The sequence below is a fragment of the Desulforegula conservatrix Mb1Pa genome (assembly GCF_000426225.1).
Taxonomy (GTDB): Bacteria; Desulfobacterota; Desulfobacteria; order Desulfobacterales; family Desulforegulaceae; genus Desulforegula; species Desulforegula conservatrix.
Map to the genome: position 1 here is coordinate 1 of NZ_AUEY01000007.1, position 96,624 is coordinate 96,624.

Consider the following 96,624-nt stretch of genomic DNA (forward strand, 5'->3'; position numbering starts at 1 on the left):
CAGCCTTACCCTCTGCACGAGCCGTATCAGGTTCGCTTTCGCTATGTACCATTCTCTTCCTGTCGCTTCCTTCAAACCCTACCGTTACCAGTAGCGCCCTTGCGATTCGGATTGATTTCCCCTCGGACGGGGCATCTCTGCTTTCTTTCAAACAGACGGGGGCACGGCTTTGCCGGGCAAACAAATAAGGGCAGGTTTTTCAACCTGCCCTTCAAGCAAGGGGAGTATGTGCACTGCGTTTTATATGCTAAGCCTTTTTCTAATAAGGCATTAAGCCGTTTTGCAGATCTGACGGCCAGTGGCCAAACTAACCGTCAGATCAAAGGGGAGAGAAGAATGAAAAAATTTTTACAGACAATTTGTTTTTGTTGAAACTATATTAGCAATAGGCGTGCCATGTGTATTTATACTCCCCCTTTTTTTTATAAATATCAGATTTTACAGTATTTATTAATATATCGGAGAGATTGATCCGTTGGCATCAAAGAGACCAATGCCAGAGCTTGTGTATTTATTATCTATGATGAAGTGTCTGCTGCTGATAGCTGTGTAATAAATATACATATGGATTCTAAATGCTTAGAAAGTATCGATATTTTTCATAAATCACTGTACGCAATGTTTCTCTTACAATTTTCAATAAATGATGTATATTATTCTGCTCTTGTTTTCAGTATTGATTTGGCAGTTTAAGCATTTTGCAGGATTATAAGATGAATGAAATTTTAAGCGAGAAAGCTTTCAAGAAGGAAGTCGAAAAACGCCGTACATTTGGAATCATAAGCCACCCCGACGCTGGTAAGACAACTCTTACAGAAAAGCTTCTCCTTTTTGGCGGTGCCATTCAACAGGCTGGAGCGGTTAAGTCGAGAAAAACCGATCGTCATGCAACCAGTGACTGGATGGCCATTGAACAGGAGCGCGGTATTTCTGTAACAACTTCGGTTATGAAGTTCAATTACAGAGAATTTGAGGTCAATCTTCTTGATACTCCTGGCCACAAGGACTTTTCCGAAGATACTTACAGGGTTTTAACTGCTGTAGACAGCGCTCTGATGGTGATTGACAGCGCAAAAGGCGTTGAAACCCAGACAAAGAAACTAATGGAAGTATGCAGAATGCGCAATACTCCCATTATCACATTCATAAATAAGCTAGACAGGGACGGCCTTGCGCCTCTTGATCTTCTTTCTGATATTGAAGAAAACCTTCAGATAGAATGCGTTCCCATGACTTGGCCAATCGGAATGGGAAAGAGATTTAAAGGGGTTTACAATCTATATTCGAAATCTTTGCAATTGTTCAAACCGGGCGAAGAAATAATAACAAATGACAGCATTGTCATCACAGATATATATGACAAGACCCTTGATAATCTCGTGGGAGAGTCCCTTGCACGGGAACTTAGGGGTGACATAGAACTGCTTGAAGGAGCAGCTAGCCCTTTTGACTATGATCATTTTCTAAAAGGCAATCAGTCTCCTGTTTTTTTTGGCAGTGCCATCAACAACTTCGGTGTAAGAGAACTTCTCGACGCTTTTGTGGAAATGGCACCGCATCCTGATTCAAGGGAAACTGAAACAAGGGAAGTCTCTCCTTACGAGAATGAGTTCTCTGGATTTGTATTTAAAATCCAGGCAAATATGGATCCATCCCACAGGGACAGAATTGCTTTTCTAAGGATTTGTTCAGGCAGATTTACGAGGGGGATGAAGGTTAAACATCACAGAATGGATAAAGATATCAATCTCTCAAACGCCATAATCTTCATGGCCCAGGACAGAGCAAACATAGACGATGCTTTCCCGGGTGATATTATTGGTCTCCATAACCACGGCACAATCAAAATAGGCGATACTTTTTCAACAAAGGAAGTTTTGAAATTTACAGGAATTCCAAATTTTGCTCCTGAACATTTCAGAAGGGTTATTCTTAAAAACCCGCTTAAACTCAAGCAGCTCCAGAAAGGCCTTACACAGCTTGCAGAAGAGGGCGCAGTTCAGTATTTCAGACCAATAAAAGGTAGCGACTATATATTGGGTGCCGTGGGCGTACTTCAGTTCGACGTTACAATGGCAAGACTTAAAGCTGAATACAGCGTCGATGCCATTTACGAACCTGTAGAACTTAGTGTCGCCAGATGGATAAGGGCTGATGATAAAAAAACAATCGATGAATTTGAAAAAAAATACAGCCACAACCTGGCAAAGGATTCTGAGGGCCATCTCGCATTTATGACCACTAGCGAGTGGCAGCTTAAATTTGTCATGGATGACTGGCCACAAATAACCTTTATGAAAACCAGGGAGCAGGGCTGATTTTTGCCTCTGTTCAGTTTTAATACTGAACTCCTGCAGGGCGCCTTTTTTAACGAACGCCCTAAAAACCATGCACCGAATATTGATAATTGATATTATATTGAAGTCGAATAAAAATATCAATATATTGTATATGATTTTATACTTGATACATTTTGTATTATCTGTTTTGTAATGCTCAGCTCTGTATGAAGTTACTTCTGAATAATATAAGGCTGGCACAGGGGAAAAAAGAATGCATACCGAAGAATATCGTGAGATTCCTTATAATTACACTTCAGCTGATGATGCCCAGATAGTTAAGCTGTTCATGGGCTACGATGTATGGGAACGTCTTGAGAGTCTCCGTTCGCAGAGAATATCAGGACGATCAGCCAGACTGCTCATGCGTTTTATGGGGGATCTTTTTGTTTTAAGAAGAAATCCTTTTATATATCAAGAACTTGCAGACTCTGTCTTCAGACGGCACTATTTTTTCAAAACAGTCAAGGCTGATCTGGAATATCTTACAAATAAAGGCAGAGATAATGAAGATGTCAGGTTTATTGTAAAAAAATGCGGAGAGGAAACAAAAAAGCTTAAAAGAGAACTCAATTCAGTTTCATTTAAGAGAATGAAAATCAAAAGGACTCTTTCCCCAATTATTGGTAAAGAGAATATCCTTTTTGATCCGTTCGCACTCATAAGCCATGCAACAGATGCAACCGACTGGCGTCTGTACCTTCCCATCGCCATCCTGAGGCCTTATGATGAAAAACAAATAGCGCCTCTTCTTAAAGCTGTGGAAAAATTAGGACTCCATGTTATTCCAAGGGGAGCTGGAACCGGGCTTACAGGCGGCAGTGTTCCTGTAAGCGAAAACTGTGTGATGATAAATACTGAAAAACTCAACCGCATCAGAGGGATTCACACAAAAAGCTTTACGGATGAATCAGGCAGAATAGTCGAAATGCCCGTACTTGAAGTTGAAGCCGGAGTTGTTACTGAAAGCGCAATGAATTATGCTTCATCCAAAGGTTTTGTATTTGCAACAGATCCGACAAGTGCATGGGCTTCGACAATTGGTGGTAATATTGCTGAAAACGCTGGCGGAAAGACTGCCGTTCTTTGGGGAACAGCCATAGATAATATTGTTTCTTACAAAATGGCCATGCCGGGTGGAAAATTCTGGGAAGTAACACGAACAGATCACAAGGTAAGAAAAATCCTCCATGATGATACAGTCAATTTCGACATAAGGGATGAAAGTGGCGGTCTTGTTACCAACATACAATTGCGCGGAGATGAAATAAGGAAGCCGGGACTCTGGAAAGACATAACCAACAAGGCTCTCGGCGGACTACCAGGTGTTCAGAAAGAAGGGACTGACGGAATAATAACATCAGCCTATTTCATTCTTTATACAGCGTATGAGCATAAAGCCACTGCATGTCTTGAGTTCTACGGCAATGACATGGATGAGGCAAGCAAGGTTATAGTTGCCATTTCCCAGTCATTTATAAACAAGGGTGAAGAGGCTCTTCAGGCACTTGAACATTTTGACGAGGAATACATCAAAGCCATAAACTATAAAATCAAATCCCCGGATATGATTAAAAGCCCAAAGGCTGTCCTGCTTGTTGATATTGTGGCGCATAATGAAGAACAGCTTGAGAGGGGCAGACTTAAACTTGCCGAGCTTCTTGCTCCATATTCAAATACATTCGTAGCTTTTTCAAAAGACAAACAGGAATCAGAGAGATTCTGGGCCGACCGAAAAAAACTTGGTGCAATTTCAGCAAGAACCAATGCCTTTAAACTCAATGAGGATATTGTTCTTCCTCTCCACGCCCTGGCGGATTTTGCAAATTTCGTTGATCATTACAATTTTGAGGAAGAAAAGCATAATCAGAGAACAGCAATCAGAAGAATCTGCAATTTCATTGAAAGCCATATTCCTATAGAGGACGCTGAACTTTATGCGTCAAAAGTACCACATGCAAAAATCTGCTGTGATGACTCGTATGCTTCATACGAAAAAATATCAAATGAAGACATAAAGCATGCAATGCCCATATCAACTCTTATTGAAAATTTGAATGACACATTCATGGGCTATTCAGGGGTGTTTGAAAAAATACTTGAGATAAGCGACGCAGAAAGAAAAAGGCTGATTGTTCTTGCTACTCATATGCATGCAGGTGACGGCAACGTCCACGTAAACATACCTGTTTTTTCAAATGACAGAGAAATGATGGCAAGGGCAAGCATGGCAGCGGACAAGGTCATGGAAAAAGCCGTTGATCTTGGCGGTGTTGTAAGCGGTGAGCACGGTATTGGCATTACTAAGATGAAATACCTTGATCGTTCAAGAGTCGTTGATCTTGATGAATACAGAAAAAGAGTTGACCCAAAGGGAACTATGAATCCAGGGAAATTGTCAGACCCCGATGTTCCTGATCAGGTTTTTACTCCTTCATTCAATCTTCTTGGACTTGAAGCAGGGATTCTTAAATATAACTCCCTTGAGAATCTGTCCGGAATGATTGCAAAATGCATAAGGTGTTCAAAATGCAAGCCATCATGCTGCACCTATTATCCGGCGGCAAACATGTTTTATCATCCAAGAAATAAAAACCTTGCAATAGCTTCAATCATTGAAGCCCTGATGTACGAAGCTCAAAGATGGCATTCTGGTAAATTCCCAATGCTCAGATATCTTGAGGAGATTGCGGATCACTGTACTCTATGCCATAAATGCAAGGCACCTTGTCCTGTTGATATAGACACTGCGGAAGTGTCCCTTCTTGAAAGAGAGATTCTTGTCAGTCTCAAATACAAGAGAACTGCGCCCCAGACATGGCTAACCTTAAGATATCTTAAAAGCCGATCAAGATATTTTAATGCAATTTTCAGAAAGATTGTCTTACAGGGAGGGGGATTCATTCAGAGAAAAACTTCAGAAATATTATCCAAGGTGCGTTATGATTGGATAAAAAATCTGAAGCCTATGCTTCTTTTTAAATCTCCGGTTCCTAAATCATCCAATGATACTTTAAGGAGCATTCTTCCAAAAATAACCCATCATCAGGCACTTGTAATAGAACCTGAGTCTGATACAGATAGGACAGTATTCTATTTTCCTGGATGCGGATCTGAAAGATTGTTTTCCCAGGTATCCAAAGCTGCAATTTACATTCTTCTTAAATCAGGAGTGCGTGTTGTCCTTCCTCCATCATATCTATGCTGCGGCTTTCCGGTAAAGGCCAATGCAAGGGAAATGCAGCACAGCCAGGTAACATTAAGAGACACAATAATTCTTTCCCATATAAGGGAAATGATGCAGGATGTGAAATTTGATGCCGTAGTTGTAAGCTGCGGCACATGTAAGGAAGAACTTGAGAACATCAAAGTGCCGGAACTTTTTGACTGTAACCTCATGGATGTAAGTGAATACGCGATCTCTTCAGGTCTTGAAATCAGCTGTTCAGAAATGAGATTTTATCATGCCCCATGCCATGATTCCATGGGCGGAAAGGCAACAAAACTTCTGGAACAGAAATGTGGTTTCAATATGAAATCCACATCACACTGCTGCAGCGAGGCTGGTACCATGGCACTGAGCAGACCTGATATCACCTCCAGAATGCTTGATAAAAAGCGCGTATCAATAAACGAGGCGCTTGAAAAAAATGAAATTCATCAAGGAGTTATTCTTACAAACTGCCCTTCATGTTTACAGGGGCTTGGCAGAAACCAGTCATCTGGTATGGCCCCAAGGCATATAGCAGAAGAACTTGCCTTAAAATCGGGAGGATATGACTGGGAAAAAGAACTTGTGAGGATGCTCGACAAACACGAAAAAGTAAATTTTTGATAAGAAAATAAAATGAAAGATAAAAAAAACAAAACCGGTAAAAAAAATGATGAGAGAATGGAGGCATTCAAAAGTTTGCCACCAGCTATTAAAAATGCCATTACTCCTGAAGAGCAGGAAATTTTTTTAAAATCAGATGTGTGGCCTGAATCTCTTTGTGAAAAATTAAGCGAATTTCTTTTCAAAATGAAATAGTTCATAATCCATTTCGAGTTATTTAAATTTTGACAAGATCTCAAAAAGTCCAATTACCGATATTCCGGAAAAATTTTCATGACATGAATTAGGCAATAACAAAAAGGACATGATACAGCATTTAAGATAGGAAGAGTAGGGCGGTTCATTGTGAATCGCCCCTATTGCCAATGCCTGACAATCAAACTGAGAATCAAATTATTCTTCGATTTGTGAGATCTTCTTGTTATCTGGAAGAAGTCCATCAAGCATATTTTTTCTCATTTGCTTGAAATAATCTATAACTCCTGAGTCTTTAAGAAAGTTTTTGTCAGCGTCTTCAATCTTTTTATCGAAAAAATTTTCAAATGAAGGACGTAAAACCGAATTTGGAATTTTGCTTTTATTGGATGCGTCCCTAAGATCATCAACAAGTTTTTGCATTTCAGTTTTTACATAATCTTGGATACCAGTTTGAACTGGTCGGTCAATCTGATTTTCAGGATTAGTTTCGGGCAGGGCAGCAACTGGCTGATTATCCGTGCCTGCTTCCGCTACAGGCGATGTGGATTCCTCAGGCAATTCGGACACTAAAGTTGATTGGTACTGTTTTTCTATTTCCACGCTTTTTGAAAATGATATGGAGGACTCAAAGGAAGATATGGTTTTCCCGTCTGCAGCATCAAGCAAAGTATCAACTGCACCGTCCATATTGCCATTGATCATTTTATTCATGGCTTTTTCTAAATTTTTCACGGCCTTCATAATATCTTTTAACTCGTCTTTATTTAAATCTCCTTCAATTTTAATTGAAGTGTTTAATTCAGCCTCTGCATATGCAGACTCAACAGAAGTAGCCCACGAAACATCATCAAGTCTGCCATTCTGATTATATGTAGAATATCCAGAACTAGCATCTGACGAAAACGACAGGGTAATCTTATCGCCTTCTTTTGTAACCAGCTCCATCTCAGCAGTCTTTGTCTGTCTGACCTGCACGCTTGTTGAACTTGTCTGAACCTGAAGATTCTGATCGGATTGGTTTTTAATGCTATCCATATAAGAATTTATATTTGATCCTATAGTATTCATTTCATATCTCCTTGAAATTTATGATGCAGAATAGCAATAAATAGTTTTTTTATGTGTATCGGCACAAATAAGGTTTTACTTAAGTACAAAATACATGAGTTTTGTTTATCAAATAAACGGCGATTAAGTATTGACAAAAGATAAATTCGTAATTAAAAAAATTATTATTTATCCCTTGAAAGAAAGACGATGATCGAAAATAAAAAGATCTGTACAAGATGTGGCTACTTAAGAAAGCCCCTCGATGATATACTTATACCTGCTGCTGAATGTCCTAAATGCGGAATCATATACCAGAAATTCGAGGATGGCATGCTCGCTTTTGATATGGCCTTCAATCAAAAGCGAATGAATAGAAGCAAAAAAAGAAGAAGCTCAAATTTTGCGTATATACTGATATTTTTTTTAGTATTTGCGGTTATTTTTCTGGTGGGATTCATTTCAGGAATAACTTATACCAAATTTGAAATGCAAAGCCCCAAAAAAAATACTCAGATTCAGACAATGAATCAAAATTGATAAGCATCAGGTACTTCCTGATTCCGGCCTACGCCGGAATGACGGTAATGGGAGTGGATTCATATGATTCAAGGCAGCAGCTCTTTTAGTTTACATAATATATCTTATCAGACATAATAAATATTTTATTATGATAAACACGAATGCCCTAAATTTGTATTTGTACTAACAGTTTCTTTTAAGTCTTCTGATTGATTTAGGTAGATTATGTAAGGATCTGCTTTCTATATAGTTTGAAATTTCGGCTCCAAGAAGTATGATCTGAACAGAATAATAAACCCATACAATTGCTGCAACGAGAGTTCCTCCGGCCCCGAATGATGACGCCATCATTGTTCTTGTAAGGTAAAGCTTCAGCAAATACTTCCCGCATTCAAATAAAAATGCGCTTATTATTATTCCTGGAAGCATCTTCGACATTGATGGTTTTTTTCGGGGTAAAAATTTGAAGAATAATAAAAAAATCAGGGTCACAACAAAAAAAGACACGCATTGGTTTAAAATTACTATCCAATTAAGTGAAGTGATCTCTGTGAATTGAGGAAAGAAATCAATAAATTTTTCAAATACTGTCAAAAAAGCAGACACAAAAAAATTGGCCACCACCAAAAAACCTGCTGAAAACGCAAATAATCCGGATATCAGCCTTCCCTTTATATAAATAAAAAACTGTTCTCTTTGATTATCCTGGCGTTTCAGACCAAAAATTCTGTTCAAGGCGCTACTTAATTCATCAAAAACCATTGAAGCTGAGTAAATCATGAGAAAGACAAGTATGGTAGAAGCGAATCTACCGGTTTCAGGAACCTGGAAATTCATAAGAACAGTTTTTACAATGGCCGCAGCTTCCGGGCTGGCGATTCTGTGTATTTGTGAAACTATCTCATTTTTTGCATCAGCCGTACTTATAAAAAGGCCTGCGGCGCCAACTCCTATTGCAAGAAGCGGAGTTATGGAGAAAATTGTATAAAAGGCGATTGCTGCTGAGGCACTGGTGTTTTTATGGGCAATCCACGATGAAATAATTGATTTTGCAATTCTACTCATTAATATCAGGTTACGGATGTATGGATGGTCATCTGGAATTTTTCAATTTTAGCCAGAAGTGTCGGCCTTGAGAAACCAAGCATTTTTGCTGCCTGACTGCGGTTCCCACGGGTCTGCTCCAAAGCTTCGCTGATTATTATATATGCAATTTTGTCCATTAATTCATCATAACATTTTCCGTAGCTTTCTGTAAGCATTTCTCTGATCCATAATCTGAGATGCTTTTCAAAACTTTCGGGAGCAAGATCTTTTTCTTTTTCATCCGTCTTTTTGCTGACAACCTGGGCACCGATGGCTTCCTGAATATCATCAGAAGTAAGAGCATAGCCTCTGTTAAATATAAGTAGCTTATGCATGCTGTTGGCAAGTTCTCTTACATTCCCAGGCCAGTTGTAAGCTTTAAGAGTTTCAATGGATTCTGTTGTTAATTCAGGTATTTCGCTGTCTATTTCCCTGGCATACTGGGCAAGAAAATAATTTGCAAGAAGGGGGATATCCTGCTTTCTTTTTCGAATTGGGGGAAGCTCAAGATTTACAACCTTTAACCTGTAATACAAATCCTCACGGAATCTGCCGTCTTCGACAGCTTTTTCAAGATCAACATTGGTGGCTGCAATTATTCTGACATCAACAGGGATCGGACTTCTACCGCCAAGCCTTTCAATGCTTCTTTCCTGAAGAAGTCTGAGAATCTTTGACTGAATATTGAGGGGCATGTCACCTATTTCATCAAGAAAAACCGTCCCGTGATTGGCTTGCTCAATCTTACCTATTCTTCTGTTAACAGCACCTGTGAAAGCGCCTTTTTCATATCCGAAAAGTTCACTTTCCAGAAGAGTTTCCGGTATTGCAACGCAGTTTATTATCTGAAACGCATGGTCTGATCTTAAGCTGTGCTGATATATCGCCCTTGCAACAAGCTCTTTGCCTGTTCCGCTCTCCCCTCTTATCAATACAGTTGCGTCTGTAGGTGCAGCCCTTCCAATGGCTTTATAAACTTCTTGCATAACCGGGCTGTTTCCGATTATGGCATCTGTTTCGATATTATCATATGCATCATTATCATCCTTGTCGCCCAATTTAACCTGTGCTTTCATGAAATGACCTGCTTTTATGGCTTTGTCTATAAGACTGAGGACATCAGGTATATCAAATGGTTTAAGAATATAATCAAAAGCACCAAGTTTTGTAGCCTCGATTGCTGAATCGGTGGTACCATAAGCAGTCATTATTATAACAGGGATTTTTGCGTCTATTTCCTTTATGATTTTGAATGCTTCGAGGCCTGTCATTCCTGACATACGAACATCCATGATGATGAGATCGGGTTTAAAAGACGTTACTTTTTTAATACCCTCTTCGGCTGATGGCGCAGTAAGTGTTTCATAGCCTTCTCTAAGAAGAAGTCTTTCAAAACTCTGCCTCAACTGGGGGTCATCATCTACTACCAGAATTTTAGTCACTCTCTTCCTCCTTGAATGGAAGTGATATCTCAAAAACAGCACCGCGACCTGGTTCATCCGGCAATAGTGTCAGTTTACCGCCATGACGCTGTATTATATGAGCAGCGATACTCAAGCCAAGGCCAGTTCCTTCTTCTTTTTGAGTAAAAAAAGGATCAAATATTTTATCCCTGAATTTTTCAGGTATTCCTGGACCATTGTCAGATATTTTTATTACAGCAAGCTTTTCACCATTATCAGATCTTTTGGTATATTCCATGATACTGATTTTACCTTCTCTAATAATTGCATCACATGCGTTTATCAGTATATTTACAAGTGCTTCCTTCAGATGTTCCTGGTCAATCTTTATAAGAGGGAGACGTCCGTTTTCCCTGCTTATATCGACTTCAGTTTCATAGGATTCAAGCCTGTGCTTTAACAACACAAGTGTCATATCGACAACGTCCGAGGGACTTACAAACTGGAGTTTAAGCTTCGGAGACCTTGAAAACTCAAGAAAATTTTTAAGAATTGTATCAATATGCCTGATTTCTTCTGAAATTACTTCAAAATCCTCTTTTTGAATTTCATTGAGTCTCAAATCTCTTTGAAGAGAAAAAAGTCTCATTTTTACTGATGTCAAAGGATTTCTTACGCTGTGTGCGACACCTGCGGCCAGTTTGCCTATCAGGGCAAGTTTTTCAGTCTGCATCAGATGTTCCCTGCTTTCTTCGAGCAGAGATTTCGTCTCGTCAAAATTATCTTCCAGCCCCTTGACTCTAACTTTAAGGGCGACCAGTTCATCCCCTTTAATAATGCTTGTCTTATCTTTTCCCTCACCTGTGGCGAGTCTTCTTATCGGAACAAAAACTTTTTTGTATAAAACAAAACTACAGAGTAAGCCTACTCCAAGTCCTGATGGCAGCGACAACCACAGTATCCAAATCATTATATTGAAAGAGGAATCATATTCTTTTTTCGTAAGATTTATGTGCTCTTCAAATACTTTTTTATAATTCTCACATAGATTATAAATTGCAAAAAACTGTTCCCTCACCTTCCAGTGAAGATTTGCCCCTTCTTCCTTTTTTCCTTCGGAATAAAGACTTATGACCCTTTCTCTTCCTTCAACGTATTTGACATATCGACTTTCAATCTCATTAAGGATAATCTTGGTTTGCTCAATTGATGAATTGTTTTGAGACCTGTTCAAAGCCTCATTGAACTGTTCATGGTAACCTTTAAGACTTTCAAGCCATTCCTTGGAACCTGTCAGGAAATAATAAGTTGCAAATCCTTTCTGCATGACAAGAGCTTTTTCAAGACGCATGGCATTCAGAAGCGACTCCATGTCTCTTTCTATTACCGAGGTGAATTTATTTTTTGTTTGCACGGTAAAATATATGGTCAGGCAAGGGCCAGCGATATTTTGGAATATCATTAAACCAAGTAAGACAAAAAGCCTTGCTCGAAGAGAGAATCTATTTTGTTTCATGAGTCCTCATTAATATATTATTTAGCCCAATCTTAGTAAGCAATTCATATACCATTATTGAAACAGCTTACTTTATCCGGGTTTCTTATGATTATGCGGAATCTGATTTTTGGAAACACGTCATAAATATTGAAATCGATAACACAGTTTATTTACAAGGTGTAAAAAAGATTTACACATTTTTTTTATATTTTTTACTTTAATATGCTGGAACTCCGGCCAATCTATTAAATTCTAAAGCATTAACACATTTTGTGAATTTCAAGATATCTGGCACATTATTTGCTGCTTAAATCCAAAAAAAATATAAGCCGGGAAAAAATAATGCCACTTAGTCTATTGATAATACTGATTGCCGACAAAAATCCAAACATAAGGTCTCTGATCATGCGGGAGTTGAAATCAGACGGATATAATGTCAGGCAAGCCGGAACAGTATCTGAAATGCTTTACCATATTTCAGGATCAGCAGGTAATCCTATGCTCCTGATTTTGGATCCTGATCTTCCGGATGCAGAACATACATCCCTTGAAAAAATACTTAATGAACGAATTCCGCAGATTCCAATTATTATTCATGCACTTAAGCCGGATTTCCTCAATCATAATAGGTTTGTACATGCAAAGGAAATAATTGAAAAAGATGACAAAAGCATAGAAACGCTAAAAAAAGCCGTTTCAAAAACTCTGATACTATTTTCTACGTCCCAGGTTTGTGAAGAAATATACCAACCACTTTTCCCTTTAGAAAGCTTGGCGCCATATAAAGGGAAAGTATAGATTTGCAATGGAGTCAGGTTTAATGAATGAAAACAGTGCAATACACGAAGAAAAATTAAGTATCCTGCAATACAAGGGCTTTTACATTGCGACACCTGATTCTAATTCGGCCAAGGAGGAAAAGGAAAAAGCCGGTTTTTTGCAAAACATAAAAATATGGTGGCCTTCCACAGATAAAAAGTCGGCGATGCTTTTAAAAAAGAATCTTGAGAAGAATTGCTGTGCGAATGCGGATGTCCATTATGCAGGTCTGCCACAGGATGGAGATGATCGATTTCCTGATATTGGTGTGGTTGACCTGACCATATACAATACAGATATGATCAGAATGAATAAATCCGTTTATGCCGATTTGCCAATCATTGCGATCGGAACGTCGGAAGACAAAGCCCTTGCCTCGGAAGCTTTATCTTCCGGAGCAGATGATTATTTAATTAAGCCTTTAAGCACTGAATGCCTTGCAAATGTAATTGAGGAGGTTCTCTATCTCAAGCAGATTACAAGGGCAATGCCAGATGAAAAAAGAGTCATGGGAGTCATGATTCCGATCATGGAATACACTGTCATGAAAGGAGATATGACTGTTTATGAGGCAATTGAGGCAATAAAAGCTTCTTTCAGTATAAGGGAAACTTCAGGACGCTTTCTCGATACAATACACAGATCTGTTCTCGTTCTTGATAATAACGGAGGCGTTGAAGGCATGGTTACAATTAGGAACTTCATATCCTCGATTCTTCCTGATTATCTAAAGAACATGTCGTATAGCGACAGCAAGTCTTTGAGTCTTTCAACAGTCCTTTGGAAAGGCAGATTTTCTGCAAGGCTCAAGAGATTTTCTGAAATGAAACTAAAAGACATAATGACGCCACCTCCTCCTGTAATTGACGCATGCGCAACTCTTCTTGAGGCATCACTAAAAATGGTTGCATTACAGACAAGAAGACTTGTGGTTGTTCAAAGCAATGAAGTTATTGGTATTATTAGAGAGCAGGATCTGTTTTTTGAGATGGAAAAAATAATGAGAAGAAAACCAAGTATTCCAATTAAGATTAATAGAAGCCGCGATATCTGACAGAATACCCACCGGCGGAACAGCCTATATTCCGCCGACCTCCCCTCCCCCTAATAGGCTCAACAAGTCATGAGATTCGTCCATCGCCAGCATGGGTGGTCCCCCAGCCATAGAATCTCAGGCTTGTTGAGCATTTTTTTCAAAAACAGGCTTGCACAGAGCTGATTTATGTAAAAATCCATTTTATATTTAAAAAATGATACGCATAGTTTTAAATCAGTGTTATCTTAAAAAGATATGGCTGAGTTCAAGTTTCATCAGTGCTTGAGAAGTCATGGTCCAAAAACATTAAAACCTATATTTGATGGTCTCGAAAAAAGTCAAAAAAGGGCATTGGCTTCATGCCTGACTTGATCCGGCATACAGTATTATCAGATGCTTCTGGATTCCGGCCTTCGCCGGAATGACGGTAATAGGACTTTTTGCTACCTTGTAAAAGTTATTAGCATAAGATTACGAGCAAAGATGGCTCAAAAGTAAGGCATAACCAATATAATTATTAAGCGGGATATATGAGTCTTACATACTTGTCTTTTTATTTATTGCCGCATAAAAAACAGATCAATAACAAACAGATTTCATACTGTTCAATAATTATCTATCCTGTACTCAATCCAGAAAACAAAATCATTTGAAAGGATGACTCATGAAAAAAGAAGACTGCATACTATTCAGCGGTGGAATTAAGGGTGCGGAAGCTGAGTTTGGAGCTAATGCGGAAAAGTTTGGGATTGAAGAGGTTAATTATACCTTTGAAGGGCATGATATTACCAGAAAGCGTGGCTTGCGCTATCTTAATCATAATGAGCTGAAAAAAGGCGACGTGAGCCTTGAATATATTTCTAAGCTCATGAACCGTAGTTACACCAAAGCTCCATTGTTCCGCAAAATTCTTCAGAGCATCTGGTTTCAGATTAACAGCGGACAGGAAATATATGTTATTGGTGAAATAATGGAGGACAAGACTGTTCGCGGCGGAACCGGCTGGGGAGCAGAATTTGCCAAAATATGCAACAAACCTCTTTTTGTTTTTGATCAGAAACAAAACGCTTGGTTTGAATGGACCCAGGAGGAATGGAAAAAACTTAAACCGGGAAATGAGCCTGTAATATCACATATCCATTTCACCGGAACAGGAACACGTTTTCTTGAAGACAACGCAAAAAAAGCTATTGCCGAACTTTTCCAGAGATCCTTCACTGAATAGTGATAAGGTAGCAAAAAGTCCGATTCTCGTCATTCGCGCAGGCCGGAATCCAGAAGTATCTGATAATACAGGATTCCGGATCAAGTCCGGCATGACACTACAGTCATTTTTTGATTTTTTGCAATTCCATCAATAGTAATTCAAATCTAAAATGGGATTAGGCAAATCAAAGCGACTATGTCAGGGCAATATTTATATTGCCCTGACATTTTAATCAGAGTGATAATAAACCTGATATATTGTCGATTTTCTCTTTGATAATATCAATGGTAAAAGGTTTTGTTACAAATGTGCTGATTCCAGCGCTTGCTGCAAGATCCCGTTGGGACTGTTCAGATTCTGTAGTAACCATAATTACCGGAGTTTCTTCATAGCCTATAAAGTTACGAAGTTGCTTTGTGAACTCAATACCATCCATAATAGGCATGTTCATGTCTGTTATAATCAAATCAAAATACTCACCAGACTCGATTAAATCAAGCGCCTCTTTTCCATTCATGGCCGTTATTATCCTGAAACCAATTTCAGCAGCAATGGATCTGTAAAAACTTAGCATGGCCTTTGAGTCATCCACTGCAAGGAGCCCTTTTTCAGATGTGGACAGTTCAGTCTGTGATAATATTTCAAGATCTTTTTTGGCCCTGTCTCCTTCAATTGAGGCAAGAACAGATTTAAAAGCTTCAAGAGTTTCAGGATCTTTTGTCTCAGCTATTACTGGAAGTATCGTCGCAGTATTTTTTTCATTTTCATAGATGCTCTTGAATATTGTTGTTGCCTTGGCAGACACCAATGCTCGAATGAGTCTTTTTGACTGATCATTATCAGATGCGATTATCTCATTTACTGCGCTGATTACTCCTGGGTTTACCTGTTCATTAAGGGCCGTAACAACTGACAGAAGAATAAGACCATCTTTCTCAATGCGTAGAGCATCAACAAGACACATAAGCCCTTTTAAAAAAGGAATTCTTCCGAAAGCCTCGTAAATGGCATATTTTATATTTGGATCAACTGCCTTTCCTGAATCAAGAGCCTGAACAAGGACTTCCCCGCCTTTTCTGCTTCCTATAAAACCCAGTATATTTGACGCAAGAATTTTTTTATCGTTATCATTTTCTGAAAATATCGGAGCAAGGAATGGAATGATGTCTGGCCCGATTTTTATCAATTCGTCCTGGATTTTTCTTCTTAATGTGGCATTCCTATGATGGATCTTTGAAACAAGAAAAGAAAGGGCCTTTTCTGTTTTGATAGAGGCGAGGGACTGAACAGCCATGCCTGCCTGAAGCGTGCAGACTTCATATTGATCATCAAGCTCTGCATTATTTATAATTGAAGTCAGAATCTCGATGGATTCGATATCTCTGAATACACCGAGCATTTCAATGCATGATGTTGATACAAGCTCATCAGGATAGCTTATGAATTTTCTGAAAATATTCAAGGATTCAGGAGACTTTAATCTTGCCAGAGAAATTAAAATATCGCTGTAAAGTGATTCATTTGTGGGATCCTCTATAATTTCATGCAAAAGGGGTACTGCGGCCGTGAATCCGTTAATGGCGGCGCTGTTCATGCATAACAGCTTTTCCTTTAAATCTCCGCTTCTTAATTTGCCAAGGACAATGTTCTCATTGTATGACAAAAGTGATTGCAGACTTGTCGCGACAAGGTGGTCAACCATTGTGTCATTAAGAGGCTTTTTCATCAGCTCGAAAAGATGCGATATTGCCTCATTGTCCCTGCTTTCCTGTATCTGATTGAGAATGGTTATTTGTTCAGCAAAGCTTCTGTTGCGAAAATCTTCTAATATGCTCATGCGACACACCCTTTTATTATTTATAAATAGTCTGCCAGTATGATTATCAAACTCCTGACAATTTATTTGAAACCATCTAAAATAATGATTTCTTAAAATGATGGCGTTTTTTCAAGTAAAATTGAATTTGGTAAGAGCTGATGAATCTGGCTTAGAATAATGAAGCTGGTCAGTGAGAATACAATGCTGTTAATATGTAAAATATGACGGTAAAAATAGCAATTCCAAAATATCAGAACGAATTCCAGGCATCTTTCTTAAATGGTTATGTTCCATTTAAATGTTGAAATCTAAAAAACACTTTGAGTTTAATTTTCTAACTAATTTTTTCTACTCTGATCATAAACCCAGCCTCCTCCGAGGGATTTGTAAATGGATACGATATCTGTTGCAAGCTTTCCGTTGCTTGAAGCCAGCGCCTCTTCTGATCCGTACTGGCTGATACGCGCGTCAAGCACACGACTGTAATTGATTTTTCCGGCAGAATAAAGGCTCATTGACATTTCTGCAGCCTCATAATTGTCATTTGCTGATGAAGCAAGATGGGCATGTTTTTTAATATCGGCTGAATAATTGTAAAGAGCTGTTTCAACATCTTTTAAAGCTGTAAGAACTGTTTTTTCATAATTTATTAGTGCCTGTTCTTCAATCGCACTTTTAGTCTCAATATTTGCGGCAATTCTGCCTGCATTAAATACAGGGATACTCACAGCAGGGCCAAAAGACCATGATCGACTGCTCCAGTTAAGAAAAGTGTCTGCATCGTTTCCTGAATACCCGAAATCACCTGTGAGGGTAATCTTTGGAAAATAATCAGCCTTTGCAGATCCGGTACGGGCGGTTGCAGCGTTAAGCTGGGCTTCCGCTTTTTTAATATCCGGTCTTCTTTTAAGAAGATCTGCAGGAAGCCCTACTGGGATTGAAGGAGGCGAAGGAGGCAAATTCATTTTTTCTGAAAGAGATCCAAAAATTTTGGGGCCGTCTCCTGTGAGCAACCCTATACTGTAAATAAGAGACCTTTCATAGGCCTCAAGCTCAGGAATTCTTGCCTCGGATTCAGCAACTCTGGCTCTTGAAGAATTCAAATCAAGCTTGCTAACGAGACCTGCCTTATACTTTTTCTCCGTGATTTCAGATATTCGTTTATTCGCATCGATATTTCGTTTGGCTATTTCGATCTGATCCTGGGCAGATCTGAGATTTAGATAATCAGTTGCGATTTCTGCTGCAACGGTAAGCGCTACGGCATTTTTATCTTCTTCCGAAGCCTTGATGTCGGCTTCTGCAGCCTCGGCTTCTCTTCTTTTTCCTCCAAAAAAATCAAGCTCCCAGGTGGCGTCAAAGCCAGCCCTGAAACTCTCATATTCACTCGAATTTCTTATGGATAGCGGAGTTTCATCTTCGGAACCAAGAGATTTTTCAGACTCTCCTGAACCATTTTTCTTATATGAGGCATTTGCGTCAAGCTTCGGCCATAGCCCGGACAGTGCCGAAGTCTTATAGGCCCTTGCCTGTCTTACTCTTGAAGAGGCCATTCTGAGATCATGATTGGCTTCAAGAGCTTTTTTTATGAGCGATGACATAACAGGATCCTTGAAAATTGCCCACCATTCCAAGGTTTCAGATACGGAATCCATTGCAGCATCAGCTCTTATTACAGTATTATTGTCCATGCCAGTCCAGGTTTCAGGCATTTTTGTGTCCGGCTGTTTATAATCATTTCCGACAGCACAACCGCATAATATTAGAAACTGTATAAAACAGACTGATAATACAAGCTGTCTGCAATTATTAATCATTGTTAAGCTCCGGCTATGTTCGAAAAAAATCAAAGAAAATAATTAATTACTCGTATCTTAACGCAATTATCGGGTCGAGTTTTGACGCTTTCCATGCAGGATAATACCCAAATAAAATACCGACGCCTGCTGAAACACCAAAAGCCATTATTACCGCATCTATTGAAAGCTCCGTCGGCCATCCGAGTGCAAGCCTGACTATCATTGATATACTTCTGCCAAGAAGAATTCCCGCTGCCCCTCCGAGAAAACAAAGAAGCACGGATTCAGTCAGAAACTGCTGCATGATGTTTTTCGCCTGGGCACCGACTGCCATTCTAAGCCCTATTTCCCTTGTTCTTTCCATTACGGAAACCAGCATGATATTCATGATCCCTACTCCGCCGACAAGCAGGGAAATCATGGCAACAGCGAGAAGCAGTCTTGTCATGACCTTGGCAGTACCGGTCAGGGTTTTTGTCATTTCAGTCATATTACGGATATTAAAATCATCAGGATCATCAGATTTCAGTCTGTGTCTGTCCCTGAGAAGTCCTGTAATTTCAGCAACCGAACTCTCAACCAATCTTGATGACCCGGCAGCCACAATAATCTGATCCACATTCATGAATCTGACAGGAGTCGGCGTATTAAGAGCCTGGGTTTCAGACTGTTCAGGATAAAGACTGGCAGATGCCCCTGGATACAGTTTGCCCATTGCGCTGGAATTTGTTGAAGAAGATGATGTGGATGAAGAACTGGTGGTGCTTGAAGTTCCTGTTACTCTGAACTTAACGGTCGTCCAAGGTGCTATGAAGATATCGTCCTGATCCATACCCACCATATTGGCGCCCTTTGCACCAAGAACCCCAATAACCTTGAAAGGAACGTTTTTAACTCGCAGCTCCTTTCCAACAGCATCAGAATCCTGGAAAAGCTCCTTTGCGACGCTCTGCCCCAGCACACATACCTTGTTGGCATTTCTGACATCCATTTCAGAAAACATTTCTCCTTCTGAAACAGGCCATTCACGCACATCAATGAATGTTGTTGTTGTACCATAAATATAAGCAGGTACCCAGTTTCTGTTCCCATAAACGAGCTGTGCCCTTGTCCTTATAACCGGAGCTACTGCTTTGACCGAGGGACATTCCGCGCCTATTGCTTCAGCGTCCAGGTGAGAAAGAGTCATGGCGCTTCCTGCTCCATGCATGGCTCCGCCGCTTGAAGCAGACCCCGGCAGGACAAGAATACTGTTTGCCCCCATGCTTGCTATGGATTTCTGGATGGCTGTCGAAGATCCTCTGCCAATTTCCATCATAGCAATCACTGCGCCAACGCCTATTACAATTCCGAGGGTCGTCAGTGCGGCTCTGAGTTTATTTCTTTTAAGACTATGGACAGCTGTACTCAATATATAATTAAGATGAACAGCGGTATTGAGCAATCTTCCGGATTCGAGCCTTGTTTCAGCATTGGAGGACGGCTTGACGCTGCTCCCTTGAACAACTCCGTCAATTGTCAATGATGATGATCCATCCCTGGATTCTGCTCCTGAGTCAATCAGGCCATCTGCTATGCGAACAATTCTCTTTGCGGCTTTTGCGGTATATTCGTCATGGGTCACAATAATGATCGTGACACCTTCTTCTTCATTCAGATACCTGAATACTTCAAGTATTTCCCTGCTTGTCCTTGAGTCCAGATTCCCTGTTGGTTCATCTGCAAGAATAATAGACGGCTTATTCACAAGCGATCTTGCTATTGCTACCCTTTGCTGTTGACCGCCCGAAAGCTGGGATGGTTCATGATTAAGCCGGTCAGAGAGTCCAACATTACCAAGAAGTTCGGATGCCCTTTTTCTAACCTCTTTTTCAGACATTTTGGCTGGAGAGTAAGAAAGCGGCATCGAGACATTGTCTCGTGCCGATGTTCGCGGAAGAAGATTAAAATTCTGAAAAATGAATCCTATTGTCTGATTTCTTAAGACGGCCCTTTCATCAGGAGTCATTGATACGACATCCTGCCCATCTAAATAGAATTCACCCGATGTTGGCCTGTCAAGACAACCCAGCAGATTCATCAGAGTACTTTTTCCTGAACCAGACGCTCCCATGAGAGCGACATATTCGCCTTTTTCGATACTTAAGCTTATTCCGTTCAGAACCGGAACTTCCATTTCTTCAAGATGGTATGTCTTGTATATGTTTTTTAATTCAATAAGATTCATAATTTTGCCGGTAAAAGATTATCCGCTATCTTGGCTTTCTGCCGAATTTAGGCGTAAATGGGCTTCCGCCCTGGGATTTGCTGTTTTTATCCTCAGCAACTTCTTCACCGATTATGACCTCTGTGCCTTCTTTCAGATCGCCACCAGAGATTTCCGTATTTGATCCATCGGTAAGGCCGGTTGTCACAGCTATGCTTTTTACATATCTGCCGTCCTTTACCCATACAGAAGCGTTCCCAACGGAATTTCCGTCAGCTGACTTTTTAGGCTCAGAACCAGTTGCAGCATTATCCCCTCTTTTTTTCTTTTTTAAGTCAGGATCAATATTATCCTCATTCGGAGACCATCTGATTGAAGCGTTTGGAACAAGAAGAATGTCTTTTCTGCTGTCAATTAGAAATTTTACGTTTGCAGAGAGGTAAGGAAGAAGCTTTCCATCCGAATTATCAATATTTACTTCAACTGTGTAGGTAACAACATTCTGGGTCATTGTTGCATTAAGGCGTATTTTGCCTGTCTCTCCTTTGAATACCTCACCTGGCCAGGCATCAACAGTAAATGAGACAGATTGCTTAGGTTTTATACGGCCAATATCAGCTTCGTTTACAGCCACCCAAATCTGAAGTTTTTTTAAGTCTTTAGCTATAAGAAAAAGACTCGGGGCACTCATACTTGATACCACTGTCTGGCCGATATTAACCCTTCTGTCTATTATTACGCCATTCACAGGAGAAATGATCGTACAGTAATCAAGGTTTTGCTGAGCTTTTTTCAGCAAGGATTCTGCCTTCACGGCCGCCTTTTTTGTTTGGATCAGTCTTGCCTTTGATAGCGAAAGCCCATCTTTAGCAGACTCGTAGGCAGAAAGAGCAGCATCAAGGTCTGTTTCTGAAATGACGTCTTTACCACCGGCTTTTTTTGTTCTGGTCCATTCTCTTTCTGTCTGGGTCAATTTGGTGTCTGCCTGCCCAAGTTCTGCCTCAGCGATCAATATATCAGCTTTTGCCTGTTCAAAAGCAGCGTGAGCCTGATCCCTGTCGTACCTGTAAAGAGAGTCGTCTATCAGGGCGAGCCTCATCCCCTCTTCCACTACTGAACCATAATCTATCAATTTACCGGATCCGTCCTTGCCAAAGCTTAGGATCTTGCCCGCAACCTGGGCCCCCACGTCCACAAGCTCTTCTGGTTCAATGGTTCCTGTTGCGCTGATGGTTGCATCAAGATCACCTTTTTTTGCAATCGCTGTTCTGTATTTGACAGAATCTCCGTTCTTACCAAATAAGGCCCACCCGGTCAGAGCGATAACGATAATGACCGCAGATATTAAAAGAACGGCTTTCTTGCCTGATAAGTTCATGTTTTTTACCTTCCATCAATCAATTCAAAAATTCCTTTGATGAAGTTATTTCAAGCGACCCTTTTAATCAAGCATACGTTGGCTTCTTCACGAAAAAAACATAAACTTGGGCTGCAATGGCACATACTTTTTTATTACACAGGAGATTGTTAAGTGATATAAAACCACTGAAAAAATTCAGCAGCAATAAAAATGCTCAAATAAACAACATACGGGGTACTGCGGATGAAAAAATGTCTTATTGTTTATTTCTCTCAGGGCGGCACAACTAAAAAAACAGGGGAAGCAATCGCAGCAGGGTTTCAGGCTGAAGGATGGGCGACAGATCTTGTGAATCTTAACGCCAACCTGAATCCTCCGTCAAGCTTCGATGAATACGATATCATTGGATTTGGAGCTCCAACATATTTCTACAAACCGCCTTTCAACGTTACAGAATATATTGAAAAACTTCCTGACCTGAATGGAAAGCCATTTTTTGTTTATATTCTTTTTGGAACTTATAAGGGCGATGCCGGCAACTTCATAAGAAAAACGCTTACGGAAAAAAACGGCAGAGAAACCGGATATCTAACAACCAGGGGCGCAGACATGTTTCTTGGATATTTAAGGGAAGGTTCTCTTTTTTCTCCAGATCGTCCGAACGAGGAAGACTTGTCAATTGCTGAAAAATTCGGCAAAGGCCTTGCAAATGGCAATTATAATTCGTCTATACCCAAAGACCAAGCCCCGGCATTTCTCAACAAGCTCGAAAGACTATTCCTCACACCTTATCTTTTCAACCATATTTATACTAAATTTTTCAAGGTCAATTCAGATCTTTGTATTTCATGCGGAATCTGCAAAAAAGTCTGTCCCACATGTAATATAGAAATGGATGAGGATAAAAAACCTGTTTGGGGAAAAGATTGCATAGGCTGCATCAACTGCGAGATGAAATGTCCAACAGAAGCAATAACATCTCCATTCGCCTGGCCTCTTTCAAAAATATTCCTCAAGATGAATGTTTATAAGGCATCGCATGACCCTGAAATAGTCACAGTTCCGGTTAAACAGAAGAATGGAAAGCTGATAAGACTTTAATGGCTGTCAAAAAGTGTCCAGCTTATACTATTATCAAAAAACAAGTCAGACATGACACCTTTATCTGCCTTTTTGATAGTCCGTCAATACTGGCAAGGTCGCAAAAAGTCAAAAAAAGGTGTCGGCGTCGTGCAGAAACTGAATAAAAAGAATAAACAAACCTCTAAAGGGGGAACAATGGATCAACTCATCCGCCGCTTAAAAAACGAGTCAGAATATCTTGGCGGAGGCATAATTAAGGCTGACAGCATAATCAATCATCAACTTGATCCTGATCTCACCGAAGAGATGGGCGCTGAATTCGCAAGACTTTTTAAAGAGTCAGGAGTATCAGGCATAACAAGAATTCTGACAGCGGAAGTAAGCGGAATAGCCCCGGCGCTTACTACGGCCAGATCTTTTGGCGTCCCCATGGTTTTTGCCAGAAAAAAGAAACCAAAGACAATGAAGGAAGAACTATTTACATCAAGCGCGCCAAGCAGAACAAAAGATGAAAACGTAACCCTGCATGTTTCATCCAAATATCTGAAATCTGATGACAGAATTATCATTATAGACGATTTTCTTGCAACCGGTCATACCATAGAAGCCTTGGCATCGATTGTATCAAAAAGCGGAGCAATGCTTTGCGGAGTAGGATGCGTGATTGAAAAGGTTTTTGAGAAAGGAAGAAACAGGCTTGATTCTCTTGGAGTGCCTGTTATTACGCTTGCCAGGGTCGATGTTTCAAGTGAGGATAAAATCAGTATATATTAGAACTTGGTTTCGGCTTTTAAGGTTACAGAGATGGACCCATTTTATGAACCATATCAAAAAACAGACATAAGAATGACAAGTTCGCAAAAAATCATATTACGTCATTCCGGCGCAGGCCTAAAACCAGAAGTGGCTGAAATTACAGAGATGACGGATCAAGTTCGGCATGACGATTAAGCCATTTTTAGACTTTTTGCGACTCCATCAAGAATGATGGACTATCAAAAAGTCATAAACATTTATTATTAGTATAGGCCTGTGTCAGAAATACGCTCAATAATATAGGAAATTAAAACCAAACGTGAACAGCTCCAGACACCTGATAATCTCCCTTACAGCCCTTTGCCTGATTGTCTTGATCGGCACTGTCGGGTATATGTCCATAGAAGGATGGGAACCCTTTGATGGCCTTTACATGACCATCATAACCCTGACAACTGTGGGCTATGGTGAAGTACACAGAATAACCAAGACAGGCAGAGTCTTCACCATTTTTTTGATAGTGGTTGGTGGAGGGCTAAATCTGTATGTTACTGCTGCCCTTGTTCAGTTCTTTGTTGAAGGTAGAATAAGGCTGATAATGGGAAGAAGACGGATCGACAGGAAAATCAAAATCATGAAAAATCATTATATTATTTGCGGATATGGTCGTATAGGCAGGGTTTTATGCCAGAATCTTTCCAAAAAACCCAAAAATGTAGTCGTGATTGAAAAAAGCCAGGATCTTATCCCAACCATGGAAAAAGACAGGATTCCATATATCAGCGATGATGCCTCCAAGGAACATGTTTTGATTCAGGCTGGAATAAAGGACGCAAAGGCTCTTGTTGCAGCCCTTGCCACAGACATTGACAATGTTTTCCTTGTGCTCACGGCGAGGCAGCTTAACCCTGACATATTCATCATGGCCAGATCAAGCCATCATGATACAAGGCAAAAGCTTTTTGCAGCAGGCGCCAACCGTGTTGAATCACCTTACGAGATTGGAGCCGTAAGGATGGCAATGAGACTGACAAGACCAAATGTCACCTCCTTCCTTGATTATGCATTAGGCGAAACAGACAAAAGAATTCAAATGGATGAAATAGTCGTAACATCCCATTCTCCTCTTATTGGCCAGACATTGAAAGATTCGGGAATAAGACAGCAGTTCGACATTATGATAATAGCAATCCAAAAAGAAGACGGCAGAATGCTTTTCAACCCCTCATTTGAGTCTGTATTTGAATCAGGAGACACTGTTATTGCCGTTGGAGTCGATGATAATCTGAGCAGATTTGAAAAAGTACTTGCCGCCCCTGTTAATAAATGATGGTTTCGCAAAAGTCATAAATAGGTCTCAGCGTCATGCCGGACTTGATATGGCATCCATTTACGAGAGTCTTTGAAGAGTCGCTTTTTTGAAAAAAGCTCCGCAAAAAAATAATTATGTGGCTTAACGAATAAATGATCCGACCATATCTTTGGGACACCCATTTCCCCGTTTTTAAAAGAAACACCGAAGATAAAACATGACCACGAATAGATTTATGGCTTAGCTTTCTGACCTCATGATTTTATGTACTGGGATACCGCTGCGTATTAATTCCAGCATGCTTTTCATTGATGGATCTACGTGACTGTAAAATTTCTTAAGTCCGTTGCAAAGGTAATTTAATCCTGGATCACCGTCCGGAGATGCAGAGAATCGATGTTTGGGGCATCCTCCGTTACAGGCAAAAAGAAAATCGCAACTTCTACAATATCCTGGAAGATCCGTCTTTTTTGATGCTCCAAATTCCATCTGTTTCCTTGATTCGACCATTGATTTCAAACTGTCGTCAAGTATGTTCCCAAGGCGATAATCGGGATACATGAAATGGTCGCAGGAAAAAACATCGCCATTGTGTTCGAGTATCATATTTTGGCCGCAACAAGGAGCAAGATAGCAGACTCCGGGCATAACCCTTGCCCAAGATCCCAGAGCCCATTCAAAATTCATTACAAAAATTCTGCCGACATCATTTCTGATCCACTCGTCAAAAATCCGTATCAGGAATTCACCGTATTGCTCAGGATCGACACTGAATCGCATCACTATTGCAGAATTTATCTTTTGGGTGAGAGATAGATGAGCTGCAAAAGACAGGAAACTGTTTCCGTGGTCAAAGCCAGCCTCTCTTTCTACTATGGGTATAAACTGGATGAATCTGACACCTGACTCCCTGAAAAAGTGGTATACCTCAAGCGGATTATGAGAGCTTTCCCTGTTCACAGTGGCAAGAACATTCACTTCAACCCCGTGCTTCATCATCATTTTAAAAGAATCAAAAACTTTTGCAAAAGTTGGCTTCCCGTCTCTGTAAACGCGGTGTGCGTCATGAACGAATTCCGGGCCGTCCATGCTTAATCCCACCAGGAATCTGTTTTTTGAAAGAAAAGAACACCATTTTTCATCTATGAGTGTTCCGTTTGTCTGAAGTGTATTTGAAATCTGTTTCCCGTCAGCGTATTTTTTTTGAAAATCAAGCGCCGTCTGAAAAAAATCAAGACCCATCAACGTAGGTTCACCGCCCTGCCAGTCAAAAAGGACAAAAGGCCCTGGCTGGGCTCTTATATATTCTCTTGTGTAAGCTTCGAGGACTTTTTCAGACATGCATAAAACGACATCATCAGGAAAAAAGTTTTTTTTCTCTTTATAAAAGCAGTATTCACAACTAATATTGCAGATTGGCCCTGCCGGTTTTGCCATTAGGTGAAAGGCGTGTTCTGCCGGGCCATCAGATTTATATGGTTTCATGGCTCGTTTTTTTGCCTGCTATTTGTCGACAAAATCCCATATTCATAAATTTGGATGACTATGCACTCTTTTTAAGTTTGATTGCTTGCTCTGATAATAATAACTTACAAAAATAACGAAAATATTGTTTCCCAAGCACCCGACAAAATCATAAAGTTTTTACGGAGCTTTTTTCAAAAAGCGACTCGCCGAAGGCTCTCATAACTGAAAATAAAACAGAGTCAAATAAATTTATCTTTAAATATAAAAGGTTTATCAGCCAATAATGACCGATTCCTGTCTGGAAAGCTCTTTTCTTAGCTGCAAGTTTTTTTGTTTTAGCTCTGTTAAGGTCATTCCCGGAACTGAAACATCATCCCTGACCTCTCCTGTTCTGAAATCAACGAGATTAGCCTGCTCCACAGGATCAGATTTCAGGCAATAAAGTTCCCATTCATCAGATTCAACAGAATTTGGATCAACATAGTGAACCATTTTCCAGTTTCCGGTGCACAGCGCACGTACATTGTTGGGCTGTCTTACTGGCCCCCTTGCCAGATCAAGCCCTGCATCTATTTGTGTGTTTACACTGGATATGAATGCCTGGTATTGAGCCCACTTTGTGGGATCGTAGCTTGAGCCCATTTCAGTTATCATGTCATTGGTCATGAAAAAAACGCCGTTCCGATCCCGGCCATCTGCGCCTGTAATGGTTCCGCTGTTTTTTCCTCTGACATGGCCAGAAAGATCGGCTCCGGCAAAAGTCTTCGGATTTGATGCCAAACTCATTGACCCCATAAGAGTCTTTAAACGTTTTCCGCTATAACCTGCAAGGCCAAGAAGGGTCGGCGCCAGGTCTATAGAGCTGGTCGGTTGAATAATTTCACGTATTTCGTTCTTGTTTGCATTCAGGAGAGGCGATGAAAAAACCATGGGCACTCTTATTGATTCTTCATATGCGTTGTGCCATTTCTGTATCATGCCGCCGTGAGCGCCTGTCATATCACCGTGATCAGACAGAAAAACTACTATCGTATTATTTGTATGCCCGTTTTCATCAAGCGAGCTAAGAATTTTTCGAATCTGCAACTCAGCGAGGTACTGGCAGTAAAAATAAAACTGATTATATTTCAGTGACCATTCAGCTGCATCCTCACTAAGCTGAAACGGAAGAGGCGACGTTATACCAGTACCAGTGAGACCGTAATTTGTGCTTGCTCCGTAAGCAAGTCCCCATTTCAGTGAATAGTCCTTCTGGCAGCTTGGTTTGTCATCAAGCGCTTCATTATAAGTGCGTGGCAGAGAACTGTTATTCTGGGGGAAACCGTCTGGATTCAAATCAACTCTGTACTGGTTATTCTCATGTATTCCTCCTGTCAGGCTCATCTGGCCCTGATCCGGTATTGACACAGGAGGAGGATAATTTGCCCATGAAACAACTCCGTTCCCGTCAGATGTCAAAGGCGTTGGAGGCGTTTGCCAGTTGATTGGATACGCGCTGCAGTCATGGGGATTTACAAGAGATGCCACCGCGAACCAGGGATTCCCGGTTCCGTTTGACCTCTGGTTTTCAAGAAAATTCTTTACGTTATCAGCAAACTCGACATCACGATAAGTTCCTGTATTGTCGGCTGTTCCTCCATGTGGTTCAGGGTAGGATTTCTCCCATTCGGAAAACCCCCATGGCTCGAGATATTTCGGAGGCTCGGCCTCGGAAACGTGCCATTTACCAAAATAATGCGTCGAATATCCGGCGGCTCTGAACCAGTGTCCAATTGTGGGCGTTCCCTCTGGGTCAAGGAACGGAACGTCAGAGGCTGTCTTGTATAGCCCGTCTGTCTGATCGACACCAGTCAAGCTTGGATACTGGCCTGTCATGATTGCTGTCCTGCTCGGCACACAGGCTGCCGACGCAGTGTAGTTTTTTCTCATTACAACTGAATTTTGTCTTAACCTCATAAGACCAGGAAAATATTTGACATATTCATTACCTAAAGACAGGTTTCTGAATCCAAGAACTTCCTTCAGTCCCTGGGCAGCGCCTTCGTCAGCGCCATATCCCTCAGGTGGAGTCTGCATTTGATCGACCATGATCAAAAGAATATTGGGCGCTGAGCCAGTAAGATGACCATCATTATCATCTGTGGAACAACCAGATAGTGTCCCAAATCCAAATACGCCGCTAAACAAAGCCGCTGATGTCATTTGGGCAGAACGCTTGATAAAATTCCTGCGAGAAATTTTCATGTGACAGATTCCTCCAAATATTTTATGGGCAAGCTCACATATTTGGAGCTTTAAACAACCATTTTATTCCAGCAGAGAGTTTAGATATCTCATTTTTTCCCAATCATAATTAATAAGAGACGTCAGTATCTCTGATTCTTCTCTGCAATGTTTTTTTGTATGCCCCAGAAATACAAATATTTTTCTTATTAAGGAATCCTCTCCTTCTTTTTTATCTTCATTTTTTATGATCCGTAAAAAAGACAGGATTTCATCCAGTTTGGTCATAAGAATAGTATGATCATTTTTAAATTTATTGATGATGTCATGAGTTGCTTCATCTATGTGGTATCCATAAAGAGCAGCTTTAAACACCGCGTTTTCCTCGAAGAAAAAATGACTCACCAAATCTTTTTTAAGAAATGTCATGAGATTTTCTATTTTCATAATTAAATTACTGTTATCAATATTTTCAACTAATTTTCTATAAGAATCAATGTATTCCAGAATAATTTCGTGTTCTTTTACTATGGTCAGGTTAAAGCTGTCTATTCTTGAGTCTTTTTTCCTCAAAAGACGAGGCTTTTTTGGGGTTTCATATAGAGAACTATTAATAAAACACTCAATAATTTCAATAGTCTTTATGTCTGTTTCCATGAACTGAATGCCGTATTCCGTAAACCCTGCCGTAGTAATAAGGGTGAACGCCACCCTGCCGTCCACATTAATAACATTCTCATCTATTGCTATGGTCATGCTTATATTCTTTATATCTTCATCAAGCAAACCTTCTATTTCAAGAAGAATACCTCCCTGGCTCATATTAAGGGTTCGCCCAATCCCCTGTGAGATCGAAACGCCGTCTTCGCTGTAAATTATGTAAGAGACAAGATTGAGGCTGTCATATCTAATATATTCTCTTATTTCATTCACTTGGGGTTATCCCTTATTTTATCTGAAAAGTTCAAAAAATTTGATTAACTGATATATTTAATATATCAGTTAATTTAGACGAATAATTAAGGCGCTATATTCCTCTTGAATAAGTGTAGCTGAACCTTCAGCATGCGATGGCCTAACCCCTAACAAGCCTCACGGCTGATGGAAGGAATATCACAACAATGATCAAAATGGCTAAATGCTGTTAACAGGCTCATCATCGCTGGTTTATTTGAAACTCAAAAAGCAATATGAATCATAGTTCATATTCAAAATTTATATGAATAACTTAAAATGAAGTCAATAAAAACATGAATCACAACTCGAATTACAGTGTTAAGTGTTCATATTCATAATAAGCTACTGTTTTATAGCATTAATAGCAGTGAAGAATGACTGAACTGTAAACAGGATAATATATGACCACTGTAAAACCTAAAACAAGAATTCCAAAACAGAAAAGAAGCATAGACAAAAAAAACAGAGTCATGGAAGCTGCCATTAGCCTGTTCGCAAAAAAAGGAATCCACAAGACAAACTCCAAGGAAATAGCTGCCGAAGCTGGTGTGGCCATAGGCAGCTTCTATTCATATTTCCCGGACAAGAAAAAACTTTTGACAGAAGTACTTGAAATCTACCTAGAGAACCACTTTGACAGGATATGGTATCAAAATACAAACTGGGAAGCGCTCTCTCCATTGCAGATTATTCGACATTTCATGAAAAATCTACTGTTGGCATATGACGTGGCCCCTGATTTCCACAGAGAAACCCATGTTCTCCGTTATTCAGACCCAGAGGTCAAATTACTCTATGATAAGGAAACTGAAAAAGAGCTGAGACAGATTGGAGCCGCCCTTGATTTTTTCAAAGATCAGATACAGGTCAAAGACATGGAAGCAGCCGCTGTTGTTATTCACAGCGCAGCAGAAAATTTTGCCCATAAAATAAAATTCATGGGTAGCCTGGATGACAAGCGCCTCATGGATGAATTTACAGACATGATTTACAGATATCTGTTTAAAGAATAAATATCAGGTATTAGAAGAATCGTTATGTGAATAATTACAAGGCCACAAAAAGGATGATTCCCGTCATTCCGGCGGGGCCTGTCCCGGTAACACGGGAGCCGGAATCCAAAATAATTGAAAGCACAAAGATGCCGGATCTATACCAGTATGACGCCGAGGCCTTTTTTGACTTTTTGCGAGACCATCAATAATTTAATACAGACTGTTTTTGACCTGGTCAACTTACCAGCATAATTAAAAACTTACAGTGGCCTTGGCAGCAAAAAGCCACCAATAAGGCTCTATGTTTTCAGGGTTGTTATAAAAAGGTTGTATTGTACCAAATCCGTCATTGTAGCTTGCTTCTAATTTAAGCATCCAATTTTGATTTACGTCGAACTTTGTGGAAACAGTATAAGTCTTCTGCCATCCTTGAAAATCGTTTCTGCCAGCTGCAACCTGGGTATTACCGTCCTTGTCATTGGCATTAGGATAAAATTCGGAATATGAGAGTCCAATCGTGAATAATTCATTGAGTCTGTATGCCCCTGAAATATACCAACCCATATATGGGGTATTACGCTTTACTTTAACAGGGCCAAGTTGATAGTATGCGACCAGATCCATATTCATATACTCGGCGGCAAGAACAAAATCTCCAATTGTATATTCCGCTGAAGCGACATCAAACCTGACAAGATTATAATCAAGATCAAAGGAGGAAACCGGAATCCCCTCGCCAGGGCTTATGGTACCATCATGATTGATATCAGCAGGCAGAGTCGCCGAAACATCGCCTTCAGCATACAGACCGTTAACTTCAAAACCTGAGTAACGAAACTTCAGACCGTCAACAGGCGGTTCCCATGTTATTCCATAGGACCAGGCATATTCACTGTCAACCTCAGTCAGTTTAAGTTTCCACGCATAGTTAGTACTCTCTATAAGCTGGGATACTCCATCATCCACCGAGAACGGGAGTACACCGACCTGAAACTCGTACAAAAAACTTCCAAACAATTTGGTTGGTATGTGTCCGTAGATATCAGCGCCTGTTATGGCTGCCATACTGTCCCTGTAAACCTCCACATAAACTGACTGGGGCAGAAGGGTCTGGGGTCTTAGCATATCAATTTCCCGGACTTCATTATAAAGACCATAAATCATCTTCATCTTACCAATTTTAAATCCTGCCCAATCTTTCCAGTTATAGTTCAGAAATGCCCAGTCAAATCTTATTTCGTCATTTCCCACTGTCCCCATATCCCTGCCGAAAAACTGAACGCCTGCCTCTAAAGAATCTGTAAGACGTGTTGAAAAATTAATCCCGAATTCATTGAACTGAAATGTTCCGTCTTCAGTTTTGGCTAAAAAATTATTGTGATCAGATTCAAGATAGCCTTGGGAAAGGAAACCATGAATTTCAATTTTTTCAGCCGCGCTTTTTTTTATATCCTCAAGACCAACAACAGTTGCAAAGGAAAGTGCTGGAATACATATCATCATAAAAACAACCAAAATATGGATAAGAATATATTTTTTCATAAAATATAAATCCTATTTTATCTTTAATATTTTAAGATTACCAATATTTGCATCTTCAGGGACATATCCTACTGAGCCGTCTCTATTTGCTATAAAATCTACAAGATCTTTTATATTTTCAAAAGTGATCGGAGTCTGACCATTTCCAGTAAAGACATTCTGTTTCCAGTAGTGGTCAAACTGTTCAGGAGTTTTACCGAGAAAATTTGTCATAAATTCTTCTTGATAAAGCTTGCTTCTAAGAACAACAAAAGTGATTCTGCTGTCATCATCCCATTTTTTCTTTCTTCCAAGATAAATGAATTTTATCTCATCCTTCGAGATCTCGTTCTGTTTAATATTTCTGTTTGCAACAATGATTAACTCTGCGGCTAAAACAGCTGAAACCTGTGCATTCAGAAATAGCAAAAAAATACTCAAAATAATTATAAATATTTTCTTTTTCATGCCAATTCCCTGAAGTCAGTTGAATTATTTTTTCATATAATTTAGGCTATTCTTAAAAAAAACTTCATGATTTTATTGTGATTGGACTCAAATGCACTGAATCTGTATATACTCTGCAAAAATTTTGCGAATATTTTTAAAAAGCTGTTCCCTGGAGGTCACTCTTTCATCTAAAACATTAAACAGAGCTTTTTTTAGCTTATAAATGAGTTTCCTCTTCGGTAAGTCCAGCAACTTCAAATTTTTCAAGGCCTTCAAATATGTCGGTGATCGCTTTCAGAATTTGAACGATCGCAAAAAATATAATCCCCATATAGCTTTTAATCTCGATATCAAAAAACTTTTCTAAGGCCGTTTCAGTTGATTCGAATACTCCCGAAGCAAATAGGATTACACCCGTAAAAATAGATGTATACGGACTTCTTAATAACTTTTTTAATGGTTCAGGCACTTTGTATTTCATTGGATCCTCAACATTCTAATAAATTTGATTAAAAAATGAGCAATGAATAGGGCTTTAATATAAATGGATTAGGAAAGGTGATGCGATTTTAAGTATTTCTGGAAGGCCGTGTCGTTCCTGTTGAGACAGGAAACTGACACGGCCATTATTTTGCTTAAAGACAATTTTTAAAAGAATAGCAGATCAGATACTAAGAAGAAAATGGTTTATCAAATCAGATGTTTTTTCTGGCTCGTCCTCAAAAAGATAGTGGCCTGCTGATTTAAAGAAATGTGCTTCCTTGTTAGGGAATCTTCTTGTCCATTCATTGAAATAGTCTGTATCAAAAACAAAATCATGCTCTCCCCACAGAATCTGCATGGGCTTGTCAGAAAGCTTATGAAGATTGTCATCTGCCCATTTCACAAGGCTAAAGCTTGGATGTGACTCATCAAGAGGAATATCCTGAACAAATTTATATGTAGCGACTCGATTTTCAATACATGAATAAGGAGCAATCAATCCTGACTTAATTTTTGAGGATAGCGGCTTTTGGGGAGCCATATATAAGGCAGAACCGGCAAAAATATTAAAGCCGAGAACAGCTGGTTTTGAGAAAGCTTTAATGTTTCTAAGAATTTTTAGTCTAAGTGGAAGCTGCTTTGTGCCTGGAGGAAGAAAGCCTGATGTGTTTGTAACAGTAATGCTCGCAATCCTGTTCATATTTCTTAAGGCAAAAAGGCTGCCGATCATTCCACCCCAGTCGTGAACAATGAGGTGTATTTTTTCTTTCAGGCCGAGCTTTTCAATTAATGTCTCAATATCATTGACTCTGTTTTCAAGACTGTAAGGATAAGCCTTTGCCGGAGGTTTTTCTGAAAGACCACATCCAATATGATCGGGAACTATTGCTCTGAAGCCCTTTGGAAGATTTTGGATTATATTCCTGAAATAAAAAGACCAGGTGGGATTTCCGTGCAGCATTAGAACAGGTTCACCAAAGCCCTCGTCAATATAATGCATTTCAAATCCGTTGATCTTTTGGTAATTCGGGCTGAATGGATATATATCCCTGAATGATTCAGTATTAACCCTGCGTCCGTATTTTTTCATTAAGGATTTGCCTCCGACGGGTCGCTTTTTTAAAAAAAGCTCCGCAAAAAACTTATTATTTTTAAATCAAATTATTATATATGGCTACCAGCGAACCCCAAGCATCATACAATTAAGACCGCTTCCAATTCCAAGAAAACATACAAGATCACCAGGATTCAGGAAATCCCTTTCTTCTGCTATGGCTGCCGTGATTGGAAGAGAAACAGTTCCAATATTACCTAAAAAAGGATAGGTCGGGAAATCCTTATCAGTTGAAATGCCTATGGATTCGAGAATTGTTTTCTGGTGAGCTGCTCCTACCTGATGGCAGATAACCTTGTCAGGCTGACTGTCCTTTAATCCGATATTTTTTTTAAGAGCCTGATAAGTATCAATTCCAAGCTTTACACCGTTATGAAGAACAGAGATGGAATCTGTTCGCATCTGCATTCTGTATCCGTCCAGGGAGAGATTTTTGTACCCCCAGACGCAAAGATCATGATGCCTCACGCTGTTTTTGACAGCTCCTCCGAGAAGCACCCTTCTCTTTTCAGCGCTAAGATCCTTATGGCAGACAATCACGGCAATCGCTCCTGAGCCGCCTGTAAGTGTCGCTATCGTCTGCCTGAAATTCTCCATGTCAGGATTCCTGTTCAGGCTTTCAATGGTAATGTCCATGATTCTTTTTGAAGTCTCGCAGGATAAAACCATCCCTGCCTTTATCTGCCCGGCTTCTATGGCAGTTGCAATCTGGACTATGCCATTAAGGACTCCGAGACAGGCATTGGTTATGTCAAAAACCATGGCATCCTGCCCTATCCCAAGACCGTCAGCCACTGCACAGGCCGTAGCAGGTTCAAGATTTTCACGACACACAGCCGCATAAATTAGCATCTCAATATCTGAGGGTTTCAAATCTGTTTTTCCAAAGGCATTTTTCCCGGCCATGACAGCGCCTCTGCTCACAGGGAAATCCATACCCCAGTATCTGCGCTCATGAATGCCTGTCAGGGCTTCAAGCTGGCCTTTTTTGAATTTAAGCTTTTGATAAACAGGTTCAATCAGTTCTTCGATATCATCGGATGTCCAGACATTTGTTGGAAGCTCATATCCGAATGCTTCTATGCAGACATTATTGAATTTCATGGATGACCTTTTTTATATTGTTTTAGGATATAAACTGCTGAAACGTTGATGGTTATACTGCTTATTTCTCAATTGATTCAGACACACTATTCCTGCCGTTTCTCATCTTTTCAAACCTGCTGAAAATATAAGTGATTATAATTGCTATTAAACACCCTACTATAACACATCCCATTCTTTCAAAACCCGATGCCCAGCTGCTCCGTTCTTTTTCCTGAATGAGCACAATTACAAGCGCAGCAAGGGCTGATCTGGTCGCGCTTTCAAGGCCAAGCATGTAACAGATCAGGATATTCACAATCACAGCTATGCAAAGCACGACAAGCACAGGAACATGCTCAAGAAACAAAAAAGCTAATAGCCCGACGACCGAACCTATAACATTGGCCTTCATTCTGTCCATTGCCAACCTGTTGGAATCGCTGTGGTCAGGTGCAAGTACAAGAAGAACTGAAATTATGCTCCAGTAAAATTCGTGCTGGGGGACAAGCACATATGGAATATAGCAGACTGAAACACCTATCAGACATTTCAGAATGTACTGAAATTCCAGATTCGTGAAAGCGAGTCTGTTTTTTATATTAACAATGATATTTTTTGATTCAATCATTTATATAGGCTCTGTTCCCTTTATAAATGGGAACTTTCACTGTCCAAATAACTGCTTCATATTTTAAGTAAAAAGCCTCCGGCGGGTCGCTTTTTGAAAAAAGCTTCGCAAAAACTTTTTGGTAATAATGCAGAGTAGAGGCAATCATTTATAGATAGCTGCACTTCAAATATATAAACCACAAAGTTTTTGAGGGGTCTGGGGAACTTTTTTCAAAAAGTTCCCCAGGTTATTTTCTTCAATCCTTAACCAGCCTGACACCGAAATTTTCCATCTTGTATATACACAGACCATCCACAAAAAGATATCCGTTTGCTTTTATTAAAGGAACAGGATCATTTTCTATTTTGGTTATATAGCCATGAATCTTCACAAGTTTGCAATGTCCGAGTATCTGGCCTCTGTATGTCCAGGTGTGCTCATCATCAAGAAGATCTGAAAATCTGGCTTTTCCTTCAAGTTCAGGCCAGATTTTAAAAGCAGCAAATTTAATGAGCTGAATAAATGATTCCAGGCCAAGCGAACCAGGACAGACAGGATCTCCATGAAAATGAGCCTTAAAGAACCATTCCTCAGGATCAACGTCCTTTTCGCCAAGGATTATGCCAAGACCTTCTGGCCCGCAGCCCGGAACATAAAGCCCCCTGTCAAACATTCTCATTGTCTTGGCAGGAAGAGCCATTCCTGAAAAAGAAATAAAATTTGAATCTTCAGGAAATAAAGGCGCAAACTCAGGCAAATTTTCCAGAATATTTCCTTCTATGTCTTTTTCTTCAGGCATCCATACGGTTTCACCGGTTATTCCTGCCTGGGCGGCAAGGGCAGCTTTTGTGAAAAAACCGAATGAAGTCGAGCCTGAATATACCATTTCTCCATTTTCAAGAACTTCCATGTCAAAATTCTCGATTATCATTCCGCCAGCTTTGGACGCTCTTGTAAGCCTGCTTCTCATGGTCAGTCTTGAATCATTTGAAAAAACTTCCCTGTGCTGGGTCGCTGTTCCTCCAAGATTTCTGAAACGAAGATCCTCTTTCCCATGCAGTGCCGAGCCCATATAAGCCGCGAGCCATCCGCATGGCTGAAGAGCTGCCTCGAGAAGAAATGAAAACGGCATAGTTTTTGATCTGTTTGCCCTGAAATACCAGGAATCTGGCTTGATGTCGAACTCAGCAGTTATCCATCCGGCAGGTTTAAGTTCCCACTGGGTAACATCTGCCTCGACAACCCTGTCCATGCACAGATAAGGAGGCTTTGGAAGCCTTGCAATGAATCTTTGGGGATTCATGTCAGAATCCCAAGGCCTGTATTTTTCACCAAAAGCCCTTGAAGGCTCTCCCATGCAGCATTCCATGATCTGATCATTTGTAAATACTTGGGGCTTGGCATTTGGTTGAATATTTTTCACGTCCCAGATGTTTTCTATCTCATTCTTTGTAACGCCGTAGATTTTCATGGTCATACTTCTGAAAGAAACTATGCGTCTGCCGTCGGCGTACATTAGAGCATCTGCGATCACAAAAGGCTCGGGATCATAACCAATCTCTTTTATATCAACCTCATAAAGAACCTTTTTTGTTTCAGTGGTAACAGGCCCCCGACATTTAAGAACACTACCGACATCTGTAACAGGGCCATAAAAAACATCTTCTTTTTCAGTTATCCAGCCCATTCTGAGCGTAAGGATACGCAAGGTGTGACAGCAGCATTCATACATGAGCGTGCCGGGCATAACCATGTCATCCACAAAATGACATGTGAGAAACCAGGCATCAGGAACAATGTCTGCTTCGGCAAGAATTCGGCCAAGACCGTATCTTCCGCCTTTAGGATCTATTTCAAGAACCCTGTCAACCAGCTTCATTTTGCCTGATGGAAGGGTAAGAGATTTTGAAAGAAATTTATTTTTGAAATCAATCCCGAATGCTGCTTCAAGATTTCCATTTCTTAGTGCCTCGATCTGATTTTCATCAAGGCTCTCTTTTTTCATTGGAACAAGAGGCCTGTAATCAGGAGAGATATTTCCAGGCAAAGGCTTAAGATCTTCGGCAGTTAATACGATTCCGCCGGAATTGTTAACCTCTTCAGGAGTGAAAAAACCTGCGCATCCGTTTTTCATGGTTATCATCAGCTCATTGCCGATGTATCCGTCAAAATTGAAAAAGAACATCCATGTATCGCCCTGATGTATGAATTTTTCGATTCTGATGTCGTAGCGGATTGTATCTCCTGGCTGGGGAAAAGGTCTGTGAAATTGGGCTTTGGCGTCAAGTAGACGATATGAGCGCTCACCTTTTACCCTTAAGTCAACTCCAAGATATGAACAAAGGAAAAGATCTGCCTGACCTGCTTCAATGGAAATGCAAGCTGGCGCCCTTCCCCCGTCAAGATACCATGCTCCTGGAAGAACATCATGCTCAGTGACGCATCTTCCGCTCTTCATGGAATTTTTCTCGCCGTCCACAAGCACAATTCTGTCCACAAGCATGAGAGGTTCGTCTGGAAGTCTTACCCTTGCCTTGTAAGTATCGAGAGGCGCAAATTCTGGTCCCAGAACTTTTTCAGCAGAACCAATGGCAAATTCCATACACATGTCACGGTCGTATGCTGGCGGAGTTTTGTCTATACCAGCCTCACTAAAATTAGCTTTAGTCGATTTTTTATCATTTTCAAGGAGCGGATTATGCACCTTCACACCCGAAGCGGTGGGGAGAACGTTTAAGGAACTGGCTATTTTGAATGAATCATCAAATAAATCATCAGCCGAAGATGCAATGAGATCAGCCCTAAGATTCACAGCATCGGCCATGCTTTTCTGGAGCTTCATTGAAAAATCAAGAAACTCTGAATGAGCCTCTGCCGCAGCCCTGCTGTTTTCGGCTATCATTGAGGCTATTTCAGCGACAGGAGATATTTCTTCTTCAAGACTTTCTCCATACCCCATGCCGTCATCAGCAATGAAAACTGCGCCAGAATAATTATCTGAAAAATTATTGGCGTTTACCGTAAGCTCTGGAGCTGGTTTATCTTTCGTAATATTAGCAGTTCTGGGTTGAGGTATTATTTCAGCTGCTGAGCCTAAATCTAAATCAGAATCTGTTTTTGAATAATCTGATGATTTCTCCTTTTTTTTGTAGAATTTCTTCAGATCTTCACTTGATGGCAGAATATGTCCAGACGTGGATATTTTTATTGGCTTTGCACCGCATTTTTTATCTTCTATATACCGCTCTTTTTTTAATGAAAAAAGCTTGTCAATATCCGTAAAAATCCCAAGTGCGGCAAGTCTTGCCAGAAGTTTCAGAAAAGTCAGAGTCCCATCTTCTCCTTTCACACAAGCCGCTGCCGCAATATGATTTTTTTCAGAAAGAATCTGGCCTATCATTCTTGTACATGAAGCACCGGGTCCAGCTTCGATAAAAAATCTAACGCCATCTTCATAAGCCTGATTTATGACCTTTGTATAATCAAAGCCATGAAGAGCCTGACCAAGAATGGAGTCTGCTGCGCTGTCTTTTGTTATCTCATGGCTTTTCCCGAGAAAGCAGCTGTAATAAGTGACTGTCGGATCTGGATTAACATCAAAAACATGAAGATTCCTGTATGCTTCGGCTGAAAGGCTGGCGGCGTCGCAGTGAACTGTCACGACTCCTTCCATAAAGCCTGCGTCTGTCTTTAGATTTGCAATCACAGACTCAATCTGCGGCTTATGTCCACCAATTACGCACTGAGTAGAAGTGTTTACAAGAAGGAGCCTTGTGAGCGGATATTTTCCAATTTCCTTAAGAGTTTCCTCAGAAGGTTTATTCACAAGAGCGACAACCCACTCAAAATCAGCTTCTTCAGGAATATTCCATGCTTTTCTTGTTGAAAGACATTTTCCTGCAAGTTCTGTTTTAAAAAGCGGGGACGCCTGCATCCTTGAGAACATTTCACCAGGATCTGGCCAAGCTCCTGTTGAAAAATTAGCCGCTGACTCGCCAAGACTATAGCCAATTACAGCTTCAGGTTTTATCCCGAATCCTGCAAGAAGCTTTGTCATTACATAGCCATGAATGACCTGACCGGCTATCATTTTTTCCATATCAGAAGACGCATTCTTTGCTGCGTCTTCCTCCCATCCCGGCCCCCAGTCTGATCTGTAAGGGATAAAGACTTCGGGCGAAAACCAGCTTTTTATGCATGAATTATCAAGGTCAAGTTTTTCAAGAACAAAAGGCCATGCTGCCCCGGTTTCCCTGCCCATTCCAGGATAATGGGTTCCTGAGCCTGGATAAACAAAACAGATTTTACCTTTAGGTTTTTCAGGGTAATAAAAAACGCTCTCAGGCCCTGAAATGCTTAACTGGGTTTTCTCTTTTACGGCCTTAAAAGCTTGGGCTATAAGGGTCAAAAGCTTTTCTTTGACTGAAGAAACAAAAACCAGGATTGACGAGTTTTTTGTTATTCTGCCAGTATTTGAGCTCCATATTTCAGCTGCTTCAGACATTAATGAATTATTACCTGAAATAAATCTTTCAAAATCACCAAGTTTTTCAAGAAGCAGACTCTCGCTTGGTGCTGAAATCGCAAAAAATCCGTGGTTCGGCCTGAATGACTGGAATATGTCCTTCTTTTTCTGATATTCGGAAAGAATTGCCACACTGCTTTGATTGTCATGGGTGTCACAAAATACTGCTGCATGGCGCTTTTTATCATTGGCATTTTTGAACCAGAAAGAAGGCGCAGCAGGCAGATGATATCTTTCACCCAAATTTTGACCAGGCTTTAATAATAAGGGAGCTGGTGGAAGAACGTCATTTTTAAGGCTCATTGCAGTTTTTACAATTGAAACAATACCGGACGCAGCGCCTGAAAAACCTGAAACTCCGGCTACAGATCCAAGGGCTGTATGGATATTATGAAGTTTATTATCAGAAGCTTCGCCTGAAATATCATTACCAATTGCCCCAGCCAAAACTTCGCTACCCGAGCTCCGCTCAATCAAACTCAGATCAGCATGATTTATCCCGGCTTCTTTCAGGCATTTCTGCATTGAATATAATTCAGAAGCTGATGAACGGATGCCATCTATTACTGCATATACTGTATCTCCATCTTTTACGGCATCATCGAGGCGCTTCATTATTATTGCAGCCGCGCAGTCAGAAGTGGGTATATCGCCTTTTAACAGCCCGTTTCTGATGAATACGGATCTTATATCAGACGTAAAATCAACTGCACCTGCCAGAAAAGAGTCTGTTTCTCCATTTTGAAGTGACCTTACTCCTATTTCAACGGCCTTCATGCCAGACGCGGAATCGCAGGAAACACTGAAACATGGTCCGCCGAGTCTGAATTCCTTGGCAACCCTGCTTGCGATGATGCTTCCGAGTGAGCCTATTGTCCTGTTTGCGTTTAACGGAGGTGAAACAAGATTTTTAAAATCTTCAAGATCTTTTTCTGTTTGAAGCTCAAAGCCCCATTCTTTAAGGCGGTTTTCCAGATCCCATCTCAGATGATAGTTTGTGGCTTCATAATCAAACTCTATACCTATGGCTCCGCCCATTTCAGGTCTTTCTTTCCTTTCTGAAAGACCACCTGAAATCATGGCCTCTTTTGCAGCCTGGAGCATGAGAATATGCTGGGGTAGAATTTCTGGAATCTCATTTGGCGGTATATGGAATTCGCCCGGATAGGTTGAAACCTCATATAAAGGATTGCCAGTAAGAGTTTTAGAGGAAACGGCTGATATATTTTTAAATCTTTCAGGCTGAATTTTTTCTAAAGAAGAAATTCCTTTAAAAACACAGTCCCTGAACTCGTCAGTACCTTTGATTTTCCCGGCCTTGATCCCAAGACCTGTTATGGCAATTTTGCATTTGTTTTCTTGAGGTTTATTTGCATGATTAATGGCCTTATCAGCTGAATACTCTTCAACAAGAATATGGCCGTTAATCCCTCCGAATCCGAATGCGCTGATCGCTGCCTTTCTTGTTTGTCCGGATTTTTCCCAATTTTCAGTTTTTGTCTGAACCTTGACAAGACCTTTTTCAAGTGGACTGTCAGATGAATGTCTTGCGTGATTAAAAGTAGGAACAAAGGATTTGTTATGAATTGAAAGAAGGGTTTTAATGAAACCTGCTGCACCAGCTGCTGTAAGCATATGGCCTGTGGTTGATTTTACTGCTCCGAGCCTGCATGGATTTTTTTTATACCTTCCCGCCATAATTTCTGTAAGACTTGAAAGCTCGATCTTGTCGCCAACAGGTGTTCCTGCTCCGTGGCATTCAATAAAATCAACGTCATGGGGATTCCATCCCGCGGCAGTATAAGCTGATTTCATTGCCCGCAACTGACCATTTGAATCAGGCGCGAGGAGATTTCCGCCCATATCATTTGAAAGCCCTATGCCCCTGATAACGCCAAAAATCTTGTTTCCATCCTTGATTGCATCTTCAAGCCGCTTGAGCATTACAAGACCTGCGCCCTCACCTACCACTAGTCCGTTGGCGTCTGCATCAAAAGGTCTGCAAGTGCCTGTCGGGGAAATTGCCTGGAGCTGGGTAAAACCGATCTGAGTATAAAGACAGTCAGGACGCGATACGCCTCCTGCAATCATGACTTTAGCCCTGCCTGACGAGAGTTCGTCACATGCAAGTTTAATGGCATAGAGAGAAGATGCGCAGGCAGCGTCAAGAGTGAGTGTATAACCGCCAATACCAAGACTTTTTGCAGTAATTGATGCGGGGAATCCTGTCACTCTGGCTTCAAGGCAGTCAATGGTGTCTGGCAAAGTAGCATCAACCGGAGTATTCATTAATCTTGAACGAATCTCAGGCCAGATAAGCTTTCCTGTAAGTTTTGAAGAACCTTCCGTGGGAAGAGCAATTGCAGCAAGTATTATTCCTGTTTCCGGTTTTTCTTCATCTTTAAGCCTGAAGTCAGTAACAAGCTGACGTGCAGCATCAAGAACTATTTTATGGGATGGATCAAGCTTTGACAGTATTTCAGGATCAACTGAAAAACCTTCAGGAATAAATTCAAAACCTTCAATAAGCCCTGCCCGTCTTGAGCATGTCTTATCAAGCTCGTATTTATCGGACATTACGCTTTCAGGCTTTGCCAGCCATCTTGAGGCTGGAATATCTTTAATCGCGCTTCTGCCGTTTTCAAGATTTGACCAGAACTGATTCAAATTCAGAGCGTCAGGAAAGACGCATGACATACCTACAACCGCAACAGGTGAGAATTTATTCATAAAAATCCGATATATGTTTGGACTTCAGTCGAACTGGAACCAGCATGGAACCGATTCTTCTGATATTGGCGATAAAATTATATGAAAATGCTTCAAAAATTTATAACTGACGTCGTGTCTACAGGCAAGAAACGCGTGATTAAAGGAAATTATTTTACATTGAGGACATTGTTATGTCGAATTACCTAAATGGATTTTGCTAATACTTGCAAAATAAAAGCAGCTGGCAAGCTTTTGAAGGTTTCTAAAATCCCGATTCCCTTCATTCCTAAGGGGCGTGTCCCGATGAAAACCGGAATCCAAAAACAGCTGAAAGTATCGCATGCCGGATCAAGTCCGGCATGACAGTAACATGACTTAATATGTTTGTCTGTTTTAAATCATCACAACTGGGCGGCAATCCTTGATCCCAAGAATTTATAAACAGAAGAAGCCTTGTACTCCGGCGTGCTCTTAAGCCAAGGCGTCTGGGCTATAATTTTTTTCATATCATCATAACCATGTTCGGCTCTTTTGCTTATGGATGATCTCGAAAACTCGCAATCCTTGGTTGAGATTTCAAATTCGGGTGGGTCATAAACAACGTGTATAACGTCAAATCTGGAATCTGCCGTATACTCTTTGATCTCTTTAAGTACAGGATCATTTTTCAGATCTTGCGGAAGAAGCTCATACACATGCCCCAGGGCTTTGGCGAGGTTATGACGTTTGGATATATGGACAAGGTTATGAGCGGATCTGCTTGTATACATAATATCTTTGGATCTTATTGTTACTTCATCGAGATTAGCCGGTTCTTTGCCTATGGGATTGAAAAGATCTATCATGAATACGAGGGTGTCCATAGCTGGCTTTGCGTTGAATATACCATCAACAGGAGTATTTGAAACACATCCTCCATCCCAGTAAAGATCTCCGTCAATAACAGTGCCGGGAAAACCAGGAGGCATAGACCCACTTGCCACAACATGCTCAGGCTCTATTTTCATATGAGCAGAATCAAAATATACAAGCTCTCCATCTTTAACTCTTACTGATCCAAGAATGAGCCTTGTTTTTCCGGAATTTATTCTTTTGAAATCTAAAAACTTACCAAGATTTTCAAGTATTGGAGTCGTGTCATAATAGCTTGTGGCCTCCACAGTTCCATCCTGATGAAATTGAGGCGCTGGGACTCTGGGAGTAAAAAAATTGGGCTGGCCAAAAATAAAACCTTGTAAAGACGACATCTTGTTGTGCATCACTTCCATTTTAAGGTCAGCATCCGCTAAAATTGGAACATCAGGCCATGAAATGGCTTCCCAGAATTCGTTAAGCTTTGCCAGCCTGTTTTCAGGGTCGTTTCCTGCTATTATTGCTGCCGTAAAAGCGCCTATAGATATTCCAGAAACAAGATCAGGTTTAAATCCGGCTTCATGCATGGCCTTGTAAGCCCCAATATGATAGGCGCCGAGTGATCCTCCTCCCTGGCATGCGAGGGCTATTCTTTTATAGTCGTGGGATTTATCATTTTTCATTGGGCCTCCTTAGAATGGGAAATATGTGGGTTGGGTTTATAGAAATGGGATTTACGATAAGAAACTGCAGTTATTATGATTGTCACAAATAAGAATTCCAGCAATAGCCGTTGATTGGAAAATCCATTTATAGACGTAGAAGTAATGCTGATTGTTTTTGGCTGTGTTCCCCTTAGATGTTGAAAAGCGAAAGAACAAACCTTTTTGTAATTCTGGATCTTGGGGAACTTGTTGCAATAAGACGCGAATGTCCTAAAGTTGTGTTTACGCTGTTTACTTACCTGAAAATTTTTGCTGAGCTTTTTTAAAAAGCGACCAACTGTAGTAGCAGGCCTTTGAACACCTTAAAAATCGGCTTTTTTTGACGGCAGATTAGCCATGCAAACCAACGAACTCTTCATTCAAATTTGAAATTAAGTATGCCTGCTCATTCTTTTCGACTTTATCAAAATTATAGCAGCTTAAAAGTTATTAACAAAGTATTAATGTGTTTTTTTTAATCAATTGGATCCACTGCATTCAGAATCCCTTTTGTAATGGCATCGGCGGCAAGCATTCCTTTTTCACTGAGAATCAGTCTGCCTGAATCAATAAAGGCAAAACCATCAGATTCATAAAAATCAATCAATGGTTTAATTGCTTTTTCAATATCGGAATCAAACTTATCTTTGAATAGTTTTAAATCAAGGCCTGATATTGTTCTGAGAGCCAAAAAAATGGTTTCGGTCATCAGCTCTTCCTTACTAAGGATTTCCTCACCTGAAATAGCAAGCCTTCCACTTGCCAAGTCGGATATCCAGCTTTTTAATCCCCTTTGATTCCACCACCTTCTTTTCCCGTCGAAACTGTGGGCTGCAGGCCCAAAACCTAAATATGGATCATGGCTCCAGTATTTCATATTATGACGGGAATAATAATGATTATTTTTTTCTTTGACCCTGCCGAAATTTGATATCTCGTATCTCTTGTAGCCTAATTGCGCCAATGTTTCCCCTGCATCGATGAACATCTGGGCGACGTCATCGTCACTTAAAGGAGATATTATACCTTTGGACATTGAAGCAAAAAAAGGAGTCCCTTCCTCATATGTAAGGCTGTAGCATGAAATATGCTCAGGCCTGAATTCTGAGGCCTGGTAAAGATCATTTTTCAGGTCATTTGGCGTCTGTCCAGGAATTCCAAAAATAATATCAAGCCCTATATTACCAAAACCGGCTATTCGGGAGATTTCAAGAGCCTCCTTGGCCTGTTTTGAGGAATGTATCCTTCCAAGAATCCTCAGATTGGAGTCATTGAAAGACTGAACGCCAAAATTGATCCTGTTTATTCCTGAATCGAGAAAAATCTTAAGGTCTGCCTTTTTGAGTGCGCCCGGATTTGCCTCAATGGTAATTTCACTTTCCGGTGATATCCTGAAATAACGTTGAAGTGTTTCCATGACAGAAGAGATCCTTGCCCCACCAAGCAAGGATGGAGTGCCCCCTCCAAAATATATGGAATCGACACAAGTGCCATTAATTGAATAAATATTTGAATGCATACTTATTTCAATTTCAAGAGCTGATATGTAATCATCAAAAAGGGAAAGGTCGGTTTCAGAATAAAAATCGCAATAAAGACATTTATTCAGACAAAAGGGTACATGAACATAAATCCCCAGTTTTTTTTCATTTACCAAAATAATAAGTCTCGTAAAAAGTGTTCAAAGTCATGAAAAGGGTAGCTATCTGTTTTAAGTAGCTGATATTTTAATAATTTTTATGGAGTCGCAAAAAGACCAATAAGGCATCATCGTCATGCCGGACTTAATCCGGCATCCAGTATTTTAAATTTTTTCTGGATTCCTACATGCGCCGGAATGACTGAAATCGGATTTCTTGCGACCTTGTCAAATAGTTAGTTCTAAAAAAAAGCACGACAAGCAATAAACTCTGCCGGGTTCCTCTTAAAACCTGTCAACAGGCTTTAAATAAATCTTTTCATCAGCTCTGTGATGGCGTCATCAACAGTATCTGGCGTAACCTCGAATCTTGTACAAAGTTCCTCTGCCTGCTGTCTCATACCCGGGTTTTTCATATCTGCTATTCCATGGAAAAGGCCTATTCTTCTGCCTATCTGATAAACCATTTTATCTTGCGGAGGCATATCAAGGAAGGCATCAATAATTCCGAGCATCTTTGCCTTATCTTCCGGGAAATGGCCCTGAACGTCTTCAAACAAATTCAAAATATGATCGCTGGCAAGATAACTGTCAATACCTTCAATTTTTTCAAGAAACAGCCTTAATTCCCTGGCCACGGTCAAATCGCTGCATTTTACAAAAACGCCATTTGACCAGTCATCAAAAAGCTCCACATGATTGGGTATCGCAAGGGTTCTGAGTCTTATAAAATCCGGATTTATCTGATTCAGGGCATCTGCGGATTCCAGTGCATGCTCTTTAGAAAGATCTTCCCCCCCAAGTCCAGGCATTATGTATTCTGAAAGCTCAATGCCCGCTTTTTTAACCTTTTGACCTGCACTGACATGATCGGCCTTTGTTACTCCTTTTTTTACCTTTGCAAGAACCTTGTCAGAACCCGACTCCATGCCGATATGTATACGATTAAGCCCTGTTTCTGCCATAAGTTTAAGGTCATCATCACTTATCCTTGCAACTGTGTGGCTTCTTGCATAGGAAGTTATTCTTGAAACCCAGGGAAAAACAATTTTCAGATGTTTTAAGACATCAATCAGATCTGCTGGCTTAAGTATCAGGCTATTGGCATCCTGAAGAAAAATGGATTCCATACCGTATCTGTGCCATTGAAGAGCAGCCTGGAATGCCTGGACTTCGTTGTAGGGAACTTCATTTGCAATTCGGTTGAGCCTGGATCTTGAGCCATGCACACTCCCGGAAGATTCAACGATTTCGTTAACGTATTTTGAAACCATGTCTATGTCTTTAATTACATGCTCAACAGGTCGCAAAGAAAATTTTTCGCCTTTGTAAACAGGGCAGAAACTGCATCTGTTCCAGGGGCAGTTCCTCGTTACACGTATAAGAAGACTGGTCGCCTCACTTGGAGGGCGGATAGGTCCCTGTTCAAATCCCTGATATCTTTCATTTTCAATATTAGCCATATATATCCGTTTTTACCCGTAAAAATATTATTGTGGTTATTAATATAAGGGCATTGCCGATGTCCTTCAAGATCCGCAGCAACCTGAAATAAAAACATGTTTTTGTATAATAATGACAAATTAGCAAAAAAGTCCGATTATCTTCATTCTGGCGGGGCCTGCCCTTGTAAAAACTGGGAGCCTGAATCCAGAAGTACCTGAAAATACAAAGATGCCGTACCAAGTCCAGCATGACGCGAAAGCCATTTTTCGGCTTTTTGCAATTCTATCAATAATGATTTCCATAAAAATAAATACAATATCTGCTGGAAATCATCTTTCAATACTGGTAACAGATTACTTAAAAGCATGAAAGATTTAGATTTATGAAATTTATAAAAAAAGATTTGATTAAAAAAGCACTCGTCCTGTCAGCAGTATCAGCTGTTATTATATTAATAATTGCTGCCGCCTTGTTTTTTGGCGTTAAATACTATTCAAAAATTCCTTATTCAGAATCAGAAGAAACAGTAATTGTCGATATTCAGCCTGGCACAGGACTGGTCAAGACATCTGCCCTGCTTAAGCAAAAAGATCTGATCAAATCTCCCCTTATCTTTAAGGCCTACACGGTGATGATCGGTTTTGATAAAAAGATAAGGGCCGGCGAATATGAGCTCAGAAAAAACATGTCAGCGTCAGAAATACTAACTATTCTAGCCGAAGGCAGAGTCAAGCTTTATAAAATTGTTATTCCTGAAGGGTACGCCCTATCGCAGATTGCTCTTATAGTTGAAGCATCCGGGCTTTCTGACAAAAAAAGCTTTATGGAATCTGCCACTGACAGGGAATTTATTAGAAGTCTTGGAATTAAAGCAGATTCAATTGAAGGCTATCTTTTCCCCGAGACCTATCTGTTTCCCAAAAAAACAAGTCCTCAAAAAATTATAAAAACGATGGTGGCCGGTCTTTTTAAAATTTACACTCCTGATTTTTTCAAAAAAAGTGAGCAGATGGGGCTATCCCTTCACGAAACCCTCACCCTTGCGTCAATTATTGAAAAAGAGACTGGCAGTGCGGATGAAAGACCAATCATATCATCGGTTTTTCACAACAGACTCAAAATTGGCATGAGGCTCGAGACTGATCCCACCGTTATATACGGAATAAATAATTTTGATGGTAATCTGACAAGGAAAGATCTTGAGACGCCTACTCCATATAATACATATATTATAAACGGGCTTCCGCCTGGTCCGATAGCAAGCCCCGGTGAATCAGCAATTAAAGCCGCACTCTACCCTGCTGACACAAAATATCTTTATTTTGTGTCAAAAAATGATTCGACCCATCATTTTTCAGAAAATTACAAGGAACATCAGAACGCCGTAAGGCAGTATCAGTTGAGAAGAAAACAGGACTAAAAATGCCGATTAACGATTACCTGAACAGCTTTCTTATAAATAACCCGAAACCTGACCTGACTGCTGGCCAACTCCTTATGTTTGGCTTTGACGGAACTAAATTCAACTCGGACATCAGATTCCTGATACAAAAACTAAAAATTGGCGGCGTGATTCTGTTCAAGAGAAACATCGAAAGCCCGGGACAGGTAAAGGATTTATGCATGGCAATGCAGGAAGCGGCATTGTCTGCGGAACTTCCTCCGCTCTTCATTGCCGTTGACCAGGAAGGCGGCGCAGTCGCAAGACTTAGAAAGCCGTCTTTTGATGAATATCCCGGAGCTTCAGGCATAAAATCCCTGAAAGAAGCCGAAGAAATATCAAATGAAATGTCAAAGGTGCTTAATAATCTTGGATTTAATATGAATATGGCACCTGTTCTTGATATTGCTTTTGATCCTTCAACAAGCATAATGAAAGACAGAGCGTATTCTGACTCGCCTGAAGGCGCAGCCGAATTTGGCAGAACCGTCGTAAAAACATTTCAAAAAAATGGAATAATGGCAGTTGGTAAGCACTTCCCAGGAATTGGCAGAACAGTACTTGACTCCCACCTGACCCTCCCTCTTCTTGATACAGAAAAAGAGATACTGATAAAAAACGATCTTGTACCGTTCAAGGCAGCAATAGATGAAAATGTGTCGGGCATCATGCTTTCACATATTTTATACAAAAATATTGATTCTGAATGGCCGGCAAGTCTTTCAGTTAAAATTGCGGGTGATCTTCTCAGGTGTGAAATGGGCTACAAGGGCCTTGCTCTAACAGACGACCTTGATATGAAGGCAATCAATCATGATATAAAAACCTGTATTTCCAGAATTATCATGGCAAATATCGACATGACACTTATTTGCAGCAGAAACTCAAATCAGGAAAACGCGCTGGACGAGATATTGAGACTTTGCAGGGATAATTCCAATGCATCCGGGAATGCTTTCAAATCAGCAGAGAGGATACTCATTGCCAAGGAAAAATTTATTTAAAACCGCCATCTTTGCAAAGATAGCAGAAGGTATGATTTCCGTCAGGCAGGGTCTGTTCCTTTGAAAACAGGGAACCTAAATATAGAAGCATCTGAAAATACAAGGCTATATTTTAGTTAAATGTTGAAATATGTAGAACAAACTGTTTTTAGATCAATGTCGGATTACGAGCAAAGGACGCTCTAATCCTACCTACGAATTGTTTTTTTTATGGCTAATTAACCATTATGGACTTGCAGTCGAAAAATGGCTTTAGCGTCATGCCGGGCTTGATCCTGCATCTTTGTATTTTCAGGGACTTCTGGATTCCGGCCTGCGGCGGAATGACGAGAATCGGACTTTTTGCGACTTTGTCAACCATTCAAGTTAGCTTTTTAGAAAAAATGCAGGATCAAACCCGGAGTGACCCTGAATAACTTAGATAAATATCTATATTTTTGATAAAAAGTGTAATCAGGCACTTTATTTTTTCTTTTCCATATATTCACAAATTTCTTTCAGAGTATTTGAAAGAACTCCGGAAACGATGGGTTTTTTAAGGAAAATTCTTGGCCCTTTGAGATTTGCCTCTTCAGCGTATTTTTTACTGCTGAACCCTGAGCATATAACAACCGGGGTATAAGGACTGATACTAAAAATCTCTTCTGACAGCTTCTCGCCACCAATTTCTGGCATGGAGAGATCTGTCATTACAATATCAACAGATTCAGGCGATGATTTAAAAAATTCTATTGCATGCAAAGGATTCTGCTGTGCGATTACCGAAAAACCCATATTTTTTATCATTTCAGTAAGCATTTCCAAAATAATTGCTTCATCCTCGACAACAAGTACGGTGTATTTTTTTTTAAGTTTATTTTCTTCAGTGACACCGCCGACTTCGCTTAAATGGCCGGTTTCTGAATGCTCCGAAGCTTTTATGATGTCATGATCTGAAGTATCATACTCAGTAAAAAGATTTATTATATTGGAATTTTTCATTAAAACTGGATGGACAGATTCCTTGACTTCCAGCAAAGGCAAAAAAACCTCAAACAATGCTCCTTCGCCAGGTTCACTTTCAACTCTTATTGCTCCGTCAAGGCTCTTGATAATTCCGTGAACCACCGAAAGCCCCATTCCTGTTTTACCCAGTTTCTGCCTCGTTGTGAAAAAAGGATCAAAGATTCTGTCAATGGTATCAGGAGTCATTCCATGGCCTGTATCAGAAATTGAGATGCGTACATAATCTCCATATTTTGCCATTACGTCATTATTATTATCAAGATATACGTCATCAACAGCAACCTCCAGAATGCCTTTGTTTTCCCCGCTCATGGCATCCATGGCATTTGTGCATATATTTATCACAATCTGGTGAATATGATTCGGATCAGCACTCACAGACGAATGGGAACTTATTTCAGTCCTGATCTCAATTATGGAAGGAATGGATGATTTAACTAAATTAAGAGCCTCTTTTACAGCAGCCCCCACTTCCACGGTATGTTTTTCTATTTCTTTTCTTGTACTGAAGGTAAGAATCTGCTTCACAAGACTCTTTGCCCTCTTTGTGGCCTGGATAATTTTTTCCAGACGATCCGAAAAAGCTGAATCAGGGTCAGTGGTAATCTGGCAGAGTTCTGCATGCCCCATTATTGCCGAAAGAATATTATTGAAGTCATGGGCAATTCCGCCTGCAAGTGTACCTATGGCCTCCATTTTGTAAGCCTGCCTGAGAGCTTTTTCAAGCATGATTCTCTCTGTTTCATCAAACAGATATCCCCTCATCTGGACAAACACACCATCATCATCAAAAACACCTATAATATTGCCTATGAGGTATACCGGATCTCCATTTTTCTTCCTCATGGTCCATTTGATGCCTTTAAGCTTCTTTTCTTTTTTTAATATTTCGAGAAGCTGGGTTCTGGACTCACTCAGTATATATAACTCATTTGCATCAATATTCATAATTTCTGAAACAGAGTCATAACCGAATATGTTTGCAAACGCGATGTTGCATTCTATGATTCTGCCTTTTGGATCTGAAATAAAATCTCCGGTCAGATCCTGTTCAAAAAACTCCCTGTATACGGCCTCATTTTTTCTGATCATTTCTTCTGTTGCCTTTAAAATGCTTATATCAACAAAAGATATTATTAGCACCTCGCCGTCCCTGCGCTTTAAAGGCGTAATGCTCTTCAGGACATGAAGACTTACGCCAGTATTTTTAAATATCAGACCCTCACATGTATAAACGCCTCTGCTTTTGGCGGCTGCTGAAGCAGAATGACCTCCGGAAACGTCGGATATTATTTCACTATACTTCCTTCCGATTATTTCCTCCTTTGAATATCCAGTCATCTCCATCCCTGCCTGGTTTATATTAAGGACTCTATGATCTGCCATATCTGCTGAAATCACTCCGCAGTCAATGGCGTCCAATAACCTGGCAAGATAGGCCTCGCTTTCCATCAAGGCATCTCTGTCTTTCATATGATCGAGATAGTATTTTTCAAGTGATTCGAGCATTTCGTTAAGCGAAGTTGAAAGCAAACCAAATTCTTTGCCTTTGGCAATTTCAAGCCTCGAACTGAAATCTCCTTTTGAAGCAATATTTCTTGCACTTCTGCTCAGATTGAAAAGAGGAGAAAGGACTGACTTGTCTATGAAAAAAAGCAAAAAAGCCAAAAGAATAAATGATGAAAAAAGAACTATAACAAAATATATTACAGCCTCTCCAAGTACTTTTGTGGCAAATTCCCTTGGTATTGAAATGGATAAAGCAAAAGAATCAAGGCCGTTTGAGTCTTTTTGAAAAATATATGCCTGGCTGTTCCCTGTGTTTTTTATGGAAATGAATGCGGTCTGAAATTCATCGTCTGTTTTATGCTCGACAAATTTCAGATTATCTTTGAGTTCAGGCTTTCCCGGAAGGACTGATATGTTAAGCCCAAGATTTTTTTCAAATTCTTCTAACACTTCATTTGAGAAAATCCTGCCAAAAATAAGAGTTCCTTTTATCGGTCCAGTATAATTGCTCGTTCTTATAGGCCTTGAAATCAAAAGCACAGGCATTTCCGAATACAGAAAAAAAGATTCTGACTTACTATCAAGCTTGTTATGTTTTAGAAGTTTTTTTTCTTTTAAAATTCTTTCTAAAAGATCATCTGGGAATGGAGCCGAGGCTTGTGTTAAAGGGTTTAAAAAATTCACATGAACGACTTCTGACTTATTGTTTAAAAAGACAATAACATTTGTTTTAATATTACTGATGGTTTTATCGTTAAGGTTTTCATCAATAAACTCCTGGTTCTTATCCTCTATAAAAACGTAAGTATCATCCCAGGCAGACCAGTCATTGCACAAAGAACTGAGGTTTGTTTTTAAAATATTTATTTCATGATTTACTCTTTTTATGTTCATGTCGGCATTTTCAAGCTCAAAGCTTTTTATGCTTCTGAAGGTCATGCTGTAAAAAGAGAGGACCAATATGGCCATTATCACAACAGATAAAATGCAGAGAGACAAGAGTACTTTTGTTCTTATGCTTAGTTGTTCGGTCATGAGGCCACGCTTGATTGAAAAATGATTAAGATAAAAGGTGATCAATAAAAACATGTATTATTATAACTTAAAATAATACATGTTTAATTTAGCATATTACATACGGACAGGCCACTTATTACTATTAATATTCCGGGGAACAAGAGCTTGATTATGGAATCAGTCTGGCAGTTATTTTTTTCTTCCAGCAACGAATTTTCTAACCATTGTCGTAAATTCAGAAATATTTTCTTTATTTGACGTGACATTTGCGTATTTTAGAAAAATATATTTATTAATTATTGGCTCAGCGGTATTTTTCAAATCAGGCCTCTCAATACGAATCCTTTCTAAAAACTCGAATGGGCCTTCATTATTGTATTTATTTAATCCGATCCTTCCCATTTTGTGGCAAAATTCAATCCATGCCCAGGCTATGGGGTCTTTTTTTTTCAATGGATCGCGAAACCTGATTTTCCATGATACAAGAAAAATGGCAATTCCTGAAAACAGCATAATAAAAATTATATAGAGTGCGCCGCTGACTCTGGTTGAATTTATACCAATGGATTCGAAGAAACTCTTCTGCTTATTGTATGTATATCCTATGACAAAACTGTTCCATCCATGATTGATATAGTCCAATATATTTGCGGTTTTTTTCCATAAGGTACCTATAAATCTGTTTTCAGGCAGAGTCATCAACACCGGCATTTCATCAACAGGAACCGCAGAAGATAATCCTCTTGTAAATATGTCAGGAGCAACCACGGATGTAGGATCAATTATTGTCCAGCCTTTGTTTTCGAGAAAAACCTCTACCCAGGCATGAGCCTTATCCTGCGTGACTGTTATATGACCGCCAACAGGATTAAGATTACCTCCAAGATAACCGCCAACAACCCTGGCCGGAATTCCTGATGCTCGCATAAGAAAAGTAAACGCAGACGCGTAATGCTCACAATATCCCTTTTTTGTTGAAAACAGGAACTCATCAACTGAATCGGCAGTAAGGAGTTTTGGAGGCCTAAGTGAATATGAAAAACCGCCATTCCTTAAAAAATCAAGCGCGGCACCTATAATTCGAGTCTGGGAAGAAAATTCGCTTTTCCATCTACTCCCCAGTTTTAAAGACAGATAATTGCCCGATTTCGGTAGGGCCCAAAATTCCTCGCCAGGACTTATCAAGGCCAGCTCATTGCAAGATTCTTCTGAAAGAACTGTGTATTTTAGCCTTTCAGTTATAATACTTTTTGACTTAAGAGTTCCGTCAGTCTGGATTTCTGATCCTTGGGGCGCTTTTACAGGGCATCCTGAGACAAACATATAACGGCTGTTACTCGGTTCAAGAGTAATTACATATTCATATTGAGCCTCGCTTTTTGAAGAATATTCAGGAAAAGCATACGCCATTGATTTTTTCCAGGCCCGTCCGTCAAAATTTCCAAAAACCAGCCCTTTCCAGTAGAGCTTGTTAACAGGAGGTTTTTTGTCTTTAAAATCGACCCTGAATGCTAATTCTCCTGTTAAAGCCAGATCGCTCAAGGCTCCGGGCACAAGCGTATCTGAAAAACCAGCCTTACCTGAGTTGATTCTGAATCCTTTCCACAATGTTCCCTGTATTCTAGGGAAAAAAACAAACATGATGATCATCAATGGGAGAGCACGTATCAAAAGAGCCCCTGATATCCTGATGCATCTGCCAGGCTCAAGGGACTTCTGTGTATAAAAAACAAGGACGGAGGTTGTTATAAATACGGAAATAAACATGTAAAAGGTCATCATTACTGAGCTGGAAAACAGCAGATTTGATATTATAATAAAATATATAATAAATACGGTTATGATCAGATCCCGCCGGTTTTTTATTTCAAGGAGCTTAAGACTTGTCATTACACATATGAGACCAACTCCTGCATCCTGACCAAGAACAGTTCTGTATTCAGAGAGTATTCCTGCGATGCCTGCCAGCGTAAGAAGAACCAAAATCCATTTTTTCGCCTGGTATGACACCCGGATGGAATGCCCGGTAAAGGAATATCCCCAGAAAAAGATGCACCAGACCATTATCCACCAAGGCAGCCTTTGGAAATGAGGAATGGTGGCAATGATAATGGAAATTGTAAGGGGTTTTAAATCCAGGGCATCATTATTCATGAGGATTCCAGTATGGAACGGGTTAACTCAAAAACTTCAGCCGCTTTTTGAGCGTTGCTTATGCTTAAGCATGTGTTCGGAGGTAAAACTGATAACCAAAATTCAGCAAATATTGGTGACTTATGTGAATTATACTATTATTCTAAAAGGATATTTAAAGGTTTTGCAAATTTTTTTTCAAAAAGAAGTATAACAAGTTCACAAAAAGTTCTGTTTCCGACATTCCGGCTGGGCCTGTCCCGGTGAAAACCAGGGGCCTGAATCCAGAAACATCTGAAAATACAAAGATGCAGGATCAAGTACGGCATGACGAGGAAGCCCTTTTTCTGACTTTTGGGTAGACCATCAAGAAGAACATGCTAAAAATCATTCTATTGTTTGTTGACATGGCTTGTCCTTTTTGAGAATGTCCAATCATCCTGATTGATAATTATAACCCCAAATGTGAGTGATGCCATGGCTGAACACATTGAAAATGTGCGCTGGCAGTCTTTTGTGGTGCGCATAATTCTGCCCACCATATTGACTATTGTCCTGTTTATATTAGCAATTTACCTTTTCATAGTTCCGACTATAGAACGTAATAGTATGGACCGCAAAAGGGAAATGATCCAGGAATTAACAACATCAGCCTGGAACATTCTTGCAAATTTTGAACATGAAGAAAAAAAGGGCCTTTTCACGAGGGAAGAAGCCCAGCAGCAAGCAATGGAACAGATAAAAAATCTTCATTATGGCCATCAGATGAAAGACTACTTCTGGATTAACGACATGACTCCGCGCATGGTCATTCATCCTTACAGAAATGAGTTGAACGGAAAAGATCTCACAGATTACACAGACCCTGAAGGGAAGCATGTATTCATAATAATGCGTGACCTTGTCCGCCAGAACGGCTCAGGTTTTGTACAGTATATGTGGCAGTGGAAAGATGATGAAACACGTGTCGCGCCCAAATTATCATATGTAAAAGGATTTGAGCCCTGGGGATGGATCATCGGGACAGGCATATACATTGACGATATAAAACATGAAATATCTGTGATTACAAAAAATGTAATCCATATATCGCTTATAATCATGGCCATAATGTCACTTCTTCTGACTTCCATAATCATTCAGCATTTTAAAACAGAAAAAAGAAGAAGCGTAGCAGAAAAAGCTTTAAGGGCGTCTGAAGAAAAATACCGTACGCTTGTTGAATCAGCGTCCGAAGGTATGCTCATGGCAATGGATGGGAAATATATCTATTCAAACCAGACCATTGCAAAACTGCTCGGATATAATCAGGCTGAATTCGGCAATCTGCGAATAGATGAAATTTTTGCAAATAATCCAAGGCATCCCGGATATCAGATTGTCAGGGATTTCATTGATGGAAAGAAAACATCGGAGCGCACCGAAGCCCAGCTCGTTACAAAATCAGGAGAAATCAAGGATGTAATTATCTCCACTTCAGACATTTTCATTGATGGCAAAGATGGCTTCATAGCAGTTGTGACAGACATCACAACAAGAAAAATGGCTGAAAAGGCACTCGGCGCAAGCGAGGAAAAATTCAGAACCATTACCAACAATCTCAATGTCGGTGTTTTCAGACTTTCAACCGGAGACAAGGCTCGTTTTGTTGAAGCCAACCCGGCCATGATAAGAATATTCGGTTTCCCGGACAAGGACACGCTTCTTAATCAGACCGTTTCGGAGCTTTACGTATCCGATGACGACATGAAGAGGATTGCCGTCAAATCCGCAGGAGGAACTCTTGACAGGGAAATTGTGAATTTCAAAAGATATGACGGCACTGTTTTCTCAGCTGCAATATGGGCAACTGCCGGCAAGAAAAAAGATGGAAGAATCATATATTTTGACGGTATCATTGATGATGTTACGGAGGTCATGGACAGAGAAAGACAAAGAGACAGGCAGTTCAGTGAAATGCAGACTGCCCTGCTCTTCCTCAATCAACCCATTGAAACACTGCCACTTGAAAAAACGATTGAGTGTTCAATTGATACTTCAGTCATAGATGCGGCAAAAATAATGAACCGCGACAATACTGACGTACTTCTAGTTAAAGATTCAACAAACAAGTCAGTCGGCGTTATTACGGATGGAGACATGAGGCGCAATATTGTGGGGAACTCCGATATGCTGAATGTCCCTGTAAGCAGAATAATGTCTTCTCCTGTTGTCACAGTTCCTTCATACAGCTGCATATTCGAAGCCGGTATGATGATGGGACAGAATGGAATCTCCCATGTTTTTGTGACTGACAGAGACGGCAGGATAGAAGGGGTTTTAAGCAGTGACAGCATTGTACCTCTTCAGAAATATTCTCCGGCAGTTCTCCTCAAAGCAATCCAGAACGCCACAACATGGCAGGAAATGGTGGCCCAGAAAAGCGCCCTTCCATACATAATCACAAACCTCATAAATATCGGCGCAAAACCCCAGCACATAAACCACATAAACACCGTGGTCGCAGACACGTTGATGAACAAGCTTATTGAATTCGCGATAGAAGAACTCGGCCCTCCTCCTGTAAAATTCGCTTTTCTTGTATTCGGAAGTGTCGCCCGTAAAGAGCAGACCATTAAAACAGATCAGGATAATGCCATTGTGTATGAAGACGTCCCGCATGAGGATGCACACAGTGTACAGAGCTATTTCATGACATTTGGCGAAAAGGTTTGCGGATGGCTTGACGCAGCCGGTTATTATTTCTGTGACGGAGATGTAATGGCCAAAAATGCGAAATGGTGCCAGCCTATTTCTGTGTGGAAAAAGTATTTTACATCCTGGGTCACAACAGGAACTGCAGAAGATCTTCTTCAGACAAAAATCATGTTTGATTTCAGATGCACCTATGGCGAGTATGAATATGCGAGCCAGCTAAGAAATCATCTCCATGAAATATTGGCTAAAACCCCAAGGTTTTTCCAGCTTCTTGCTCGTAACGTCCTTCTAATAAGTCCGCCCCTCGGCTTTTTCGGAAATTTTGTAACAGTTCCGGTGGGTGACTCAGGAAAAGGGTTTGACATAAAAAGCTCAATGATTCCGATTGTTGACTACGCCCGTATTTACGCTCTCCAGCATAAAATGGAAGAGACAAATACCCTGGATAGACTCAATGAGCTTTACAGGCGGAATCTGATGTCTAAACAGAATTACCATGAAATGATCCAGGCTTATACATATCTGATGCAGATACGCCTCAGAACCCAGTCAGAAGCAATTTCAGAAGGAAATACCCCGGGAAATTACATAAGGCCGCATGACCTTTCTTTTATTGAACAGAGACTTTTAAAGGAAATTTTCTCCCAGACCAAAAACTTTCAGGTCCGCCTGAGTTATGACTTCACGGGACAGATGGAAGGCATTTAATGATTCTTTTTATATCAGATACGCATTGTGCCTATCATCTTATTAATGAACAAATTGAATATGCACAGGAAGAACTGGCAATACCTGTTTCCTGTGTTATCCATCTAGGTGATTTCGGAATTTTCAGACCCCAGCTTTACGATTTTTTCATAAGAAAGAATGGAAGTTTTTTAAAACCTGTCTACTTTATAGAAGGAAATCACGAAGACTTTGACGCCTTTGATTCATTAATGAAAAAATACAACAATGTTTACTTCACATATCTTTCCAGATCCGTTGTGACTGAAATTGAGGGTTACAAATTCCTGAGCCTGGGCGGGTCAGCATATATGGATGCCATGACAACCCCCACAGCATCAGTGATTAAAGACCATCATATTGATGACTGCCTTGAAATTCATTCTGAGGGAGTTGATATAATAATAACCCATGACTGTCCACAGGGCATAGGAGTGCCAAACAGCCCTGGCCTTGAAGTTTACGGACAGACAGGCTTTGCCAGGGGCGATGAACTTGCCAGGCATTTCTCTCCTAAATTATGGATATTCGGCCATCATCATAAATGGTTCGAACTTGAGAAGGGAAACACCAGATATCTCGGTTTGAGCGGAAGCAGAAGAGGATTCGCCCTGCTTGGGGAAAACTACGAGTGCATGATCATAAACCATCATATCCCCTTTAAAAAGCCATCTTTTTTGAGTAAAGCCCTCACTTTTTTGAGAATATTAAGACCTAACGGGCCTTCGCATTAATGTGTCTTTTCACTGCAATAAATCCCAAATTTATTTTCCATTTGAACGGCTTTGGACTTATTCCAATTTAAAATCAAAAGTAACTATTCACTAAATATGAAATTCAAGCTTTTAAAAGGACGCTTTTTTAAAAAAAAGCTTAGCAAAAAACTTCAGGTTTTGGATTTGTTGCCTGAATCCGTTGTGCATAACTTTCTTGAAAATATCATAAAAAAGTTTTTGGGAAAGGTCTGGAAAACACTTTTTACAAAAAGGGTTTTCCAAGAATAAAGCCATCCCTAAAAAAACTAACTGAATAGTTGCAATCAAAATAACATTGATTTGCATGGCCTCAGCGTCACGCCGGACTTGATCGGGCATCCAGTGTTTTCAGTCATTTCTGGATTCCGGCCTGCGCTGGGATGACGGGAATCGGACTTTTTGCTACCTTGTCAAATATTGGGAACTGTATGAAATAAAAAATGAAATCATATGCGCCTGATATACATCTCGCATTTTTTGCAGTCGTGAATGATCCTGAATTTATAATTTTTGTGTTCGATATAAAAGCCGTCAGCATTATTGGCTTTTTTAAGACACAGCCCCGTATTTTTAAGAATGCAGTGGCGGGAATACATAAGAAAGGAATCGGGCTGATCAACAGAAATTTCATACGCCGGCTCAATTTCCTTGATTCCGTGCCTTATGTAGAAATCCCTTGCCTTTTGATTTGAAACATTGGCTGAGTAATCAAGTTTCTGCACGCCTTTTTCATCAAAAAAAACAAAAGAATCAGCAATAATAGATCTTTTTGGCTGAACAAGACAGACAGCCGAGCATCTTGCCTTTCCCATTTCAGCCACAAGCGCCCTTCTCATCTCGTTCATTATTTTAAGCTGGATAAAATAAGGTCGGGATTCAATTTTAAGCCCCATTTTATAAAAAATGGAGTCGCCAAATTTTGAAAGCTGATTTTCGATATTTCTTATTGCAGATTCGGGCTTTTCCGCAGGTATCTTTTCACATTCTATGTGAACACTTGAATAAATCCCATTCTCGTCTGTCGCTGACAGAGCAAAACCATCCTGTGTTTCATAGAATTTTATGTTAAGGCCGATTCGTCTTTCACAAGTCTTTTGTGAAGCAAGTATTTTCAGAAACCCGTGATCCCTGTTCCTGAAAACAGTCATTCCGTTTTGAACAGTTTTAAAAATATTAAAGGATGGATAAATCCTGCCGTTGTCATTTTTATCGACCTGGAATCCTGTAAGAATGCCTTCGTCATTCACAAAACAGAGACCATCATTATTTGATATTTTTTCTTTTGTGTCTATTTCTATGAAATCCCTGCTTACTTTTGATACTTTTCCGATCTCCTTCCCAAGCGATTTAGGCGTATTTATTGAAAAGACTGACTCTTCACCATTTTTATTAAAAAACGAATTAAGGCCTCTGTTGAATGTTCTGTATGGATCAGGCTCAAAAAAGAAAAAAGTTCTGCCTGATGATGAAGCTCCAATATCTTTATTTCCTTCAAATATGCTATCAAGCTTTCTTCTGTAAAAAGCCGTGATATTTTTTACATAATCCTCATCCTTGAGCCTTCCTTCAATTTTAAATGACGTAATACCCGCATCAATCATATCCTTAAGATAATCAGACCTGTCCATATCCTTTAAAGAAAGAAGGTGCCTGTCCTTTAGAAGAAATCCCCCTGCTCCGTTCCTGAGATCCCATTTCAGTCTGCATGGCTGGCCGCACTCTCCCCGGTTTGCGCTCCTGCCTCCAATATGCTGGCTCATATAGCATCTGCCGCTGTAGCTGTAACAGGCAGCACCATGAACAAAGGCTTCAAGATCAACAGTGGTTTCAGATCTGATTTTTCTGATTTCATCAATTGAAAGTTCCCTGGCTAGGATAACCCTGTCAAAACCTGATTTTTCAAGGGATAGAATTTTTTCATGCAAACGGTTATCAGTCTGGGTACTTGCAAAAAGCCTTATTGGAGGCAGATTCATTTCCATATAAGCCATATCCTGAACGATAATAGCGCTGACCCCTGCGTTCCATGCTTCCCTTACCATTTCCTCAGCCTCTTTAAGTTCGGAATCCATAAGTATGGTGTTAAGGGTCAGATATATATCAACATTGAATCTGTTTCCGTAAGTGACAAGCTTTTCAATATCAGACATGCTGTTTCCCGCAGATTTTCTGGCTCCGAATCTTGAAGCTCCAATATATACCGCATCAGCTCCATGATTAATTGCGGCAATTCCGCACTCCGTATTTTTTGCAGGAGACAGCAATTCAATTTTCTTCATTTTAAATACACCCATGACCCAGATTAAATCTTGATGGACTCGCAAAAAGTATAGAAATGGCTTAAACGTCATGCCGGACTTGATCCGGCATCTTTGTAATTTCAGTCACTTCTGGATTCCGGCCTGCGCCGGAATGAAGGTAATCGGACTTTTTGCGAGTCCATCATCTTATAAAACAATGATAAACCTCTTTACTCATAGTATCTGCAGAATACAAACTGTAAAGCAAACTGACAGACCTATTTCCGCGATTTTTCCTCCAAAACACAACAGGCTGATTTTATTAATATTAATCAAATAACAACAAAGACCTGACCTGGCACGATAAATGCTTTTTAGATAAATAACAACAAATTGAATAATTCCAAATCTAAGTTCAGGTTTTAGATATTTCACACTTATTTATAAGGAGGCAATTATGGCTAACAGCACTAATAAAATACTCATTGCTCTTGACGGATCTACACAGTCCATAAACGCGGCGAGATATATAAGTAAGGCTATCCCTCCTGAAAACGCGAAAATCGTACTTTTTTCAGTAAGGACCAAAGCGCCGGACAGTTTCTGGGACTTTGACGAAGATCCTGAAATTACGGCACAACAACCAGCCCTCAAAATGTGGTACGACAAGCAGAAAGAAATTCTTGACAGAACAATGGAAGCAGTCCGCAAGTGTTTTTTGGAGGCAGGATATCCCGAAGATTCCGTAACTGTAAAGATACAGGACAGACAGGTTGGTATTGCCAGGGATATTCTCAAAGAATCCTATAATGGCTATACAGCAATAGTTCTTGGACGAACTGGCATGAGCAGCAATATTGGCGTTCCAATGGGAAGCATTACGGCAAAACTTCTTCCCAAAATTCATCATGCCACTTTTATTATGGTGGGAGAAGCTCCTGAACCTACAAAATTTCTTATAGGCTTTGATGGTTCCCACGGAGCAAAGAAGGCAGTGTCTTCTCTAAAGAGTCTCATCAAGAACTCTGATAAGAAAGTAAATATCTGCCATGTTTTAAGATCTTTGAATCTTCTCCAGGGTTCATATGACCTGTTCCAGTTCAATTTTGACCAGGCTCATTTCCCTAAGGAAGAAAGCACAAGACTCCAGACTGTTGAGAAAAAACTTGAACCGGAAATCAACCTCGCAAAACAGAAATTCATAGAAGCAGGAATACCGGCTTTCCATGTGGAAACTAAAATGATAATGGGATACCAGAGCCGTGCGGCAAGCCTTCTTAATGAAGCTGAAAAAAATGGCTACGGAACAATTGTGATCGGTCGCCGCGGTATTTCAATTGTAGAAGAATTTTTTATGGGCAGAGTTGCGAGAAAGATTACTCAAATGGCCAAGAGTCACGCTGTTTGGATTGCCAGCTGATAAAGCTTCCGGGCGCAAAAAAAATGCGCCCGGAATATTTTTTTCATCTGAAGGCTTTTTTAAAGCTTAGTATCCGGCGGCAATTTCTGGAATTGGAGGTTGCATGATTGAGCTGGATAATAAAAAAGCACTGACCCGCAAAATTATTGTATTCGGTTTATCTTCCATAGTTTCATTATCTATTGGATATTTCCATTTCCTGTCAGGTAAAGAGCTTGCATTATCCTTTTTCTTTCTTGTTCCCATTGTAGCCACAACATGGTATTCAGGCACTTATGCAGGCATTTTCATGGCCATCATGAGTATCGTTGTATGGCTTTTTGCAGATTTAAAAATGATTTCTTCATATTCGGCAAAATGGCTCCCATTCGTAAACGAGCTTCTTAGACTCACCGTGTTTCTGTTCATAGTCTCAATTCTTCACAGAATGAAAAAAATGATCAGCATTCACAGAAATCTTTCCATACTTGATTCACTCACAAATCTCCTGAACAGAAGAGGGTTTAATATTGAAGGCTTTAAGGAAATTGAAAGAAGCAGAAGAACAGGCAACCCATTTTCAATAGTTTATATGGATATTGATAATTTCAAGACAATAAACGACTCGCTCGGACATCATACAGGGGATGATCTGCTCGCATGCGTAGGAAGAATCCTTAAAACAAAACTCAGAAACATGGACATAGCTGCACGGCTGGGCGGAGATGAGTTTTTGATGATGCTTCCAAGAACAAGCGGCAGATCTTCCGAACAGGCCGTAAAAAAACTGAAAAATTTTCTTGATGAGGCAATGGCAAGAAATAACTGGGACGTAACATTCAGTTTCGGAGTAGCATCTTTTGCACGAGGCATTCCTACTTCGATAAACATTGCAATTTCAGCGGCAGACTCACTCATGTACAAGGCCAAAAATTCCGGAAAAAACAAGATTGAAATTCAGGAAGCGAATCCTGACGGGTCATTGGGCGTGAACTCCATCGAAGAATCAGGCATATTCGATGACAGGGATTATATCATCTGATTTATGAAAACGGACATCAATTTGAATAAATCAGCTGTTGTAATAGGAGGTGGGCCGGCCGGTCTTATGGCCGCCGAAATATTGATAAACGGCGGTGTAAATGTAGATTTGTATGATGCCATGCCTTCTGCTGGACTTAAATTTCTGCGTGCCGGCAAAGGCGGGCTCAACCTCACCCATTCCGAACCCATTGAAAAATTTTTGTCAAGATACGGAAACAGAAGGCAGCAGCTAGAGTCCTTTATAAACTCTTTCGGCCCTGAAAACCTGAGGTCATGGGTGCATGATCTTGGTATTGAGACCTTCGTCGGTTCATCTGGCCGCGTTTTCCCGTCTGACATGAAGGCTGCGCCTTTGCTGCGTACCTGGTTAAAGAGGCTTGTCAGCCTGGGGGTCAAATTTCATCTGCGGCATTCATGGTGCGGGTGGGACTGCAATGGAAACTTAAGTTTTAAAACAAAAAATGAAATAGTGACTGTTAAAGCAGATGCCGTTGTGATGGCGCTTGGAGGAGGAAGCTGGAAGCATCTTGGCTCTGATGGATCATGGGTCAAGCTGCTTGAACAATGCGGCGTCCCAGTATCTCCTTTAAAACCTTCAAATTGTGGATTCGAAACAAAATGGAGCGAATTTTTTAAAAATAAATTTCAGGGGCATAGCCTGAAACCTGTCACGCTTAAACTGAGAGATGGCGTTTCAGTAAAACAGGGTGAAATTACCATAACTTCAAAAGGTATTGAAGGCGGCCTGATTTACTCAATCTCAGCGTATTTGCGGGACATCATTGAAAAAGAAGGCTCTGTTGTTATTAATATTGATCTGTCACCTGGGAAAAGCATCCAAAACATAGCCGAAAAATTATCAGGGCAACGGGGATCGGCCTCGATATCAAATCATCTCAGAAAACGCGCAGGCATCGAAGGAGTAAAGGCGGGCCTGTTAAGGGAAATAATTTCAAAAGATGATTTTAATAATCCAGAACTGCTTGCAATGGCCATAAAATCCCTCCCACTGAGACTTGTGGCCACGAGTCCACTGGATGAAGCGATAAGCACAGCAGGAGGAATCTCGTTTGACGCTCTTGACAGAAACCTGATGATACGTTCAATGCCAGGAGTATTCTGCGCAGGAGAAATGCTTGACTGGGAAGCTCCAACCGGCGGCTACCTCCTCACTGCCTGTTTTTCGACGGGGCGTGCCGCTGGCTTCGGCGCCTTGAAATGGCTCACAAACTAATCTTTTCTAACTATCCCGATATTTTCAAAATGATTTTGGCCTCCATAAATCCCTTTATTGATAAAGAGTGACACTCCGAGACATTTCCGGCAGAAAATTTGGCAAAGCTGCAAAAAAAACATTGTTACTAAAATAGTACGTACATCACAATTTGACACGTATCCAATATAGTTTTATGTATCAATAAATAAAATACGTACCAAGAATAGTCAGCACGTATAAAGTAAATGCAGAACATCCATAAATTATCAAATATAGCTAATCGTACGGGAAATCGGCTAATGAAAAGTATAAAAATACTCGGAATTGACGTAGGCTCAGTATCTGTATCCATTGCAGTCACAGATTATCATGGGGAAATTATTGAGCATGATTACAGATTCCACTACGGAGAAATTAAGTCCGTACTTCTTGAAATGCTCGAAAAAATAGATCTATCAACAATCAATGGCGTAGCTGCCACTTCGTCAGCGCCGTCCTTCATATTCAGGAATTTATCATACGATCCCCAGGTTGCCATAATGGCTGCTGCAAAACATTTTCAACCAGAATGCAGGGATATTCTTCACGTTGGCGGTGAAAAATTCGGGCTGATTTCCTATGATGAGAATGGAAACTATAAAAGCTACAGGGCAAATACATCCTGCGCCGCAGGAACAGGAAGTTTTCTTGACCAGCAGGCAGGCAGACTGAATTTGTCAGGAATTACGGATCTCAGCAATAAAGCGGCCGAAAACACTGGGAATGCGCCGCAAATAGCAACTAGGTGTGCTGTGTTTGCGAAAACAGACCTTATCCATGCCCAGCAAAAAGGATATTCACTTAATGAAATTTGTGACGGACTATGCACTGGCCTTGCAAAAAACATCTGCGACACTGTTTTTAAATGCGGTATTTCAGAAACTCCGCTTGCGATGTGCGGAGGAGTTGCAAAAAACAACTCTGTTGTTGGACACATAAACAAATTTACAGGTATAAAACCTGAGGTTCATGAGTATGCACATATATTCGGAGCAATCGGAGCTGCTTTTCTTCATCTGAAAGAAAATAAAACTTTTCCAATCATTCCAAGGACTGCCGGGGAATTCATTTTAAATAACAATGCAAACCTTTCAGAAACAGAATCACTCTATCCGAAACTCGAACTTAAGCTGTCAGAATATCCAGATTTTTCAGCCATAGACAGCAGATATTTCAAAATTTCCAGTGCAGAATCACAGAAAAGAGGGGTTGAGGTCGATGTCTATATTCATCCTGAAAAAGGAAGGCAATATTCAGTATTGATAGGCATAGATATCGGCTCCACAAGCACAAAAGCGGTTCTTGTCGATGAAGAATCAGGACAGGTCTACGCAGGATTTTACACAAGAACCGCAGGCCAGCCTCTGATGGCTGTTCAGGACATATTCGCAGCAGCGGATGACCTATATAAAAAATCGGATGCGCATATTGCTGTTAACGGATGCTCCACAACAGGCTCTGGCAGAAAATTCATAGGTGCCATAGTAGGAGCAGACCAAATCACAGATGAGATAACAGCCCATGCAAGGGCTGCCAGTGAAATAAGGTCTGATGTAGACACCATAATTGAAATCGGCGGCCAGGACGCAAAATTCACCAAGGTGAAAAACGGAATGGTAACAGGCGCAACAATGAATAATGTGTGCGCCGCAGGTACAGGAAGCTTTGTCGAAGAGCAGGCTAAAAAGCTCGGATGCCCTATAACTGAATTCAGCCAAAGAACTCTTGGTAAAATGGCTCCCATGGCAAGCGACAGATGTACCGTATTCATGGAAAGGGATCTCAATCATTTCCTCTCCCAGGGCCATGACAAAGACACAGTGCTTGCTTCAGTAGTTCATTCTGTACGCGACAATTATCTTATGAAGGTTGCAACCGAAAGCTCGATAGGCCAGGTTATTTTATTCCAGGGAGCTACTGCAAAAAACAAGGCACTTGTTGCTGCCTTTGAACAGCATCTCAAAAAACCCATAATAGTATCAAAATACTGCCATCTCACAGGAGCACTCGGTGCAGCCCTTATTCTAAAGGATGAAAAAGCATCAAAAACCATCTTCAAGGGTCTTGAAGCATGCATGAAACCGATATCCTTGAATGGTGAGATTTGCCAGCTCTGCTCAAATCACTGCAAGATTACGGTCGCCGACTTTGGAAAAGAAAAAGTTGCTTACGGCTTCCTGTGCGGAAGGGATTACGAGACAGAATCATTTGTAAATAAAGAAAAAAAAGGCTTTGACTTAATAAAAACCAGAAACAGGATTCACAGGGAAATAGCAAAAAAATACGATGAGAAAAAAACTGAAGCTGTTTCAAATATCACGATTGGTATCCCATCTGCGCTACACATGCATGAAGACATTCATATGTGGCAGGCGTTTTTCTCTTTTATCGGAATAAAAACAGTCTCAAGCCTAAATCTGAAAGAACCTGTAAAAAAAGGCAAACTTCTCACAGGGGCAGAATTCTGCGCTCCTGTCACAGCTTTACATGGACACGTAGATCACCTTCTTGATGTGGCAGATTATGTTTTTCTTCCTGTATATCTTGAAGAAAAACAGCAGGACAAGGCCATAAGAAGACAATACTGCTATTATACCCAGTTTTCGTCATCCCTGGTTCATCCCATTGCCGAAAGGAAAAAAGAAGGCAATAAAAAAAAGATTCTGACTCCGCTCATAAAATATCTATATTCCAGATTCCACTCCAAAATTGAGCTTTACAGGATGCTAAAATCCATACCTGAACTGAACATAGGGTTTATGGATATTTCATCAGCCTTTGACAGAGCAATGGATTTAAAAACCGAAACAGCAAAAACACTTGAAAGTTCATTTGCGGATATCAAGAACCGGAAAACAGAAAGCATCAAGGTGATACTCCTTGGAAGGCCTTATACCGTTCTTGCAGACAGCATGAACAGCGGAATACCCGATATATTTGCGTCACTCGACGTTGATGCATTTTATCAGGATATGCTGCCTGCCGCCATTATCGACCATAACGAAAAATCATCCTCCGACATTTCACCGCTTCTTAATGAAATACACTGGGAATTTGCATCAAGGATACTTGCATATGCAAAGCAGATTGCCGCAACTGAGGATCTTTATCCTGTTCTGATGACATCTTTCAAATGTACTCCTGATTCTTTTACAGTGGATTATTTCAAAAAAATCATGGACAGATACGACAAACCGTATCTGATTCTTGAGCTTGACGAGCATGATTCAAGCGTGGGTTATGAAACAAGAATTGAGGCGGCAATAAGGGCGTTCAGAAATCATCACAGGTCATCTTCAGACAGAAAAATTGTGGGCCCAAAGATGTCAAAGCAATGCCTGAAAAATCCTGATATGAAGGGCATAAATCCAGAACTCTCCAATTCAATAGAGGGAAAGACTGTAATAATTCCAAACTGGGATTCAATATTCTGCAGGCTTCTTGCTGCCACTCTAAAACGTGAAGGAATAGATGCGAGGGTGATGACTGAATCCGAATCAACCATCAAAGAAGGCCTCAAATACAACACTGGTCAGTGCATCCCTCTTACTGCAATCGCAGAAGGATTCAGATCGTATATAACTGAAAACAGGATAAAACCGGAAAATGCCGTTCTCTGGCTGAGTCATTCGACAATAAGCTGCAACATCAAGCTTTACCCCCATCACATTAAATCAGTCCTTAACACAATGGGAGGCGGTATCGAAAAGGCAGGAGTGTTTGTTGGTGAGTTATCCATGGCAGATATAAGTCTCAGGGCATGCATAGGTACATATTTCGCCTATCTTCTCGGCGGACTTTTAAGAAAATCCGCATGCAGAATAAGACCCTATGAATCCATGAAAGGTGAAACAGACCGAATAATGGGGATATGCACTGAAAAGCTTGAGAAAGCCTTTCTTGGTGAAGTTACGAGGGAAAGGGCGATAATTGAAGTAGTTGCGATGCTTGACAGCATAAAGACTGACAGAAGCGTAAAAAGATCTAAAGTCGCCATTTTCGGTGACATGTACACCAGAGACAACGATGTAATGAACCAGGATCTTGTTAGGTTTATTGAAGAAAACGGTGGAGAAGTGATACCTACTCCTTACAGTGAATATGCAAGAATGATTTCAGGAACCTATTTCAGAAAATGGTTTGTTGAAGGTCACTATTTCAGCATAGTTACTGCTAAATCCATGCTTGTAACCCTAAAGCGGCTTGAAAGGAATTATTATAAATGTTTTGAACCCGTACTTAATGAAATGATGCCTGAATATAATGATGACCCGAAACAGATTCTTGGAGAGTATGGAATCCTGATTGAAAACACAGGTGAATCCATGGATAATATTCTGAAAATCCATTACCTTGTGAAGCATAACCCTGACCTTTCACTTCTGGTCCAGGCAAGCCCGGCACTTTGCTGCCCTTCCCTTGTAACCGAAGCCATGTCTGACAGAATCCAGAAGAAAACAGGGATACCTGTGGTGGCACTAACCTATGACGGCACAGGCGGATGTAAAAACTCACCTGTCATACCATATCTTAAATACCCTAAAACAAGGATTTTTGACGGCAATCATCCCCTTGCATCAAATGACAAATAATATGCATGGCTTTTATAAAGGCTGTGTTCCAGTTAAGTGTGGAATGTTTTATCATTCCAATAACTAACTAATACTTTTATCAAAAAAGCGGCCTCCGGCGGGTCGCTTTTTTGATAAAAGCTCTGCAAAAACTTTCAGGTAATGAGACAGTGAATGCACAACTTTAGGGCATTTGCGTCTGATAATAATAAAAACTTAAAGTTTTTGAGAGGACTTAAGGAACTTTTACAAAAAGTTCTCCAAAATCCAGAAATTGTTAGGGGGTGTGATAACTAACCCACTGAAATTGTGATAAGTGGATTCCAATCTGCTTTACATTCGATTTACATCTGGTAACATTTGGGCCGTTTTCAAACGAACTTTGAAAACAAAAAAATTATCTTGGGGGGCAGCTCTTTGTGTGTCATTTTGATTGAGCTGCCCGATTGTTTTTCACTCTCTGACCTTATTTAATTCTATCCTTGCCCTATGTCCATGTTTTTCAAGCATATGTAACAGGTTCGCCCCGCTAAGAAGTGTAATGGGCTTGCCATTGGCAAATTCATAAGCATCGGGGCCAAAAGTTGATGTTGTTACAAGAATTCCCTTATTGGCTCCTTCATTCATAACAGTTCCGAAAAGATCACGAACAGCTGAAACTCCGACAGTATTATTATATCTTTTTGCCTGGATAACTATTTTGCCACCTCTTATAGGATCCGGATCAAAAGCAACGGCATCGACACCACCATCACGACTTGCTCTCGTTACTTTCACTTCTCCTCCGGAGGAGCTGAATTCACTTTCAAAAACTTCCCTGATAAGATGCTCGAAGTCTTCCCAACCCATTTCGGCAAGATTGACTGAGTCATCAAGGGCGGCCGCAACAGAGTATGAATCAACAAATCTTTTATCAGAGCGATCAAACATTATTATAGGTGCAATAGGGGTAAGGGTTGATAGCTTTGCGCTGCCGACACCTTTCAGAGATTTAAAACAGGCTTTTGGGTCGATATTTGCGAGATTGATAGCCATAAAATCTTCTTTTTTGCTTTGGACGGACATGATGCAGGGATTAACCGCTTTGCCAGTGGACTGATCTATGTGTTTAGAAAAGCCGTTAAAAACTATGGCATCGACAGCATTTACAATATCTGCTTCAAAAAGTTCGTGTACGGTTCTTAAGGCTATTTTATAAAGAACATTCTCATAAGTTGCATCCAGCTCTTTGGCCGAAATATGCACTTCTTTCATTTCGTCCTTGCTTTGCTGGTATTTTACTTCCTTTAGTGTGGGCAGATCATTTTTTGCAGGTAAAGTATAATCAACCACAAGCATCCTTGAATCATTTATATAATCAAGAAACCAGTCTTTCGGGAAAGACTCCGGGTATTCGGAATTTGAAAGAACCATTTCGCAGTAATCCGATATTGCCCCTGATTCACATCGAAAATAGGCGTCTTTCTGAGCTTCAATCGCAGCATTGGTTTGATCGCGGGCGTCATAAAACTGGCGTTTTTCAGTGGCATATTTTTCAGATGCAAGATCATATTTTTTTTGTGCCTGCCTGTCTTTTATAGCGAACTCCTCAGCTTTGACTTCATTTAATCGCTCAACTCTGTCTTTTTCTTCAAGCCACGACCTGAATGCTTGGGCATAAGCGTCCTCCTTCATTTGTCCGAGTTTTTTGCCAGAAGTAAAAATAGTTTTCAAAATACCGAGTTTGGGCTTTAGGGCCGGATCGTCCTGCATTGGCTCAGGAGGCAAAAGTTCAAAAATTGGAGACTCAAGCTTCTGTCTTATCGGCTTGGGATTTAAGAATTCTGAACGATCTTTCAGTTGATCCCAGTTTATAGCGTCATTTATAGTCAAAGTATGACTCAGAATCGATTCGATACCCAGAAGTTTCGCCTTGGCCTCAGATGTTCTTTCTTCCGCTTCAGCGATGCGAGCATCCTTGTAGGCGGCCTTTGCCTCCTTATCTTGGGTTGTTTTTTTTCTAACTTCGTCTTTTTTTAGCTTTTCCTTTTCTCTCTGCTTTTTTTCCTCCCAAGTCAAATTCCAGGCTTCCTGCTGCATTTGGGCTTTGCGCTGGACAACATTATAGTCCGTGCCTCTTATGGTTTTATGCTTAAGTAGACCGTCATGATATACATCTATTTCGTATGTCACATTATAACTGTTAGCCATTCTGCGGATAGCACTGCTGAGCTTCATCAAACCTCCTGAAATTATATTAAACGAATATGGAGTAAGCCCTGACTAAAAAGTCCTCCTTTGATTGAAAACATCAAAAAGGGGGATTTTTTAAACTTCGAAAAATTTTAGCACTGAAAAGGATTTTTTTTCAATATGAAGCTTTATTGGTTTGCGTCTTGATAATTGAAATTTGACGAGAGATGCCCCTATTCAGCGTCAGGAACAAGTACGATTTTGTCACAATAGTGATCTACTCCACATTAAGGGCACTTGACGGTATGTTTATCATTCACATCAGCATTATTAAATAATCTTATATGTATTCCGCATTCACAATAAATATCATGATATCCATCCTTTGATTTTTTCATTTTCTAGTCCTTCAATCAACTAAAGTGGTGGCGGGCTTTGAAAAACTAATACATTCGAAGGCGTCAGGCATTTCAAGCTGATTTTTGAATAGTTGAAAAAGATATCATATGTCAAGTCAGTAGATTATCAATTCGGATCATCGGTTTTCTTTTTTATATCAGTGTTTTTTGCCTTAGCGGTCAAGCCAACCAAAAACCCTGCTATATGAGGCAATAACGCCGGATTAGTTGAAATAAAATAGGAAAGATTATCTATTATAGATCTAAGGTAATTGGCTCGTTGAAGGTCAATGAAGCGACTGCCAGAAGGCGTTATAATTCTTTCAGCTCCATTGGAAAGAATTTCTTCTATGCATTCAAAGCAGATAGATGCGTCATCATAAAAAGCGGGGCCAGCTGCCATTGTTACTTCATCGTAAGCCCTGCCGCAAAAAGAGCAAACAGACTTATTCCCTGGATCAAAAGACAGATGTAATTTTATATCCTTGGCGTTGCGTTTCATTATTAGTTTTTCTAAGAAAACCCCTTGATGTTATTATTAATGTTTGTCAAATCGGTTTTGCAGTATAGAAGTTACCGTTTTTGCTCCAGAACTCCAATTCTCCTTTGGCATTAATCAAGAAATACTCTCCTATACTTCTGTCTGTTTCAGTTTGAAATTTTTTCAGACCTTTATAAGTTGTAAGCTTGTGTTGTTCTTCAAATGATGATCCATCAGGATAAATATTTCGGATAAATACCTTTCCGTTTTTTTTATATGCAACCACTTTATGTTCGGAACCATTGTGAGAAAGCCACGACCCGATTAAATTTTCGGGCATATCAGTTTTATCTTTTGTTAAAAGTTTTTCGTGGTCTTGCTTTGTTGCACCTATAATTTCGACTTTCAAATCAGGGTTAAAATGAGTTGTAGCCCAAGCAGAGAGCGCTTTTTCACCGGCTATTGAGTAGCAAATGAAAGTCCTTTCAAAATCGTTGGCTCTTTTATCGTGAATCTCCTTGGCTATACTTGTTAGCATCTGCTCATCAATCCGTTCCGGCAATACGACATCGACGGTTCTTTTTATGTTTCCAAAGGCTTCGTCTTTGACAATTTTGTAATTGGTCTTTTCTTTTAGTGAATAAGCAATACTTTTATTGTCAGGCATAGGTTTTTGTATTGAGTCAGCAGTTTCTTGAGTAACTTTAATTTGAAGTTTTTCAGAGGGTAAATCAACGGCCTCCGTTTTTTCTTCAGCTGGTTTTTGGGCAGGACTATTATTTTGCTTTGGAGCAAGTACTCCGATCATAACAAAAAGAATAAATGTGGCTAAACCGTATATTTTTAAGACTCGCAATCTTGATATTTGTCGTATCGCTTTTGGATAAATAATCCCGATAACCAAGGCAATTAGTGCTAAAAAAAATAAAATGCATGCCAAATAAATCATAATCAAAATCCTTTCGTCAGTTCAGATCTTCACAGGAATAGAAATTGACCAGTGCGGTGGATGGTTCTTCTGTGGATTTTTTGATACAGCATTTTCGTTTTTCCCGTTTGCCATCATATTTGATCACGACCTCGAAGTGGACAGCAATCAAGTTATTATAAAGAGCCTCTTTAACTTTTACCCTGAAGTCATTTGTGATCTTTGGACAGGTTATAAAATCTGCAACGTTCCTGCCTATCAATTTTTCTGGATTCTTTGATCTGGCGTTTTCGCTATCTCTTATAATCCCTTGTTCATCGATCTTGAATTTGATGATCTCGTAGACCTTCTGAGGCTGGTTTACTCTTCCGTCCCGTTCTTGAGGTTTCCCTCCGAAAAATGGTTTTGGTTTGAAGAGGTACTATTTTCGACGAAAGTAACCTCGCATCTCATGCCAAGAGCCATGCCTTTTACAAGAACATCGATTCTTTCCAGAGTTTCTATGCTATCTATTTTTAACAAGCTCTCGTTTATCTTTTTTGCGTGCTCTTTGTGCTTAAATTTTTTAACAATTTCTATGTGCTCATTAATTACTGGATCGAAATATGGTACTTCGTGGTCTGTATGAATTTCATGCTCATATTCTCCAGTAATCAGCCAGTGAAAATGATCTCTGTAATGCAGGTAAACACCTGATATCAGGTCTGCGGATGGGCCTCGTTTGCCCTTTATTATCATGGATAGATAACCGGGTGTCAGCCCAAGTTTTTCACAAAACTCAGTCTGGCTGATATTCAGCCTTTCTTTTATAAGGGTTCTCAACCGTTCAGAGAATGAACCCTCTCCGACAATTGTATCAATTTCATTTTCATATCCCTGAATATCTTCAAATAATACGGCTGGCAGTTTGGTTTGTTCTCTCGAGCTATCTGTAGAATCACAACTCTCGTTGTCAGATAAAAGACTCTCGCCATTTCCAGTTAACAACCATTCAGAATTAATTTTGTAAACATACTCTATTGCCAATGCATGCAAAGTAGAAATTTGTACCTTGCCGCTTTCCAGGTTGGTTACGTTTATGCGTGTCAAACCTATTGGTTTTCCAAAGTTTTCTTGGGTTAGTCCAATTGCCTTTCTAACTTCAGAGAGTCGTTTTCCAATAAGTTTGTTCATTTTTTTACATACCAAAGTTGATTTTTATTTGACGTTTTAACTTAAGTTTATTATTTAAGTTGAAAAAGAAACATTTTTAAGCCAACTACAAAATCAAGAGGCATAATAATGAAATTCACTCCTTTTACCTATTTAGACGTTTCTCTGAAGGAGTCTGTCTATATAAACAACGTCCCATATTTCACCCGCAAGGCCATCGGTGAATGGTTGGGATATGACAGACCACAAGAGGCTATCGATAAGATTATAAGACGAAATCCTCATATAGATAACCCAGAGTGGTCAACTACCGTCAAATTGACGGTAGTTCAGGCATCCTGGAAATCAGTTCCCCCCAAATTGAGGGATACTGAAGGTCATGATCATACACCCCAAACTGGGGTGTATGATCGTGAAATCGAAACCAGAGTCTACGACCCAATCGGCCTCCAGCTCATCGTGTTCGAATCCCGCCAGCCTAAAGCCATTCAGTACAAGATAGCCGTGGCAAAGCTGGTTGCTGACATGGCCTCGGGCCGCTTCTTCCTTAATAGTACGCTTGATCTGATAAACTCTATTCAGCCCTACAAGTCCAAATATTCCAAACCTGATGACAAGCCTATAAAGCGGTTTGCCCTCTTTCCGGAATCGGAAGGCTCGGCAAAATTGGAAAAGTCTTCCAATTTTTCCAAACGCCTTAAAACATAAGTGCCTGAAATTATTACAAGCAGGAAAAACAGGAATTGGAAAATTTTTCCAATTTTACAAAAACCCCAAAAACCAAAGGAAATCACAATGCCAGAAACTAAATCAGCCGCAAAATCGGAAATCAAAAAAGCCGTCATTATCACAGACCCTAAAAACGGAGTGCTGACCATAGCCATCCCCATGGATTTCGAAGGATCAGAGACAACCGAAGCTGGCCCCATGGACGCCCTGGTTGATTTTCTGCAAACCTTCTGCCTTGCCCCTGAAAAGAAACCTGAACAAGAGGCTTCAGAAGACTTCAGAATCCCATGTCCTTATTATTCACAGTGCAGATCCATTGAAGACCCCAAAGAGATCAAGGCAGAACCTGAAACCGCATCATCAGAACTTACTCAGTCAGGACTTCCTCCGGAACAGGAACTCAGGCTTAAATGCCTGAAATCGGCCCGTGTTTATGCCCAGCACCATGATGCGTACACGCTGACTGATATTGCCGAAATCTTTTTCAAATGGGTAACTCTGGCACTACCGACAAAGCCTAAGACAGATTAACCCGCCGGATTACGAGCAAAGGACGCTCTAATCCGACCTACAACTACAACGACAACAATAAATAAGGAGACCAAAATGCATTACACAGACAACCCCAACAGCCCGATGACCCCAGCACAGCGAAAGTCGCTCATGGTGCTGAATCAGGTGAAATCCAAACGAATAGCATTCCTCTGTGATGTTTCGGAAACAGCCGTTTCCCTCGTCGTTTCAGGCCATGCCCGATCAAGAAAAGTCGAGGAAGCCATAGCAATGGCCTGCGGCAAATACAGAGAGGATATGTTTCCGCCAAATTCGCGTAAGTCTCAATCCTCCCGGAATGGGGCATACCGTGCTGCGGCCTGAGATCTCAATCCCCCCGCCAGGGGAAAGAGATCTCATCAACCTTTTTGAACCGGCAAAGCACTAAAAAACTTTAGTTTTCAAGGTGAAACGTATGGCAAACGCAGAAAAAAATCAATCTCAAACAACTAAAGCAGCCCTGAGCGATGCTGAAATGGCTGAGATTCTGAATGACATCAAGGCCGTTAATGACACCATCCCCGGCATTATCATGCTTGTTAATCAGGCCCTTGAGGAAATCGGCAACGCAAAAAAGAAGATAGATTTCCTTTTCAAAGAGCTTGAAAGCAGCCTTCCCGAAGTTACTCCGTTGCAAGAAGATATCGAGCTGCCTTTCAGGATAGAAGGCGTCAATATCTCAAAGGCTTCGCTGTCAAGGGCTCTGAAAAGATACGGCTTTGACAATCAAGGAATATGCAACGCCCTTGATGTAATTTTGATTGAGGAATGCGGCGAATCTGCAACTCCTTTTCTTTCTATAAAATTTCGATATTTAGATCCAAGTTGGTTTCAAAACTGCACGACGCGACATCAAAATCGGACATATGCCGAATCTGAAGGGACTCCCAATTCCAGTATTTCAAGGTTTTCAGAGCGATCCATAACTCTGGGTCAAGCTCTGGAATTTGCCGGACTTCGCCCACGGAAACGAGAGAAATCTCTTCAAAGGGCCGAGATACATCCTCAAGCACTATTGTGGCTTCAGAAGCTTCTGGAATTGAGAGGGGGATCAACACAACATGAATCAACTTGTCTGTGTTCATAGGTCTGAAAGTAAAGCCACTTATGCAGAGCCAACGAGGATCTACAGGGTTGTAATCAGTAGTGAGGAGAACCGGCTCAAACAGCTTGCTAAACACAGCATATCTTAAAATATAATTTATACGGTCTGTAAGCCAGATGAGCTTTTGCACAGGGTAACACTCATATTCTGATCTTTTGCAACCGCATGAGTATCTGTCCTTTCGCCATGTATCAAAAGAACTTTTTAAGAATGTAACACTTTTACCACAAGAGCATTTCAGAGTGACTGAATTGATCATATTTTCCTCCGGGTTTGAATTTTTTCATCCTGGAGACAGGTTAACAGCCCAACGGTTAACCAGCAATATCGGGTTTTAATGTTTTTTTAGATACGACGGCTCATCAAAAAATGAAGCCGGATTAGATATGAAATCCCTCTCCTTCCCTTAAACGGGAAAAGTTTCAAGGAGGCCATATGTCAAACAGAAGACACAGACAGCCAGCAAACACAGCAAATCAGATGCAGTTGCCCATGACATTCGCCAAACGGTCAGAAAAGCACATAGCGTCAACCCGCGAGATGGTCGACTCCATTTATAAGAAGCAGAGACCTGAACCCGAAAGCGAGATGGAGTTGGGGTTTCGTTTCATCCTGGCTCTTAAGGATGCTTATAAGTCTGCTGATATGTCGGTCGATCAGCTTGTGGACGCCATCAATGCACTCCTGCACAGGAGCGATGCTGCGGCAGACGCTGATCCGCCTACATGCAAGAAGCCTCTGACCGTTCCCATGATGTACAATTATCTTTCAAAGCCCATCGAATATCCCATGCCTGCCGTGATTCTTTATGCGGCCCAGCATGTGACAGGCAGCCTGTCACCTGCGGCCGTGTTTGTGGAATCCATGGGAGGGCAAATAGCGACTCAGGAAGAAGTGAGAATGATGGCTTTGGGCAAGATCAACGCGAATATAGCAGAGCTGAAACAGCTGGAAAAATCGCTTAAGGGGTGGCGGCGATGAGAACTTTTACAATATCAAACGCATGGCCTGAAAGGCTTGAACGATCGGTAAAAGGAGCCATGAGGCAGGCTGTAGGCGGTCATATCCATTACATGACTGTTATGTTGGTGAAAAATCCGGGAGTAAGGCCACAGGGTTCAAGGCCTGGCCTGTCGTTTGGCAGATCTGTGATGGGGTATGATTTCATGTCGCTTGTGTGCGCCAGGGTTGAAAACGGAATCATCAGGGGCACGGTCGCGGACTGCTGGGCCAAGAAGAGCTACGAAGTGGTTATCCCTTTGGGAAAAATGAGGTGGGTTCATTTGATCTACGAGGCTTGCCCTCACCCTTACCCTCTCCCAAAGGTAGAGGGTACTGAGGTGGAGTTGCTCTCTCTCACAAAGGCAGAGGGAGACATAAGGAAGGAGGCCGCATGAACAAGACGTACCGGCGCATACAGGCGGCAAAAGTAACTCTCGATATCCTTGAATACCTTTCAGGATGCAAGGAACCGGTAACAGGAGCCGATGTCGCCAGAATGACAGGCCTGCCGCTTGGAACAGTTCTTTGTCATTTGGCAACCCAGGAAGACGCCGGATACATCACAAGTATAGGTGACCGCTACAAAATCAGCATGAAATTAGCCCTATTCTGGGCGCGGATGAAGTCTTCGAAGGAATCTGATCGTGAACGTATCGATCAGGATCTGAGGCATTTAGGAGCTTAACACGGTGCGTGGAAGAACGCCACACACCCTACGGAAAGGCGCAGGAGGATATATGGGTAAGGCAGACGCGGAAGCGGCAAACGAAATATACAACTTGGCTCAGGCAGATATGAAGGCCCAGCTTGAGGACATGCACAGAAACATCGACGCCATAAGGCTCGAGTCCAAGGCCATTGGTACGCTCGAGAAGATAGAGCACGATATGGCGTACAATCAGGTGATCAAATACGGTCTTCTCTACAGAATAAAAAAGGAAAAGGAATACAAAAAAGGCGGAATGACCTGGGCTCAGTTCTGCGAGGCCATAGGCGAGGAAAGAAGGAATCTGGATAACATACTGGCTGATCTCAGTCCGATCTATGACAACTATGCGGACAGATTGTACGGCCTGATAGGGCTGCCGCTCAACAAGGTGAGATATCTTGGCAGGGAAGTTTCGGAAGCAAACGTAACCCTTAAGGACAACGAGCTTGTGATAGACGGCCAGGCCATACCTCTGAGCCCGGACAGAAAAGACGATATCGAAGCGGCCATAGACGCATTGAAGGAAAGCGCACAAAAGATCGTATCAGAAAAAAAATCAGAGCTTGAATCAAAAGATCGTGTGATCGAGGCCCTCCACGAAAGCCTCGGCAAGCAGGAAAAGCTCATTTCCAAATACGAAACCCAGTCAAAAAAAGCCGGATATGAACCTGGTGAAGAGGGGCTGTTTAGAGATTTTGAGAAGATGAGGACACAGTTCGATGGTTTTATGCTCGAAATTGATCCCAATAGGCTCCGCATAGACCAGCAAACCCACAGAATAAAGACCGCTTACATCGGTCTTCTGAATTACATGAAAGACACGCTGAAGCCTCTGAGGGAAGCCGTTGTATTCGAATACGGAGTGCTTGAAGAAGTCGATTCCGAAGATCCTGAACAGGTCTGGAACCCTCCTGGGAAATGAGTCTGAGGTGAAAAATGTGGGAGCATGAAATGGTAGATCGCCTGAAATCGGCTCCATATGGCACGAAACAGGCGGTAATGACGGATTACTCTAAACTGACCGGCCTGTCTATACAGCAGCTTCATGTCATAGCCAAGAAGAACGGGTATGATCCGGGCAGAAAAAAAAGATCGGATGCAGGTAAAAGCGTGGTCACAGATGATTTTTTGAGATGGATAGCAGGTCGCATGGAAACGGGGAAACGCCAGAAAAAAGGAGTTATCATGCCGGTTGAACAGGCCCTCCTGGATGCGGAAATGCTCGGAATAATCGAGCCAGGGACGATATCCGTATCAAGGCTTAATGCCTTGCTCAGGGAAAGAGGGCTGAACGCTGCCGCCCTTGATGCGCCTGATCCTCATTGTGACATGAGATCTCTCCATCCGAATCATGTGCATCTGTGGGATTCATCTGTGTGCATTCAGTATTACCTGAGGGGCGGAAAGAAGCTTGAGATCATGGATGAGCGGCAATTCTACAAGAACAAGCCGGAAAATTTCCTGAAAGTCAAGACCAGGCTCACCAGATACGTTCTTGTAGATCATTATTCCCATGCGATCTGGGTGAAATATTACCTTGAAGCCGGAGAATCCGCAGCAGTGGTGTTTGACTTTCTATGTTCGGCGTGGGCCCCGAAAAAAGACCAGAGACTGCCATTCCGTGGTGTTTCATTTGTATGCCTTGCGGATAAAGGCTCCGCTAACGTCAGTAAATCGGTTCAGGGCTTTCTGGAAAGGTTGGGCGTAACATTTCCTGATGGAAAACCCTACTCGGCAAGGCGACAGGGATCAGTGGAGAGGGCACATCAGATTATTGAGACTCTGTTCGAATCAAGACTGGCTTTCAGCCCTGCCGATGACCTGAACACCCTGAATGAGTGGGCTCTTGATTTCTGTGTGTGGGTAAACTCGAAGAAACGCCACACAAGACATAAAATGTTCCGCACTGACTGCTGGTTGAAAATTAAAAAAGAACAGCTCAGGGAACTGCCGGATATGGATATTGTTCAGATGTGTTTCCGTGAGCCAGAGAGAGACTGCAAGGTAAACGGCAACTACACGATACGCCTGAAAAACAACTGGTACAGAATCAAGGATATTCCTGGAATCATTCCGGGTAGGAGCCATGTCAAGGCGATCATAAAGCCTATGGAATGGCCTGATCTGACGATCTCTCATGAAGGGATAGAATATCGTTTCAGCCCGATTAAAAGAGATGACGCGGGCTTTTTTGAAGATGCGGCTGTCATTGGCGAATCATTCAAGGCTGTTCCTGAATCCATAACGCAGAAAGAAAAGAAGATCATAGAAAATCTGGCATTTGGTGAAGATCACAAAAAAGGAGCCGTTCCTTTTGCCGGATCGGGGACTCTGGGCAGACTGGCAGAGTCGGTTGACAGAATAAACATGCCCCGCACAGGCACTCCCATTATTCTTGATAAATCAAATGTCGAAGACCGTGAAGAGCCTATTATGCAGCTGTTTGTAAGGCTTAAGGGACTTGGGCAGATATCAAAGAATCTTAATGCCGGGCTCAGGGCCAGATACGGAAACACGATCAAAAGCTCAGAACTTGAAAGGGTTCTGGAGGCTTATGAGGCAGGATTATTGACCCCTGACGGAGAGATTATGGGAGGTGTGGATGATAGTGCTAAAGCGGCTAATCAGTGAGGCAGGCGTAATCCAGAAGGAACTGGCCAGGCGTGTGGGTGTGGGCAGGAGGGTTATGGGTAATCTGCTCAGGGCTGGCGAGTGGCCGTCCGAACCCAGCGCAGGCAAGATCAGAAGCGGCGTTACCGAAATAATAGAATCGAATCCGGCCATGTCGGAATGGCTAAAGGATAAAGGGTTTAAAATTGAAGACGTTTTCAGTGCCGATGAAGAAGCACTCCGGAGCAAATTCAGACACAGAAAACCAAGAGGTTTCAAACTAACAAAACCGGCTCAGGGGCTGAGATCAGCTGATCCTGAAGTCATAGAGCCAAGGGAGGACACGGATATGCTGACACGCCAGGCAATGAAGCATTTCCAGATTTTACGCAATCCGTTTGTGAATGACGTCAATGAAAAGCGGGATATCTACCTGTCGTCGGAACACAGGTTTCTGCTGGACATGATGAAGGACGCGGCCAGATATGCCGGTTTTTGCGCGATGATAGGTGGAGTCGGAAGCGGTAAAAGCTGCATGAGAAAGGCTGCTGCGGGAGATCTGAGGGAAGAAGGAATAAGCATCGTATTTCCGATGATCGTGGACAAATCCCGCATCACTCCAGCCAGCCTGATAGACGCCATAATTATGGACATATCGGATGAGCAGCCGAAGCGATCTCTGGAATGGAAAACACGTCAGGCTCTGAGGCTTCTCAAGGCAAGGGCAAATGGCGGAATGCGTCAGGTGCTGATGATCGAGGAAGCCCAGATGCTGGACAAGAAGGCACTTAAATCTCTGAAGCAGATATACGAGCTTGAAGATGGATTCCAGAAGCTCATCGGCATAATCCTGATAGGCCAGCCAGAGCTGGGAAATATGCTGAATGAGGTGGAGAACGCAGAAATCAGGGAGGTTATCAGGCGCATTACAGTGTGTAGAATTGACGGTCTTGGCAAGGAACTCCCTGATTACCTGAATCACAAATTAAGCCGTGTGGGCAAAAAATCAGTCGACATCATTGCCCCTGATGCTTTTGACGCCATTCACCAGAGGCTGATGAGGCGCAGAGACGGAAAACTTGTCAATAACAGCAACCCTTTAAGCGTGAACAATCTTGTGATCAGGGCAATGAATCTCGCGGCTGAGACAGGAGAACCCTTGGTCACTGCGGATGTCATATTGAATTCATAAAATGCAGGTCGGGTTAGAGCGCTTTTTGCTCGTAACCCGACATGAAGCGGCGGCAAATGTCGGATTACGGGTAAAGGACACCCTAATCCGACCTACGATTCCCCCTTTCAAAGGGGGCCAAGGGGGATTTCAATGAAGGCCAGGATCATCAAACACAGAATCTGGAAGGGAGAAGTCAGGGTAATGGGGAAAATCTACGCTGATAAACGAATGAAGGATCTTGAAGGAGAGCATGTGGCTGTGGGGTATGATCCGCGTGATGATTCCAGGGTGTGGTTAGCACTGGATAATGGACGCGGGCTGATGGCAAGGAAAGTTATCAAAAGACAATATAACTGATCACAGGAGGGATACAGATGAGAATGCGTACTGAAAGGATAATTCATCTGGCAAGAGCGCTTATAGCGGAGGTTACTGTTATTCCTACGATTGGAACTATATCTGAAGATACAGCAACTCATATACTTCTGATCTGTGAGGATCTGGCGGATATCATGCGTATGGAGTTGCACGGATCTGAAAACACTCCGGACAACCTTACCGCCGGTATAAACAGCGGATTGAACGAGGTATTCAATAGATTGAAATCCACGCTTATGGAGCCTGACGACAAAGATAGCTGGAGGAGCCATATATCGAATTCCATAAGAAAACTGGTTGATATCAAAAGAACTTTGAGAAGGCACGGCGCTTTATCAGGCACTCGGTAGATATTAAGGAGATTGATTATGCAAAGCATACGGGCAGCTGTCAGTAAAAAGTTACAAGATCATGGACTTTGGCAGCAAGAAGCAGAAGCGGTTATGGACATTGTAGAAAAAGCTCCGGAGAACAAGGCTATGCAAGGCCGTTGGCACGAGTCACCAGATGCTTACTCCTCCGGTATTCTTGTGGCTTTGTGGTGGAGTTCAAAAAATCATGCAATTGCCTGGATCGATGCAAATAAACCTGAACATTTCGCACGTGAGATTCTTGCTGCCTAAGAAGTATTGTTTATAAAACTATCACATGAATGGAGATTAAAAATGCTGGAAATTAATTCAAAAGCAATACCCGAAGGATACATGCAGAACAGCCTGGGGCATCTTGTTCCGGTTGAGACAATATCAGACATAGATAAGGCAAGAAACGAGCTTGTGATGGATCTGGTGGCGCGTGCCAAGATAGTTCAGTCAGTAATGACGGAATTCAAAGGCAGCGCGATGGGAGATATCCAGGCATTTGTTGAGCTGTCTGCCGAAAAATACGGCGCTAACCTGGGCGGCAAAAAAGGAAACGTACTCCTGACCAGCTTTGACGGCAGATACCGCGTTCAAAGATCCATGAGCGAGTACATCATTTTCGATGAAAGGCTCCAGGTGGCGAAAAGTCTGATTGATGAATGCATCCACGAATGGACTGACGGAGCAAGAGTGGAAATAAAGGCTCTGGTGGAGCACGCATTCAAGACAGATGCCGAAGGCAGGGTTTCGACAGGCAGAATACTGGGTCTGAAAAGCATCAGTATTGACCATCCAAAGTGGAGGCAGGCAATGCTTGCGATAACGGACTCAATGCAAATCGCAGGCACAAAAGCATATGTCAGGCTGTATGAGCGGGTCGGTGATGATGACAGGTGGGAGCCGATATCACTGGATATGGCGGGTTTGTAGTCTTTAAAAGTGTAGGTCGGGTTAGAGCGTCCTTTGCTCGTAACCCGACAATCAATGGAGGAACTCATGAAACCTGCGGAAATCAAGGCATCAAGCACAAAACAAAGACAGCTGATTGCGCTTGCAAGAAATCAGATCGGCATTGATGAGACTGACTACAGATCAATGCTTCAGAATCGTTATCAAAAGAAATCATCCACTGAGCTTACTTTCAGCGAGGCAGACGAACTCCTTGATGAATTTGTCAAAAAGGGATTCGTGATCAAGACCGACAAGCGCAGATATCTAAAAAGGCCAGCAGGCAAAATAAAAATGCCAAGAAAGCCTGGTCAGAACGTGGTTGTGTTGGCAAGCCCTGCGGAGCTTGAAAAGTTCAACGCTCTGGCCGGTCTTGTCAAATGGAGGGTCGAAAATGGGTGCGAAAAGTGGATGAAGAAGTTTCTCGGTATTGAGACGGTCAAGACCTGTGAAGACGTTTACAGAGCCATAGAAGGCCTCAAGAAGCTGATCAGCAACGGCATGAAGAAGGAACACGGCAAGGACTGGTGGCTGATGGATTTTGTGGATACTGCCATGTGTGAGTTCATATCAGAGCATCTGCCAGCCGAGTACAAGGATTTCAAAGTGCCTGCGCTTGTGAGGCTTGGGTATTGGGATAAATGATAATGGACGTTATTCAATTCAGTGATTTTCGGTCAATAGACAAGCCCCAATTGCCATTGGAGCCCAAGCGCAGAGAGAGATTTTGCCAGCACCCTCACGTTTTTGTGTGCGAGCAGTCAAGGCAACTTGAATGCCGCATCTGCGGTCAGATAATTGATCCGTTCGATTATCTTTATGAATGGGCCTGTAGAGACAGAAATCTTATGTCTACGAGGGACGCACTAAGAAAAGAAATCGAGAAACTGGAAGCCGAATTGAAAGCTTTAAAACGTGATGAGAAAAATACACGACAACGATTGAAACGCTTGAAAACAATCGAATAACGGGAGGCATTATGGATACAAAAACAGCTGCTCGTATGTTCCCTGAAATATCGTTAAGAATTAAAAAAATGTTTTTTATACCATCGGTTTATATGGATTTTAAGGCCTCTGATTGCTTTGAAGAATTTGTTGAAACAATGATTCAAGATTTTGATGAAGGGCTTGAAGAATTCAAATCTATCTTTGGTGAGATTCCTGATTGGTTTGCTGATGAATGGCAATCTCAAGACAAGGAAATGGTATTTGATTATTTATCAGAGGAAAAACAGGGCTTTGTGGCAGAATTCGCAACGCCTGTCAGGATATTTTATACATCTGATTCAGGTGAACATGCGGAATACTCCTGGGGACGTTATAGAACTCAGTGGATCTATGGAGAAACAATAGAAGAACTGTTCGAGGCCGGAATGAAGTGGTTTAATAACGTAATCGAAGAACAGCGGACAAGATACCAAGAAAAGGAAGGCGTATAATGACCATAGACATCAAAAGACCCACAGCCTGGTGCAAGAAGGTCAGCGTTCAGTTTAAGATAAGGATTCTTGAAATCGCCCTGATGCTCGTCACTAATCCCGACTGGCTCATGGCCTGTATAGCATTCGAATCGGCTGAAACATTCTCGCCTTCAATCAAAAACGCGGCAGGAAGCGGAGCTGTAGGGTTGATTCAGTTTATGTCAAAGACAGCGATAGCTCTTAAAACGACTGTAGAGGCCTTAGGGGCTATGACCGCTGAAAAGCAGCTGGACTATGTCAAAAAATATTTCGAGCCACATAAGGGCCGCTTGAACACTCTGGAAGACGTTTACATGGCCATACTTTGGCCTTCCGCCATCGGAAAGCCAATAGACCATGTTCTTTTCAGGAGAGATGATCCCGCTGCGCCCAAAAGGTATATTCAAAACAAGGGTCTGGACTGGAACAAGGATGGTGTGATCACAAAGGCCGAGGCAGCCGAGCAGGTCAAAATGAAGCTCGATAAGGGGTTGATGGATAGGTATATCGGTTAGGGTGCGTTCCGCATCAATCAGGCAAAAATCATGCGAGGCACGACTCAGAGTGCCTTTGCTTTGGTAGGTTTATTGGAGACGAACATGATTAAAAAATACAAAATTGATTACGATTGGAAAGCCGAGGTTCGCGTTGAGATCGACCATGACATCGCTACTGAAGAAAAGTTGAAAGAGATTAACGATTTCTGGATTGGAGCTGAAGATCGAGTACGCCAAGAAGGGAGCGTGCTGAATGCAGTATTGAAGATGTTAACCCGCACCTGCTTATTATTGCAGATAGAAAAAGGGTATAACACGGTAGGCATTATCGAGGAATTCGACTGGGACACAAGCAATGGCGGAATTGAAGGATGGCCAAAAATGGATGGATCTTTCGGCTTTAAACTGTTGCGTGTTGACAATCTTGATTTTGATGAAACTGACATGACCATTTCTGAAATCTAACGACAATAAGCGACGTACCCTTGGCGTCCGTTTTTAGGCTTGTTATATTTTCTATAAATTCAAAAGGATAAAATGAATAAATTACTATCTCTTTTCGGTTTGGTAAAAATAAAAAGAGCGATATCTATCTCTGCCAGGCTACATCAGTATTATGTAAAATGTGTTCAGACTGATGTCAAAGAAAGGTTTGGAGTAGATCCAACGCCAGGAGCTATTCACACAGCAAAAAAATGGTGGGAAGAAACACTTCCCATTCTTTTTGAAAATAATTCTGATGACATTCATATAGGCCAAGAACCTAAATTTACTGAAAGTAATCTAACAAAGCAATAAGTGGGAATTGTACTTTTAATCGTTTTCATGAGGCGTAAATGGATCGTGAATCCCTGGAACCTGAAGCAAATAAGCATGAGTTGAGTCTGGATGATCTGCCCGGAGAGTTTCGGGAGATCGCCGAAATTGTCGGCCTCGATGGCGCTTTGAAGCTTGTGGAATTGTGCGGAGGTTCACAGATCTACATTCCGAAGATGGACAGCATCACAAGGCAGACAAGATACAGGCAGATGCTGGCTGACTTCGAAAAATGTCGGGATTACGGCCTTGTTGCCAGACAATACAATCTTTCCGAGGCTCATGCCAGAATGATATTGAAACAGCTGATGCTTCAGAGGATCGGGCCGAGGGCGCAAACAGAAATGTTCTGAACATTTGAAAGGGAGCGGACGCCAGTCTGTTCCCTTTGTTTTTTTAGACCCCTGAGTAATATTTTTTTTTGAGATATCTTTTTCAGACCTATTTTTTTCAATCCTCAGAACCCCGGATTACAACATCCCCATAAAAATTATCAAATGGTGCGTGGAAGGACGTCACGCGTCCTACGCAAAAATTATCTCCTTCCCGGAGGACACATGAATTTCAAATCCATAGGCAACAAAATAGCCGTTTTTTTCAGCGCCTGCTGGTTTTACGTCAAGCCGGTTATAAAGACAATGCTCTCCAGCTCGGCCACTGCACTCGCGGAATCAGCTAAAATAACAGTTCCGCAATGTTTGGAGATCTACAGGACAGAAGGCCCGGAAGCGGCCCGTCAAAAAGCTTTTGAGGTAATCAAGTTTGACCTTGAAACTCAAGGTCACGCGATAGCCTCATCAGCGATCAACGCGGCCATAGAGGCAGCAGTGGCAGGGCTTAAATGAACGGAGTATCCGGTCTGTCTCCAGCCGAGCTTGAAGTAGTAAGAACGGCCATGGACATGGGCGGCACGATCTTTATCGTTATCCTGCTCGTGGTCTGCCTGGCTGTGCTTGCCTGGAGGTTCGGCGGATCCGCCATGAAATGCATGGCTGAATTCATTGCCGCACAACAGCGCCAGGCTGATGCAATGACGGCCCAGGCAGCATCCATGTCAGATATCAAAAATGCCGTTCATGAATACATAACAAGGGACAATAGCGAACATCGGGAAATTCTTCTCGGACTTCAGGTGCTTGCAAGGGAAATGCGTGAACTGACCAACGAATTAGCGGGCCAACGAAATAGCGGGCCAACGGATTAGCAGGATGGAACCAGGATGACGAAACCAGAGGCAGTTAAACACGACCGGATAAGACAGTTGATTCTTAAGGCCCTGGAGCCGGGATACCCGACTCCTCTCGACACGATAGTGCTGAGAAGACATATGGCAAACTTCGGATACCCTTTAAGCGAGGAAGAGTTGAATTCATATCTGGCGTACCTTGAGGACAAGGAACTTGTGAAAATAGACAAACGTCAGGGCGGGATTGTGCTTGTTCGTCTTTTGGCAAAAGGCCTGGATGTACTGGATGAACGCATCAAAGTTTGCGGTGTGGGTCAGGAGTTCTAATGGACGCTCCGGCACACAGAAAAGAGCTGGCATACAGGATCTGGCGAGAAAATGGTCAGAGCATAGTCAACACTGTCAAGGCTCTGGAAAAGGATCACGGATACGAGATAACCCGGCAGTCACTCGCAAAATGGCGTGATGAATTCGGGTGGGAAGATCGGGCGGCAAGGGCCGAAGCCTCAGAGAAAGACAGGAATGCTTCAACATCTGACGCATCAATCATGGATTCCCTGCTCAAGAGACGCGAGCAGTATGAGCTCTACTTTGAGAATCTGCCTCTCGGTCAGGTGGATAACCAGGCTGTGTATGGTTACAACTCGGTTTTAAAGACCATCCTGGATGTCCGCAAGGAAACGGCCGCCTTCAAGGTAGATGAGTTCGCAAGATTCTTTCGTGAGCTTATCGAGTTTCTTAGAGGTTCGGATCCTGACGCCGCCGCCATTGTTGCGGCCAATTTTGATGATTTTACCAACTTTATTAGGATGAAGCATGTCGGTTAAGATCAAACAATTCAACAAAGAGATAGAGGCCCTGAGGGAGCTTATCCTGAAGGAGGCAACGCCTCTTCCTGACGGAAAGAAAGCCCGTGAGGAAAGAAGGAAAAGAGCCGCCTCTGATCTTGAATTCTTTGGCAAGACCTACTTCCCGCACTACCTACAAAAACCCAATTCGAAGCTTCATAAATACATGTATGAGCGCTTCGCTAAGATGATCCTTACTGCCCATGAAACAGGAGAAGGAGATAAGGAAGCTGATGCGGCTCCGCGAGGAAACGCAAAATCCACAACAGGAACGTTAATACTTCCGTTGTGGTGCACAGCCTTCGGATACAGGCGTTTCATAGTTCTTGTGTCAGATACGGCAACCCAGGCCTTTGACTTCCTGGCTTTCATAAAAACGGAACTCGAATTCAACGAACGTCTGAAACAGGATTTTCCTGAAATATGCGGGGAAGGCTCGATCTGGCGTACAGATAATATCGTCACGGCGAACGGCGTGCGCATGGCTGCAAGGGGTGCCGGGCAGAAGTTGAGGGGCCTGAGGCACGGAGCCAGACGTCCTGATCTTGTGATTGGTGACGACCTTGAAAACGACGAATCGGTTGTGTCCCCGGATCAGAGGGCAAAGCTCGAACAATGGTTTTTCCGAGCACTCATGAAGATAGGAAAGCCTTATACAGTCTACATAGTCGTAGGGACAATTCTGCATTACGACAGCCTGCTTTCAAAGCTTCTTAAAAAGCCTGGCTGGAAAGGCCGCAAATTCAAGTCTGTCATAAGCTGGTCAAAGAGCAAGCTATGGGACGAATGGATAAGCATTTTCACTGATGCGAGGCTCGAAAAGGAAGAGGCAGAAGCCAAGGCAGACGCCTATTTCAAAGAGCACATGGAAGAGATGCTCGAAGGAGCCGAGGTTCTGTGGCCAGAGGAAGAGCCTTACTACTACCTCATGAAAATGAGGGTCAGCGACGGCCCAGCTCATTTCGATTCCGAGAAGCAGAACGAGCCAATCAATCCTGACGACTGCCTATTTCAGGAGGAATGGATAGCCTATTGGCCTGAAGATTTACTCGATAGTTCTGAAAATGGTCTGAAATCGATTTTAAGCGGACTTCCGCTTTATGCCGCCGTTGATCCCTCTTTGGGTAAGAAAAGCCGAAAAAGCGACCCTTCCGCGATTCTGGGGGGCAGATTTAAAGACAAGGTGCTTTACCTGGAGATGGCGGACATAGAAAAACGTCATCCTGACAGAATCATAGACGACGTCCTGACCTATCACGACCGCCTTAAGATCCACATGGCAGGGGTCGAGACTGTTCAATTTCAGCAGTTCTTCAAGGACACACTGGAGAAGATAGCGCACGAGCGCGGGCAGACGCTCAACGTAGTGGAAATACCGCAGTCCGGAGACAAGATCATGAGAATCCAGAGGCTCCAGCCATGGATCAAGAACGGATGGATAAGGTTCAAGCCCAACATGAGGACGCTAATTGACCAGCTCATCAAGTTTCCTATGGCGGATCATGACGACGGCCCTGATGCGCTTGAGATGCTACTGTCCCTTGTTGAAAAACACTCAGGAAAGTTCGCTGGCGTTGAGGTCATGTGCGCCATGCCGCTTGAATCCGCTGCTTGGCTGAGGGGGTATAATGACTGAAGGCATATGGGTAAGCCCCACAGAGTTTATTTCTTTTTCGGGCAAGGGCAATGAACGATCGGCACTTTTAAGCGAGCTTAACGGCTCAGGCATTTTAGGCGGCTTTGATCCTTATTCCTGGCTCGGCATTCTGCCTGATCCGGATCCTGTGCTTCAAAAAACCGGAGACGGAATCAAGGTTTTAAGGGAGCTTACATCAGACGACAAGGTGCTTTCATGCATTCAGAACCGAAAGCTTGGAACACTCAGAAAACGTGACTTTGCCTTCACTCCAGGAACGAAAAAAGGCCAGGAGGCAACTCCGGAAGCTGTCCGTGTCTGCGAGGCGCTGGAAAAGGATCTGGAGAATGTGGATCTGTACAACATCATGAGCCAGATACTTGACGCTCCGTATTACGGAACGGCCTTTGCCGAACTCATCTGGGAGCCATCTGGCGGAAGCCTCAGGCTTAAGGAAGTCAGGCCAAGACCTGCGGAATGGTTCGGGTTCGATGGTTTCCACAGGCCTGTGCTCCGGAACAACGAGTATGAGTCAATCCAGTTCGGCAAGCTGGTTATGGCAAGGCACTTTCATGACGCGGTCAATCCTTATGGCCTCAGGCTTTTATCAAGATGCCTGTGGCCAGTAGCCATCAAAAAAGGCGGGATCAGGTTCTGGACAATTCTTTGCGAAAGATTCGGCATTCCATGGGTAATAGGCAAGGTGAACGGAGATAAAACGGCCAGAAAAGACGCAGTGTCGCAGCTTACCGCAATGGTTCAGAATGCCGTGGCTGTTGTTTCAGGGGATACTGAAGTCGATATTCATACTCTGGACAACAAGGGCGGAAACATTCACTCAGATCTGATCCGCATGTGCGACACGGCCATAGCAAGAGTTCTGCACGGCCAGTCCATAACCAATGAAGGCGGCAAGACTGGCACATTCGCTGAATCAAAAACCAGCTTTGAGGCTCTAGGCGATTTCAGGGAGGCTGATGAGCACCTGATCATAACCTTCTGGCAGGAACTGGCCTGGATTTACACAAAGATAAACGCTCCTGAAGGAACTCTGTCTCCAACTTTCAAATACATAGATCCTGAGGATTACGAGTCAAGGGCAAAGATAGATGAGGCCGTATCAAAGACAGGGGCAAAGTTCACCAAGGTCTATTATGTCCGCAACTACGGCTACAAAGATGATGAAATTGAAGTCGGGGCTCCTGTTGAAGAGAAGCCAGCAAAAGAAGAAAAGCCTTCAAAAGAACCGGGTTCCGATTTTTCGACAAAAAATGAGGGCGCGGGGTTCCAGGAACCAGGCGACCCTGACCAGACCGATCCCGACCAGGTCGCTATCGATGAAATGCTGGACGGACTCATTCCGGAAGCTGCTGATGCCCACGAAATAGCAAAGGCAATATCAGAAATAATAAGCCAGGCAGAATCCTTTGAGGATCTGGAAGCAAGGCTTGAACAGGTGCTTCCTGAACTCATGGGAGCTGAAGGAATGGAAGATGTTCTTACCAGGGCAATGGCTGCGGCTGATCTGTGGGGACGTTTTACCGCAGGAAGTGAATCATGACACTTGGCGCTCTTCCATTCAAGGAAGCCATTGCTTTCTGGGAATCCAAGGTTCCCATGAAACCGGCTGAGTTCAAAGAGCTGTGGAACGAACAAAAGGTCAATGCCTTTGCAGTTTCAGGCGTGTCGAACATGGACACGGTTATGGATCTTTACAGGAGCCTTGGCAAGGCAATCAGCGAAGGTCAGTCATTCGGAGCATGGAAAAAACAGCATACTGATCTGTGGGAGCAGAAAGGATGGACTGGCAAGTCAGCATGGCGGGTGGACAACGTCTTCCGAACCAATGTCCAGACAGCCTTTCAGGTAGGACGCTTCAAGCAGATGTCACAGGTCACGGACGACATGCCCTTATGGCAGTACAGCGCCGTGTCAGACAGAAGGACAAGACCGGTACATCTTGCGCTTAATGGACAGGTCTACCGTCATGACGATCCGTTCTGGGACAGCTTTTATCCTCCCAACGGCTACAGATGCAGATGCACGGTCAGGACGCTGAGTGAAGGCCAGGCCAAACGAAAAGGCCTTGAGATTCAATCAGGCACGCCAGGACTTATCGAGCCGGTTGATCCTAAGACAGGAAGGAAAATGCCAGCAAGGCCGCTTGTGCCTGATCCTGGATTTAATTTTCATCCGGGAAAGGCGCATTATCAGCCTGATCTTTCAAAGTATCCGGCGACCCTGAAACAGAGGTTTCTTGAAAAGTTTCTGGAAAGAGCCTGCCCTGATGACTGGATGGATTTTTCAGAGTCCTCGTGCTTCAAGCGCCTCAAAAAGCATTTGAAACAGGAAGACCTTGAAAGCCTTCAGACCCTTGCCTGGGCAGAGGGTGAACGAATGAAGCAGGGATACAAAGAATGGGTGGCAGGAGTCATCGAATCCATGCAGCCGAAAGGCGAAGTTTATCCCATGGCCAATCTGCCAATCAAAGTATGCAGCAGCATGGAAAAGCAGCCACAGCTGGCTCTGGTTGTGATCGATGATCATGCAGTCACCCATCTTGTCAGGGAAACAAAAAAGGCAAGAGGCAAAGCCATTACACCGGATGAAGTGGCCGAGCTTGCGGACAGGTTCGCAACCGCTGAATGGTATCTGGATCAGGAAGATCCGGCGGTAATCATGACCTGGGTACGATCAGGAGATGAACTGGTGAAAGTGATTATCAGGACAGACAGGAAGGTCGGCAAAGGAGTTGCAAATCACGTTACTACGGCTGGTTTGGTTGAAAGCCATAATATTGAAAACCATCCACGCTACAAGAAGGTAACTCTATGAGATGTCTCAGCACGGGAGGACGACCATTCCCTCCATTGGAGCATCCTTCAAGGATGGATCCCGACTCGCCAGGCCGATTTTCGAGTCCTCATGCCGAGACAATTAATGGAAACCGTGGCGGGGCGCTCACCTCCCGCATGGGGCTGCCGGATTGCTCCGGAAGTCCAACTGGCCAGAACGGCTTTCCAGTTGTCACGGTCTAAAGCGGTTATTCATGACAATATTTTAATGCCTCAGCGGAGGAAAATCAATGCCTAACTGGATCGAAGTTTTAAAAACAGGAACATTCACAGCCAAATCAGGGAAGCCTGTTTCATTCACAGAGGCTGATCTGGACGCCATAGCGGCTGGCTATGATGCTGCCAAGGCTCCGGCCCCGCTTGTGTTCGGTCATCCTGAGGATTCTGATCCGGCTTTTGGCTGGGCAGAAGAGTTTAAACGCAAGGGCGATATTCTGAGGGCCAGATTCAAAGACGTTCCGGAGGTGGTCAAGACCCTCGTAAACAATGGCCATTACAAGAAAGTCAGCATCTCTCTTGCCGCAGACAAAAAGACTGTGCGCCATGTCGGGCTTCTGGGAGCCGTCCCTCCGGCCGTGCCTGGTCTGGCTGATGTTAAATTTTCGGAGGGAGAGTCTTTAACAATAGAAATGTCATCAAAAGAGGAGACCAACATGCCAACAGTCGAAGAACTCAAAAAAAAACTGGAAGAAGAGGAAAAGGCAAGAAAAGACGCAGAAGACAGAGCCAACGCAGCCGAAGACGGAAAGAAAGCGGCAGAGACAGAGCTTTCAGCCATCAAGGATGAAGCCTCAAAAACAGCGGTTGAAACAAAAATTGAGGAGCTGATTTCAAAGGGCAGAATCCTTCCGGCAAACAAGGACGCAGTTGAGGCAGTTGCTCTGGCGCTCGGAAAAACAGGCGATGAAATCGAACTATCCAAAGGCACAGGCAAAAAATCGCTCCAGGATCATTTTTTCGACTTCCTGGGGACTCTGCCTGAAAACGGGCTGCTTAACGAATTTTCAAATCCGGGTGATGGAAAGAGAGAAGAGGCTTTGCCTGATGACCTGATGAGCAAGGTGTAAAAAATGAATTCAACCGAAAAAAGCCCCAGCGGGGCGACATCTTTGTAGGAGTTAAAACATGACCATTAACGGAAAAGTATTCGAATCAAGCAGGACAGAAGAGATCGTTCTGAGCGGTGATCCGGTTGTTATCCTCTCTGCTTTGCTTAAAGCAAACAATGGCGTTTATCCGGCGGGCCTTCTTGTCACAGAAAACGCTTCAGGCGTGCTGGTTCCGCTTGTCAGGGTTGATGATGTGACTCTCGCGACAGGAAACGGTTCACTCACGCCATTTTCAGGAACTCTTACAAATGTTCCTGTGGAGCCAGGCACTTTGATCATAATCGCCGGAGCAGAAACATTCAAAGAGGTCTCACCCGGAGTTCTGGCGGGCAGCGCCGGTGGCACTGGCAAGATCGGGCATCTTGACGGCAAGTGGAACATCACATGCGCGGCTGCTCCAGCGAACGGAGTCGCAATAACCGCTGATTATATCACAGCCATTGACGGAGTCATGACAGAAACCGTGGATACGGCTCTTCAGACAGCAGGCAATATCGTGCATTTCGGCCAGGTCAGGAAAGACGTTCTCAAGATAGGCATTGCAAGTCCTGCCCAGCCTGACGCGGCAATTATCAAGGCCATGATCCGCAGACGCATATACGCGAGATAA

At 41.8% G+C, this 96,624-nt stretch carries 78 protein-coding genes; 49 read left to right on the forward strand and 29 right to left on the reverse strand.

Annotated elements, in window-relative coordinates:
- Positions 1-713 precede the first annotated feature (713 nt).
- From K245_RS0104545 to K245_RS0104555, 3 genes are all read left to right on the forward strand, one after another.
- Complete coding sequence (locus K245_RS0104545; protein WP_027358354.1) at positions 714-2,318, forward strand: peptide chain release factor 3; 1,605 nt, start codon at positions 714-716, stop codon at positions 2,316-2,318.
- Positions 2,319-2,553: 235 nt separating this feature from the next.
- Positions 2,554-6,174: a DUF3683 domain-containing protein gene (locus tag K245_RS23075; RefSeq protein WP_035276482.1), complete on the forward strand. Its 3,621-nt coding sequence runs from the start codon at positions 2,554-2,556 to the stop codon at positions 6,172-6,174.
- A gap of 12 nt (positions 6,175-6,186) precedes the next feature.
- On the forward strand, positions 6,187-6,369 hold the full coding sequence (locus tag K245_RS0104555) for a hypothetical protein (RefSeq protein ID WP_027358355.1): 183 nt from the start codon (positions 6,187-6,189) through the stop codon (positions 6,367-6,369).
- 198 nt (positions 6,370-6,567) lie between these two features.
- On the opposite strand, the gene K245_RS0104560 is transcribed toward K245_RS0104555, so the two are convergent.
- Complete coding sequence (locus tag K245_RS0104560) at positions 6,568-7,440, reverse strand: hypothetical protein (RefSeq protein ID WP_027358356.1); 873 nt, start codon at positions 7,438-7,440, stop codon at positions 6,568-6,570.
- A gap of 189 nt (positions 7,441-7,629) precedes the next feature.
- Between K245_RS0104560 and K245_RS0104565 the strand changes: the two genes are divergently transcribed.
- Positions 7,630-7,959: a hypothetical protein gene (locus tag K245_RS0104565; protein ID WP_027358357.1), complete on the forward strand. Its 330-nt coding sequence runs from the start codon at positions 7,630-7,632 to the stop codon at positions 7,957-7,959.
- A 165-nt stretch (positions 7,960-8,124) separates the two neighbouring features.
- Here the strand turns inward: K245_RS0104565 and K245_RS0104570 are convergent, their stop codons facing one another.
- From K245_RS0104570 to K245_RS0104580, 3 genes are read right to left on the reverse strand one after another with little or no spacing between them, the layout of a single operon-like run.
- A complete protein-coding gene (locus tag K245_RS0104570; protein ID WP_027358358.1) occupies positions 8,125-9,006 on the reverse strand; it encodes a YihY/virulence factor BrkB family protein in 882 nt (293 codons plus the stop codon).
- Between the two features lie 5 nt (positions 9,007-9,011).
- Positions 9,012-10,469, reverse strand: a complete 1,458-nt coding sequence (locus K245_RS0104575; protein WP_027358359.1) for a sigma-54-dependent transcriptional regulator — start codon at positions 10,467-10,469, stop codon at positions 9,012-9,014.
- A complete protein-coding gene (locus K245_RS0104580; RefSeq protein ID WP_027358360.1) occupies positions 10,462-11,946 on the reverse strand; it encodes an ATP-binding protein in 1,485 nt (494 codons plus the stop codon). The genes K245_RS0104575 and K245_RS0104580 overlap by 8 nt, the downstream gene beginning before the upstream one ends.
- A 324-nt stretch (positions 11,947-12,270) precedes the next feature.
- On the opposite strand from K245_RS0104580, the gene K245_RS0104585 reads away from it, so the two are divergent.
- The 3 genes from K245_RS0104585 to K245_RS0104595 all read left to right on the forward strand — a co-directional run bounded on the left by K245_RS0104585 (position 12,271) and on the right by K245_RS0104595 (position 15,008).
- Positions 12,271-12,726 (forward strand): response regulator, encoded by a 456-nt coding sequence (locus K245_RS0104585; protein ID WP_156906699.1) that lies wholly within the window; start codon positions 12,271-12,273, stop codon positions 12,724-12,726.
- A gap of 22 nt (positions 12,727-12,748) precedes the next feature.
- Entirely contained in the window at positions 12,749-13,801 is a 1,053-nt protein-coding gene (locus K245_RS0104590) for a CBS domain-containing protein (RefSeq protein ID WP_027358362.1), read from the forward strand.
- Positions 13,802-14,447: 646 nt separating this feature from the next.
- Entirely contained in the window at positions 14,448-15,008 is a 561-nt protein-coding gene (locus K245_RS0104595; protein ID WP_027358363.1) for a hypothetical protein, read from the forward strand.
- A gap of 214 nt (positions 15,009-15,222) precedes the next feature.
- On the opposite strand, the gene K245_RS0104600 is transcribed toward K245_RS0104595, so the two are convergent.
- From K245_RS0104600 to K245_RS0104615, 4 genes are all read right to left on the reverse strand, one after another.
- Entirely contained in the window at positions 15,223-16,827 is a 1,605-nt protein-coding gene (locus K245_RS0104600) for a response regulator (RefSeq protein ID WP_027358364.1), read from the reverse strand.
- 320 nt (positions 16,828-17,147) lie between these two features.
- A complete protein-coding gene (locus tag K245_RS0104605; RefSeq protein WP_051283872.1) occupies positions 17,148-18,626 on the reverse strand; it encodes an efflux transporter outer membrane subunit in 1,479 nt (492 codons plus the stop codon).
- A 46-nt stretch (positions 18,627-18,672) separates the two neighbouring features.
- Complete coding sequence (locus K245_RS0104610) at positions 18,673-20,835, reverse strand: ABC transporter permease (protein WP_027358366.1); 2,163 nt, start codon at positions 20,833-20,835, stop codon at positions 18,673-18,675.
- A 25-nt stretch (positions 20,836-20,860) separates the two neighbouring features.
- Positions 20,861-22,192, reverse strand: coding sequence for an efflux RND transporter periplasmic adaptor subunit (locus tag K245_RS0104615; RefSeq protein ID WP_027358367.1), 1,332 nt, complete (start codon positions 22,190-22,192; stop codon positions 20,861-20,863).
- Between the two features lie 225 nt (positions 22,193-22,417).
- On the opposite strand from K245_RS0104615, the gene K245_RS0104620 reads away from it, so the two are divergent.
- The 3 genes from K245_RS0104620 (at position 22,418) to K245_RS0104635 (ending at position 25,343) form a co-directional block, all read left to right on the forward strand.
- Positions 22,418-23,275, forward strand: coding sequence for an EFR1 family ferrodoxin (locus K245_RS0104620; protein ID WP_027358368.1), 858 nt, complete (start codon positions 22,418-22,420; stop codon positions 23,273-23,275).
- 177 nt (positions 23,276-23,452) lie between these two features.
- Complete coding sequence (gene xpt / locus K245_RS0104625) at positions 23,453-24,031, forward strand: xanthine phosphoribosyltransferase (protein WP_027358369.1); 579 nt, start codon at positions 23,453-23,455, stop codon at positions 24,029-24,031.
- A 301-nt stretch (positions 24,032-24,332) separates the two neighbouring features.
- The gene (locus K245_RS0104635) at positions 24,333-25,343 is read left to right on the forward strand and encodes a potassium channel family protein (RefSeq protein ID WP_027358370.1); all 1,011 of its coding nucleotides are present in this window, start codon (positions 24,333-24,335) and stop codon (positions 25,341-25,343) included.
- A gap of 222 nt (positions 25,344-25,565) precedes the next feature.
- On the opposite strand, the gene K245_RS0104640 is transcribed toward K245_RS0104635, so the two are convergent.
- From K245_RS0104640 to K245_RS0104650, 3 genes are all read right to left on the reverse strand, one after another.
- Entirely contained in the window at positions 25,566-26,810 is a 1,245-nt protein-coding gene (locus tag K245_RS0104640; RefSeq protein ID WP_051283873.1) for an anaerobic sulfatase maturase, read from the reverse strand.
- Positions 26,811-27,065: 255 nt separating this feature from the next.
- Positions 27,066-29,036, reverse strand: a complete 1,971-nt coding sequence (locus K245_RS23080) for a sulfatase-like hydrolase/transferase (protein WP_051283874.1) — start codon at positions 29,034-29,036, stop codon at positions 27,066-27,068.
- 63 nt (positions 29,037-29,099) lie between these two features.
- Complete coding sequence (locus K245_RS0104650; RefSeq protein ID WP_027358372.1) at positions 29,100-29,948, reverse strand: hemerythrin domain-containing protein; 849 nt, start codon at positions 29,946-29,948, stop codon at positions 29,100-29,102.
- A gap of 425 nt (positions 29,949-30,373) precedes the next feature.
- Between K245_RS0104650 and K245_RS0104655 the strand changes: the two genes are divergently transcribed.
- Positions 30,374-30,985, forward strand: a complete 612-nt coding sequence (locus K245_RS0104655) for a TetR/AcrR family transcriptional regulator (protein WP_027358373.1) — start codon at positions 30,374-30,376, stop codon at positions 30,983-30,985.
- 234 nt (positions 30,986-31,219) lie between these two features.
- On the opposite strand, the gene K245_RS0104665 is transcribed toward K245_RS0104655, so the two are convergent.
- The 10 genes from K245_RS0104665 to K245_RS0104725 all read right to left on the reverse strand — a co-directional run bounded on the left by K245_RS0104665 (position 31,220) and on the right by K245_RS0104725 (position 48,126).
- Complete coding sequence (locus tag K245_RS0104665; protein WP_027358374.1) at positions 31,220-32,509, reverse strand: hypothetical protein; 1,290 nt, start codon at positions 32,507-32,509, stop codon at positions 31,220-31,222.
- A 12-nt stretch (positions 32,510-32,521) separates the two neighbouring features.
- Positions 32,522-32,956 (reverse strand): hypothetical protein, encoded by a 435-nt coding sequence (locus tag K245_RS0104670; protein ID WP_027358375.1) that lies wholly within the window; start codon positions 32,954-32,956, stop codon positions 32,522-32,524.
- Between the two features lie 199 nt (positions 32,957-33,155).
- Entirely contained in the window at positions 33,156-33,419 is a 264-nt protein-coding gene (locus K245_RS0104675; protein ID WP_027358376.1) for a hypothetical protein, read from the reverse strand.
- A 183-nt stretch (positions 33,420-33,602) separates the two neighbouring features.
- Positions 33,603-34,511: an alpha/beta fold hydrolase gene (locus K245_RS0104680; RefSeq protein WP_027358377.1), complete on the reverse strand. Its 909-nt coding sequence runs from the start codon at positions 34,509-34,511 to the stop codon at positions 33,603-33,605.
- Between the two features lie 84 nt (positions 34,512-34,595).
- Positions 34,596-35,639 (reverse strand): 3-oxoacyl-ACP synthase III, encoded by a 1,044-nt coding sequence (locus K245_RS0104685; RefSeq protein WP_027358378.1) that lies wholly within the window; start codon positions 35,637-35,639, stop codon positions 34,596-34,598.
- Positions 35,640-35,700: 61 nt separating this feature from the next.
- Positions 35,701-36,249, reverse strand: a complete 549-nt coding sequence (locus tag K245_RS23085) for an FUSC family protein (protein ID WP_051283875.1) — start codon at positions 36,247-36,249, stop codon at positions 35,701-35,703.
- A 238-nt stretch (positions 36,250-36,487) separates the two neighbouring features.
- The gene (locus tag K245_RS0104700) at positions 36,488-43,486 is read right to left on the reverse strand and encodes a beta-ketoacyl synthase N-terminal-like domain-containing protein (protein WP_035276484.1); all 6,999 of its coding nucleotides are present in this window, start codon (positions 43,484-43,486) and stop codon (positions 36,488-36,490) included.
- A gap of 383 nt (positions 43,487-43,869) precedes the next feature.
- Entirely contained in the window at positions 43,870-45,003 is a 1,134-nt protein-coding gene (locus tag K245_RS23090; RefSeq protein ID WP_035276486.1) for a patatin-like phospholipase family protein, read from the reverse strand.
- Positions 45,004-45,499: 496 nt separating this feature from the next.
- Entirely contained in the window at positions 45,500-46,681 is a 1,182-nt protein-coding gene (gene hemW, locus K245_RS0104720) for a radical SAM family heme chaperone HemW (protein WP_027358380.1), read from the reverse strand.
- Between the two features lie 287 nt (positions 46,682-46,968).
- Complete coding sequence (locus K245_RS0104725) at positions 46,969-48,126, reverse strand: radical SAM protein (RefSeq protein WP_027358381.1); 1,158 nt, start codon at positions 48,124-48,126, stop codon at positions 46,969-46,971.
- A 365-nt stretch (positions 48,127-48,491) separates the two neighbouring features.
- On the opposite strand from K245_RS0104725, the gene mltG reads away from it, so the two are divergent.
- Together mltG and K245_RS0104740 are read left to right on the forward strand one after the other, a co-directional pair.
- Complete coding sequence (mltG, locus tag K245_RS0104735) at positions 48,492-49,529, forward strand: endolytic transglycosylase MltG (RefSeq protein ID WP_027358382.1); 1,038 nt, start codon at positions 48,492-48,494, stop codon at positions 49,527-49,529.
- Positions 49,530-49,531: 2 nt separating this feature from the next.
- Positions 49,532-50,554: a glycoside hydrolase family 3 N-terminal domain-containing protein gene (locus K245_RS0104740; RefSeq protein ID WP_051283876.1), complete on the forward strand. Its 1,023-nt coding sequence runs from the start codon at positions 49,532-49,534 to the stop codon at positions 50,552-50,554.
- 462 nt (positions 50,555-51,016) lie between these two features.
- Here K245_RS0104740 and K245_RS26325 read toward each other — a convergent pair whose 3' ends face one another.
- Both K245_RS26325 and K245_RS0104755 read right to left on the reverse strand, forming a co-directional pair.
- Positions 51,017-54,103 carry a CHASE4 domain-containing protein gene (locus K245_RS26325; protein ID WP_027358384.1) on the reverse strand — a complete coding sequence of 1,029 codons (3,087 nt, stop codon included), beginning with the start codon at positions 54,101-54,103 and terminating at the stop codon, positions 51,017-51,019.
- A gap of 171 nt (positions 54,104-54,274) precedes the next feature.
- Positions 54,275-56,239 (reverse strand): transglutaminase family protein, encoded by a 1,965-nt coding sequence (locus tag K245_RS0104755; protein WP_027358385.1) that lies wholly within the window; start codon positions 56,237-56,239, stop codon positions 54,275-54,277.
- 456 nt (positions 56,240-56,695) lie between these two features.
- Between K245_RS0104755 and K245_RS26330 the strand changes: the two genes are divergently transcribed.
- Positions 56,696-59,623: a DUF294 nucleotidyltransferase-like domain-containing protein gene (locus K245_RS26330; RefSeq protein WP_084156128.1), complete on the forward strand. Its 2,928-nt coding sequence runs from the start codon at positions 56,696-56,698 to the stop codon at positions 59,621-59,623.
- The gene (locus K245_RS0104775) at positions 59,623-60,375 is read left to right on the forward strand and encodes a metallophosphoesterase family protein (protein WP_027358386.1); all 753 of its coding nucleotides are present in this window, start codon (positions 59,623-59,625) and stop codon (positions 60,373-60,375) included. The genes K245_RS26330 and K245_RS0104775 overlap by 1 nt, the downstream gene beginning before the upstream one ends.
- 467 nt (positions 60,376-60,842) lie before the next feature.
- Here the strand turns inward: K245_RS0104775 and K245_RS0104785 are convergent, their stop codons facing one another.
- On the reverse strand, positions 60,843-62,675 hold the full coding sequence (locus K245_RS0104785; RefSeq protein WP_027358388.1) for a peptidase U32 family protein: 1,833 nt from the start codon (positions 62,673-62,675) through the stop codon (positions 60,843-60,845).
- 418 nt (positions 62,676-63,093) lie between these two features.
- On the opposite strand from K245_RS0104785, the gene K245_RS0104790 reads away from it, so the two are divergent.
- From K245_RS0104790 to K245_RS23110, 4 genes are all read left to right on the forward strand, one after another.
- Positions 63,094-64,056 carry a universal stress protein gene (locus K245_RS0104790; protein ID WP_027358389.1) on the forward strand — a complete coding sequence of 321 codons (963 nt, stop codon included), beginning with the start codon at positions 63,094-63,096 and terminating at the stop codon, positions 64,054-64,056.
- A gap of 103 nt (positions 64,057-64,159) precedes the next feature.
- Positions 64,160-65,077 carry a GGDEF domain-containing protein gene (locus K245_RS26335; protein WP_051283878.1) on the forward strand — a complete coding sequence of 306 codons (918 nt, stop codon included), beginning with the start codon at positions 64,160-64,162 and terminating at the stop codon, positions 65,075-65,077.
- Between the two features lie 21 nt (positions 65,078-65,098).
- A complete protein-coding gene (locus K245_RS0104805; RefSeq protein ID WP_198013830.1) occupies positions 65,099-66,313 on the forward strand; it encodes a TIGR03862 family flavoprotein in 1,215 nt (404 codons plus the stop codon).
- A 281-nt stretch (positions 66,314-66,594) separates the two neighbouring features.
- The gene (locus K245_RS23110; RefSeq protein WP_051283879.1) at positions 66,595-70,926 is read left to right on the forward strand and encodes an acyl-CoA dehydratase activase; all 4,332 of its coding nucleotides are present in this window, start codon (positions 66,595-66,597) and stop codon (positions 70,924-70,926) included.
- 432 nt (positions 70,927-71,358) lie between these two features.
- On the opposite strand, the gene K245_RS0104820 is transcribed toward K245_RS23110, so the two are convergent.
- From K245_RS0104820 to K245_RS26340, 5 genes are all read right to left on the reverse strand, one after another.
- Positions 71,359-73,122 carry a restriction endonuclease gene (locus tag K245_RS0104820; RefSeq protein ID WP_035276490.1) on the reverse strand — a complete coding sequence of 588 codons (1,764 nt, stop codon included), beginning with the start codon at positions 73,120-73,122 and terminating at the stop codon, positions 71,359-71,361.
- Between the two features lie 480 nt (positions 73,123-73,602).
- The gene (locus K245_RS0104830) at positions 73,603-73,977 is read right to left on the reverse strand and encodes a ClpX C4-type zinc finger protein (protein WP_027358392.1); all 375 of its coding nucleotides are present in this window, start codon (positions 73,975-73,977) and stop codon (positions 73,603-73,605) included.
- Positions 73,978-74,023: 46 nt separating this feature from the next.
- Positions 74,024-74,905, reverse strand: a complete 882-nt coding sequence (locus K245_RS0104835) for a hypothetical protein (RefSeq protein ID WP_027358393.1) — start codon at positions 74,903-74,905, stop codon at positions 74,024-74,026.
- Between the two features lie 16 nt (positions 74,906-74,921).
- Complete coding sequence (locus tag K245_RS0104840) at positions 74,922-75,146, reverse strand: hypothetical protein (protein WP_027358394.1); 225 nt, start codon at positions 75,144-75,146, stop codon at positions 74,922-74,924.
- Positions 75,147-75,244: 98 nt separating this feature from the next.
- Positions 75,245-76,057: a helix-turn-helix transcriptional regulator gene (locus tag K245_RS26340; RefSeq protein WP_051283880.1), complete on the reverse strand. Its 813-nt coding sequence runs from the start codon at positions 76,055-76,057 to the stop codon at positions 75,245-75,247.
- A 108-nt stretch (positions 76,058-76,165) separates the two neighbouring features.
- Here K245_RS26340 and K245_RS0104850 point away from each other — a divergent pair, with 108 nt between their 5' ends.
- The 30 genes from K245_RS0104850 to K245_RS0104995 all read left to right on the forward strand — a co-directional run bounded on the left by K245_RS0104850 (position 76,166) and on the right by K245_RS0104995 (position 96,624).
- Positions 76,166-76,744: a BRO-N domain-containing protein gene (locus K245_RS0104850; RefSeq protein ID WP_027358395.1), complete on the forward strand. Its 579-nt coding sequence runs from the start codon at positions 76,166-76,168 to the stop codon at positions 76,742-76,744.
- An 87-nt stretch (positions 76,745-76,831) separates the two neighbouring features.
- A complete protein-coding gene (locus K245_RS0104855) occupies positions 76,832-77,296 on the forward strand; it encodes a hypothetical protein (RefSeq protein WP_027358396.1) in 465 nt (154 codons plus the stop codon).
- A gap of 75 nt (positions 77,297-77,371) precedes the next feature.
- A complete protein-coding gene (locus tag K245_RS0104860) occupies positions 77,372-77,641 on the forward strand; it encodes a hypothetical protein (RefSeq protein ID WP_027358397.1) in 270 nt (89 codons plus the stop codon).
- Between the two features lie 91 nt (positions 77,642-77,732).
- Positions 77,733-78,404, forward strand: coding sequence for a hypothetical protein (locus tag K245_RS0104865; protein ID WP_027358398.1), 672 nt, complete (start codon positions 77,733-77,735; stop codon positions 78,402-78,404).
- A gap of 453 nt (positions 78,405-78,857) precedes the next feature.
- Positions 78,858-79,403: a hypothetical protein gene (locus K245_RS0104870; protein WP_027358399.1), complete on the forward strand. Its 546-nt coding sequence runs from the start codon at positions 78,858-78,860 to the stop codon at positions 79,401-79,403.
- Positions 79,400-79,819 (forward strand): hypothetical protein, encoded by a 420-nt coding sequence (locus K245_RS0104875; protein WP_027358400.1) that lies wholly within the window; start codon positions 79,400-79,402, stop codon positions 79,817-79,819. The genes K245_RS0104870 and K245_RS0104875 overlap by 4 nt, the downstream gene beginning before the upstream one ends.
- Positions 79,816-80,109, forward strand: coding sequence for a helix-turn-helix domain-containing protein (locus K245_RS0104880; protein ID WP_027358401.1), 294 nt, complete (start codon positions 79,816-79,818; stop codon positions 80,107-80,109). The genes K245_RS0104875 and K245_RS0104880 overlap by 4 nt, the downstream gene beginning before the upstream one ends.
- 52 nt (positions 80,110-80,161) lie before the next feature.
- Positions 80,162-81,055, forward strand: a complete 894-nt coding sequence (locus K245_RS0104885) for a hypothetical protein (RefSeq protein WP_027358402.1) — start codon at positions 80,162-80,164, stop codon at positions 81,053-81,055.
- 29 nt (positions 81,056-81,084) lie between these two features.
- Entirely contained in the window at positions 81,085-82,764 is a 1,680-nt protein-coding gene (locus K245_RS0104890; protein WP_198013831.1) for a DDE-type integrase/transposase/recombinase, read from the forward strand.
- Entirely contained in the window at positions 82,736-83,935 is a 1,200-nt protein-coding gene (locus K245_RS0104895; RefSeq protein ID WP_051283881.1) for an ExeA family protein, read from the forward strand. Before K245_RS0104890 ends, K245_RS0104895 begins: the two co-directional genes overlap by 29 nt.
- A gap of 132 nt (positions 83,936-84,067) precedes the next feature.
- A complete protein-coding gene (locus K245_RS0104900) occupies positions 84,068-84,274 on the forward strand; it encodes a Mu transposase C-terminal domain-containing protein (RefSeq protein WP_027358405.1) in 207 nt (68 codons plus the stop codon).
- Between the two features lie 17 nt (positions 84,275-84,291).
- Positions 84,292-84,645 carry a hypothetical protein gene (locus K245_RS0104905; RefSeq protein WP_027358406.1) on the forward strand — a complete coding sequence of 118 codons (354 nt, stop codon included), beginning with the start codon at positions 84,292-84,294 and terminating at the stop codon, positions 84,643-84,645.
- Positions 84,646-84,663: 18 nt separating this feature from the next.
- Complete coding sequence (locus K245_RS0104910; RefSeq protein ID WP_027358407.1) at positions 84,664-84,918, forward strand: hypothetical protein; 255 nt, start codon at positions 84,664-84,666, stop codon at positions 84,916-84,918.
- 42 nt (positions 84,919-84,960) lie between these two features.
- Positions 84,961-85,587, forward strand: a complete 627-nt coding sequence (locus K245_RS0104915; protein ID WP_035276492.1) for a DUF3164 family protein — start codon at positions 84,961-84,963, stop codon at positions 85,585-85,587.
- Between the two features lie 66 nt (positions 85,588-85,653).
- On the forward strand, positions 85,654-86,250 hold the full coding sequence (locus K245_RS26345) for a phage protein GemA/Gp16 family protein (RefSeq protein ID WP_051283882.1): 597 nt from the start codon (positions 85,654-85,656) through the stop codon (positions 86,248-86,250).
- A 2-nt stretch (positions 86,251-86,252) separates the two neighbouring features.
- Positions 86,253-86,573: a hypothetical protein gene (locus K245_RS0104925; RefSeq protein ID WP_156906701.1), complete on the forward strand. Its 321-nt coding sequence runs from the start codon at positions 86,253-86,255 to the stop codon at positions 86,571-86,573.
- 11 nt (positions 86,574-86,584) lie between these two features.
- Positions 86,585-87,046, forward strand: coding sequence for a hypothetical protein (locus K245_RS0104930; RefSeq protein ID WP_027358410.1), 462 nt, complete (start codon positions 86,585-86,587; stop codon positions 87,044-87,046).
- Positions 87,046-87,582: a transglycosylase SLT domain-containing protein gene (locus tag K245_RS23125; RefSeq protein ID WP_051283883.1), complete on the forward strand. Its 537-nt coding sequence runs from the start codon at positions 87,046-87,048 to the stop codon at positions 87,580-87,582. The genes K245_RS0104930 and K245_RS23125 overlap by 1 nt, the downstream gene beginning before the upstream one ends.
- An 84-nt stretch (positions 87,583-87,666) precedes the next feature.
- Positions 87,667-88,029, forward strand: a complete 363-nt coding sequence (locus K245_RS0104940) for a DUF2528 family protein (protein WP_035276512.1) — start codon at positions 87,667-87,669, stop codon at positions 88,027-88,029.
- A 72-nt stretch (positions 88,030-88,101) separates the two neighbouring features.
- A complete protein-coding gene (locus tag K245_RS0104945) occupies positions 88,102-88,362 on the forward strand; it encodes a hypothetical protein (RefSeq protein WP_027358412.1) in 261 nt (86 codons plus the stop codon).
- A 38-nt stretch (positions 88,363-88,400) separates the two neighbouring features.
- A complete protein-coding gene (locus tag K245_RS0104950; protein WP_027358413.1) occupies positions 88,401-88,733 on the forward strand; it encodes a Mor transcription activator family protein in 333 nt (110 codons plus the stop codon).
- A gap of 204 nt (positions 88,734-88,937) precedes the next feature.
- Positions 88,938-89,225: a hypothetical protein gene (locus K245_RS0104955; protein ID WP_027358414.1), complete on the forward strand. Its 288-nt coding sequence runs from the start codon at positions 88,938-88,940 to the stop codon at positions 89,223-89,225.
- Positions 89,222-89,584 carry a hypothetical protein gene (locus K245_RS0104960; protein WP_027358415.1) on the forward strand — a complete coding sequence of 121 codons (363 nt, stop codon included), beginning with the start codon at positions 89,222-89,224 and terminating at the stop codon, positions 89,582-89,584. The genes K245_RS0104955 and K245_RS0104960 overlap by 4 nt, the downstream gene beginning before the upstream one ends.
- Positions 89,585-89,599: 15 nt before the next feature.
- On the forward strand, positions 89,600-89,893 hold the full coding sequence (locus K245_RS0104965; RefSeq protein WP_027358416.1) for a hypothetical protein: 294 nt from the start codon (positions 89,600-89,602) through the stop codon (positions 89,891-89,893).
- Positions 89,893-90,393 carry a hypothetical protein gene (locus K245_RS0104970; RefSeq protein WP_027358417.1) on the forward strand — a complete coding sequence of 167 codons (501 nt, stop codon included), beginning with the start codon at positions 89,893-89,895 and terminating at the stop codon, positions 90,391-90,393. Before K245_RS0104965 ends, K245_RS0104970 begins: the two co-directional genes overlap by 1 nt.
- The gene (gene terL, locus K245_RS23130) at positions 90,383-92,050 is read left to right on the forward strand and encodes a phage terminase large subunit (protein ID WP_051283884.1); all 1,668 of its coding nucleotides are present in this window, start codon (positions 90,383-90,385) and stop codon (positions 92,048-92,050) included. The genes K245_RS0104970 and terL overlap by 11 nt, the downstream gene beginning before the upstream one ends.
- The gene (locus K245_RS0104980) at positions 92,043-93,611 is read left to right on the forward strand and encodes a phage portal protein family protein (RefSeq protein WP_027358418.1); all 1,569 of its coding nucleotides are present in this window, start codon (positions 92,043-92,045) and stop codon (positions 93,609-93,611) included. Before terL ends, K245_RS0104980 begins: the two co-directional genes overlap by 8 nt.
- On the forward strand, positions 93,608-94,885 hold the full coding sequence (locus K245_RS26350) for a phage head morphogenesis protein (protein WP_051283885.1): 1,278 nt from the start codon (positions 93,608-93,610) through the stop codon (positions 94,883-94,885). Before K245_RS0104980 ends, K245_RS26350 begins: the two co-directional genes overlap by 4 nt.
- Before the next feature lie 250 nt (positions 94,886-95,135).
- Positions 95,136-95,972 (forward strand): phage protease, encoded by an 837-nt coding sequence (locus tag K245_RS26355; protein WP_051283886.1) that lies wholly within the window; start codon positions 95,136-95,138, stop codon positions 95,970-95,972.
- Between the two features lie 58 nt (positions 95,973-96,030).
- Positions 96,031-96,624, forward strand: coding sequence for a hypothetical protein (locus tag K245_RS0104995; protein ID WP_027358419.1), 594 nt, complete (start codon positions 96,031-96,033; stop codon positions 96,622-96,624).

Excerpts from the sequence above, each read along its gene's own strand:
- K245_RS23080 (WP_051283874.1), bottom strand. The coding sequence starts at position 29,036 with ATGAAAATTTCTCGCAGGAATTTTATCAAGCGTTCTGCCCAAATGACA.
- K245_RS0104860 (WP_027358397.1), top strand. The coding sequence starts at position 77,372 with ATGCATTACACAGACAACCCCAACAGCCCGATGACCCCAGCACAGCGA.
- K245_RS0104620 (WP_027358368.1), top strand. The coding sequence starts at position 22,418 with ATGAAAAAATGTCTTATTGTTTATTTCTCTCAGGGCGGCACAACTAAA.
- K245_RS0104930 (WP_027358410.1), top strand. The coding sequence starts at position 86,585 with ATGGATACAAAAACAGCTGCTCGTATGTTCCCTGAAATATCGTTAAGA.
- K245_RS0104955 (WP_027358414.1), top strand. The coding sequence starts at position 88,938 with ATGAATTTCAAATCCATAGGCAACAAAATAGCCGTTTTTTTCAGCGCC.
- K245_RS0104945 (WP_027358412.1), top strand. The coding sequence starts at position 88,102 with ATGAATAAATTACTATCTCTTTTCGGTTTGGTAAAAATAAAAAGAGCG.
- K245_RS26325 (WP_027358384.1), bottom strand. The coding sequence starts at position 54,103 with ATGACCGAACAACTAAGCATAAGAACAAAAGTACTCTTGTCTCTCTGC.
- K245_RS0104775 (WP_027358386.1), top strand. The coding sequence starts at position 59,623 with ATGATTCTTTTTATATCAGATACGCATTGTGCCTATCATCTTATTAAT.
- K245_RS0104950 (WP_027358413.1), top strand. The coding sequence starts at position 88,401 with ATGGATCGTGAATCCCTGGAACCTGAAGCAAATAAGCATGAGTTGAGT.
- K245_RS26340 (WP_051283880.1), bottom strand. The coding sequence starts at position 76,057 with ATGAACAAACTTATTGGAAAACGACTCTCTGAAGTTAGAAAGGCAATT.
- K245_RS0104875 (WP_027358400.1), top strand. The coding sequence starts at position 79,400 with ATGAGAACTTTTACAATATCAAACGCATGGCCTGAAAGGCTTGAACGA.
- K245_RS0104555 (WP_027358355.1), top strand. The coding sequence starts at position 6,187 with ATGAAAGATAAAAAAAACAAAACCGGTAAAAAAAATGATGAGAGAATG.
- K245_RS0104580 (WP_027358360.1), bottom strand. The coding sequence starts at position 11,946 with ATGAAACAAAATAGATTCTCTCTTCGAGCAAGGCTTTTTGTCTTACTT.
- K245_RS26350 (WP_051283885.1), top strand. The coding sequence starts at position 93,608 with ATGACACTTGGCGCTCTTCCATTCAAGGAAGCCATTGCTTTCTGGGAA.
- mltG (WP_027358382.1), top strand. The coding sequence starts at position 48,492 with ATGAAATTTATAAAAAAAGATTTGATTAAAAAAGCACTCGTCCTGTCA.
- K245_RS0104655 (WP_027358373.1), top strand. The coding sequence starts at position 30,374 with ATGACCACTGTAAAACCTAAAACAAGAATTCCAAAACAGAAAAGAAGC.
- K245_RS23075 (WP_035276482.1), top strand. The coding sequence starts at position 2,554 with ATGCATACCGAAGAATATCGTGAGATTCCTTATAATTACACTTCAGCT.
- K245_RS0104665 (WP_027358374.1), bottom strand. The coding sequence starts at position 32,509 with ATGAAAAAATATATTCTTATCCATATTTTGGTTGTTTTTATGATGATA.
- K245_RS0104820 (WP_035276490.1), bottom strand. The coding sequence starts at position 73,122 with ATGAAGCTCAGCAGTGCTATCCGCAGAATGGCTAACAGTTATAATGTG.
- K245_RS0104685 (WP_027358378.1), bottom strand. The coding sequence starts at position 35,639 with ATGAAATTCAATAATGTCTGCATAGAAGCATTCGGATATGAGCTTCCA.
- K245_RS0104585 (WP_156906699.1), top strand. The coding sequence starts at position 12,271 with ATGCCACTTAGTCTATTGATAATACTGATTGCCGACAAAAATCCAAAC.
- K245_RS0104905 (WP_027358406.1), top strand. The coding sequence starts at position 84,292 with ATGAGAATGCGTACTGAAAGGATAATTCATCTGGCAAGAGCGCTTATA.
- K245_RS0104960 (WP_027358415.1), top strand. The coding sequence starts at position 89,222 with ATGAACGGAGTATCCGGTCTGTCTCCAGCCGAGCTTGAAGTAGTAAGA.
- K245_RS0104785 (WP_027358388.1), bottom strand. The coding sequence starts at position 62,675 with ATGAAGAAAATTGAATTGCTGTCTCCTGCAAAAAATACGGAGTGCGGA.
- K245_RS0104980 (WP_027358418.1), top strand. The coding sequence starts at position 92,043 with ATGACTGAAGGCATATGGGTAAGCCCCACAGAGTTTATTTCTTTTTCG.
- K245_RS0104890 (WP_198013831.1), top strand. The coding sequence starts at position 81,085 with ATGGTAGATCGCCTGAAATCGGCTCCATATGGCACGAAACAGGCGGTA.
- K245_RS23110 (WP_051283879.1), top strand. The coding sequence starts at position 66,595 with ATGAAAAGTATAAAAATACTCGGAATTGACGTAGGCTCAGTATCTGTA.
- K245_RS0104560 (WP_027358356.1), bottom strand. The coding sequence starts at position 7,440 with ATGAATACTATAGGATCAAATATAAATTCTTATATGGATAGCATTAAA.
- K245_RS0104605 (WP_051283872.1), bottom strand. The coding sequence starts at position 18,626 with ATGATTAATAATTGCAGACAGCTTGTATTATCAGTCTGTTTTATACAG.
- K245_RS0104915 (WP_035276492.1), top strand. The coding sequence starts at position 84,961 with ATGCTGGAAATTAATTCAAAAGCAATACCCGAAGGATACATGCAGAAC.
- K245_RS0104835 (WP_027358393.1), bottom strand. The coding sequence starts at position 74,905 with ATGATTTATTTGGCATGCATTTTATTTTTTTTAGCACTAATTGCCTTG.
- K245_RS0104830 (WP_027358392.1), bottom strand. The coding sequence starts at position 73,977 with ATGAAACGCAACGCCAAGGATATAAAATTACATCTGTCTTTTGATCCA.
- K245_RS0104640 (WP_051283873.1), bottom strand. The coding sequence starts at position 26,810 with ATGAAACCATATAAATCTGATGGCCCGGCAGAACACGCCTTTCACCTA.
- K245_RS0104940 (WP_035276512.1), top strand. The coding sequence starts at position 87,667 with ATGATTAAAAAATACAAAATTGATTACGATTGGAAAGCCGAGGTTCGC.
- K245_RS0104755 (WP_027358385.1), bottom strand. The coding sequence starts at position 56,239 with ATGAATAATGATGCCCTGGATTTAAAACCCCTTACAATTTCCATTATC.
- K245_RS0104865 (WP_027358398.1), top strand. The coding sequence starts at position 77,733 with ATGGCAAACGCAGAAAAAAATCAATCTCAAACAACTAAAGCAGCCCTG.
- K245_RS0104590 (WP_027358362.1), top strand. The coding sequence starts at position 12,749 with ATGAATGAAAACAGTGCAATACACGAAGAAAAATTAAGTATCCTGCAA.
- K245_RS0104900 (WP_027358405.1), top strand. The coding sequence starts at position 84,068 with ATGAAGGCCAGGATCATCAAACACAGAATCTGGAAGGGAGAAGTCAGG.
- K245_RS23085 (WP_051283875.1), bottom strand. The coding sequence starts at position 36,249 with ATGATTGAATCAAAAAATATCATTGTTAATATAAAAAACAGACTCGCT.
- K245_RS0104595 (WP_027358363.1), top strand. The coding sequence starts at position 14,448 with ATGAAAAAAGAAGACTGCATACTATTCAGCGGTGGAATTAAGGGTGCG.
- K245_RS0104675 (WP_027358376.1), bottom strand. The coding sequence starts at position 33,419 with ATGAAATACAAAGTGCCTGAACCATTAAAAAAGTTATTAAGAAGTCCG.
- xpt (WP_027358369.1), top strand. The coding sequence starts at position 23,453 with ATGGATCAACTCATCCGCCGCTTAAAAAACGAGTCAGAATATCTTGGC.
- K245_RS0104700 (WP_035276484.1), bottom strand. The coding sequence starts at position 43,486 with ATGAATAAATTCTCACCTGTTGCGGTTGTAGGTATGTCATGCGTCTTT.
- K245_RS0104725 (WP_027358381.1), bottom strand. The coding sequence starts at position 48,126 with ATGGCTAATATTGAAAATGAAAGATATCAGGGATTTGAACAGGGACCT.
- K245_RS0104995 (WP_027358419.1), top strand. The coding sequence starts at position 96,031 with ATGACCATTAACGGAAAAGTATTCGAATCAAGCAGGACAGAAGAGATC.
- K245_RS23125 (WP_051283883.1), top strand. The coding sequence starts at position 87,046 with ATGACCATAGACATCAAAAGACCCACAGCCTGGTGCAAGAAGGTCAGC.
- K245_RS0104895 (WP_051283881.1), top strand. The coding sequence starts at position 82,736 with ATGATAGTGCTAAAGCGGCTAATCAGTGAGGCAGGCGTAATCCAGAAG.
- K245_RS0104610 (WP_027358366.1), bottom strand. The coding sequence starts at position 20,835 with ATGAATCTTATTGAATTAAAAAACATATACAAGACATACCATCTTGAA.
- K245_RS26355 (WP_051283886.1), top strand. The coding sequence starts at position 95,136 with ATGCCTAACTGGATCGAAGTTTTAAAAACAGGAACATTCACAGCCAAA.
- K245_RS0104885 (WP_027358402.1), top strand. The coding sequence starts at position 80,162 with ATGGGTAAGGCAGACGCGGAAGCGGCAAACGAAATATACAACTTGGCT.
- K245_RS0104670 (WP_027358375.1), bottom strand. The coding sequence starts at position 32,956 with ATGAAAAAGAAAATATTTATAATTATTTTGAGTATTTTTTTGCTATTT.
- K245_RS23090 (WP_035276486.1), bottom strand. The coding sequence starts at position 45,003 with ATGAAAAATGATAAATCCCACGACTATAAAAGAATAGCCCTCGCATGC.
- K245_RS0104850 (WP_027358395.1), top strand. The coding sequence starts at position 76,166 with ATGAAATTCACTCCTTTTACCTATTTAGACGTTTCTCTGAAGGAGTCT.
- K245_RS0104970 (WP_027358417.1), top strand. The coding sequence starts at position 89,893 with ATGGACGCTCCGGCACACAGAAAAGAGCTGGCATACAGGATCTGGCGA.
- K245_RS26330 (WP_084156128.1), top strand. The coding sequence starts at position 56,696 with ATGGCTGAACACATTGAAAATGTGCGCTGGCAGTCTTTTGTGGTGCGC.
- K245_RS0104740 (WP_051283876.1), top strand. The coding sequence starts at position 49,532 with ATGCCGATTAACGATTACCTGAACAGCTTTCTTATAAATAACCCGAAA.
- K245_RS0104600 (WP_027358364.1), bottom strand. The coding sequence starts at position 16,827 with ATGAGCATATTAGAAGATTTTCGCAACAGAAGCTTTGCTGAACAAATA.
- K245_RS0104925 (WP_156906701.1), top strand. The coding sequence starts at position 86,253 with ATGGACGTTATTCAATTCAGTGATTTTCGGTCAATAGACAAGCCCCAA.
- K245_RS0104615 (WP_027358367.1), bottom strand. The coding sequence starts at position 22,192 with ATGAACTTATCAGGCAAGAAAGCCGTTCTTTTAATATCTGCGGTCATT.
- K245_RS0104870 (WP_027358399.1), top strand. The coding sequence starts at position 78,858 with ATGTCAAACAGAAGACACAGACAGCCAGCAAACACAGCAAATCAGATG.
- K245_RS0104790 (WP_027358389.1), top strand. The coding sequence starts at position 63,094 with ATGGCTAACAGCACTAATAAAATACTCATTGCTCTTGACGGATCTACA.
- K245_RS0104880 (WP_027358401.1), top strand. The coding sequence starts at position 79,816 with ATGAACAAGACGTACCGGCGCATACAGGCGGCAAAAGTAACTCTCGAT.
- K245_RS0104910 (WP_027358407.1), top strand. The coding sequence starts at position 84,664 with ATGCAAAGCATACGGGCAGCTGTCAGTAAAAAGTTACAAGATCATGGA.
- K245_RS0104545 (WP_027358354.1), top strand. The coding sequence starts at position 714 with ATGAATGAAATTTTAAGCGAGAAAGCTTTCAAGAAGGAAGTCGAAAAA.
- K245_RS0104965 (WP_027358416.1), top strand. The coding sequence starts at position 89,600 with ATGACGAAACCAGAGGCAGTTAAACACGACCGGATAAGACAGTTGATT.
- terL (WP_051283884.1), top strand. The coding sequence starts at position 90,383 with ATGTCGGTTAAGATCAAACAATTCAACAAAGAGATAGAGGCCCTGAGG.
- K245_RS0104855 (WP_027358396.1), top strand. The coding sequence starts at position 76,832 with ATGCCAGAAACTAAATCAGCCGCAAAATCGGAAATCAAAAAAGCCGTC.
- K245_RS0104570 (WP_027358358.1), bottom strand. The coding sequence starts at position 9,006 with ATGAGTAGAATTGCAAAATCAATTATTTCATCGTGGATTGCCCATAAA.
- K245_RS26335 (WP_051283878.1), top strand. The coding sequence starts at position 64,160 with ATGATTGAGCTGGATAATAAAAAAGCACTGACCCGCAAAATTATTGTA.
- K245_RS26345 (WP_051283882.1), top strand. The coding sequence starts at position 85,654 with ATGAAACCTGCGGAAATCAAGGCATCAAGCACAAAACAAAGACAGCTG.
- K245_RS0104680 (WP_027358377.1), bottom strand. The coding sequence starts at position 34,511 with ATGAAAAAATACGGACGCAGGGTTAATACTGAATCATTCAGGGATATA.
- K245_RS0104565 (WP_027358357.1), top strand. The coding sequence starts at position 7,630 with ATGATCGAAAATAAAAAGATCTGTACAAGATGTGGCTACTTAAGAAAG.